At 64.4% G+C, this 97,955-nt stretch carries 99 protein-coding genes, 1 tRNA gene, 1 other RNA gene and 1 pseudogene; 40 read left to right on the plus strand and 62 right to left on the minus strand.

From position 1 onward, the window contains the following. Window positions 1-150: 150 nt before the first annotated feature. The gene (locus tag C0456_RS09385; protein WP_291050920.1) at window positions 151-486 is read right to left on the minus strand and encodes a hypothetical protein; all 336 of its coding nucleotides are present in this window, start codon (window positions 484-486) and stop codon (window positions 151-153) included. Window positions 487-887: 401 nt separating this feature from the next. Between C0456_RS09385 and C0456_RS09390 the strand changes: the two genes are divergently transcribed. Then, window positions 888-2,300, plus strand: coding sequence for an FAD-binding oxidoreductase (locus tag C0456_RS09390; protein WP_291050923.1), 1,413 nt, complete (start codon window positions 888-890; stop codon window positions 2,298-2,300). 96 nt (window positions 2,301-2,396) lie between these two features. Further along, window positions 2,397-3,761, plus strand: a complete 1,365-nt coding sequence (locus tag C0456_RS09395) for an endonuclease/exonuclease/phosphatase family protein (protein ID WP_291050925.1) — start codon at window positions 2,397-2,399, stop codon at window positions 3,759-3,761. Here C0456_RS09395 and C0456_RS09400 read toward each other — a convergent pair. The 3 genes from C0456_RS09400 to mutL are packed head-to-tail and all read right to left on the minus strand — an operon-like array spanning window position 3,758 to window position 7,029. Beyond that, window positions 3,758-4,438, minus strand: coding sequence for a hypothetical protein (locus tag C0456_RS09400; protein ID WP_291050927.1), 681 nt, complete (start codon window positions 4,436-4,438; stop codon window positions 3,758-3,760). The genes C0456_RS09395 and C0456_RS09400 overlap by 4 nt on opposite strands. 10 nt (window positions 4,439-4,448) lie before the next feature. Continuing rightward, window positions 4,449-5,117 carry an HAD-IA family hydrolase gene (locus C0456_RS09405; RefSeq protein WP_291050930.1) on the minus strand — a complete coding sequence of 223 codons (669 nt, stop codon included), beginning with the start codon at window positions 5,115-5,117 and terminating at the stop codon, window positions 4,449-4,451. A gap of 7 nt (window positions 5,118-5,124) precedes the next feature. Beyond that, the gene (gene mutL / locus C0456_RS09410; protein WP_291050933.1) at window positions 5,125-7,029 is read right to left on the minus strand and encodes a DNA mismatch repair endonuclease MutL; all 1,905 of its coding nucleotides are present in this window, start codon (window positions 7,027-7,029) and stop codon (window positions 5,125-5,127) included. 206 nt (window positions 7,030-7,235) lie between these two features. On the opposite strand from mutL, the gene C0456_RS09415 reads away from it, so the two are divergent. Next, the gene (locus C0456_RS09415; protein ID WP_291050937.1) at window positions 7,236-7,784 is read left to right on the plus strand and encodes a cytochrome c family protein; all 549 of its coding nucleotides are present in this window, start codon (window positions 7,236-7,238) and stop codon (window positions 7,782-7,784) included. 11 nt (window positions 7,785-7,795) lie between these two features. Here C0456_RS09415 and C0456_RS09420 read toward each other — a convergent pair whose 3' ends face one another. The 5 genes from C0456_RS09420 to C0456_RS09440 all read right to left on the minus strand — a co-directional run bounded on the left by C0456_RS09420 (window position 7,796) and on the right by C0456_RS09440 (window position 12,046). Continuing rightward, window positions 7,796-8,500: a hypothetical protein gene (locus C0456_RS09420; RefSeq protein WP_291050940.1), complete on the minus strand. Its 705-nt coding sequence runs from the start codon at window positions 8,498-8,500 to the stop codon at window positions 7,796-7,798. 178 nt (window positions 8,501-8,678) lie between these two features. Continuing rightward, a complete protein-coding gene (locus tag C0456_RS09425) occupies window positions 8,679-9,188 on the minus strand; it encodes a DUF1543 domain-containing protein (RefSeq protein WP_291050943.1) in 510 nt (169 codons plus the stop codon). Between the two features lie 215 nt (window positions 9,189-9,403). Beyond that, window positions 9,404-9,898 (minus strand): MarR family transcriptional regulator, encoded by a 495-nt coding sequence (locus C0456_RS09430; RefSeq protein WP_291051160.1) that lies wholly within the window; start codon window positions 9,896-9,898, stop codon window positions 9,404-9,406. 276 nt (window positions 9,899-10,174) lie between these two features. Further along, window positions 10,175-10,897, minus strand: coding sequence for a DUF805 domain-containing protein (locus C0456_RS09435; RefSeq protein WP_291050946.1), 723 nt, complete (start codon window positions 10,895-10,897; stop codon window positions 10,175-10,177). Between the two features lie 87 nt (window positions 10,898-10,984). Then, complete coding sequence (locus tag C0456_RS09440) at window positions 10,985-12,046, minus strand: enoyl-CoA hydratase/isomerase family protein (protein WP_291050949.1); 1,062 nt, start codon at window positions 12,044-12,046, stop codon at window positions 10,985-10,987. Window positions 12,047-12,197: 151 nt separating this feature from the next. Here C0456_RS09440 and C0456_RS09445 point away from each other — a divergent pair, with 151 nt between their 5' ends. Next, a complete protein-coding gene (locus tag C0456_RS09445; protein WP_291050951.1) occupies window positions 12,198-12,485 on the plus strand; it encodes a PilZ domain-containing protein in 288 nt (95 codons plus the stop codon). 12 nt (window positions 12,486-12,497) lie between these two features. Here C0456_RS09445 and C0456_RS09450 read toward each other — a convergent pair whose 3' ends face one another. The 5 genes from C0456_RS09450 to C0456_RS09470 form a co-directional block, all read right to left on the minus strand. After that, window positions 12,498-13,337 (minus strand): TauD/TfdA family dioxygenase, encoded by an 840-nt coding sequence (locus tag C0456_RS09450; protein ID WP_291050954.1) that lies wholly within the window; start codon window positions 13,335-13,337, stop codon window positions 12,498-12,500. Window positions 13,338-13,427: 90 nt separating this feature from the next. Continuing rightward, entirely contained in the window at window positions 13,428-13,985 is a 558-nt protein-coding gene (locus tag C0456_RS09455; RefSeq protein ID WP_291050955.1) for a cytochrome b, read from the minus strand. A 39-nt stretch (window positions 13,986-14,024) separates the two neighbouring features. Next, a complete protein-coding gene (locus C0456_RS09460) occupies window positions 14,025-14,414 on the minus strand; it encodes a globin (RefSeq protein ID WP_291050957.1) in 390 nt (129 codons plus the stop codon). Window positions 14,415-14,469: 55 nt separating this feature from the next. Continuing rightward, complete coding sequence (locus tag C0456_RS09465) at window positions 14,470-15,444, minus strand: glycerophosphodiester phosphodiesterase family protein (protein WP_367179238.1); 975 nt, start codon at window positions 15,442-15,444, stop codon at window positions 14,470-14,472. A 432-nt stretch (window positions 15,445-15,876) separates the two neighbouring features. Further along, entirely contained in the window at window positions 15,877-17,016 is a 1,140-nt protein-coding gene (locus C0456_RS09470; protein WP_291050961.1) for an isobutyryl-CoA dehydrogenase, read from the minus strand. 59 nt (window positions 17,017-17,075) lie between these two features. Here C0456_RS09470 and C0456_RS09475 point away from each other — a divergent pair, with 59 nt between their 5' ends. Next, a complete protein-coding gene (locus tag C0456_RS09475; RefSeq protein ID WP_291050963.1) occupies window positions 17,076-17,621 on the plus strand; it encodes a GNAT family N-acetyltransferase in 546 nt (181 codons plus the stop codon). Between the two features lie 29 nt (window positions 17,622-17,650). After that, a complete protein-coding gene (gene hemB / locus C0456_RS09480; protein WP_291050966.1) occupies window positions 17,651-18,649 on the plus strand; it encodes a porphobilinogen synthase in 999 nt (332 codons plus the stop codon). Window positions 18,650-18,711: 62 nt separating this feature from the next. On the opposite strand, the gene parC is transcribed toward hemB, so the two are convergent. After that, the gene (gene parC, locus C0456_RS09485; RefSeq protein WP_291050969.1) at window positions 18,712-20,946 is read right to left on the minus strand and encodes a DNA topoisomerase IV subunit A; all 2,235 of its coding nucleotides are present in this window, start codon (window positions 20,944-20,946) and stop codon (window positions 18,712-18,714) included. A 133-nt stretch (window positions 20,947-21,079) separates the two neighbouring features. On the opposite strand from parC, the gene C0456_RS09490 reads away from it, so the two are divergent. The 3 genes from C0456_RS09490 (at window position 21,080) to C0456_RS09500 (ending at window position 23,365) form a co-directional block, all read left to right on the plus strand. Next, entirely contained in the window at window positions 21,080-21,763 is a 684-nt protein-coding gene (locus C0456_RS09490) for an extensin family protein (protein WP_291050970.1), read from the plus strand. A 450-nt stretch (window positions 21,764-22,213) separates the two neighbouring features. Further along, the gene (locus C0456_RS09495) at window positions 22,214-23,146 is read left to right on the plus strand and encodes a hypothetical protein (protein ID WP_291050972.1); all 933 of its coding nucleotides are present in this window, start codon (window positions 22,214-22,216) and stop codon (window positions 23,144-23,146) included. 3 nt (window positions 23,147-23,149) lie between these two features. Further along, on the plus strand, window positions 23,150-23,365 hold the full coding sequence (locus C0456_RS09500) for a hypothetical protein (protein WP_291050974.1): 216 nt from the start codon (window positions 23,150-23,152) through the stop codon (window positions 23,363-23,365). Between the two features lie 15 nt (window positions 23,366-23,380). Here the strand turns inward: C0456_RS09500 and recO are convergent, their stop codons facing one another. From recO to rpoZ, 8 genes are all read right to left on the minus strand, one after another. After that, window positions 23,381-24,109: a DNA repair protein RecO gene (recO, locus tag C0456_RS09505; protein ID WP_291050976.1), complete on the minus strand. Its 729-nt coding sequence runs from the start codon at window positions 24,107-24,109 to the stop codon at window positions 23,381-23,383. Between the two features lie 150 nt (window positions 24,110-24,259). Further along, complete coding sequence (gene era / locus C0456_RS09510) at window positions 24,260-25,207, minus strand: GTPase Era (protein WP_291050979.1); 948 nt, start codon at window positions 25,205-25,207, stop codon at window positions 24,260-24,262. Further along, complete coding sequence (gene rnc, locus C0456_RS09515; RefSeq protein WP_291050983.1) at window positions 25,204-25,959, minus strand: ribonuclease III; 756 nt, start codon at window positions 25,957-25,959, stop codon at window positions 25,204-25,206. The genes era and rnc overlap by 4 nt, the downstream gene beginning before the upstream one ends. Next, window positions 25,956-26,369 (minus strand): holo-ACP synthase, encoded by a 414-nt coding sequence (gene acpS, locus C0456_RS09520; protein ID WP_291050986.1) that lies wholly within the window; start codon window positions 26,367-26,369, stop codon window positions 25,956-25,958. The genes rnc and acpS overlap by 4 nt, the downstream gene beginning before the upstream one ends. Further along, window positions 26,366-27,109 (minus strand): pyridoxine 5'-phosphate synthase, encoded by a 744-nt coding sequence (locus tag C0456_RS09525; RefSeq protein ID WP_291050987.1) that lies wholly within the window; start codon window positions 27,107-27,109, stop codon window positions 26,366-26,368. Before C0456_RS09525 ends, acpS begins: the two co-directional genes overlap by 4 nt. After that, a complete protein-coding gene (gene pyrE / locus C0456_RS09530) occupies window positions 27,109-27,690 on the minus strand; it encodes an orotate phosphoribosyltransferase (protein WP_291050988.1) in 582 nt (193 codons plus the stop codon). Before pyrE ends, C0456_RS09525 begins: the two co-directional genes overlap by 1 nt. Continuing rightward, window positions 27,680-29,947, minus strand: a complete 2,268-nt coding sequence (locus C0456_RS09535; protein ID WP_291050991.1) for a bifunctional (p)ppGpp synthetase/guanosine-3',5'-bis(diphosphate) 3'-pyrophosphohydrolase — start codon at window positions 29,945-29,947, stop codon at window positions 27,680-27,682. The genes pyrE and C0456_RS09535 overlap by 11 nt, the downstream gene beginning before the upstream one ends. A gap of 8 nt (window positions 29,948-29,955) precedes the next feature. Continuing rightward, the gene (gene rpoZ, locus C0456_RS09540; protein ID WP_213271270.1) at window positions 29,956-30,306 is read right to left on the minus strand and encodes a DNA-directed RNA polymerase subunit omega; all 351 of its coding nucleotides are present in this window, start codon (window positions 30,304-30,306) and stop codon (window positions 29,956-29,958) included. 155 nt (window positions 30,307-30,461) lie between these two features. On the opposite strand from rpoZ, the gene C0456_RS09545 reads away from it, so the two are divergent. Further along, on the plus strand, window positions 30,462-31,031 hold the full coding sequence (locus tag C0456_RS09545; RefSeq protein WP_291050997.1) for an NYN domain-containing protein: 570 nt from the start codon (window positions 30,462-30,464) through the stop codon (window positions 31,029-31,031). Between the two features lie 88 nt (window positions 31,032-31,119). On the opposite strand, the gene C0456_RS09550 is transcribed toward C0456_RS09545, so the two are convergent. Then, window positions 31,120-32,868, minus strand: a complete 1,749-nt coding sequence (locus tag C0456_RS09550) for a phosphatidylglycerol lysyltransferase domain-containing protein (protein WP_291051000.1) — start codon at window positions 32,866-32,868, stop codon at window positions 31,120-31,122. An 80-nt stretch (window positions 32,869-32,948) separates the two neighbouring features. Here C0456_RS09550 and C0456_RS09555 point away from each other — a divergent pair, with 80 nt between their 5' ends. Continuing rightward, a complete protein-coding gene (locus tag C0456_RS09555; RefSeq protein WP_291051001.1) occupies window positions 32,949-33,392 on the plus strand; it encodes a DUF2267 domain-containing protein in 444 nt (147 codons plus the stop codon). Between the two features lie 147 nt (window positions 33,393-33,539). On the opposite strand, the gene C0456_RS09560 is transcribed toward C0456_RS09555, so the two are convergent. Both C0456_RS09560 and C0456_RS09565 read right to left on the minus strand, forming a co-directional pair. Beyond that, entirely contained in the window at window positions 33,540-34,403 is an 864-nt protein-coding gene (locus C0456_RS09560) for a lipid A-modifier LpxR family protein (RefSeq protein WP_291051004.1), read from the minus strand. A gap of 342 nt (window positions 34,404-34,745) precedes the next feature. Next, window positions 34,746-36,614, minus strand: coding sequence for a ribonucleoside-diphosphate reductase subunit alpha (locus tag C0456_RS09565; RefSeq protein ID WP_291051007.1), 1,869 nt, complete (start codon window positions 36,612-36,614; stop codon window positions 34,746-34,748). Between the two features lie 344 nt (window positions 36,615-36,958). Here C0456_RS09565 and C0456_RS09570 point away from each other — a divergent pair, with 344 nt between their 5' ends. The 3 genes and pseudogenes from C0456_RS09570 to C0456_RS20920 all read left to right on the plus strand — a co-directional run. Further along, a complete protein-coding gene (locus C0456_RS09570; RefSeq protein ID WP_291051009.1) occupies window positions 36,959-38,059 on the plus strand; it encodes an acyltransferase in 1,101 nt (366 codons plus the stop codon). Window positions 38,060-38,090: 31 nt separating this feature from the next. After that, complete coding sequence (locus C0456_RS09575; RefSeq protein WP_291051010.1) at window positions 38,091-38,474, plus strand: hypothetical protein; 384 nt, start codon at window positions 38,091-38,093, stop codon at window positions 38,472-38,474. Then, window positions 38,459-38,872 (plus strand): annotated as a pseudogene (locus C0456_RS20920) (hypothetical protein); the annotation flags it as partial. The gene C0456_RS09575 and the pseudogene C0456_RS20920, both read left to right, overlap by 16 nt. A gap of 191 nt (window positions 38,873-39,063) precedes the next feature. Here the strand turns inward: C0456_RS20920 and ffs are convergent. Continuing rightward, an RNA gene (gene ffs / locus C0456_RS09585) (signal recognition particle sRNA small type) lies at window positions 39,064-39,156 on the minus strand. Between the two features lie 115 nt (window positions 39,157-39,271). Here ffs and C0456_RS09590 point away from each other — a divergent pair. Then, window positions 39,272-41,353, plus strand: coding sequence for a S9 family peptidase (locus C0456_RS09590; protein WP_291051016.1), 2,082 nt, complete (start codon window positions 39,272-39,274; stop codon window positions 41,351-41,353). Between the two features lie 99 nt (window positions 41,354-41,452). On the opposite strand, the gene C0456_RS09595 is transcribed toward C0456_RS09590, so the two are convergent. The 3 genes from C0456_RS09595 to C0456_RS09605 all read right to left on the minus strand — a co-directional run bounded on the left by C0456_RS09595 (window position 41,453) and on the right by C0456_RS09605 (window position 46,682). Further along, on the minus strand, window positions 41,453-43,000 hold the full coding sequence (locus C0456_RS09595) for an acetolactate synthase large subunit (protein ID WP_367179239.1): 1,548 nt from the start codon (window positions 42,998-43,000) through the stop codon (window positions 41,453-41,455). A 281-nt stretch (window positions 43,001-43,281) separates the two neighbouring features. Continuing rightward, the gene (locus C0456_RS09600) at window positions 43,282-45,150 is read right to left on the minus strand and encodes a feruloyl-CoA synthase (RefSeq protein WP_291051019.1); all 1,869 of its coding nucleotides are present in this window, start codon (window positions 45,148-45,150) and stop codon (window positions 43,282-43,284) included. A gap of 113 nt (window positions 45,151-45,263) precedes the next feature. Beyond that, the gene (locus C0456_RS09605) at window positions 45,264-46,682 is read right to left on the minus strand and encodes a M20/M25/M40 family metallo-hydrolase (RefSeq protein ID WP_291051021.1); all 1,419 of its coding nucleotides are present in this window, start codon (window positions 46,680-46,682) and stop codon (window positions 45,264-45,266) included. A 134-nt stretch (window positions 46,683-46,816) separates the two neighbouring features. Here C0456_RS09605 and C0456_RS09610 point away from each other — a divergent pair, with 134 nt between their 5' ends. Then, entirely contained in the window at window positions 46,817-47,890 is a 1,074-nt protein-coding gene (locus C0456_RS09610) for a hypothetical protein (protein ID WP_291051023.1), read from the plus strand. 16 nt (window positions 47,891-47,906) lie between these two features. On the opposite strand, the gene C0456_RS09615 is transcribed toward C0456_RS09610, so the two are convergent. Both C0456_RS09615 and C0456_RS09620 read right to left on the minus strand, forming a co-directional pair. After that, window positions 47,907-48,710, minus strand: coding sequence for a potassium channel family protein (locus tag C0456_RS09615; protein WP_291051026.1), 804 nt, complete (start codon window positions 48,708-48,710; stop codon window positions 47,907-47,909). 213 nt (window positions 48,711-48,923) lie between these two features. Further along, on the minus strand, window positions 48,924-50,267 hold the full coding sequence (locus C0456_RS09620) for a dihydroorotase (protein WP_291051028.1): 1,344 nt from the start codon (window positions 50,265-50,267) through the stop codon (window positions 48,924-48,926). A 193-nt stretch (window positions 50,268-50,460) separates the two neighbouring features. On the opposite strand from C0456_RS09620, the gene C0456_RS09625 reads away from it, so the two are divergent. The 8 genes from C0456_RS09625 to C0456_RS09660 all read left to right on the plus strand — a co-directional run bounded on the left by C0456_RS09625 (window position 50,461) and on the right by C0456_RS09660 (window position 56,512). Continuing rightward, window positions 50,461-51,396, plus strand: coding sequence for a glycosyltransferase family 2 protein (locus C0456_RS09625; RefSeq protein WP_291051030.1), 936 nt, complete (start codon window positions 50,461-50,463; stop codon window positions 51,394-51,396). A 31-nt stretch (window positions 51,397-51,427) separates the two neighbouring features. Beyond that, on the plus strand, window positions 51,428-52,957 hold the full coding sequence (locus C0456_RS09630; protein WP_291051032.1) for a hypothetical protein: 1,530 nt from the start codon (window positions 51,428-51,430) through the stop codon (window positions 52,955-52,957). Beyond that, the gene (locus C0456_RS09635; protein WP_291051035.1) at window positions 52,941-53,339 is read left to right on the plus strand and encodes a GtrA family protein; all 399 of its coding nucleotides are present in this window, start codon (window positions 52,941-52,943) and stop codon (window positions 53,337-53,339) included. Before C0456_RS09630 ends, C0456_RS09635 begins: the two co-directional genes overlap by 17 nt. Window positions 53,340-53,397: 58 nt before the next feature. After that, window positions 53,398-54,210, plus strand: a complete 813-nt coding sequence (locus C0456_RS09640) for a folate-binding protein (RefSeq protein ID WP_291051036.1) — start codon at window positions 53,398-53,400, stop codon at window positions 54,208-54,210. Then, window positions 54,203-54,784 (plus strand): DNA-3-methyladenine glycosylase I, encoded by a 582-nt coding sequence (locus tag C0456_RS09645; RefSeq protein ID WP_291051037.1) that lies wholly within the window; start codon window positions 54,203-54,205, stop codon window positions 54,782-54,784. Before C0456_RS09640 ends, C0456_RS09645 begins: the two co-directional genes overlap by 8 nt. Continuing rightward, window positions 54,781-54,990: a hypothetical protein gene (locus tag C0456_RS09650; protein WP_291051038.1), complete on the plus strand. Its 210-nt coding sequence runs from the start codon at window positions 54,781-54,783 to the stop codon at window positions 54,988-54,990. The genes C0456_RS09645 and C0456_RS09650 overlap by 4 nt, the downstream gene beginning before the upstream one ends. Then, window positions 54,987-55,262 (plus strand): hypothetical protein, encoded by a 276-nt coding sequence (locus C0456_RS09655; RefSeq protein WP_291051041.1) that lies wholly within the window; start codon window positions 54,987-54,989, stop codon window positions 55,260-55,262. Before C0456_RS09650 ends, C0456_RS09655 begins: the two co-directional genes overlap by 4 nt. Before the next feature lie 131 nt (window positions 55,263-55,393). Next, window positions 55,394-56,512, plus strand: coding sequence for a beta-ketoacyl-ACP synthase III (locus C0456_RS09660; RefSeq protein ID WP_291051044.1), 1,119 nt, complete (start codon window positions 55,394-55,396; stop codon window positions 56,510-56,512). Between the two features lie 68 nt (window positions 56,513-56,580). Here the strand turns inward: C0456_RS09660 and C0456_RS09665 are convergent, their stop codons facing one another. Continuing rightward, complete coding sequence (locus C0456_RS09665) at window positions 56,581-56,730, minus strand: hypothetical protein (RefSeq protein ID WP_157532788.1); 150 nt, start codon at window positions 56,728-56,730, stop codon at window positions 56,581-56,583. Between the two features lie 247 nt (window positions 56,731-56,977). On the opposite strand from C0456_RS09665, the gene C0456_RS09670 reads away from it, so the two are divergent. Both C0456_RS09670 and C0456_RS09675 read left to right on the plus strand, forming a co-directional pair. Continuing rightward, window positions 56,978-57,550: a YfbR-like 5'-deoxynucleotidase gene (locus tag C0456_RS09670; protein ID WP_367179240.1), complete on the plus strand. Its 573-nt coding sequence runs from the start codon at window positions 56,978-56,980 to the stop codon at window positions 57,548-57,550. Then, the gene (locus tag C0456_RS09675) at window positions 57,550-58,500 is read left to right on the plus strand and encodes an NAD regulator (RefSeq protein ID WP_291051049.1); all 951 of its coding nucleotides are present in this window, start codon (window positions 57,550-57,552) and stop codon (window positions 58,498-58,500) included. The genes C0456_RS09670 and C0456_RS09675 overlap by 1 nt, the downstream gene beginning before the upstream one ends. Before the next feature lie 69 nt (window positions 58,501-58,569). Here C0456_RS09675 and lon read toward each other — a convergent pair whose 3' ends face one another. After that, window positions 58,570-60,987, minus strand: a complete 2,418-nt coding sequence (lon, locus tag C0456_RS09680) for an endopeptidase La (RefSeq protein WP_291051051.1) — start codon at window positions 60,985-60,987, stop codon at window positions 58,570-58,572. Window positions 60,988-61,447: 460 nt separating this feature from the next. Here lon and parE point away from each other — a divergent pair, with 460 nt between their 5' ends. After that, a complete protein-coding gene (gene parE, locus C0456_RS09685) occupies window positions 61,448-63,424 on the plus strand; it encodes a DNA topoisomerase IV subunit B (protein WP_291051052.1) in 1,977 nt (658 codons plus the stop codon). Between the two features lie 297 nt (window positions 63,425-63,721). Then, on the plus strand, window positions 63,722-64,474 hold the full coding sequence (locus C0456_RS09690; protein WP_291051055.1) for a hypothetical protein: 753 nt from the start codon (window positions 63,722-63,724) through the stop codon (window positions 64,472-64,474). 215 nt (window positions 64,475-64,689) lie between these two features. Here the strand turns inward: C0456_RS09690 and C0456_RS09695 are convergent, their stop codons facing one another. From C0456_RS09695 to C0456_RS09705, 3 genes are all read right to left on the minus strand, one after another. Next, window positions 64,690-65,157 carry an NfeD family protein gene (locus tag C0456_RS09695; RefSeq protein WP_291051057.1) on the minus strand — a complete coding sequence of 156 codons (468 nt, stop codon included), beginning with the start codon at window positions 65,155-65,157 and terminating at the stop codon, window positions 64,690-64,692. Between the two features lie 32 nt (window positions 65,158-65,189). After that, window positions 65,190-66,155, minus strand: coding sequence for an SPFH domain-containing protein (locus C0456_RS09700; RefSeq protein WP_291051061.1), 966 nt, complete (start codon window positions 66,153-66,155; stop codon window positions 65,190-65,192). Window positions 66,156-66,308: 153 nt separating this feature from the next. After that, a complete protein-coding gene (locus C0456_RS09705; protein WP_291051063.1) occupies window positions 66,309-66,791 on the minus strand; it encodes a peroxiredoxin in 483 nt (160 codons plus the stop codon). Between the two features lie 173 nt (window positions 66,792-66,964). Between C0456_RS09705 and C0456_RS09710 the strand changes: the two genes are divergently transcribed. Then, window positions 66,965-67,531 carry a YqgE/AlgH family protein gene (locus C0456_RS09710; protein WP_291051066.1) on the plus strand — a complete coding sequence of 189 codons (567 nt, stop codon included), beginning with the start codon at window positions 66,965-66,967 and terminating at the stop codon, window positions 67,529-67,531. A gap of 5 nt (window positions 67,532-67,536) precedes the next feature. Here the strand turns inward: C0456_RS09710 and C0456_RS09715 are convergent, their stop codons facing one another. The 12 genes from C0456_RS09715 to coxB all read right to left on the minus strand — a co-directional run bounded on the left by C0456_RS09715 (window position 67,537) and on the right by coxB (window position 77,871). After that, the gene (locus C0456_RS09715) at window positions 67,537-68,115 is read right to left on the minus strand and encodes a suppressor of fused domain protein (RefSeq protein WP_291051068.1); all 579 of its coding nucleotides are present in this window, start codon (window positions 68,113-68,115) and stop codon (window positions 67,537-67,539) included. Window positions 68,116-68,122: 7 nt separating this feature from the next. Continuing rightward, the gene (locus C0456_RS09720; protein WP_291051070.1) at window positions 68,123-69,154 is read right to left on the minus strand and encodes an EAL domain-containing protein; all 1,032 of its coding nucleotides are present in this window, start codon (window positions 69,152-69,154) and stop codon (window positions 68,123-68,125) included. A gap of 13 nt (window positions 69,155-69,167) precedes the next feature. Then, the gene (locus C0456_RS09725; protein WP_291051071.1) at window positions 69,168-69,737 is read right to left on the minus strand and encodes a GNAT family protein; all 570 of its coding nucleotides are present in this window, start codon (window positions 69,735-69,737) and stop codon (window positions 69,168-69,170) included. Window positions 69,738-69,746: 9 nt separating this feature from the next. Beyond that, complete coding sequence (gene thrC, locus C0456_RS09730; protein WP_291051074.1) at window positions 69,747-71,129, minus strand: threonine synthase; 1,383 nt, start codon at window positions 71,127-71,129, stop codon at window positions 69,747-69,749. Continuing rightward, complete coding sequence (locus C0456_RS09735) at window positions 71,126-71,785, minus strand: SURF1 family protein (protein ID WP_291051077.1); 660 nt, start codon at window positions 71,783-71,785, stop codon at window positions 71,126-71,128. The genes thrC and C0456_RS09735 overlap by 4 nt, the downstream gene beginning before the upstream one ends. A gap of 147 nt (window positions 71,786-71,932) precedes the next feature. Further along, the gene (locus C0456_RS09740; RefSeq protein WP_291051078.1) at window positions 71,933-72,814 is read right to left on the minus strand and encodes a cytochrome c oxidase subunit 3; all 882 of its coding nucleotides are present in this window, start codon (window positions 72,812-72,814) and stop codon (window positions 71,933-71,935) included. 75 nt (window positions 72,815-72,889) lie between these two features. Continuing rightward, window positions 72,890-73,495 (minus strand): cytochrome c oxidase assembly protein, encoded by a 606-nt coding sequence (locus C0456_RS09745; protein ID WP_291051081.1) that lies wholly within the window; start codon window positions 73,493-73,495, stop codon window positions 72,890-72,892. Then, window positions 73,495-73,668, minus strand: coding sequence for a hypothetical protein (locus C0456_RS09750; protein WP_199285919.1), 174 nt, complete (start codon window positions 73,666-73,668; stop codon window positions 73,495-73,497). The genes C0456_RS09745 and C0456_RS09750 overlap by 1 nt, the downstream gene beginning before the upstream one ends. A gap of 1 nt (window position 73,669) precedes the next feature. Next, complete coding sequence (gene cyoE / locus C0456_RS09755) at window positions 73,670-74,623, minus strand: heme o synthase (RefSeq protein ID WP_291051088.1); 954 nt, start codon at window positions 74,621-74,623, stop codon at window positions 73,670-73,672. 8 nt (window positions 74,624-74,631) lie between these two features. Beyond that, a complete protein-coding gene (locus tag C0456_RS09760; protein WP_291051090.1) occupies window positions 74,632-75,102 on the minus strand; it encodes a hypothetical protein in 471 nt (156 codons plus the stop codon). 84 nt (window positions 75,103-75,186) lie between these two features. Beyond that, complete coding sequence (ctaD, locus tag C0456_RS09765) at window positions 75,187-76,881, minus strand: cytochrome c oxidase subunit I (RefSeq protein WP_367179241.1); 1,695 nt, start codon at window positions 76,879-76,881, stop codon at window positions 75,187-75,189. 30 nt (window positions 76,882-76,911) lie between these two features. Next, window positions 76,912-77,871 (minus strand): cytochrome c oxidase subunit II, encoded by a 960-nt coding sequence (coxB, locus tag C0456_RS09770; RefSeq protein ID WP_291051096.1) that lies wholly within the window; start codon window positions 77,869-77,871, stop codon window positions 76,912-76,914. A gap of 152 nt (window positions 77,872-78,023) precedes the next feature. Between coxB and C0456_RS09775 the strand changes: the two genes are divergently transcribed. The 5 genes from C0456_RS09775 (at window position 78,024) to C0456_RS09795 (ending at window position 81,337) form a co-directional block, all read left to right on the plus strand. Next, window positions 78,024-78,575 carry a tetratricopeptide repeat protein gene (locus C0456_RS09775; RefSeq protein WP_291051099.1) on the plus strand — a complete coding sequence of 184 codons (552 nt, stop codon included), beginning with the start codon at window positions 78,024-78,026 and terminating at the stop codon, window positions 78,573-78,575. Between the two features lie 99 nt (window positions 78,576-78,674). After that, complete coding sequence (gene tldD / locus C0456_RS09780; RefSeq protein WP_291051101.1) at window positions 78,675-80,078, plus strand: metalloprotease TldD; 1,404 nt, start codon at window positions 78,675-78,677, stop codon at window positions 80,076-80,078. Further along, on the plus strand, window positions 80,075-80,476 hold the full coding sequence (locus C0456_RS09785) for a rhodanese-like domain-containing protein (RefSeq protein WP_291051104.1): 402 nt from the start codon (window positions 80,075-80,077) through the stop codon (window positions 80,474-80,476). Before tldD ends, C0456_RS09785 begins: the two co-directional genes overlap by 4 nt. A 7-nt stretch (window positions 80,477-80,483) precedes the next feature. Then, on the plus strand, window positions 80,484-80,954 hold the full coding sequence (locus C0456_RS09790) for a GNAT family N-acetyltransferase (protein WP_291051107.1): 471 nt from the start codon (window positions 80,484-80,486) through the stop codon (window positions 80,952-80,954). After that, on the plus strand, window positions 80,951-81,337 hold the full coding sequence (locus tag C0456_RS09795) for a YbaN family protein (RefSeq protein WP_291051110.1): 387 nt from the start codon (window positions 80,951-80,953) through the stop codon (window positions 81,335-81,337). The genes C0456_RS09790 and C0456_RS09795 overlap by 4 nt, the downstream gene beginning before the upstream one ends. Window positions 81,338-81,342: 5 nt before the next feature. On the opposite strand, the gene C0456_RS09800 is transcribed toward C0456_RS09795, so the two are convergent. Together C0456_RS09800 and C0456_RS09805 are read right to left on the minus strand one after the other, a co-directional pair. After that, entirely contained in the window at window positions 81,343-81,735 is a 393-nt protein-coding gene (locus C0456_RS09800; RefSeq protein WP_291051112.1) for a TonB family protein, read from the minus strand. Between the two features lie 80 nt (window positions 81,736-81,815). Further along, window positions 81,816-83,018 (minus strand): serine hydrolase domain-containing protein, encoded by a 1,203-nt coding sequence (locus tag C0456_RS09805; protein ID WP_291051115.1) that lies wholly within the window; start codon window positions 83,016-83,018, stop codon window positions 81,816-81,818. A 155-nt stretch (window positions 83,019-83,173) separates the two neighbouring features. Between C0456_RS09805 and C0456_RS09810 the strand changes: the two genes are divergently transcribed. Further along, on the plus strand, window positions 83,174-83,602 hold the full coding sequence (locus C0456_RS09810; RefSeq protein ID WP_291051117.1) for an MAPEG family protein: 429 nt from the start codon (window positions 83,174-83,176) through the stop codon (window positions 83,600-83,602). Window positions 83,603-83,676: 74 nt separating this feature from the next. Here C0456_RS09810 and clpA read toward each other — a convergent pair whose 3' ends face one another. The 4 genes from clpA to C0456_RS09830 all read right to left on the minus strand — a co-directional run bounded on the left by clpA (window position 83,677) and on the right by C0456_RS09830 (window position 88,479). Then, a complete protein-coding gene (gene clpA, locus C0456_RS09815) occupies window positions 83,677-85,992 on the minus strand; it encodes an ATP-dependent Clp protease ATP-binding subunit ClpA (protein WP_291051120.1) in 2,316 nt (771 codons plus the stop codon). Window positions 85,993-86,049: 57 nt separating this feature from the next. Continuing rightward, window positions 86,050-86,406, minus strand: coding sequence for an ATP-dependent Clp protease adapter ClpS (gene clpS, locus C0456_RS09820; protein ID WP_035598890.1), 357 nt, complete (start codon window positions 86,404-86,406; stop codon window positions 86,050-86,052). 166 nt (window positions 86,407-86,572) lie between these two features. Continuing rightward, the gene (locus C0456_RS09825) at window positions 86,573-87,889 is read right to left on the minus strand and encodes a tetratricopeptide repeat protein (RefSeq protein WP_291051123.1); all 1,317 of its coding nucleotides are present in this window, start codon (window positions 87,887-87,889) and stop codon (window positions 86,573-86,575) included. Window positions 87,890-88,062: 173 nt separating this feature from the next. Further along, a complete protein-coding gene (locus C0456_RS09830; protein ID WP_291051126.1) occupies window positions 88,063-88,479 on the minus strand; it encodes a phasin in 417 nt (138 codons plus the stop codon). Between the two features lie 241 nt (window positions 88,480-88,720). Between C0456_RS09830 and C0456_RS09835 the strand changes: the two genes are divergently transcribed. After that, complete coding sequence (locus C0456_RS09835; protein ID WP_291051129.1) at window positions 88,721-90,013, plus strand: D-alanyl-D-alanine carboxypeptidase family protein; 1,293 nt, start codon at window positions 88,721-88,723, stop codon at window positions 90,011-90,013. Window positions 90,014-90,113: 100 nt separating this feature from the next. Further along, window positions 90,114-91,079 (plus strand): KpsF/GutQ family sugar-phosphate isomerase, encoded by a 966-nt coding sequence (locus tag C0456_RS09840; protein ID WP_291051132.1) that lies wholly within the window; start codon window positions 90,114-90,116, stop codon window positions 91,077-91,079. 47 nt (window positions 91,080-91,126) lie between these two features. On the opposite strand, the gene C0456_RS09845 is transcribed toward C0456_RS09840, so the two are convergent. Further along, entirely contained in the window at window positions 91,127-91,912 is a 786-nt protein-coding gene (locus C0456_RS09845; protein WP_291051135.1) for an SIMPL domain-containing protein, read from the minus strand. Between the two features lie 102 nt (window positions 91,913-92,014). On the opposite strand from C0456_RS09845, the gene C0456_RS09850 reads away from it, so the two are divergent. Together C0456_RS09850 and C0456_RS09855 are read left to right on the plus strand one after the other, a co-directional pair. Then, a tRNA-Ile gene (locus tag C0456_RS09850) sits at window positions 92,015-92,091 on the plus strand. 204 nt (window positions 92,092-92,295) lie between these two features. Beyond that, a complete protein-coding gene (locus C0456_RS09855) occupies window positions 92,296-94,191 on the plus strand; it encodes a polysaccharide biosynthesis protein (protein ID WP_291051138.1) in 1,896 nt (631 codons plus the stop codon). Window positions 94,192-94,277: 86 nt separating this feature from the next. On the opposite strand, the gene C0456_RS09860 is transcribed toward C0456_RS09855, so the two are convergent. The 6 genes from C0456_RS09860 to C0456_RS09885 form a co-directional block, all read right to left on the minus strand. Continuing rightward, a complete protein-coding gene (locus C0456_RS09860) occupies window positions 94,278-94,610 on the minus strand; it encodes a DUF1428 domain-containing protein (protein ID WP_291051142.1) in 333 nt (110 codons plus the stop codon). Beyond that, the gene (locus tag C0456_RS09865) at window positions 94,610-94,993 is read right to left on the minus strand and encodes a DUF1428 domain-containing protein (RefSeq protein ID WP_291051145.1); all 384 of its coding nucleotides are present in this window, start codon (window positions 94,991-94,993) and stop codon (window positions 94,610-94,612) included. The genes C0456_RS09860 and C0456_RS09865 overlap by 1 nt, the downstream gene beginning before the upstream one ends. Before the next feature lie 12 nt (window positions 94,994-95,005). Beyond that, window positions 95,006-95,455, minus strand: a complete 450-nt coding sequence (locus tag C0456_RS09870; protein ID WP_367179242.1) for a VOC family protein — start codon at window positions 95,453-95,455, stop codon at window positions 95,006-95,008. Between the two features lie 81 nt (window positions 95,456-95,536). After that, a complete protein-coding gene (locus C0456_RS09875) occupies window positions 95,537-95,746 on the minus strand; it encodes a DUF4287 domain-containing protein (protein ID WP_291051150.1) in 210 nt (69 codons plus the stop codon). Next, window positions 95,743-96,225 carry a VOC family protein gene (locus C0456_RS09880; protein WP_291051152.1) on the minus strand — a complete coding sequence of 161 codons (483 nt, stop codon included), beginning with the start codon at window positions 96,223-96,225 and terminating at the stop codon, window positions 95,743-95,745. The genes C0456_RS09875 and C0456_RS09880 overlap by 4 nt, the downstream gene beginning before the upstream one ends. A gap of 11 nt (window positions 96,226-96,236) precedes the next feature. After that, a complete protein-coding gene (locus C0456_RS09885) occupies window positions 96,237-96,893 on the minus strand; it encodes a glutathione S-transferase family protein (RefSeq protein WP_291051154.1) in 657 nt (218 codons plus the stop codon). A 123-nt stretch (window positions 96,894-97,016) separates the two neighbouring features. On the opposite strand from C0456_RS09885, the gene C0456_RS09890 reads away from it, so the two are divergent. After that, a complete protein-coding gene (locus C0456_RS09890; RefSeq protein WP_291051157.1) occupies window positions 97,017-97,463 on the plus strand; it encodes a MarR family winged helix-turn-helix transcriptional regulator in 447 nt (148 codons plus the stop codon). Window positions 97,464-97,955: the final 492 nt, after the last annotated feature.

A 97,955-nucleotide genomic window follows, 5' to 3' on the forward strand; every position in this document is an offset into this window, starting at 1 on the left:
TCTCGTGAGGTCTGGATTTGCCTGGCGAGATCCCCGCCTGCGCGGGGATGAGCGGGTGTTTTTTGGGGGGAGTGTTTCACGCAGCAGGTTTGGCCGGACGCAGCGGGCGCTGGCCGGGGGATTTGGGCTGGGTTCGGCGTTGGGGGAAAGCTAGGAAGTGTCGGCGGTTGCCGGGAGGGCGCAGGCCCCCTTCGTCAGGCTGCGGAGCAGCCTGACACTTCCCCCGCGCGTGCGGGGGAAGATGGGGCGTTGCGCTTCGACCTCGACGGGCATCGACGATGACCAGCAGGGATCATCCCACGGCTTGCGCGTCGGCTCTACTGGTCTGTAGGCGGAGGGGCTGGGCGCAGCGTCGCCGAGATATTCGATGCGGACCCCGCCCCACCACATGACGCGGATCATGGCGCCGCAGCGCCCGGCGGCGCGGACTTGCGCCACGGCGCGCCCGAGCTGCCAGATCAGCACCGGCCAGAAAAAGGGATGCACGAACGCAAAATATTGCGCGAGCGCGGGTTCCTTTCTGAGGCGGGCGAGGCTGAACATGCGCCAAGAATACGCCCGGCGCGGGAGGGGGTGGACAGGGTTTGGGGGATTTATTTTTAAGGCGTTGTGGGGATTGGGGATTTTGGGTGTGGAGGGGGCGGGGTTTGTTGGATAGGCTTTTTTTGAGCTGAGAGCGGCCCCACCCTATCCCTCCCCATGGTCATGGGGAGGGGACCTGTTGCGCTAGGGGGAGAGGTTGCGTTCCGGAGAAGAGCGACGCGCCCCCTCCCCGCCCCGCGGGGAGGGTTGGGGTGGGGTTCTGCCGCCGGGCGGTCGACCGCGCGATGCGGGGATACGCAACCCTCCGGGATGACAGGGGGGCCGGGGCCGGGCTAGGATGGGGCATGACCCAGACGCTGCCCCCCGCTTTTCTCGCCGCTGTCAAAGACCTGCTTGGCCCGAAGGGCTGGAGCGATGCGCCGGACAAGCGGCTGGAAGTGTCCACGCCCTGGCGGGGGACGTATCAGGGGGAGACGCCGCTGATCGTGCGGCCGGCCGCCACCGTCGAGGCCGCCGCGCTGGTGAAGCTGTGCGCGCAATATGGCGTGGCGATGACGCCGCAGGGGGGAAATACCGGCCTGATCGATGGCGGCACGCCGCATGGCGAAGTCTGTGTGTCGATGACGCGGATGACCGCCCTGCGCGAGACCGACCCGTTCAATAATTCCCTGACCATCGAGGCGGGCGCGACGCTCGTTTCGGCGCAGCAGGCGGCCGAGGCGGCGGGCCGGCTGTTCCCGCTCTCGCTCGGCTCGGAAGGGACCGCGACGATTGGCGGGCTGATCTCGACCAATGCCGGGGGCGTGGCCGTGCTGCGCTATGGGATGATGCGGGACCTGATCCTGGGGCTGGAAGTGGTGCTGCCCTCCGGCGAAGTGTGGGACGGGCTGTCGGGCCTGCGCAAGAACAATACGGGATATGACCTCAAACACCTGTTTGCCGGGGCCGAGGGCACGCTGGGGCTGATTACGGCGGCGACGCTGAAACTCTTCCCCAGGGTGGCGAGCGCGACGGGCTGGGTGATCTGTTCGTCTACGGAGGATGTGGTGAAGCTGCTGGCGCTGGTGCGCGGGCGGGTGGGGGACTCGGTGACGAGTTTCGAGATCATCCCGGCCAATGCGGTGGATATGGTGGTGGCCGATATTCCCACGGCGCGCGACCCGATGCCTTCGAATGCGCCCTGGCGGGTGCTGATGGAAGTGTCGCAGACGGACGGGGCGTATGCGCGCACGCTGCTGGAGAGCGCGCTGGAAGCAGCGATGGAGGAAGGCCTGATCCAGGACGCCGCGATTGCGGAAAGCGAGACCCAGGCGAAAGCCTTCTGGCATATCCGCGAGACGATCCCCCTCTCCAAGCGCGCCTATGGGGCGGCGCTGAACCAGGATATTTCCGTACCCGTCAGCCGCATTCCGGTGTTCATCGAAGCGTGCAATGCGGCCGTGCGCGATGTTCTGCCTACGGCGGATTTCGTCATCTTCGGACATGTGGGCGACGGGAATCTGCACTATTCGGTGGTCGAGGCTCTGGACACGGCGAGCCCGCAGCTGAAGGCGAAGGAAGCGGCCATCACGCGCGTGATCTATGACACGGTGATGGCGCATGGCGGGTCGATCTCGGCCGAGCATGGCGTGGGGCGCCTCAAGCGTGACGAGCTGGCCCGCCTGCGCCCGCCCGCCGCCACGGAAGCCATGCGGGCGATCAAGCGCGCGCTCGACCCGCAGGGCATCATGAACCCTGGCCGGGTTGTGACTGTGTAAACCCCTGCCCCGCCCGGCGAATCGGCGTCATATTAACCCCTCGTTAACCACGGCCTCCGCAAAGCAGGGGCAGGCGCAGAACGCGATGGGGACACTATGGTCTGGTATACTGACCTTCGGAATCGCAAGCTTTTCTCGGAGGCCGAGAGCGACTGGACCTCGCGCCGCCTCTTGGAGCTGCGCGCGCAGCTGGCCGCGCCGCCGCCCAAGGGCGTGCCCCGGCGGACGAAGGATGCGAGCCTCATCATCGGCACCTGGAACATCCGCGATTTCGACAATAACAAGTTCCGCCATGGCCCCCGCCGGCGCGAGAGCCTGCATTACATTGCCGAGATCCTGTCGGCGTTTGACGTGTGCGCGCTGCAGGAGGTGAACGAGGACCTCGGGCCGCTGAAGGATGTGATCCGCCTGATGGGGCCGGGCTGGGACTTCATCGCGACAGATGTGACGACCGGGGCGAGCGGCAACCGGGAGCGGATGTGTTTTGTGTATGACGCCCGCAAGGTCCGCTTCCGGAATATCGTTGGCGAGATCGTTCTGCCAAAGCATGCGCTCCTGCCCGGCGAGCAGCAGTTTGCGCGCACGCCCTTCATGGTGAGCTTTCAGGCAGGCTGGTTCCGGTTTTCGCTGTGTACGGTGCATATCTATTTCGGGGAGGCCTCGAAGGGGAGCGATGGCTATGCCCGGCGCGTGTCGGAGATCGACTATATCGCCCGCGAGATGGCGAGCCGCGCCGACCGGGAGAACGAGAATTACATCCTGTTGGGCGATTTCAACATCAAGAACCCGGTCGACGAGACGATGCAGGCGCTGACCAAGGCGGGGTTCCAGCTGCCGCCGGAGCAGTATCCGTCAAACCTTCTGGGCACGCATTATTATGACCAGATTGCCTTCCGCACGCAGAAGGACGAGCTGACTTTCCTCTCCTCCGGAGCGTTCGACTGGAGCCAGACCGTGTTCCGGCCGGAGCATTACGAGCATTATGCGCCGGTGCTGCCCAAACGCCACCGCGACCTGGCGCCCGATGGCCGCCCGCGCGACACCGGCAAGGACAAGGACTATTATGCCAAGCGCTGGCTGACCTGGCAGATGTCCGATCACCTGCCGCTCTGGGTGGAGCTGGCGATCGACTTTTCCGATGCGCACCTCCTCAATAATCTGCAGGCGGAGTTTGAGGGCGGGGACGTGCCCGCGCAGGTGGAGTTTACCGAGGATGAGGGGCCGGTGGAGAGCCCGCCGAAGCCGGCAGAGCCCGTCCGCCCCCTGAAGAAGAAGCGCAAGCCGCCGAAGGTGGCCCAGCCCGAGAAGCAGGGCACGCTGGCGCCGGCGCCGAGGATGACATTCTCTGAGGGCTGGCGCATCTTCTGGTGGGTGGCGAGCGGCGGGGCCGACCGCGTCCGCAAGGCGAAGGAAGCGGAGAAGAAGGCCGCCAGGCCGCGCAAGGCGAAGAAGAAATCCTAGAGCGCGGCGAGGAGCGTTTCCGCCGCCGCCCAGAGGGGCTCTGTGGCTTTCACCATGACGGGATGGTGGCTGGACCGTTCCCGGCCGGACACGGATGTTCCGGTGACGGCAAAGGCGAATTCGGCGTCAAGCTGTGGCGCATGGAAGGCGGCGGAATATAATCCGCAGGCTTCGCCATGATGGCCGATGAGCTTGACGCCCGGAACAGGCGAGGCCTCTGCCGTGTGGATCTGAGCGCCGGGGAATTCCTGCGACTGACCGGCGCGGCGGGCGAAGATCGCGAGGCTCAGCAGACTGACGGAAAGGCAATCGGCAGCGTTCGCCTGCACCTGCCAGGCGCCCTCATCCTCGCGGGTGTAGAGCGTGGCCGCTGGCGCGCGGGCGGCGGCGGGCGGCGCGAAGCCGGCAGCGCAGAATGGCGTTTCCGGCGTAAAAGGGGCCCGGTCCGCCTCTCCGGCGGCGCCCTGGGCGAGGCCTTCTGCATGGGCGAAGACCACCTCGCCGCGACGGCGCACGACAAGACCGGCGGCGGGCACCATGGCGGAATAGACAAGATCTTCGATGCGGCGGCGCGCAGAGGCGGCAGGGATGCGCAAGGGATCAGCGCCCGAGCGGTGGGCGCAGGCGGAGAGGGCGAGGCCGGAGAGGCTGGTGAGGACGGCGCGGCGCGTGAACATGGGCGCCAGGCTAGCCCGCGCGCAGGGCGCTGGCAATTTCATGATGGGAGGCGAAGACGCCGTGCGCGCCCGCCTCTTCAAGGCGCCGGGCAAGCCCGGCATCGGCATGGCCACCGCCGGTGAAGCCCCAGGCGGTCATGCCTGCGGCGCGGGCGGCCTTGATGCCGTTGATGCTGTCTTCGATGACGAGGCAGCCTTCGGGCGCGGCGTTCAGCTTTTCCGCCGTGAGCAGGAACAGGTCTGGCGCGGGTTTGCCATTCGTGACGAGATCGGAGGAATAGACATGCGGCACGAAGAGATCGTGCAGGCCGGTAATCTGCAGCTTGCGGACGAGTTTGCCGGCTTCGGAGGAAGACGCCACCGCGAGGGCGCCGCCGAAGACTTCTGTAACGCTGGCGACGCCTTCAATGGCCGTCAGCTCTGTTTCATAGCGCGCCCAGTTATTCGCCTGCAGCGCGGGGCCGAAGCCTTCGGGCAGCGTGAGGCCGAGCGCGGCGGCATCTGAAGCGAGCGCGGCATAGAAATCCCGGTTATGCAGGCCGACGAAGCGGGACACGAAGGTCTGGAAGTCATAGTCCAGGCCCCAGCTGGCGAGGAGTTCGCGCTCGGCCTGGATGGCGATGGCTTCAGAATCGACCAGAACCCCATCGCAATCAAAGATCAGGGCACTGAAATTCATGGGGGCCTTACCCTCTGCGGCCGAAGAGGCGTTCGATGTCTGCCAATTTGAGTTCCACATAGGTGGGGCGGCCATGATTGCATTGGCCGGAATGGGGGGTGGCCTCCATCTGGCGCAGCAGGGCGTTCATCTCTTCGCCGGTGAGGCGGCGGCCGGCGCGGATGGAGGAGCGGCAGGCCATGTTGCCCATCACTTCCTCGAAGCGCTCCGACAGGGTGAGGCCGGCTTCATATTCGGCAAAATCATCGGCGAGGTCGCGGATGAGACCTGCCGCATCCATCTCCCCGAAGAGGGCGGGGGTGGCGCGCACGGCGATGGCGCCGGGGCCGAAGGGCTCGATTTCGAGGCCGAGGGCGGCGAGCTCATCGGCGCGGGCGCAGACGCGGTGGGCTTCGTCTTCGGAAAGCTCGACAATATCCGGGATCAGCAGCGCCTGGCGCCGCACGCCGCCTTCAGCCATCTGGCGTTTCATGTCCTCATAGACAAGGCGTTCGTGGGCGGCGTGCTGATCGACGATGACGATACCGTCCGCCGTCTGAGCAATGATATAGGTTTCGTGGACCTGGGCGCGGGCCGCGCCGAGGGGGTATTCGGCGAGCGTGCCGGGGGCAGGCAGGGGGCCCGTCTCGACCCGCGCCATGGGCGCGGCGTCCGGGGCGCCGGGCTCTGGCACATAGCCGCGCGGGGTGTAGCTTTCTTCGGGCGCGTCTTCCTCTACATGGCGCGGGGAGAAACCCTGCGGCGGCATGGTGGGGCGCTGGGTGTAACCGCCGCTCTGGGGCGCCTGCCAGAGGAAACCGGCCTGGGGGGCGGGCTCGGCGCGGACCTTGCCGAGGGTGTAGCCCGCCACCGTGGTGGAGGCGCGGTGGCCGGCGGCGGCGAGGGCATGGCGCAGGGCCGAAACCATCAGCCCGCGCACACCGCCCGCATCGCGGAAGCGCACTTCGGTCTTGGCCGGGTGAACGTTCACGTCCACGCCTTCCGGATCCAGATCAACGAACAGGGCGACCATCGGATGGCGATCCCGCGCCAGGAAATCCTGATAGGCGGCGCGGACCACACCCGTCAGCATACGGTCTTTCACCGGGCGGCCATTGACGAACAGGAATTGCAGCTGGGCATTGCCGCGATTGAGCGTGGGCAGGCCGGCAAAGCCCGAGAGGCGCACGCCTTCGCGCGTGGCGTCCACGGTGACGGCATTGTCTGAAAACTCCCGCCCCATGATGGCGCCGAGGCGTTTGAGGCGGCCGGCATCGCCGGGACCTTCAGCGGCGTAGCGGAAGAGGCTGCGGCCATTACTTTCGAGGCTGAAGGCGACTTCCGGATTAGCCATGGCGAGGCGTTTGACCGCGTCGGTGACGGCCATGGCCTCGGCGCGTTCGCCGCGCATGAATTTGAGGCGGGCGGGGGTGGCGTGGAAGAGGTCGTTGACGTCGATGCGCGTGCCCGTTTCGCTGCGGCCGGTGAAGGCGGCGGGACGGGGGCCATCGAGACGCCCGGCCTCGGAGAAGATTTCGGCGGCCTCTTCCCCGGCGGCGCGCGAGACGATCCGCATGCGGCTGACCGAAGCGATGGAGGGCAGCGCCTCGCCCCGGAAGCCCATGGTGAAGATGTTGAGGAGGTCCACCCGGCCGTCCGTATCCGGCACGAGTTTTGAGGTGGCGTGACGCTCCAGCGCGATCAGCAGGTCATCGGCAGAGAGGCCGCAGCCATCATCCTCGATGGTGATGCGCTTGAGGCCGCCTTCCTCGATGGCGATGGCGATGCTGCGCGCGCCCGCATCGAGGGCGTTTTCCACAAGCTCCTTCACGGCAGCGGCCGGGCGCTCGACCACCTCACCGGCGGCGATGCGGTTGACCACATCTGCGGGCAGCTTGCGGATCGTGGGGCGGGGAGGAGCAGAATCAGCCATTGGCCGGCAAGTTTAGCCGATCGCGGGCGGGCTGTCCTGCGCTTCGCTGCGCCCTGCCCGTTCCCCTCCGGACCGGCGGCCAGCGCCTTGTTTCGATGGGCTTTGAGAATTTTTGCCACTGCGGCAGGCTGTCAGTTGAGTTTGGGCCGCGGCGGCGCGAAGATGGCTGCGGATCTATCCAGGCCGTTACAAGGTATTGAAAACCCATGCGCTTTTCTGCTGCTGCCCCGCTCACCCTGATCGCTGCGCTTGCCCTTGCGGCGTGTGGCGGCGCTGACCCGGCGCCTGCCAAGCCCGCAGAACCGGCGGCCACAGCCCCGGCTGCGGCGCCGGTTGCGGCCCCGGCCACGCCCGCTGCCGCGCCGGGCGAGCCGAGCCCGGAATTTGCGAACCTGCCCGCCCCCTACAACACCGCCAACTATGCCGTGGGCGCGCGCACCTGGAAGCTCTGCCAGTCCTGCCACCTTACCGCAGAAGGGGCGGGGCACCTGGTTGGCCCCAACCTGCACGGCGTGTTTGGCCGCCAGGTGGCCTCGGCCGAGGGCTTTGCCTATTCCCCGGCGCTGCAGGCCGAAGACTTCATCTGGACGCCCGAGCAGCTGGATCACTGGCTGGAAAATCCGCGCACCTTCGTGCCGGGCAACCGGATGAGCTTTTCCGGCGTGCGCCGGGAGGCCGACCGGCTGGGCGTGATTGCCTATCTGATGGTCGAGACGGGCTATCAGGGCGAAGCCGAGGCCGCCCCGGCGGAGTAACCCGACGGGCCCTAGCGGCGCGCGACGATGGCGATCAGGACGGCGTTTTCGTTGAAGGCGCCGCCGATCTCTTCCCGGTAGCCGAGGGACACGTCGATCCGGCCGAAATGCACGCCAAGCTGGGTTTCGGTTTTCACCGAACGGCCGGTGACCTCGCCTTCCTCGAACCAGAGCTGCTGGCCGATGAACAGGCGGTCTGTCAGATCCTGGCCATAGCCTGCTTCGATCCGTGTACGGCTGCAGCGGTCTCCCTGCGTGAGATGGGCGGCATCGGCGAAGATATAGAGCGCCTGGGCGCGGTAATAGCCTGACCAGCCCCCGCCGAGGCGGGCCTCAAAACCGGTGCCCTCGCAGATGAAGACGCCGCTTCCAGAGCTGCCATTGAGGGTGGCGCCGTGGAGGGCGCCGAGTTCTGCGCCGGCCGTCCAGCCTTTATAGCTGCCCAGGGTGCGCCGGGCGGTGAGGCGCCAGTGATCCTGATCGAAGGCCGGGGCGTCGGGATAGATGACGGCTTCGTTCTTCAGGGTGAGGGTGGTTTTCGATGTGAGGCCGTATTCGCCATAGAAATCGGCGCGCCAGCCTTCCACCCCGTTGAGGCTGTCGCGGGCGCCGAGCGCGCGGGCATACCAGCCGCCCTCCTCGCGCACCCAGGGGGCCGCATCGGCTGTGCCGGCCGCACTTGCGCCCGCAAGACAGAGTGTGATGAGCCCCCGCATGGCGGCTACCTTAGGATGAGAATTCCACAGGGTGAAGCCTTGATTTGATGAGTATTGGCTTTTTTGGGTAGATGGGTGTGGTCTTGCGGAGAGCCCCCAGCCCAACCCTCCCCATAGTCATGGGGAGGGGGCCCCGTTGCGTTGCGAGACGAAGTCAGCCGGTACGGTCAGAGCTCTGTCAGAGCTCGATATAGTCCGATACGATGCGGGCGGGGACCTTGCCGGTGGCGGGATGATCGAGGCGCAGGTGCCAGCCTTCGGCGTCCAGGAGGCCGGTGACATCGATCACCTCATCGATGCAGACGAAATTGTCCTTGTGGCGGCCGGTCCATTCCGGCGAGCGCGCGCGGGCCCGGCTCCAGACTTCGGCCTTTTCCCCGCCGGCGAGGAAGAGATAGTTGTGCTGCTCGCCGAAGAGGCCGGGCGTGTAGCCGCCGAGATTGACAAACCAGAGCCGGCGGGCAGGCGGGGCGGCGGCCTTGCCGGGCACGAGATCGACCTGCCAGCCATCCACCTCGGTCAGCTCTGCATAGCCATCAATGTGCAGCGAGGATGGCGTGCCCCACCAGGCGGCGCGCAGGGCCGGGACGGTGGCCTCTATTGTCTCGCCCACCACAAAGCGCAGGTCGTGGACCTCGATACTGGCGCGGGGATGATCGCCCCCGACGAAGACGGCAAAGAGTTTCATGCAGGTCGCCTCTGATCCGGGCAGCAGATTAGAGGCTGAAGCTTTCGGGGCAAGCCCCCTATCGCTCCCCTTCCGGCCCTCTTCCGGCCCCTGGCCGCGTTCAGCGCCGGGCCATGCCACCTGCAGGCAGATCATCCGCCCACGAATAAGGAAACCCCGGAGCGCCCCATCTGCGCTCCGGGGTTTTCCCGTCTTCTTCTCCCCCCAGGAAGACCTTAGAGACGATACCGGATCTGGTCGGACCAGAAGCGTTCGAGACGCGAAATGGTCTTGTTGAGCTGCGAGAGGTCGTCAGCGCGGACGCTGGCGGTCGGCTCAAGCGCCGTGGCCTGTTTCTCGAACAGCTTTTCCACACGTGCACGGACTTTCTTGCCGCGCTCGGTGAGGCGCAGGGTAACCGTGCGCTTGTCGTCTTCCGAACGCGTCTGGACGAGATAGCCGCCCTCCTGAAGCTTCTTCACGTTGTAGGAAAGGCTGGTGCCGGCAAACGCGCCGCGGGCGCGGAGTACCGAAGCCGGGGCTTCGCCTTCACCAATCTCGTAAAGGAGCAGAGCCTGAACGCCCGTCAGCGAACGTTCGCCGGCGCGTTCCAGATCATCCTTCACCACATCGTGCAGACGGCGATGCGCCTGTTCGAGCAGAGACAGCGACTTAAGGAAAGATTCGCCGATTGTGCCTGTTGCAGTGTCCTGCATGTCGATCATCATCATATTCACCACCACTCAACTTTTACTCAACTTTTGTTGTAGTTTGAGTAGATTTACAGGAGCAGGCCTAATAAATTGATAAGCACAATGCGGTTTCAAATGAAGTTGGTAAACAAATCAGAGAATACATTAACCGTTACTGCCCCGTAACGTGTTTTCCGGGATGTTTCTGTTTCAATCCGGCACATAAAACAAAAAACCGGCCCTGCTGCTGCAAGACCGGTCTTCTGTACTTGGAATTGCTTGATCCACCCAAAATCAGCGGGCGGGATCACAGTATCAGGCGAATACATCCGCGCTCATCTGCGCGCCATACTTGGGGCTGTCGCCATGCTTGTTTGGCGCGGGCTTTCCATCCAGCAGCATGAAGACCAGCAGGATCAGACCGCCGATATAGGGGATCAAGCTGATCAGGTAGAGCCAGCCGCTGAGATCCTGATCATGCAGACGCCGGACGGTGATCGCGATCGAGGGGAGGAAGGAATAGAGCGCCAGCAGCAGCGTGAAGATCGGCAGGAAGCCCGGATCGCCGTAGCTGTCCGTGTCCATGACGGCGACACTGACGAATACATCGACAATGACCACCGCAATGAAAGCGAGGATCAGGAAGAGCGTGAAGCCCCAATATTCCGAGCGCCGCGCGCGGCCATTGAACTGAACATAGTTGGTGGTGAGCGCGCGGGTGAAATAGGTCCAGAGGCCTTCGGCCGGCACAGCGGACGGGACGGCATAAGGCGGGGATTGAACATTTGGCTGAGGCGGCGGCCGGGGCGCGGCGTAGCCAGGGGCCATGCCGGCCTGAGGCGCAGCAGCCTGTGGCGCGCCGAGCGCATAGATGTCCCGCGCCTCATCACCGGTTGGCACGAAATCTACCTTGCTGCCCGGCCGCAGGACGGACCCATTGTGAACCTGCAGCTGCGAGAAGCGATACCGCTGCCCGTCTTCACCCAGGATCAGGCCCGGCCCCTCCGGACTGTCAGATTTGAGGACTTCACCACGCATATATCAGCTCCCTTGCTTGCCCGTCTTCTAACTGACGGAGGAAACGGGGGATTGTCCAGTAGGAACAATCCGGCAGGGCGCCTGCAGCTAGGAGAAGGTCAGTTCATCTGCGCCCAAGGGGGCAAAATACTGCGCCACATCTGCCTCGCTGACATCCTCGAGCCGGGCCGGCGACCAGACGGGGGCGTTGTCCTTGTCTATAATGACGGCACGTACGCCTTCCTGGAAGTCGTGGCTCTGGACCTTGCGCCAGCCGATGCGGAATTCCATGCGCATGTTGTCTTCAAAGGTTTCGCAGCGCGCGCCTTCGCGCAGCTGGCGGAGAGCCACCTTGACGGTTTCGGGAGATTTGGCGCGAATTGTGGCTGCCTCGCCCTTTGCCCAGTCGCCGGGGTCGGCTTCCAGCGCGGCGACAATCGCTTCGGCGCTCTGGCCGGCAAAGCAGCGGTGGAGGGTGTCGCGGTGCGCGTCATAGGAGGGCGCTGGAACGGGGTGCGTCAGCCCACGGAGGATTTCGTCCAGCATGGCGCGGGCGTCTGCCGAGAAGTCGGCAGCTTCCAGCTGCTTGCCGAGCGCGGGCACCAACTCTGAGGGAAGGAAATGCGTGGCGACGCCGGCGGCGGCCACATCGGCGCCCTTCAGGCGCGCGCCGGTGAGGGCGAGCCATGTGCCAAGCTCGCCTTCAAGACGCGGCAGGAACCAGCCGCCGCCAACATCCGGAAAGAGGCCGATGCCGGTTTCGGGCATGGCAAACAGCGTGCGCTCGGTGGCAATGCGGTGTGAGCCATGCACGGAGAGGCCCACGCCGCCGCCCATGGTGACGCCATCGAGAATGGCGATGACCGGCTTGGGAAAGGCCTTGAGCGCGGCGTTCATGCGGTATTCGGTGCGGAAGAAATCGCGCGCTTCGGCCGCGTCGCCCGCGCCGCTCTCCGCAAGCATGCGGATGTCCCCGCCCGAGCAGAACCCCCGCGTGCCTTCCTGATGATCGATCCATATGATATGAATGGCGGGGTCATCTCTCCAGGCGGCGAGCGCCTTGAAGATGGCGGCGCACATCGGCGTGTTGAGGGCATGCAGCGCGGCAGGGCGCGTGAGCGTGATCCGGCCAATTCCGCCAGCGGCTCTGATGTCTACGTCTGCGCTCAACTTGCTCTCCTGCGATCGTGAAGTCCGGATGACCGGACTCTGTTCAATTAAATCAATGGCTTTGGACTGGGCTTTACCCGGATATGTCATTCTGGAGACATGCCATTCCCTGATGGCCCAACACCCTGCCCATGACCGCCTGGCCATCCCCATGACCCAACAGCGCTCTCAAATCAACCATCAGCCCTTCCTGCAATATAACAGGCGGGGACAGCGGATCCGCGTCGAAGGCAAGGCATATGTGCGCCTCGGCCTGTTCAAGCGCCTGGAATGCGAGCTGCGGGACATATCCCCCGGCGGCGCGCGCATCTGCGTGCCGGAAGGGGTGGAGCTGCCCGAACAGTTCGTGATGACGCTGCCCCAGTTCAAATATCCGCGCACCTGCATGAAGCGCTGGTCGAGCGGCCGGGATGTGGGTGTCGAGTTCCGGATGGACTGAAGGCGCGCAGCGCTAATTCAGGGCGCAGCCTTCGATGGTGATGCGGTGCATCAGGCGCCGCTCGCCGTGATAATCATTCATTGCCCAGTGCCAGGTGGCGCGGTTGTCCCAGAAGGCGACCGAGCCGTCGCGCCATTTGAACCGGTGGGCATGATCGGGCTTCATCGCATGGGCATAGAGGCGCATCAGCAGCGCGCTTGAGGCTTCCTCAGAATAGCCGGCAATCTTCGTGGTGAAGGCGGGGTTCACATAGAGCGCCTTCCTGCCGCTGAGCGGATGGGTGATGACGACGGGGTGGGTGACGTCTTCCAGCACATCGGCTGCGGCCGTGTTGCCGATGCGCCCGCCGGTATCTTCGTTGGCCTTGTAGAAATTGTTCTGCGCCGAGCCGAAGATATGCTTGGCCGAATGCACCGCGCGCAGGCCGGCGATCTCTTCCTTCGTGGCCGCGTCCAGCGTGTCATAGGCGGTATACATGGAGGCAAACCAGGTGTCCCCGCCCGCATCGGGCAGCTGGCGCGCGACGAGGACGGAGCCCATGGCGGGCTCGGCATCATAGGAATGATCCGTGTGCCAACCGCCGCCGATATTGGTTTTCTGTTCCTTCTCCTTCAGCACGAGCGCAATTTCCGGATAGCGCTCATGCGCCAGGAAGAAACGGTTGATATTGATCGGGCCGAAGCGGCGGGCAAAGGCGATGTGATCATCTTCGGAAAGCGACTGATCGCGGAAGAAGATGACGCCGTGATCGGCATAGGCCTGGCGGATGGCGGCGAATTCGGCGCCGGACAGATGGCGGATATCGACGCCGGTAATCTCGGCGCCTGCGCCTTCAAGGGATGTGATCTGCATGGTTTCCTCCCTGCCCGCGCTCCGGCGGGCTTCGGGAGGGAGACTAAACCCGGCCGGCATCAATTGGCAATTACCCTGCCTAAACCCTCGCTATACGCCCGCTGCTCTGCCGCTGAGCATCCGGGCGAGCGTTCCGTCCCTGTCGATCAGGGCATGTTTCAGCGCCGCCAGGAAATGCAGGCCGATGAGGGCGATGAAGGCATAGGCGACGAGGCCGTGGATCTGGCGGCCAATCGGGCGGATGCCGTCAATGTCCATGATCGGCGGGATGGTGAAGAGGCCATAGATGTTGATGGGCCGCCCGCCGAGGAGCGACATCAGGAAGACGCCGGAAAGCGGCATTGCCAGCATGCAGAAGATCAGCCCCCAATGCGTCACGCGCGCGGCGGTGATCTGCCAGCCAGGCACGCCGGCCATTGGCGCGGGAAAGCCCTGGCGAATGCGCCACCAGACACGCCAGAGCGCGAACAGCAGCAGCACGGTGCCGGTGGCCCGGTGCATGGCCATGATCGGCGCGCGTTCTTCCCCTTCTACCCCGCTATAGGCGAGATAGAGGCCCACAAGGATCACGCCGGAAAAGAGTAGCGCGCCGAGCCAGTGGTTCAGCCGCGAAAGGCCACCATAGGTGGCGGTGGATTTGTCCGTCATCGATCTGTTTCCCTCTCTTCCCAGAGAAACAATAGCGCATCAGGCGATGGCGGCAATCTCACTTAGAAGTTCGGCCCAGGCCGCTTCCTCCTTTGCTGTCCAATCTGGCAGCAGAAGATCCCGGAAGACATCGCGGATGCTGGCGAACATCACGTCAAACTCCGCCCCCTCCACGCCATAGCCGCCATGAGAGAAGCGGGCTGCCGAAATGATGACGCGCTGAGAGCCAGAGCCCTCCACCAGGCCGAGGATCGCCTCGAAACAGGTTTCCAGCATCGAGCCGCGCACGCCGCCATCGGTATCCATGTCAAACAGCGGCTTGAAATCCGGGCGCAGCTCAAAAAGGCGCGCATAGATCAGCGGGGCGGGATCCGCGCAGGCCTCGGCGGCCCGCTCGAAGGTCGCGTGGATGATCTCTGCGTTTGGCATGGGCGCTCCCCTTTATGGCAGCGCTGAGTGAAGCCGATCCGGCAGGGCCGCGCAATCAGCGTGCTTCGTGAACCTGCGGGCCGAGGGTCTCGATCCGGTTGGTCCAGACATAGCCGCCGAAGCCTTTGGGCACCTTTGCCAGCTGGGCGGGGGTGTCGATGCCCGGCGTGCCCTCATCCCCGGTGCCCACACTGCCGAAGAGGAGGACGAAGGAGCCAGCCGCATTCATCCGGGCCTCGAAGGCGCGCGGCCAGCCCCAGAGGAAAGGCGCATAATCGATCGGCACGGGAACCAGCGTGTTGTGGCAGGATTCCGGAACAATGCCGCTCCAGCCGATCAGGGCATAATCCTTCAGGCAGCTTTTGGCAGTGTCCTTGGTGAAATACGGCATGTCCGGAATACGCTCCACCAACGCCTCGCTCGGGATGGGCGCGCCATAGACGCCCCAGACCTGCGCGCGCCAGCGCGGGTTTGCCTCCAGCATCCCGGCCAGCACCCGGCCCTCCTCAGCGCGCCGGCTTTTGAAGTTGACGAGGAAATGGCCTTCCGGGAAAGCGTCCAGCACTTCGGGAAGCGACCTGATCATGCCCACGCCCTTGCCGCGCAGGGGGAAGGTTTCTCCGCCATCGGCGGTGTAGCCATAGCCGGCATCCAGTGTCCGGATGAGGCTCATGGGCGTCTTGTCGGTCACGCCTTCGGCCTCCGTGCGGCAGTCGAGTGTCCAGTCATGGAAGACGGCGAACTCGCCATCGGGCGTGAGATGCACGTCGATCTCGACGACCTCTGCCCCGGCCTTGAAGGCGGCCGCCATAGAGGGCAGCGTGTTCTCGATGAAGTCGTGCGTAGGCGGATAGATGCGGATGGCGGTGCAGGTATCCCGCTCAAGGTCTTCGCGGTGATAGGTCTGGTGGACACCGCGATGGGAAATGAAGCGGGGCGGGCCCTCCGAGGCGGGCGGCGTGAAGAGGTTGGTGTTGCGCAGCCAGAGAGCGGCAACGAGAACCAGAAGGCCGATCAGGATTTTCTTCAGCATGCGTGCGCCCCTCGCGTTTTGGTGAGCGCCTTTTCGCGGGGGAAGACGGCGGGATAAGGGCAGGTTTAGGATTGTTTCCGGCAGGGCGCCGCCTTTGCCGATGACGCAGGGTGGCGGCCCGGTACGGAAGTTTTGAAAGCCTTCGCGGAAGTCATCACCACCAGGATCGGGAGGCGCGCCACGAAAGCCCCCCTCCGTCTCGCGCCTCTGGCGCGATCCACCTCCCCCGCTTCGCAGGGGAGGATTTCAGCTCCAGCTGAGATGGCGTGGCAGTATCCTCCCCTGCGAAGCGGGGGAGGTGGCAGACCGCAAAGCGGGCTGACGGAGGGGGAAAATGCGTCGCGCCCCAGCGCAGCGCCATCAGTCAGCGTCGCCCCCCTCACCCCTGCCCCTCTCCCAAGGGAGAGGGGTTCCAAGGTCGCGCCTATATCAACCCTTCAGCATATCCCGCGAAATAATCACCCGCATCACTTCGTTCGTCCCCTCCAGGATCTGGTGGACCCTCAGATCCCGGACGATGCGTTCGACATGGTAGTCGGCGAGGTAGCCGTAGCCGCCGTGGATCTGGAGGGCGTCGTTGGCGACCTTGAAGGCGGTGTCGGTGACGAAGCGTTTGGCCATGGCGCACCAGCGGGTGGCGTCCGGCGTCTTGCCGTCGAGGCGGCCGGCGGCCTCGTAGAGCATCAGGCGGGCGGCCTGCAGCTCGGTTTCCATGTCGGCGAGTTTGAACTGGGTGTTCTGGAAGTCGGCGATGGCCTTGCCGAATTGCTGGCGCTCCCTGGCATAGCTGACCGCCTTGTCGAGGGCGAGTTGGGCGCCGCCGAGGGCGCAGGCGGCGATGTTGAGGCGCCCGCCATCAAGGCCCGCCATGGCGAAGCGGAAGCCGTGACCTTCCTCGCCGATGCGGTTTGCCGCCGGCACGCGCACGCCGTCCAGAATGACCTGCCGCGTCGGCTGGGATTTCCAGCCCATCTTGCGCTCGTTGGCGCCAAACGACAGACCCGGCGTATCCTTCTCGATGATGAAGGCGGAGACGCCCTTGGCGCCATCATCAGACGTGCGCGCCATCAGGACATAGACATCCGAGGTGCCCGCGCCCGAGATGAACTGTTTGGTGCCGGTGATCACATACTCGTCGCCGTCTTTGACGGCCTTGGTCTTGAGGCTGGCGGCATCAGAGCCCGAGCCGGGCTCGGTGAGGCAGTAGGAGGCGATCAGCTCCATTGAGGTGAGACGCGGGAGCCAGGCGGCGCGCTGCTCCTGCGACCCAAAGGTGTCGATCATCCAGCTCGCCATATTGTGGATGGAGATAAAGGCAGCGGTGGAGACGTCGCCATAGGAGAGCTGCTCGAAGATCAGCGCGGCATCTGTGCGGGTGAGGCCGGAGCCGCCGACATCGTCCTTCACATAGATGCCCGCAAAGCCGAGTTCTGCGGCCGATTTGATCACATCGACGGGGAAATGGCTGTCCCGGTCCCAGGCTTCCGAATGGGGGGCGAGCTGGTCAGCGGCGAATTTGGCCGCCATATCGCGGATCATCTGCTGTTCGTCTGTGAAGATGAGGCTCATTGGCGTGGCCCTCCGATTGGCTTAAGTCTTTGGCCCGCTTGTCCTGTGAGCCCTGATATATGTCAATCCGACGCCCTCCTGCCGGGTATGAAACCGCCGGCGCCGCGCCTGAGGAGATCCCCGCGCTGATCGCGATCGATCTGGCGGCGGGGAAAATCTTCGAGGGCACCGGCCTGCTGCCCGATAGCCAGCTGGGCGACCATGTGCCCGCAGACGTGCTGCGCGAGGCCATGCAGACCGGGCATCTCCACACCGTGCGCGACCGCAAGGGCAAGCTGGCGGGCTTTGCGCTGACCTCTCTGCGCGAGGGCTGGCTCTATCTCGACCAGATCAGCGTGGACCCCGCCTATGGCCGCCAGGGCATCGGCAGCGCCCTGATCGGGCGGGTGATGCTGGAAGCCAAGGACCGGGGCCTCAAACGCGTCGTGCTCTCCACCTTCCGCGACCCGCCCTGGAACGGGCCGTTCTACCGCAAGAACGGCTTCCGGGAGCTGCCCCGGAAGAAGATGGAAAAATGGATGATCGAGATTGAATCGATTCAGGATGATAATGGCCTGAATGTGCGCGACCGGTGTTTCATGGCGCGGCGATTGGGCTGGTTGTGAGGGCGCCGGATTTGGCGTTAGGAGAAGTTATGACCCCGTTTCCCCAAGCCTTTCCCGGCACCCGTATGCGCCGCCTGCGCCAGGCCCCCTGGGCGCGCAGCCTTGTGGCAGAAAATGTCCTCACCCCGGCAGACCTGGTCTGGGCCGTGTTCGTGCATGATGGCGAAGGCCGCGTGCCGGTCGCCTCCCTGCCCGGCGTGGACCGGCTCAGCGTGGCGGAAGCGGCGCTGACCGCCAAGCGCGCGAAAGCCCTCGGCATTCCGGCCATCGCCGTGTTCCCTTATATCGGCCCGGAAGGAAAAGACCCCGAAGGTACCGGCGCGCTTTCGCCCGATGGCCTCGTGCCCCGCGCGCTGAAAGCCATGAAGGACGCCGCCCCGGAAGTCGGCCTGATCACGGATGTGGCGCTTGATGCGTATACGTCGCATGGCCATGACGGCCTGCTGGATGAGGACGGCACCATTCCGAATGACGCGACGGTGGAGCGGCTGGTGGAACAGGCGCTGGTGCATGTCAGCGCGGGCGCGGATGTGGTCGCGCCGTCCGACATGATGGATGGCCGTATCGGCGCCATCCGCTATGCCTTCGAGGAAGAAGGCTTCACCAATGCGATGATCCTCGCCTATGCGGCGAAATATGCCAGCGGATTCTATGGGCCCTACCGTGAGGCGATCGGCTCTGCCGCCGCCTTGAAAGGCGACAAGAAAACCTATCAGCAGGACCCGGCCAATTCGGATGAGGCATTGCGGGAAGTGGCGCTCGACCTTGCCGAAGGCGCCGACATGGTGATGGTGAAACCCGGTCTTCCGTATCTGGACATTGTGCAGCGCGTTTCCTCGACGTTCGGCGTGCCGACGCTGGCTTATCAGGTCTCGGGCGAATACGCGCAGATCATGGCCGCCGCCCAGAATGGCTGGATCGACGGCGACCGGGTGATGATGGAAAGCCTGATGTGCTTCAAACGCGCCGGCGCAAGCGGCATCATCACCTATTTTGCCGAACGCGCGGCAGAGAAGCTGGGCGGCTAGCCAGAGCCGCCGCCCGATTTTCTCGCCCTCATGCCGTCAGCCGGCGGAGGGAATCTGCGCCTTCAGCCGCTGAACGTGCCCGTGCGGGGGAAGCCTTTAGGGACGACCTTGCCGGCCTGGGCGCGCTGGCCCTTCCACTCTTTCCACTCTTCGAAGGCACGGTGGCGCCCGCCGGTGACGACGATCAGGCCGTCGCGCTTGTCGAAGGTGATGAGGTCAGCCAGTTCGGCTCCGCCGCTATAGGACTGAAGCTTGTTGCCCTTCCCGCGCGGCATTTCGGGCAGGTCCTTCAGCGGGAAGATCAGCATCTTGCGGTTGGTGCCGACGACCGCGATCATGTCGCCCAGCACCGGCACACAGACATTGAGTTGGCCCCCGCCTGTGTTGACGATCTGCTTGCCCGCCTTGCGGTTTGACTCAAGCTCCGCCTCCGGAATAACGAAGCCATAGCCCGTGGACGAGGCCATCACGCGCTTACGCTCCGGCTCGAACTTGAACATGTTGACGATGGCGACATTGTCTTCCAGCTCGATGGAGAGCCGGATCGGTTCGCCATGGCCGCGCCCGCCGGGCAGCTTGTCGGCCGCCAGCATGAAGGCGCGCCCGTCTGACGACATGAAGACGAGCTTGTCTGTGCTCATCACCTCTTCCATGAAGGCGGGACCATCGCCTTCCTTGAACTTGATCGTCTCCGGATCAAGGCCGTGGCCTTTCATGCCGCGGATCCAACCCTGGGCGGAGAGCACCACGGTGACCGGTTCCTTCGGGCGGGTGGCCTCCAGCGCAGCAGCGAGATCAACCGTGGGCGCATCTTCAAAGGTAGCGCGGCGGCGGCCAAGGTCCGTTGACGGATCGAATTCGTCACGGGCGGCTTTGAGTTCCTTCGACACGCGCGTCCACTGGCGGCGCTCAGACCCAAGCAGCTTCACCAGCTCGTCACGCTCTTCGGTGAGCTTTGTATGCTCGCCCTGGATTTCCATCTCTTCCAGCTTGCGCAGGGCGCGCAGGCGCAGGTTGAGGATGGCTTCGGCCTGAATGTCGGAAATCTTGAACCGCTTCATCAGGACGGGCTTGGGCTCGTCCTCGGTGCGGATGATGCGGATCACTTCATCGATGTTGAGATAGGCTTTCAGGAAACCTTCGAGGATGTGCAGGCGCTTCTCGATCTTGTCGAGGCGGAACTCGGCCCGGCGGACGACCACTTCACGGCGGTGGTCCAGATAGGCCTGCAGCACATCGCGCAGGCCCATCACTTGGGGCGCGCCCTTGTGCAGCACGTTCATGTTCATGCTGAAGCGCGTTTCCAGATCGCAGGTCCGGAAGAGGCTTTCCATCAGCACGTCCGGCTCAACCGTCTTGGCGCGCGGCACGAGAACGAGGCGGACATCCTCGGCGGACTCGTCGCGCACATCTTCCAGAAGCGGCACCTTCTTGGCCTCCAGCAGCTCGGAGAGTTTCTCCAGCAGCTTGGACTTCTGCACCTGATACGGAATTTCCGTAACGATGATCTGATAAGTGCCCCGGCCGGTATCCTCGACATGCCAGCGGGCGCGCATGCGGAAGGCACCCCGGCCGGTCTCGTAGGCCTCCAGCATCGAGGCGCGATCCTCGACGATCACGCCGCCGGTCGGAAAGTCCGGCCCCTGAACGAATTGCATCAGCTCTTCGGTGGTCGCCTTGGGCTTGTCGATCAGGAAGCGGGCCGCGTCGATCACCTCGGCGACATTGTGCGGCGGGATCGAAGTGGCCATGCCGACGGCGATGCCCGTGGCGCCATTCGCCAGCAGATTGGGGAAACCGGCGGGAAGGACGACCGGCTCCTCGTCATTCTCCGCATAGTTGGGGCGGAAATCGACGGCGTTCTCGTCGAGGCCTTCCATGAGCAGCTCGGCGCCGCGCGTCATCCGTGCTTCGGTGTAGCGGTAGGCGGCGGCGCTATCCCCGTCGATATTGCCGAAATTGCCCTGGCCATCGACGAGGGGATAGCGGACGTTGAAATCCTGGGCGAGGCGGACCAGCGTGTCATAGATCGAGCTGTCGCCATGGGGGTGGTAGTTACCCATCACGTCGCCGACGATCTTGGCGCATTTGCGATAGCCGCCCTCAGGGTCCAGTTTCAGGACGCGCATGCCGTATAGGATGCGGCGCTGGACGGGCTTCAGGCCATCGCGCACATCCGGCAGCGCGCGGGACGTGATCGTGGAGAGCGCATAGGCGAGATAGCGCTTGGACAGCGCCTCGCTCATCGGCTCGTTGATGATCCGGTCCTCGGGGGGCTCGGTGGTGCGTTTGGACATTCTGGCCTCTTTGCAGGTCTCGCCACATTCTGGTGCGGGTTTGCGGGTCAGGGTGGCCCGACTCACTGGAAACAGCGCAGGTTAACAGAAACCTGCGTTTGGTTAAGGAACATCAAAGGCCGCTGCTGCAGATATGCGTGGAATCAGCATTCTCCTGACATATGCCTTCCTTCTGGCAGCCATTGTCGTGATCATCGTGCGCGCCCTGCCCGCGCGGCATAACCCGTTTGCGCCGATTGACCTGACCGCGCCGCCGGGCGTGGCCACGCCTGTACAGCTGGCACGGCTGAAAGGCGACCGGGAAGCCTGTTTCACGGCGCTGGACCAGGCCGGGGTGCTTTATACCCCGCTGGAGGATGAGCTTCGCGGGGAAAAATGCGGGCTGTTTGACGCCCTGACGCTGGACCGGACGCTGACGCCCTATTCGGCAACGCTGCAGATGACCTGCGCGCAGACGGCGGCGGCCTATATGTGGGAGCGGCATGTGGCGCGGCCGGCGGCTGTGGAAATCTTCGATGCGCCGCTGGCGCGGATCGAGACCTATGGCAGCTTTTCCTGCCGCAACATTGCCGGCAGCCGGCGCCTCTCCCAGCACGCCTTTGGCAATGCGCTGGATGTGTCCGGCTTCCGGCTGGAGGATGGGCGGGTGATCGATGTGGAGGCCCATTGGGACAAGCGCGGCAAGGAAGGCAAGTTCCTGAGGCGCGTGCATGAGGGGGCGTGCGACCTCTTCTCGGTGACGCTGGGGCCGGAATACAACGCCGCCCATGCCGATCATTTCCACATGGACATGGGGCCGGGCCGGCTTTGCCGGTGAGGCGACGGGCGAGATCGGGGCGGGCTGTCCGGCGCTTCCAAAGGGTTGCCCCGCAATGATTTTCAATTCGATTTCGAAATATTCTTTGCCCTGAGATTTTTTCTGGTATACTTCGGGTAGAAATGATTGGGGGGCCTGGGTGCGGGGCGCGGTCTACACTATTGTGCCGTTGGTCATGGCTTCCTGCGCGTCGTCCTCACCGGCGCCAGACACCTCTCCCCTCCCCTTCATTCCCGCAACTGACGAACGGCCTTCGGAGTCAGCCGCGCGCGAGTCCAGCCGGTTCGGCGTCTGGGTGGACGAGCGCGGCTTCGGGATTGGCTACCGGAAAGACCGGGAGCTGCGGATTCCCGGCATCTGCCAGATCGTTTTCCTGGTCTCGTCAGAACAACAGCTGCGGCAAGCCAGAGATCTGATCACATCCGAACTTGGAGATGAGGGGGCAAACATATGCATGGAAAAATTGTGAGTATCCTGCTGCTGGGCGGGGCGGCAACCCTCGCGGGCTGCATTACGCACAGGGATCATAATCCGCACAATGATGTTCTGATCTTTGGCACCACTACCAAGCTGGGCGTGGATGTCTCGGCGCCCGTGCAGAACGGGGCCGTGCCCGAATTCACCGTCGGCTACAAAAGGCTGGAGGCCGTATGGATGCCCCTGAAGCCGCAGGCTGAGACGAACACGGTGACGGAGTCCGTGACGCTTCCCGGCGGGCAGACAGGGAGAGAGGCGCGGACGCAGCCGCACACCCGCACGCTCGCAACAACGCAGGTCGTTCAAAGGGGCGACGTGCCCAATCATGATCTGGTGCGCGACAAATATGTCTCGTTGTCTTCGGGTGTATCCGCAGACAAGGGGGGGCAACTTCTCGAGCTCGATACCTATTCTGTGTTCGCAAGTCTGGGCGCCAAAGGCGGTCTCGGTTTCAACAACGCTTCGGGCTATCTTGCCCAGTTCTTTGCCACAGGGATCGCCGCGCAACGTCTGGGCACGAACCCATCGATCAGCGAAGCGCTCAACGCCAAAGCGCCCGAAGCGGCCGCTAAACAGGCGGCCGCCGAATCAGCGACTGTCAAAGCCCTGCTCGACGCCGGGGCCACGCCGGAGGACGCCTCAAGGCTCGCTTCCACGACGGATGCGACACGGACGCTAGTGGACGCGGAAGTTCTGAAGGCAACAGGCTGTGTTCAGGCCTGGAACGGAACACCCCCCGACAACCTGAAAGCCGCCGCTGATGCTTCAGACAGCCGGAAGAGCGCGATCGAGCAGGCAAAGACCCTCGTTTCGACGAGCGGTTCCAATGCCAATTTGCAGCGCGCTCTCAGAGCCAATGGGGCGGCGCGCGCTGCCATTCTCAAAGCTTGCGAAAAAGGAAACTAAGAAATGTCCACAACAGTCGTGGTGTTTTGCAAGAACCAGGAAGAAATCAATGTAGCGGTTCAGAACTGGGTCAACGTAAACGGCTATAAACGAATTCATACATTTGCTCCGGCAGACAGCGCAGGGCATTTTTTGAAGGATGAAGAAGGCAATTGGGCTGAATGTCAGCATACGTTCAATAAAGGGTTTCGCACGGTTATTGTATTTCAAACGCCGTAGCCGGCTTTAAGCGGTCTACGCTGTCAGCAGCCGCTTGAGCAGCCGCTCCCGCTCTGCCGGCAGGCCGCGATGGACCGAGGCGAAGAGGCGGTTTTCGATGAAGTGGCCGGTAAGGCGCAGGCTCGCGGCGATGTCGCCGGGGAAGATTTCGGCGCGGGCATCGATCAGGAAAGCCGGCAGCGCGAACAGGCGGTCCACATATTGCTCTGCCTCAGAGCCGCGTACCGCGCGGCCGGTGCGCGGGGAAACATGGGTGAGGCCGTCATTGGCGCCGCTGACGGCGCATTCGTCGAGATCGAGCCCGAAGCCGAGGGCGGAAAGCAGCCCCAGTTCCCAGCGCGCATAAAGGGCGGGCCAGACGCCGGGATGGGTGAGTTCATCGAGCAGCAGCGTGGTCGCCTCGTAAAGGCTGGAGCCGGCCGCGTCCCCCTCATTGAGGCCGCCGCGGAGCAGCGCCGTGATCGAGGCAAGCGCAGCAAGGGCGGCGGGATCGTCCAGCAGGCGGGAGGCGCGGTCGCGGCTCGCCTCGGCGACATCGAAACGGCCAAGCTGGTCATCGAGGCGTCCGCTCCAGCTCAGCGCCACGGTATTGCCCGCTTCAAACTGGGCCCGTTTGCGGCGGGACGCCCCGCCATAGACGAGGCCGGAACGGCGCCCCCTTTCACGGGTCAGCACATCGAGGATGAGGCCGCCTTCCCCGAATCGGCGTCCTCCCAGCACTATTCCGTCATCGGACCAGTTCATGCACCACCTGAAGCCCCCTCTCCCTGCAGGGAGAGGGAGTTGGGGGCGAGGGTTTGAAACCGTTTGGCACAGCACTGATCCGTGAGGGGATCCCCCTGCCGCCCTTCGGGCACCTCCCCCGCAGGCGGGAGAGAATGAAGACCGCGAGCGTCAGACATCAAACTCCAGGCCGATACCCTGATAGCGCTCGCGCTTTTCCTGCCAGCGCTCATCCACTTTCACGAAGAGGAAAAGGTGGACCGGGCGCTCAAGCATCTGGGTCAGTTCCAGGCGGGCCTGGCGGCCGATTTCCTTGATCAGGCTGCCGCCCTTGCCCAACACCATAGCCTTGTGGCCTTCGCGGCCTACGATGATGACCTGCTGCACACGGACGGACCCGTCGGCGCGCTCTTCCCAGGCTTCGGTGTCAACCATCAGCTGGTAGGGCAGCTCCTGATGCAGGCGCAGCATCAGCTTTTCACGCGTCACCTCTGCCGCCAGAAGGCGCATCGGCAGATCGGCAATCTGGTCTGGCGGGTAAAGCGCCGGGCCTTCGGGCATGCGCGCGGCAATGGCGGCTTCGAGCCTGTCGACGCCCTCCCCGTTTTCTGCCGAGATCAGGAATATCTCGTCATAAACGCCTGCTTCATTCAGCGCCGCAATGACCGGCAGCACCTGATCGTGCGGGAACAGATCAATCTTGTTGAGGGCGAGGAAGGCGCGCTTGCCCGCCTCCTTCAGCTGCTCGATCACGCGGCGATCATCCTCGATCGAATGGCGCTGCGCGGCGCTGAGCCGGCCGGCCTGTTCGGCAACCCAGGCGGAAGCATCCACCAGATGGACGATGCAATCGGCCTCCTCCGCCCCGCCCCAGGCGGCCTTGACCATGGCGCGGTCGAGCCGGCGCTTGGCGGCAAAGATGCCGGGCGTGTCGACGATCACGATCTGGGTGTCACCCAGCTGCGCCACGCCGCGCACGGGGAAGCGCGTCGTCTGCACCTTATGCGTGACGATGGCGACCTTGGCGCCCACGAGGCGGTTGGTGAGGGTGGATTTGCCGGCATTCGGCGCCCCGATGACGGCGCAAAATCCTGCGCGGCGGATATCTGTTTCGCTCATTCTGTTCCTGTCAGTGTTCTGAGCATCAAGGCCGCAGCATGACGCTCCGCCTCGCGCTTGGAAGAGCCGGTAGCGGCAGCCTTGCCCATGGCAAGGCGAACTTCAACTTCATAAACCGGGGCATGATCGGGGCCGGAGCGGCCCGTCACCACATATTCCGGCAACGGATGACCCTGCCCCTGCGCCCATTCCTGAAGGAGGGTCTTGGGGTCCTTGGTTTCAGCCGGGACATTTTCAAACTGCGGCGCCCAGGCGCGCTCGATGAACTTGCGCGCGGCATTTAGGCCGCCTTCCTGATAGATCGCCGCGATGATCGCCTCGCAGGCGTCGCCCAGCGTGGATTCCCGCTCCTGCCCGCCGGCGGCCGCCTCGCTTTCTGACATCAGAATGAAGCGCTGCAGGCCCAGATGGCGCATCGCCTCGGCGCAGGCGCCCTTCTTGACGAGCCGGTTGAGGCGCGGGGCAAGGTCGCCCTCGCTGTCAGACTGGCGCCGCTCGATCAGGCGCTCTGCGATGATGAGGTTCAGCACCCGGTCGCCGAGGAATTCGAGCCGCTGGTTGGAAAGTTTGACCGTATCGCCGGACGGCGCAATGGCGCTGGGATGGGTCAGCGCGCGCTCAAGGCTCGCAGCCTCCTTGAAGCGAAAGCCGATGATGTCCTGCGCTTCCTTCAGCGCTTCGGGCGGCAATGAAGGCTTCACCGCCTTGACGGCGGCGCGCTGGCGGGTGCGTTTCGGCCGGGCGGGTTTCATGGCGCGTCTGCCACCGGGATCGCTTCGATGATCACCTGCGCCTCGGCCCAGGGGTGATCGTCCGTAAGCGTCAGATGCACCACAGCGCGGTGGCCCGGCGGAGTGAGCTTTGCGAGGCGCGCAGCGGCCCCGCCCGTCAGCTCGAAGCCCGGCTTGCCGGAGGGAAGGTTGATGACGCCCAGATGCTGCCAGTGAACGCCGCCGCGCGGAACGCCGGTGCCCAGCGCCTTGGCCATCGCCTCCTTGGCGGCAAAGCGCTTGGCATAGGTCTCTGCCACCCGGCGGCGGCCACGCGCCTTGGCGATTTCATGCGGCGTGAAAACGCGCTGCTCGAAACGCTCCCCGAAGCGGTCAAGCGAGCGCTGGATGCGCTCGATATTGCAGAGATCATTCCCTATACCGATGATCATCCGCGCGCCTCGTCCATGCGGCGGCGCATTTCGCGGATGGCGGCGTCAAGGCCAATGAAGATCGCCTCGCCGATCAGGAAGTGGCCGATATTCAGCTCGGCAATTTCCGGAATGGCGGCGACGGGGCCGACATTTTCAAAAGTCAGACCATGGCCGGCATGCGGCTCGATGCCCCGGCGGCGCGCTTCGGCGGCGGCAAGCTTCAGGCGTTCGAGTTCGGGCGCAGCGGCCCCTGCCCCGCCCTCGATCCAGAGCTCCGCATAGCGGCCCGTATGCAATTCCACCACCGGCGCGCCGAGCACTTCGGCCACGGCAATCTGCACCGGGTCTGGCTCGATGAACAAGGACACGCGCGCGCCCGCATCCTTCAGACGGCCGACAATCGGGGCGATCTGGTTGTGCAGGCCGGCAACATTGAGGCCGCCTTCGGTGGTGCGCTCCTCGCGCCGCTCCGGCACGATGCAGGCGGCATGCGGACGGAAGCGGACGGCAATGTCCGTCATCTCTTCGGTGGCCGCCATCTCCAGATTGATCGGCAGAAGGGTGGCGGCGCGGATCGCGTCGAGATCGCCGTCGCGGATGTGGCGGCGGTCTTCGCGCAGGTGGATGGTGATGCCGTCGGCCCCCGCGGCGGCGGCAATCTCTGCCGCGCGCATGGGATCAGGATGGGCGCCCCCGCGCGCATTGCGGATGGTCGCCACATGATCGATATTGACCCCGAGGCGGAGACGGTCGCTCATCAGGCAAGGCCCCGCGAGCCGGGCTTGATCGCTTCCAGCTTCTGAAGCTCCGGAGGCAGATCATCGGGCGCATAGTCCGGGAAGTTCACCTGGGCGAGCGAGATCAGCTTGCAGCCGACATCGGCGCGCCCGCCCGAGCGGTCAATGATGCAGGCGCCGCCGACCACTTCGCCGGGAAGTTTTGCCAGCGCCTCGACCGTCTCGCGGAAGGAAAGCCCTGTCGTCACGATGTCTTCGGCGATCAGCACGCGCTCGCCTGCGGCAATCGAAAAGCCGCGGCGGAACTGGAGCTGGCCATCGACCCGCTCGGCAAAGATCGCGCGGGCGCCAAGATGGCGCGCCAGCTCATAGCCCGGAATGATGCCGCCCACGGCAGGGCCCGCCACTACATCGATCTTGCCGAAGCTGGCGGTCAGCTTTTCGGCCAGCGCCTTGCAGAGCTTTTCGGAAAGATCGGGCCGGGAGAAGACGAGCGCCTTCTGCAGAAACACAGGGCTGCGCCGCCCGGAGGAGAGGATGAAATGCCCCTCCAGCAATGCGCCCGCCTCCTTGAAAATGGCGAGCACGTCTTCACTGGTCATATTGTCCCTCCTGGTCGCGTACGGCCCTGTCTACCACGGCCAAGGACCGCAGTGCCGCAAGGATTTGCGTCATACGCTTCAGGTCTTCAACCTCAATATCCATCACCAGCTCAATGAAATCGGGATGCCGCGAGGCTGTGGAAATCCCGATGATGTTGCCATTGGATTCAGCCACCGCCGCGCAGAGTTTGGCCAGCACGCCGCGCTGGTTGGAGGCGTTGATGCGGATGCGCGTAACGGCGACGGCATCGGTGCGGGCAAGCTCGGTCCATTTCAGATCGTGCCACAGCTCCGGCCGGTCGTCATATTCGGCCAGGCGCGGGCAGCTCGACACATGCACCATCAGGCCCTTGTCGGGCACCTGCACGCCGATGATCCGGTCGCCCGGCAGCGGGTGGCAGCAGGTGGAGAGGTGCAGCGTGACGCCCGGCGTCAGCGTGCGCCCTTCGACGAAAAGCGGAACATGGTCGCTGTCGATGGGCGTCTTGGCGGCGTCATCCGTCCGCTCGGGCTGATAGCCGGGGAAGACGAGCTTGATGACGGCAGACGTCTTGTAACGGCCCCGGCCCACGGCCTCGCGCATATCGTCGACGCTCTTGAAGCCGGACTTCTGCGCCACGTCCAGCAGCATCACGTCCACCGGGTCAGCGCCCGCGCGGCGCAGGGCCTGGTTGATGAGCCCCTCGCCCAGCCGGCGGAACTCGGCCACTTCCCGCTCCCGCTCCAGCCGCCGCAGGGCGGATTTGGCGCGGCCCGTATGGGTGAGCATTTCCCAGCCCCGGATGGGCTCGGCCGTCTTTCCACGGATGATGTCGACCACATCGCCATTCTTCAGTGGGCGGCGGAGGGATTTCTCCTCGCCATTGATGCGGGCGCCGATGGTCGTGTCGCCCACGGCGGAGTGGACGGCATAGGCAAAATCCAGCGGCATGGCGCCGGCCGGCAGGATGATCAGCTTGCCCTTCGGCGTGAAGGTGAAGACATGCTCGCGGTACATCTCCAGCTTGGCATGTTCGAGGAACTCGCCGGGCTCAGCCCCGTCGCGCACCAGTTCGGCAAAGGCCTTGAGGTTTGCTTCCGGATCAAGGCCTGCGGCGCGGGCCGAATCCACGTCAAAGCCATAGGACCGGTTCTTGTAGCCCCAATGGGCGGCCACGCCATATTCGGCGGTGAGGTCCATCGTCTCGGTACGGACTTGCAGCTCCACGCGGCGGTTGCCGGAGGCGCGCACGGTGGTGTGGAGGCTGGCATATCCGTTTGGTTTGGGTACGGAGATGAAATCGCGGAAGCGTTCGGGAATACAGGCCCAGTGCGTGTGCAGCACGCCCAGCACGCGGTAGCAGTCGGTCACATCCGGCACGATGATGCGGAAGGCGAAGAGATCGGCCACATCGCGGAAGGAGATCGATTTGCGCTCCAGCTTGCGCCACAGCGAATAGGGCTGCTTCCGGCGGCCCCGCAGGCGATAACGCAGGCCGGCCTCATTCAGGATGCGCGTGAGGTCGGCGCGGATCCGTCCGAGGTCGTCCTTGTTTTCACGCTCGAGTTCTTCCAGCCGGTAGATGATGGCGCGGCGGGCCTCGGGGTTGAGCTCCTTGAACGCCAGATCGTCCATCCGGGCGGCCATGTCATAAAGGCCGATGCGCCGGGCGAGCGGGGCATAGATGTCCATGGTTTCACGCGCGGTCCGCTGGCGGCTTTCCAGCTTCTTGCGGAAGTGCAGCGTCTCCATATTGTGCATCCGGTCTGCCAGCTTGACCAGCAGTACACGGAGGTCACTCGTCATCGCCAGGATGAACTTCTGGAAGTTCTCGGCCTGCGCGGCTTCCTTGGAGGTGAATTCCAGCTTGTCGAGCTTGGTGACCCCGTCGACCAGTTCGGCAACCTGCGGGCCGAAGCGCACCTCGATGTCGCCGATGTCGATCTCGGTGTCCTCGACCACATCATGCAGCAGGCCGGCCACGATGGTGACCTCGTCGAGCTTCACATCGGCCAGCAGGCTCGCGACCTGGACGGGGTGGGAGTAATAGGCCTCACCGGAATCGCGGGACTGTTCGCCATGATGCTTCTTGGCGAAATCATAGGCGAGACCCAGGAGCTCGGATTTGACGCGCGGGTGATAGGCGCGGACCTTGGCGATCAGCTCTTCCCGCGAGAGAACGGGCGGCAGGCCAGACGCGGGATCGCTGGCAGGGGCCGGTGTGCCAGCCCCCGTGCCAGCCCCTTTTTCCGGTCCGGAAAGGGCGCTGCCGTCCATTGAGTCTCCTAGAGCCGGTCGTCGCGCCCGGATTCGAGTTCTGCCTGATAGGCCCGCAGAACATCTTCTTCGGTCGCAGCCGGCGCTGCCTGAAGCGCAACACGGTCAGCTTCGCGCTCATTCTCCTCGCCCGGACGGATGTCCTGCAGGTTGGAGATGAGGGCTTCCTTGACGACTTTCAGGTCCACCGAGGTCTCGGCGATTTCACGCAGGGAAACGACCGGATCCTTGTCATTGTCCCGGTCCACGGTCAGCGGCGATCCTTCGCGGATCATGCGGGCGCGGTGGGCTGCGAGCAGAACGAGCTCGAAGCGGTTGGGAACCTTCTGGATGCAGTCTTCTACGGTAACGCGGGCCATACGGGGAAATACTCCTGAGGAACCGCCCTTTATATGCGCTGCAGCACGCCACGGCAACCCGTCCTTGCAGAGTCTGCAGGGGACCGGTATTCCGGACGTAAACGCGTCTGGGCATGAATTTGGCCCTTCCCTATTGGAAGAAGAGGATAATGCCAATGGCTTTTTACAAGGATGAGCGGCTGGCGTTGTTCATTGACGGGGCCAATCTTTATTCGGCGGCCAGATCGGTCGGATTGGAAATTGATTTCCGTAAACTTCTCAAGGAGTTCCAGTCGCGCGGGCGGCTGGTGCGGGCAAGCTATTACACCGCCCTGGTGGAGAATGACGACTATAGCCCGATCCGCCCCCTGGTGGACTGGCTGGCCTATAACGGTTTCAACGTCGTGAAGAAACCGGCGCGCGAATTTGTGGACCGCGAAGGCCGCAAACGGGTGCGCGGAAACATGGATGTGGAGCTGGCCGTCGACATGCTTGAGGCGGCCGCCTACTGCGATCATATCGTGCTTTTCAGCGGCAATGGCGACTTCCGCAGGCTGGTGGAAGCGGTCAAGAACAAGGGCGTGCGCGTCTCGGTCGTCTCGACCATGAATGCAACCCCACCGATGATTTCAGACGATCTGCGCCGGGAGGCGGATACCTTCATCGAGCTGACCGATCTGGGCGATCTGGTGGCCCGGCCGCGCCGCGACATGAGCGACACCCCGCCCCTCGATCACGACGACTGACCGCTGCCAGACTGGGCCAGACCGGGTCAGACTGCGGACAGATCCGGACAATTCCGGACAGTTTCGGACAAATCCGGACACTTCCCGGTCATCCGGCGGACGGTTTGGGCCGGATCAGGCCCAGCACCCCGCCCGAGGTGAGCAGGGCGACCGACATCAGCGCAACCGGCAGCGACACCCTCGGCGGGGCAGCGATGAACAGGGGCTGCCAGTCCGGCGCGAATTTCGACTTATAGGCCCGCAGGCCCCGGAAGCCGTAAAGGCTCTCGCCCCGGTCATAGGCGATGTGGCCGACATTGGTGAGGGCGGGCGAGTAGCGCCCCGGCCGCAGGCCCGAGAGGGGCGCCATGCCGAGATCGAAGATCTCCACGCCTTGGGTCTTGGCCCAGAGGGTTACCTCCAGGAACAGGAAGTCCATCACGCCATTGGGCGCGCCGGGGCCATGGCGCATCAGGTCGACCGCGATCTCCCTGCCACCGGGCGCGGGCCAGAGCGAGGCGAAGGCGACCGGCGGGCCGCCGCCCTCCTGCCGGACAAGGGCGATGGGGAAACGGGCGAGATAGGCCGCGTCATAGCGGCCCAGCGAGAAGGCCTTCTCGCTGCCCGAATGGGCCTTCAGCCAGGCGTCCGAAATCTGGCGCAGCGCCTCCCAGGGCACGGGCCCGCCCGGCGCGATGACCTCCACCCGCCAGCCATCGCGCAGCGCCCGGTTACGGGCCTGGCGCAGGCGCGCGCGGGACGGCCCTTCAAGGCTGAAGGCGGGCACGTTGATGCACGCCGCCTCCCCGATCTTCCGGATGGTGTAGCCGAGGTCGACCAGCGCGGGCAGCAGATCATCGCTGGCGGCATAGATGACCGGCGACTTGCCGGCATGGTCGGCCGCTTCATGGAAGGCGATCAGGGCGTCGAGCTGCTCCTCCGCCGGGCCGACCGGATTGCCCATCGCGATCCAGAGGCCGCCGCGCCGGCCATACATGACGAAGCTTTTTCCCGAGGGCGTGAAGACGAAGGACTTGTCGCCCACAAACATCAGATTGGCATCGGGATGGCCTTCGCGGGTGGCGGCGAAGATGGCCTCGGCCCGGACAAGATCGGCGGTGGTGTGGCTGGCCGCCCTCCGGGCCTGGCGTACACCGATGATCTGCCAGGCGGCCACCACGCAGCCGAGGGTGACCGCCCCGGCCAGCGCCCGCATGGAGCGCGGCGCATCGGAATCGCGCAGGAAGGTCCACCAGAGATCATCCTGATAAGGAACATTTTCATACGCCGCCAGCAGGCCCCAGATGGCGAGCCCGATGACGGCGAAGATGGCGATCAGGCTGGGCAGCGACACCAGCCCGTCAGACATATGGCCCCGCCGGTAGAAGGAGCGGCGCAGCGGCATCAGCGCCCCCGCGATCAGTGCCAGCGAAAGGGCTTCTTCCCAATGCAGCGCCTTCAGCAGGGAGAAAACCGCGCCCGCCAGCAGAACAAGGATGGCCGCGCCCCAGGCCGCATCAATCCGCCGCCAGAGACCCACCGCGAGGAACAGGAGCAGCATTCCCAGCAGCGAGGCCACGAAATGCGACACCTCCACCAGCGGCAGGGGCAGCACGGTCAGCAGCTCGCCCATCCGCCCGGCAAGGTTTGGCTGCGAGGCCGAGAGCAGCAACCCGACCCCGGCCGCAAAACAGACGATGGCCGCGGCCGGAGGCACGGCGGCATCCACGAACACCCGCCAGCCGAACTCGCCGCTGCGCGTGGTGGCGGGCGGCAGGCTTGATTGTGTTTCGGGTGCTTCTGCCAGTTCTTTTTCCGCCATCACCGAGCCTGCCCTGCTTCCTGCAAAGTATTCCATAGGCCGTTGGCTTGCCATGAATTGCGGCGAGCGACCACATAGGCGGGAGGGCGGAGGGATAGCATAGTCTGGCAATGCCAATGCCGTGGACCTACCGACATGCCAGCGCCGAATGGCAACGCTTCCTTGAAGTCGCCAGAGAAGAAATGCATCTCGTCAGCAACAATTCCGCCTACACTGCCATTGAAGGCGTCCTCCTGGCGTTTCGCCGGCGCCTGACTGTGGACCAGGCGCTGCGATTTGCCGATACGCTGCCGAGTGTTGTGCGCGCCATCTTCGTGTACCGCTGGTATCCCGAAGCCCCTGCGCCCTGGGGCCGCCGCGAGGCCCAGACCGCCGAGGCAAAAGCCTTGCGGCCCCATCACAATCTGACGCCTGACAATTGCATTGAGGCAACGGCAATTGCCCTGCGCGCGGTCTTGAGGCCCGATGAGATAGACCCGGTTCTGTCTGCCATTGGTCCGGACGCGGAAGCCTTCTGGCGCGTGGCACCAGAGAGGCTGCGCCCGGTCGATTTTCCCTGACTGGCGAATCCCGGTTGTGTCTGCCTCGATACAGCAGAAGCGTTCAGGCAAACGCTACCGAGTCTGTCTGTATACTGATCACCAACAGATCCGTGAATGCAGCACGATTTATTTTTCGGGCGTATGGCGTGCCGGCGGCGGGCCTGCTCAGCGGCGCATCGTGAAGGTGATGCCCGCAAAATCCTCGGTGTCCTTGAGGCTGCGGTTGCGGTCGTCAAACTTCATCTCGCGGCGGATATAGCTGAGCGACAGCTCGCCCCCTGCCCGCTGGATCGACAGGCCGGCCTGCAGATCGCCCACGGTGACCTGATCGGTGACCTGCACGTCAAACACATCCGAGAGCGACGGCAGGGAGGAGGCGTTGTCCCAGACCAGCGCTTCGCCATCGGCGCCGACGAACAGATACCAGCCTTCCGGCTGTCCTTTGTTGTCCGTCAGGTTGAGGCCCTGACCGAAGCGGACTTCACCGCCGAAACGCTGGCTGGTGAGGTCGCCCTCATCGCGGATGGCCAGGCGCGGGGCGAGGCCAACGTCAAAGGCAAGGCCGGTGCGCGAGGCTGGCGCGGCAATCGAGAGGCCGAGCGACATATCCTGAGACACCTCAACCGGGCGGCCGGCGCGGCGGGTCGCGATATCGGCGGCCACACGCGACAGGGCGGGGCTGTTGCTCCAGGCGAGGTTGGCATCGACCACGGAGACACCCGCCGTGCCCGAGCCGGTGAGGCTGAAGGCCGGCGGCGGGCCGGAAATGGCAATGACGCTGACCGGGGCATCGGCGCTGGTCAGCGCGGTTCGCACGGGGCCGGGCGCAGCGGCTGCGGCGGCCAGCGCGGCAGCCGCTTCCTCGGAGGGGGCGTTCAGCGGGCCCGCGCCGATCAGGCCGGGCACTGCGAGCGTCATGCCGAGAGAGGGTTCCGTGGCAGCTTCGGAGTAGGCGTGGCCAGCCATATCGCTGGAAACACAGCCCTGGCAGGCCAGTGATGCAAGGCTGGTTGCAAGTGCAATCATCATCCGTTTGACGCCTCTCAAGGTAGAACCTCGCCACTGTGTCTGTAACGAAGTTCCGCCTTATCAGTTCCAATATCATGAAGAGAAATCGGGCCCAACACAGATTCTGGCCGGAATTGATTAACAGATTGCCCGGCCGCCCGTTTGTGCAGAAACCGCTACAGGTTCCGGATTTTACAAATTTTTTTGACGTTCCTGCCCCTGCGGCAGGCGGGAAATTTCCATTAACCCGTTGAGAAAATAGGCAAAACCAAGGCGGCGCGGGCGTTTACCGGCGCCACGAAAAAGGGCGCCTGCCGTTAATGGCAGACGCCCCTTGATGGAAATCAGGGATTCGGGCCGCCCTTACTGGCAGGCGAGGCACTCGTCATAGTCGGTGCTCTCGACTTCCAGCTTCTCGCCCTCGATCTTTTCCGATCCGGCAAAGGCCGCGCGCTGCACCGATTTGGAGCGGCAATAGTAGAGCGATTTCAGGCCGCGCTCCCATGCCGTCCAGTGCAGCATGTGCAGGTCCCATTTGTTGATGTCACCCGGCAGGAAGAGGTTCAGCGACTGGGACTGGCAGATGAACGGCGTGCGGTCGGCGGCCAGCTCTATGATCCAGCGCTGGTCGAGTTCAAAGGCGGTCTTGAAGACATCCTTCTCGTCCGGCGTCAGGCAATCGAGATGCTGCACCGAGCCTTCATGCTCGAGGATCGAGTTCCAGATCTCGTCAGAGTTCAGGCCTTTCGCATCGAGCAGGGTTTCCAGCTGCTGGTTCTTCACCGTGAAGGAGCCCGACAGGGTCTTGTGGGTGTAGACATTGGCCGGGATCGGCTCGATGCCGGCCGAGGTGCCGCCACAGATGATCGAGATCGAGGCGGTGGGCGCCACGGCGAGCTTGTTGGAGAAGCGGGCCATCATGCCGACATCGCGGGCATCCTCACACGGGCCACGCTCCTTGGCGAGCTTGACCGAGGCGGCGTCTGCGCCCTGGCGGATATGCTTGAAGATCTTGAGGTTGAGCGCCTTGGCGGTGGCGCTTTCCATGGAGACGTTCATCGCCTGCAGGAAGGAGTGGAAGCCCATGACGCCGAGGCCGACAGAGCGCTCGCGCTTGGCCGAATAGACCGCGCGGGCCATTTCCGGCGGGGCGCGCTGGATGAAGTCTTCCAGAACATTGTCGAGGAAGCGGAAGATGTCCTCCAGGAACATCGGCTCCTTCGACCATTCGAGGAAGGTCTCGGCATTGACCGAAGAAAGGCAACACACCGCCGTGCGGTCCTGGCCGCGATGGTCAACGCCGGTCGGCAGGGTGATTTCCGAGCAGAGGTTCGACTGGGTAACCTTGAGGCCAAGGCGCTTCTGGTGGGCGGGCATGGCGTTGTTCACCGTATCGGTGAACAGGAGGTAGGGCTCGCCGGTCTGCATCCGCAGCTCGAGGATCTTCTGCCACAGCTTGCGGGCGTTGACGTATTTCAGCACGTCGCCGGATTTGGGCGAGATCAGGCCGAAGTCTTCATCATTGCGCACCGCTTCCATGAAGGCGTCGGTGATGTTGATGCCGTGATGGAGGTTCAGTGATTTGCGGTTGAAGTCGCCGGACGCTTTGCGGATTTCGAGGAATTCCTCGATTTCCGGGTGGTGGATGTCGAGATAGCAGGCAGCCGAGCCACGGCGCAGCGAGCCCTGGCTGATCGCGAGGGTCAGCGAATCCATCACGCGGATGAAGGGAATGATGCCGGAGGTCTGCCCGTTCTGGCCGACCTTCTCGCCGATGGAGCGGACATTGCCCCAATAGGTGCCGATGCCGCCGCCGTTCGAAGCGAGCCAGACATTCTCGGTCCAGGTCTCGACGATATCGTCGAGCGAATCGCCGACCTGGTTGAGGAAGCAGGAGATCGGCAGGCCGCGGTCCGCGCCGCCATTCGACAGCACGGGCGTCGCAGGCATGAACCAGAGGCGCGAGATATAGTCATAGATACGCTGGGCATGCTCAGCATCGTCCGCATAGGCGGTGGCAACGCGCGCAAACATGTCCTGATAGGTCTCGCCCGGCAGCAGGTAGCGGTCATCGAGCGTCTTCTTGCCGAAATCGGTCAGCAGCAAATCGCGGGACGGATCGGTCACGACCTGATTGACCGGCACGAGCGCCACTTTCGCGCCCGCACCCGCTTTCGGCTTGCCCTTGCGGGCGGCTTCAGCGGCGACGGATTTAGCGTTGGTTGCCGACATGGCGACCCTCCTCGATGTTCCTGCAGATATAGGGATATCGCGGGAGTTAAACCAGATGTGGTCTTACCCCTTTGCCCCGACACAAGATATAGTGTCTGAAGGTTAATTTCGGGTCAACGCCTCAATTCGCAATTCCGTCAAGAAGGCGTGGAAATCCGGTGAACAAAGTCTTAACGCGCGCCGGATCGGCCAGTGTTTTCAGGCGTTTCGAGCCCGGCTGCAGACCCTCCTGAATTCTCTCACCCCGCCCTGCCCCGGCGCCCGGCATGGCACGGCTATTGCACTTTTAACCGGATGGCCGCCAGTAACAACCGGCGCGTTTCGTGTGTGTGGGGATTCCTCGAATGAAGCTCAACAACTTGCAAGTGCTGCGGGCGATTGCCGCCTATATGGTACTGCTGGCGCATATCGAGGACATCGAGGCCAAGCGCGGCATGGGCCGCATCCTCGGGCCATGGACCGATATCGGCGACTGGGGCGTGGACCTCTTCTTCGTCCTGTCCGGCTTTGTCATGGTGCTGGTTTCCCACACGACGCTGGGCAGCGTTAAGGATGCCGGGAAATTCCTCTGGTCGCGGGCGACGCGAATCTACCCCTTGTGGTGGCTCTGCCTGTCGGCGCTTGTGCCGATCTGGCTGTTCCGCCCGGAACTCGTCTATGGCGGCACCCAGCAGGAGATCAGCCTGATCAAGGATTACCTGCTGATTCCCAAGACCGAGAGCCCGCTGCTGCAGACCGGCTGGACGCTGATCCACGAGATGTATTTCTACATCTTCTTTGCGGTGCTGCTGATGATGCCGCTGGGCGAGCGCCGCCGCGTGCCGCTTCTGATTCTCTGGGGCACCGTCGCCGTCGGCCTCGGCCTGATTCTCAGCCCGTCGCGCGGTGAGGAACCGATCCTGCGGCTCGTCACCCATCCCATGACGCTGGAATTCGTGGCCGGCGCAGTGGCGGCCCTGCTGTGGCGCTCCACCAAAGGCGCGATGGGCGTGCCGGCGCTGGCCGCCGGCGTCGTCGCCCTCATCATCGGCATGACGCTCTATGTGAACGGCGCGCTGGGCGCAGATACCGGCGGCTTCATGACGTTTGACCGGGCGCGCGTCATTCTCTTCCTGCCGAGCGCGGCGCTGCTGACCTATGGCGCCGCCTCCATCGAGCTGCGCCAGGGCTGGAAGATCACCGGCCTGCCCGTGCGGCTGGGCGACTGGTCCTACTCCCTTTATCTGACGCACATGCTGTCAGCCAACTTCTTCGGCCTCGTCTGGGGCCAGGTGGCGATGCCGGGCCTTCTGGACAATGCCATTGCCCTGCCGGCCATCATGCTGGGCTGCACCCTGGTCGCCTGGGCCAGCTTCACCCTGTTTGAGCAGCCGATGATCAACCAATCCAAGAAACTCGGCCAGCGGATGTTCGGTCAATTGCGTCCGGCCGCCGCTCAGGTGTAGCCTCAGCCCACAACTGACCGGGGACGACCACATGAAACACCTCACCGCCTGCCTGGCGGGCCTTGCCCTTGCGCTGCCCGCCTTTGCCCAGCTCACCGATGTTCACACCGCGCAGCAGGCGCGGGCGCACAATGCCTGCCCGGCGCTGGTGGCCCGCCATGACGCCGCCATCGCTGCGGGCAAGGTGACCAGCTATTATGCAGAAGACTGCACCTGCATCGCCGATTCCATCGCCTGGGAAGGCTGGGATGAAATTTCCGAAGAGCTCACCGGGGAATATATGTCGGAGGCCGACGCGATAATGGTCGCCGACACGCTGTCTTCGGCCCCGACCATCGATGACGCGGTGACGCTCATCTACGACTCGATCTCCCTGCCGGGCAGCGCGGTGCTCTCCAATTGCTTCGCCAAGTAACCTCTGCGCTGGCCTGCCTGCTGATCGCAGGCACCGCCGCCGCTGAGCTTCTCCCCTCTGCCCTGCCCCCGGTCCAGCCCGGTGACCTCCTGTTCAAGGGGGCGGGCACCGGCACGGGCACCCAGATTGCGGTCATCTGGTCTCAGGGCGATAAACGGTGGGGCCATGTGGGCATCGCGGTGGCCAATCCCGATGGCAGCCTCTCGGTGATCCATGCCGATACCGGCGCGCCCCGGCAGACAGGCAAGGTGGTGCGCGTGCCCCTGGCGGCCTACCTTTCCGATGTCAGCGAGCTTGGCCTCTACCAGATCGATCTCACCGGCCCGGCCCGCGCCGCCTATCTGGCCTATGCCGAAGCCGCCGTGGGGCGCCCGTTCGACCGCGCCTTCTCGCTGGAGACCGATACGAGCCTCTATTGCACCGAACTTGTCTGGCGGGCGATGTCCGAGGCGCTGGGCGAAGACGCGCTGCCGGCCAAGAGCACGCGGCTCGGCGCGGTCTATATATCGGTGTCGGATCTGGCGGAGCATCCCCTGCTGACGGAGGCCGCCATCGTGCGGGCGGTATCGGCAGAAGAAGGGGGTCAGGGTGGAGACAGGCAAACGACCCGAGCGGAAACTCGTTAGGGCTGCTCGGTTCCCCGCCTGACCCGATTGGCGAGCGGCTCGTCCGCCGCCTGCCTCCGAGGGCTATATGCGCAGGCCGACGCCGAATCGCAAGCCCGGATTGCCGCTGCGCTATCCTCCATGCTTTCAGCATGTTACGCCCTCTGCACATGACTGACGGAGGGGTTTCCGATGAAATTGCGCATACTGGCCGCAGCAAGCCTGTCGCTTCTGCTGGCGGCCACACCGGCAATGGCCGAGGCGAAGAAAGACAAGGCGCCGTCCAAACGCTTCACGGCCGAGCGCGTGTTCGACATGGAATACGCCGCCGACCCGCAGATTTCCCCGGATGGGAAAACCATTGTCTATGTCCGCCGCGCGATGGACCGGCTGACCGACCGCGACATTGGCCAGCTCTGGAGCATCGATACCGCCACCGGCAACCACCGCCCGCTGATCGTCAGCCCCGAGGGCGCCTCCAATCCGCGCTGGTCGCCCGATGGCACGCGCCTCGTCTACGCCACCAGCACCAGCGGCAAGCCGGAAATGCGCGTCTATTATCCCGATACCGGCCGCAGCCATCCGCTCGCCCAGTTCCTGCAGGCGCCCTCCCAGCCGGTCTGGTCGCCGGACGGCAAATTCATCGCCTTCTCGATGTTCGTACCCGGAGAAACGCCGAGCTTTGCCAAGGCCCCCGCAACGCCCGAAGGCGGCAAATGGAGCGATCCGGTCAAGGTATTCGACCGGCTGCAGTTCCGCTTTGATGGGACAGGCTATCTCAAATACGGCACCACGCAGATCTTCGTGCTGCCGGTGGATGGCGGCACGCCGCGCCAGGTGAGCTTTGAAGACACCAATCTCGGCAATCCGGCCTGGCTGGACACTACCACGCTGCTGGTTTCCGGAAACCTCGCCGAAGACCGTGAACTCGACCCGATCGAGAGCGAGATCTATGCCATCGGCCTGGCGGACCTTTCCATCCGCCCTCTGACAAACCGCGACGGTCCGGACCGTGATCCGGTTGTCTCGCCCGATGGCAAGATGATTGCCTATCGCGGCTATGACGACAAGGTGCTCTCCTATCAGCAGACCAATCTCTATCTGATGAATGCAGACGGGTCCGGCGCACGCGAAATCGCCGCTGATTTCCCCGGCAGCATCGGTCAGACCGCGTGGGCGCCCGATGGCAAGAGCCTGCTGGTCCTGTCGGAGGATCATGGCGTGCTCAGCCTTTTCCGCATCACCACGGGCGGGGCCGTCACGAAGATTGCCACCGGCATTGGCGGAGAGTCCATCGGCCGGCCCTATGCTGCGGGCAGTTTCTCCGTCAGCGGAGGAAAGAAGCCGCTGATCGCCTATACCGCCGGCTTTGCCGATCGCCCTTCGGAGGTTGCCTCCGCCAGCATTGACGGCAAGGACGCCAAAGTGCTCACCGCGCTGAACGATGACATCCTGCCCTATCTGGAAATGGCGCGTGTCGAAGAGATCAAGGTGCTCTCCAGCCATGACGGGCTTGAGATCGAGGCCTGGGTCGCCCTGCCGCCCGGCTTCAAGGCCGATGGCAGCTTCCCGATGATCCTGGAAATCCATGGCGGGCCTTTTGCGATGTATGGCCCCTATTTCGCCAGCGAGATCCAGCGCTATGCGGCTGAAGGCTATGTCACCGTCTGGTCAAACCCGCGCGGGTCCACCGGCTATGGCGAAGATTTTGCGCAGGCCATCGACCTTGCCTATCCGGGCTATGACTATGACGACCTGATGAGCGTCGTCGATGAACTTATCCGCCGCAACTATGTCAGCCAGGACCGGTTGTTCGTGACCGGAGGATCGGGCGGGGGCATTCTCACCGCCTGGATCGTCACCAAGACCGACCGCTTCGCCGCGGCCGTGTCGGCCAAGCCGGTGATCAACTGGTACACGATGGCGCTGGCCGCCGACATTGCCCAATTGGTGCGCCGCCACTGGATACGCGCCGACCCGTGGAGCGATCCGGACGCCTTCCTCAAACGCTCGCCAATCAGCTATGTGAACCAGGTGACGACGCCGACAATGCTGCTGGTGGGCGAGGAAGATTTCCGCACCCCCGCCTGGGAGGCCGAACAGTTCTATACCGGCCTCAAGATGAACGGCGTGGAAACCGCCCTCATCCGCATCCCCGGCGCCCCCCACAACATCACCAGCCGCCCCAGCCGCCTGATCGCCCAGACCGACAATGTGATGGGCTGGTTCGCAAAGTTCGACCCGGCGAAGAAGGATGAGGAGAAGGCAGAGTAGGCCCTCACCTCCCGCGCCTTCGTTGCAGGCCCCTTTACTCCTCTCCCTCCGGGAGAGGAGGGGCCCGCCGCCGCAGGCGGTGGGAGGTGAGGGACCTGGCTAGCGCGCCGGCACATGCGCCGCGATGAGGTGGGGCCCCGGCTCGGCGAAGGCGCGCTGGAGGGCGGCGTCGAATTCTTCCGCCGTCGCCGCATTGACCGCAGGCACGCCCTGCGCCTCGGAAAGCTTCACCCAGTCGATCTCCGGCCGGCCGAGGCCGAGGAGGTCTGCCGCCACCCGGCCGGGATTGCCCGCGCCGGTGCGCGCCAGCTCGATATTCAGGATACGGTAGGAATGGTTGACGAAGACTACGGTGACGACATCTGCCTGCTCCCGCGCCATGCTCCAGAGGGCCTGGTTGGTATACATGCCTGCGCCATCGCCCGTCAGGCAGAGCACCTTGCGGCCCTTGGCGCCGATCGCCGCGCCGAGCGCCAGCGGCATCCCCTGCCCGATGGCCCCGCCGGTCAGCATCATCCAGTCATGCGGGCGCGCGCGCCCCGTCATCAAGAAGCTCGGCAGGCCGTTGGAGACGCCGTCATCAGACACAAACGTGCCCTCGGGCATATGCCGCGCAATCGACGCGCCGACGGTGGCCGCGTTGAGCGCGCCGGTCGGCGCATCCGGGATTTCCAGCGTGGGCCCAGGCGCCGCTTCGGTGAGGCTCATGGCATCTGCGAGCGCTTCAAGGATCGCGGCGCTGTCGCTTTCCGGCCCGCCGATCACCAGCGGCGTGCAGCCTTCAGGCACCAGCAGGCTCGGCTTGCCGGGATAGGCAAAGAACGCCACGGGCACCTGCGTACCGGCCACCAGCATCAGGTCTGTGCCTTCCAGGTCTGCCATCGCGCCTTCGGCAAAATACTGCATCCGCTCGGGCGCGAAGATGCCCGCCCCGCGCACCTGCCGGGGGAAGAACGTATCCGTCAGCACACGGATGCCGGCGGCTTTCAGGCGCGCGGCATGGCCAAGGCCGGGGCCGGTCAGCGCGCTGCCGCTGATCAGGATCATCGGGCGCTTGGCGGCCTTCACGGCTTTGGCGGCCGCTTCCACACGCGCGGCGTCGGGCGCCCGCAGGAAAGGCTGGGCGCGCGTCTTGCCGGGCTTGCCGCCTTCATTCCAGGCCGAGTCTGCCGGCAGGATCAGCGAGACGGGGCCGGGCACCGGGCCAAAGCTTGCCGCCCAGGCCTCCGCCGCCAGCTCGCCGGTTGCGGCGACATTGTCGGCCGACTTGATCCAGACCGAGTTCGGCCCGGCCAGCCCCATGATGTTGGAGGTCAGCGGCGCGTCATAGCGCAGATGCGGCACGGCATGATCGCCGATCACATTGATCATCGGCGTCCAGGCGCGCTTGGCATTGTGGATGTTCGCCCCGCCATTGAGGAAACCCGCGCCCAGATGCAGCAGCGTCATCGCCGGCCGGCCGGTAACGCGCGCATAGCCATCGGCCGCGCCCGTCGCCACGCCTTCGAACAGGCACAGCACCGAGCGGATGCGCGGCTCGCGGTCGAGCGCGGTGACAAGGTGCATCTCGGAGGTGCCGGGATTGGCGAAACAAGCGGTGACGCCATGATCTGCCAGTGTGGAAACAAGGGCCTCGGCGCCGGTCATGGCGGCGGCTGTGTCGGACATGGACGAACCTCCCCTAAATTTGTTGCTGGCGTTCCCTAGCGGTTTTTGACGCGAGCGCAAAACCAAAGCGGGCCGCAGGCAATTAGGAAGCAAGGGGAGCTTCCTGACTGTCCGCGACCCGCCATAAGCCAAAGGGGAATGGCTGAAGCTTCCGGTTACCCGGACGCTCCGCGGGGCATGTTTAAGCACTTTGGATAAGGAATCGAGCCCTTAACGGCAGGATTCCGCCCGGAAGGCGGCTTTTGCCACAGAAACTTCCATCAAATCAGAATTTTTGCCGCCGCAGGGGTGTCCGAATAGAGCAGGTCCAGCTGATCGGTCCGCAAGGCCTGCGTGCGCGACTGGTTGATATACCCCTTCTCGGTGATTTCCCCCAGATCGGCGCGCGGTTCCTGAGGTTGCAGCAGGATGCGCGCGATGCGGGCTGCTGCATTGGGATGGGCCTTGTTATGCGCCGCCAGGCCTGCGCGCACGGCCTCCTGAACCCTGGGATGGAGGGCCAGCTGATCGGCCGGCAGCGCCTCGCCCACCAGCCGCTGGCACCAGGCAAGGTTGAGGAAGCCGAGCAGGCCGATCTCATCCTTGTTGAGGCCGCAGACCACCGCGTCCGACAGCGCCCCGCCGCACGCCGCCACGGCCGCCACGCGCACGGCGCCTGCCGACACCCAGGTGCCGCTGGCCAGCTTGAACTCCTCCACCGTGCGCCCATCGAAAGCCAGCCCCCGCTCGGGCCGGTCCGGATCAACAAACTTCACCGCATCGCCCAGCCGGTAATAGCCTTCCTCATCAAAGGCTTCGGCCGTCTTCTCCGGATTGCGGAAATAGCCGGGCGTGACATTGACGCCCTTCACCCGCAGCTCCAGCTTCTCGCCCGCCGGCACCAGCTTGAACGTATTGCCCGGCAGCGGCAGGCCGATCAGGCCCATCCGGTCATTGGGCCAGTGAACGTTGGAAGCGGTCGGCGAGGTTTCCGTGGCGCCATAGCCCGCCGAGAGCGAGATCCGCTCGCCCGTAACCCGCACCGCCACTTCCTGAATGCGCTCATAGATATCCTGCCCCATCGAAGCCCCGCCATAGGCCATGGAGATGAGCCGGGAGAAGAACACGTCGGCGAGGGCATCATCCTGCTCCAGCGCCGTGGCCAGCGCCGCCCAGGCCTGGGGAACAGTGGTATGCTGGGTGGTGGGAATTTCCTTCAGGTTACGGATCATCTCCGGAAGGCGCGCAGGCGTCGGCGCGCCCTGGCAGATATACAGCGTACCGCCCCAGTCCAGCATGTTGTGCAGGATGGAATGGGTGCCGTAAGTGTGGCTCCAGGGCAGGAAGTTCACCATCACCTGCGGCCCGCCGGTGATCGCGTCGAGGCGTTCCTCATCCCAGACCGAGCGGATCATCTTGGAATTGGCCGCCACCATGCCATGGGTATTGATCACGGCCTTCGGCTCGCCGGTGGAGCCGGAGGTGAGCATGTATTTCGCCACCGTTTTCGGCGTCAGGCGCGCATACGCTTCGTCTACCGCAGGCCCGGCCTGCCCGGCGAAATCCTCCAGGCTGACAGCGCGCGGCACCTCCGGCGCATTGCGCGAATAGATCACCAGCCGGCCGGTCAGGTCGAGGCTGTCGAGCGCGCGCTGATACTCTTTCCCGTCCTCCACATAGATGAATTTCGGGCTGGTCAGCTGGTCGATATAGCCAAAGCGCAAGAGGTCCTGGCTCAGCGTCGCGTAAGCCGGCGTCACCGGCACCACAGGGCTTGCCGCCCACATCGCGCCATACATCACCAGCGCATTGTCGATGGAATTTTTCGACAGGATCATCACCGGCGCGTCCGGCCCCGCCCCTTCGCTGAGGAAGGCCGCCGCGATGCGCTTCACGGCCGCAAGACCGTCCGCATAGGTCATCTTCCGCCAGTCATCGGCGGCCGGGTCTTCCGGCCAGCGCTCGGCCAGCCAGACCTGGCCGGGGCGCTCAGCCCCCCATTTCACCAGCGGGGCGAGCATGTGCGGCGGGTGCGCCTTCAGGGGGTGGCCGCTGTCGAGATAGACCGTGCCATCGGGGCGCCGGTCGATCTTCAGCCTCAGCGGCAGGTAAGGCACCTCGCGGAACGGAATGTGCGCAGTCTTGCTCATGGGCGAACGTCAACCTCCCCGAGGGGCGGTCTGGCGCCGCCCCGTTTTTCTGATGTATTGCGGCCTGATTGCTCGCCCAGCGCGCGGCAAAGGGCAAGCCCCCTGCTTGCGCCTCAGCTGGCCCCGCCGGCGAGTTCCTTCAGGATGATGTACCAGTGATCAAGGCCGGAATAGAACGCGTCGACCGAGAGGCGCTCATTCAGCCCATGCGCAAAGGTATCGTTCGGCTTGGCGCCCGATCCGCCGATGCCCAGCGTGTCATAGCCGAGATTGCGGTAGTGCATCCCGTCCGTGCCGCCCGACGACATGTGCGGCATGATCGTCAGCCCCTCCAGCCCGCGCGCGGCCAGCGCCACATTCACCGCCGCCAGCACCTCTTCCGGCAGGTTCGATTCCGGGCTTTCGACCAGATCGGAGATCAGCCTGATCTTCAGCTTCTCATTGCCGGAGACGTCCTTCAGCGTCTGCTGCGTCGCCTCGATGCCAACGCCGGGGAAGATGCGGCAGTTGACCGTAGCCGTCGCCCGCTGCGGCAGCGCGTTCTCCGCATGCCCCGCGCGCAGCATGGTCGCTACGCAGGTCGTCCCCGTCGTGCCCACCGTGGACGGCTCGGCCCGCAGCACGGCGATGGCGGCTTCATCGGCCGGGTTCTCGGCAAAGGCGCGCATCGCCTCGCCCAGAGGGCCCGGTGTCTGCGCGCCGGAAATCTTCATCGAGGCGAGCGTCATCGGGCTGTGCATCACCGGGAATTTGTAGGCCTCGATCTTCTTCAGAACATCCGCCAGCTCATAGATCGCATTGTCCGCTCTCGGAGCAGATGAATGCCCGCCGGGATTGTCGATGGTCAGCTCAAACGTGGCATAGGTCTTCTCCGAGCCCTGAATGCCATAGAGCAAGGCCTTGCCATCCATGCCCAACGACAGCCCGCCCGCATCGGCATTCAGCACATAGGCCGGGTCGATCTTCTCGGCGGTGTATTTGGCCTGCGCGCGGGTGGAGACCATGCCGGTTTCCTCGTCCCCTGACAGCGCGATCACCAGGTCCCGGTTGGGCTTGAACCCCTCTTCCTTCAGCCGCAGGAAGGTAGAGATCAGGCTGACGACGCCATATTTGTTGTCCGCCGTTCCCCGGCCGAAGAAATAGCCGTCCTCCTCGATCAGGTCGAAGGGATAGCGTTCCCAGGTATCGGGCAGCGCATCGACCACATCCATATGCGCCAGCAGAACGATGGGCTTCTCCGCCGCCTCGCCCTCGGCGCGATACCACACCATCAGGCCCTGGATGCGCTCGCCATCATTCTCGTAATCGGTCACTTCAATGTCCGCGTCGGTGAAGCCGCCGGCTTTCAGCTCCTCCACCAGATACGCCACCAGTTCGGGGATCTTGCCCTGCCCCTGCGCCGTGCGCACCGCGATGGCCTCCTCATAGAGGCTCCGGGCCTTCTGTTCATGCGGGGCGCGCGTTTCGGCAAAGGCCGGAGAGGCGGCCAGCAGCAGGGCAGCCGGAATCAGCAGGGCGGGTCTGAACGTCATGGTTTCCTCGCGGGTGGGCAATCTCTATCCGGCGCAACGGTATGGCCAGTCTCGCCCCTTTGCAAACCCCGCCATGGCATGGCCTGTGCATGGCCTGAAGTCCGGTGTATCAAGGGTTCATCAGGGCAGACGCTATGAAAGACCGCAAGAAAACCGCTTTGGTCTCCTCGCACACCGGCTCTTTCGTGCTGGGCGGCCTTCTGGTGGCCTCCGTCGTGGCGGTGGATGCCTCCCTGCTCTCGAAGACCGGCAGCACGCCTTCCCCCGTCCCCGATCCGGCGATTGAGCGCAATCTCGAACACCTCCAGAAAGTCTCCGCCAGCATCCATGCGGACGAGGCCAGGTTGGGCGCCATCCGCTTCGGCGATGAAACCGCCAGAGACGCGCTGGAGGTGCCCGCCCTTCAGCTGCGCGTGCAGGCCCAGCGCGCGCAGGCCGCCCAGCTCTGGCAGGATCTCGGCGCGCTGATGGAGCTTCCCGCCCCCGGCGCCGATGCCGGCGGCCTCGTCCGCTTCCCCTCCACGGCGGTGGAAAAGTCAAACTATGATCAGGTCTACCATCCCATCGTCGGCCCGCAGCCGTCCAAGATGCCTTCTGGATTTTCTTTCCGCTTCGACCGGGTCATTCCGCAGGCGGATGGTTCCCTGCTGCACCGGCTCGACGCGCGCGCCGGCGGCGCCATCAAATGGGAGCGGGAGCTGCGCCGCGCCCGCACCCAGGGTCACTATACGGTCGAGGCGACCATCGACCGCATCTCCCCCGGCGTGGTCTACGCCCCGCTCTGGCTGTTTGCCGAAGGCCCGCAGGCCTGGGGCCACGAATTTGACTTCGAACTCGTCAATGGCGCACTGGAATTCAACCTCCACAATGGCCGCGGCGGCTTCAACATGCACCGTGCCGGGAAGGATCTCACCGGCCACCGGATGCGCTATGAAATCATCCGCCGCCCCGGCAAGGTCACCATGCGCGCCACCAGCCTCACCGATGGCTGGCGCGAGGAACTCGTCATCACGCCGGAAAAGGTGGCCGCCTGGGCCAAGCGGCCCGGCGCGCCCGAGGGCCTGCATTTCCCGCCAGACACTGTGGCAATGTTCCCGGTCACCGAACTCTGGCGGTGCAAATGGCCAGACTGGTGCGGCAAATGGGAAGACCTCCCGCCCGGCACCTATGTCGATATGGTTGTCCACGGCTACCGGGTTGATCCCTGACCTCGCCAGGCTTTGGTCAGGGCTCGAAACCCTCATTTTCGATATAGATGACTTCGCCGCAATGCTTGCAGTGAACGGCGTCCCGCTCATGCCGCGTGAGGCCGCAATTGGTGCATTCCACTTCGGCCTTGTTCACCGGGGTGACGAGCGCCCTCAGAAGGCGCAGGAACAGCGTGACGCCCAGCAGCATGATGATGATCGGCAGCACCCGGCCGGTCCAGCCGACAAGCTCGATATCGCCATAGCCGGTGGTCGTCAGGCTGGTGACGGTGAAATAGAATGCATCCAGATAATTCCGGATATCCGGGCTTTTGGCCACCTGATCGGCATAGACCAGCGCCGACATGATGAAGAGGAACACCACAAGATTGATGGCCCGCTCCATCAGCACGCGGTGGAGCTGAAGATACCGCGCCAGCGGGCTTTCGGTCCGCAGGAAGCTGAAGGCCCGCGCAATCCTCACGGCACGGATGATCCGCAGGAAAGCATAGTTCTGCGAGACCAGCGGGGCGAACATGGTGAACACCACGATCAGATCGGCAAGGTTCATGAAGCGCAGGAAAAAACGCTTCCGTTTGGGGGAAATGTAAAAGCGCGCGGCCAGATCGGCGGCAATGATCGCCCCGATCACATAGTCCAGCCAGTAATGACGCCCCTCCTCGCCGACAAAGGGCGAGATGAGAAAATAGCCGATCGTCAGCATGTCGAACACAAGGATCGACCAGCGGAAGGTCAGCGGCCATTTGCCGACGCCTTCATAAAGCCAGATCAACGTCCGGCGTGGGCCGAGGGGCTTTTTTTCCTGGGCAGTCTCAGCCATGCGGTCATCTCCTAATCGGCGCTTATGGCGGCTCAGGGCGGCGGTGTCACGGGGGATGAGAAAAGACCCTCACCTCCCACGCCCTCCGGGCGCGGGCCCCTCCTCTCCCACTTCGCGGGAGAGGGGTTCAGTGTTGTGCTTGGGGTGAGGTTTAACCCCTCTCCCTCTGGGAGAGGAGGGGCCCATTGCGCAGCAATGGGAGGTGAGGGCTCTTTACCCTCCCGCCTGCTCCAGCGTTTCGTTGAAGCGGACCGGCTGCCCGCCGCCCTTCTTCACGATCTCGCCATCGCGCATCACAAAGCCGCCGCGCACCACCGTGCCCACCGGCCAGCCGGTGGCCTCGAAGCCGTCAAACTGCGTCCAGCCGCATTTGGACTTGGACCATTCCGCCGTGATCGTCTGCTTGTGCTTCAGGTCCACGATCGTGAAATCGGCGTGATAGCCTTCGGCGATGCGGCCCTTGTCGGCGAGGCCAAAGACACGCTGCGGCCCGGCGCTGGTCAGCTCGACAAAGCGCTGCAGGCTGAGCTTGCCGTCATGCACATGCGTCAGCATCACCGGCACCAGCGTCTGCACGCCCGGCATCCCCGAAGGGCTGGCGGGGTAAGGCCGCTGCTTCTCTTCGATCGTGTGCGGGGCATGATCCGTCGCCAGAACATCCACGATCCCGGCGTTCAGCGCCCGCCACAGCGCCTCGCGGTGACGGGCTTCGCGCACCGGCGGGTTCTGCTGGGCAAAGCCCTTGAGACGGTCATAGCAATCAGGTGCCGCAAGCGTCAGATGGTTGGGCAGCACTTCCACGCTCGCCACATCCTTGGCGTTGACGAGCAGGTCCATCTCCTCGGCCGTCGAGATATGCAGCACATGGATGCGCTTGCCGGTCTTGCGCGCCAGGGCGATCAGGCGCCGCGTGGAGGAAACCGCCGCCTCCACATCGCGCACGATGATATGGCTGTTCCAGTCGCCCGTCACCGCCAGGCTCCGGCGTTCCTCAAGGCGGTATTCATCCTCCGAATGGAAGGCGGCGCGGCGCTTGATGGCGCGCAGCACGGCCTCCACCCCGGCATCATCCTTGATCAGAAGATCGCCGGTCGAGGCGCCCATGAACACCTTCACGCCGCAGCAGCCGAGCATCCGCTCCATCTCCGGCAGCAGGCTCACATTGTCATGCGTCGCCCCGGCATAGAAGGCGTGGTCGATGTCCATCCGGCCTTTCGCGCGGGCGAGCTTGTCCAGCATCGCGTCGGGCGTGATGGTCGAGGGGTTGGTGTTGGGCATCTCGAACACCGCCACCACCCCGCCCAGCGCCGCCGAGCGCGCCTCGGTCTCAAGGTCTGCCTTGTATTCAAGGCCCGGCTCGCGGAAATGCACCTGCGTATCGATCACGCCCGGCAGGATGTGCAGGCCGCTCGCGCCATAGATCTCCCCCGCCGCCGCCTTGGAAAGATCGCCGATCCGGGCGATGCGCTCGCCGATGATGCCGATATCGGTCTGGGCCTCGCCGCCAGGGGTGACGACCGTGCCGCCGCGCAGGATGAGATCGAAAACTTGGGTCATGGCCGCCTTATCGCGCCACCGGCAGAAAAAGTCACGCCGATGCTACAGGAAAGGTTTTCAACCCTGAAGTGGCCCGGGGCTTGCACTCACCTTGCCAGACCGCGTAGCGGTAACCCTGACGGCATGTCTCCATGGCACCCCGTGTGCCAGATCAGGATGTGCCGGTGGGGCCAGACAGACCAGAGGGGCCAGCGTGCGGGACAACGGGCAGTATACGCAAAAAATTGCGGTCATTCTTCCATGCTACAATGAAGAAGCCACCATTGGGCAGGTTATCGCGGAGTTCCGGGCCGCCTTGCCCATGGCGGAAATCGTTGTGTGCGACAACAATTCCTCCGACCGGACGTCCGAAGTCGCCCGCGCGGCAGGCGCCACGGTGCTGTTTGAAGCCTATCAGGGCAAGGGAAACGCCGTCCGCCGCCTCTTCAATGATGTGGATGCGGATGTGTATGTGATGGCGGATGGGGATGTGACCTATGACGCCGCAGCCGCGCCCGGCATGATTGACCGGCTCCTCGCCGAACGCCTCGCCATGGTTTGCGGGGCGCGCGTCTCTGAGGAGGCAGAGGCCTACCGCCTCGGCCACAAGTTCGGCAACTGGATGCTCACCGGCCTTGTCCGCTGGTCCTTCGGTGACCGGTTCAGGGACATGCTCACGGGCTATCGCGTCTTCAGCCGCCAGTTCGTCAAGAGCTTCCCGGCGCTGTCAAACGGCTTCGAGATCGAGACCGAACTCTGCGTGCACACGCTGCGTCTGCGCCTCCCCTCTGCCGAGGTGGACACCGTCTACCGCGCCCGCCCGGCCGGCTCGTCCAGCAAGCTCAACACCTTCCGCGACGGGTTCCAGATCCTGCGCGTCATCAGCCGGCTGGTCCGGGATGAAAAGCCGCTGGAATTCTTCTCCGCCCTCGCCGGCCTGCTCATCCTGACGGCCAGCATATTGATGGCGCCGATCCTGGTGACCTATCTGGAAACCGGGCTGGTTCCGCGCTTTCCGACGCTGTTCGTCGCCCTGGCGCTGTTCCTGACGGGCATTCTCGGCTTCTCCATCGGCCTTACCCTGGACACGCTGTCGCGGGGCCGAACCGAAACGCGGCGCCTGGCCTTCATGGCGGCCGCCCGCAACTGACGCTCCCATCCGGCCTGCAGGAACCGACGCCATGTCCCTCCTTACACTGAATGGACGCCTTCGCCCGGCAGTTGTTGTCCTCGCCTTCGCCCTGCTCCTGGCCCTTCCTTCCATTGTGAACGGCAAGCCGTTCCTGTTCTATGACAGCACCCACTATTATGACGTTGGCAAGCTGATTTCCTCGAAGGTTCTGCCCGCGCCGCTGCCCGGCGCCGAGGCAGGCGGGGGAGCGGCAGACCTTGCCCCGGAAGACACTGCCACCCCCGCAGATGCCACAGGCGGGCTGTCTTCCATCGCCGGGGGACGCTCGCCGATTTACTCCGTGCTCGTCTATGTCCTCTCCAGCCTGTTCACGGCATATGGCGTTGTGGCGTTTCAGTGCGTGCTCGTGGCCTGGGTCCTCCAACGGTTCTTCCGCCTGCTTGCGCCCGCCGCCAGCACCCTCAGCCAGATGATGGCGGTGGCCGCGCTGGCCTTCCTGACCCCTCTGGGGTTTCACACCGCTTTCCTGATGCCCGATATTTTCGCCGGCATCTTTGTCGTGGCCGCGCTGATCCTGATCCTCGACCGCGACCTGGGCTGGAAAGACATGCTGCTGCTGACGGCCCTGCTGGCCTTCTCGGCAACCATGCACGCCACCATCCTCGCCCTTGGCCTGGTGCTGGCCGTCCTCGCCCTGGCCTGCCGGTTCGTCCCGGCTTTCCGCTCCGGCGTAAATCCGAAGGCTGCCGGGGCCATCGCTGCCGCCCTCATTCTGTGCGCCGCATTTGGCGCGATCTACAAGAAGGGCGCCGAACTGGTCACCGGCCATACACTGCACAACGCGCCCTATCTTGCCGGCCGCGTGATCGCCGATGGGCCCGGCGCCCGATACCTTGAAACGCACTGCGATGAGGGCCGCTTCGCCATCTGCCAGTTCCAGGGGACCCGCTTTCTGGACCACAATGATTTTCTCTGGGGCAGCTACGGCGCCGCCGAGAACTGGATCGAGTCCGATCCGGAAGTGAAGCTGGCCGTGCAGGAGGAAGAGAAAGCCTTCGTCATTGCCGTTGTCTCGGCCTATCCCTTGCAGCAGTTGCAGGCGGCCTTCCGGCACACGGTGACGCAGCTGTCATACTTCGGCATTCGCGAAACAATCAACGGCGCGGAAGACATGATGGCCCTGCCCGCCTTCAGCGGCAATGAGCTGATGACCCATGTGCCAAATCTCGAGGGATGCGCCACAGGCACGCGCTGCCAGGCCCAGAACCCCCTGCGTCAGGCCTGGGGCAGTCTGGTCTATGCCTGCCTGCTGGCCACATTGGCCGCCGTCACCGTGCTTGTGGCGATCCGCCTGCCGCGTATCTTCGCTCAGGCAGCGCCGGTTGAACGCGGGCCGCAGAAGATCCTCATTGCGGGCCTTATCGTTCTGGCCGTGCTGCTGGCAAATGCGGCTGTGTGCGGATCACTCTCCGGCCCGCACGACCGGTATCAGGCACGGGTGGCGTGGATTGCCTTCCTCGTGCTGAGCACGGGCATTCTCTACTGGAAAAGCGTCAGGCCCGATGAAACGGCTGCTTGAATCCTCCGGGGCCAGATACCTGCTGGCCAGCATCGCGGCGCTGGCGATAGACTACGCCCTGACGCTGACCCTCTATCATTTGAGCGGGCTCAGCCTGACGGCCTCTGCCGCCATCTCCTTCTTCGCGGTGGGGCTGGCATTCTACTTCGTCCACGAATTCTGGTCGTTCCGCACCGATAACTCCGCCTTCTCCTTCGTCCGGCTGGGCGGAAACCTAGCCGTTCTGATCGCTGCGGGCGCCGTCCGCGCCGGCGTCATCGGCCTGCTGGAAGGGCTGCAGTCTCCCGAAGGCCTCTGGGTCAGCGTGTATTTCGGCGCCGGGGTGGCCTGTTCCTTCACGACCAATTTCCTGCTCAACCGGCTTCTGATTTTCCGGCGCTGAGCCGGCAAGGCAGAAGCTGGCCATTGTGGCAACGCGCTGGCAGGCTTAGATCAGGCGCATGCACCGCTTGTCCGACCGCGCCATCCTCCGCCTCACCGGCCCTGACACGCTCGCCCTCCTGGAGCGCACGGTCACCCATACGGTCCTGAACTGGCCAGACGGCGAAGCCCGCTACGGCGCCCTCCTCACCCCGCAAGGCAAGATCATTTCCGACTATATCGCCCACCGCACGGCCAGCGGCGTGCTGATCGACGTGCATCAGGACGCCGCCGATGACCTGCTCAAACGCCTGAAGATGTTCCGCCTGCGCTCGGCGGTGGAGATTGCCCGCGCGGACGCGCTCGTCTCTGCCATCAGCCCTGACGGCGCCCCCGATCCGCGCAGCGCAAAGCTGCCCCGCCGCGCGGTGGTCCCCGCCGCTGAAGCCGCCGCCCCGCTGGACGGCTGGGACGCGCTCACAATCGCTGCCGGCATCCCCGAATGGGGCCGCGACTACCGCGCCGCCGAAGTCTTCCCCACCGACATCAACATGGATCTGATGCACGGCGTGGATTACAAGAAGGGCTGTTTCGTCGGCCAGGAAGTCGCCAGCCGCATGAAGCGCAAGGGCCTCATCCGCAAGCGCACCGTGCGCCTGAAGGGCGAAGGCCTCGCGCCGGGCGCCGAGCTGCGCGCCGGGGCGCTGGGGCTGGGCACGGTCACCAGCGCGGCGGCCGGCGAGGCCCTCGCCCTCATCCGCACCGACCGGTTCGCCCAGTCCATCGCTGGCCGGCAGCCCGTCACCGTCAACGACGCCCCCGCCGAAATCGACGGCGCGCCCTGGCTGATTGCCGAAGTCAAAGCCCATCTGGAGGCCAAAGCCGATGACTGAACCCCATGCCTGCGGCTGGGCGCCGGTAACCGACCCGCTCTACCGCGCCTATCATGACGAGGAATGGGGCGTGCCCGAGCGCGATCCCCGCGCGCTGTGGGAAAAGCTGCAGCTGGACGGGATGCAGGCAGGCCTCTCCTGGATCACCATCCTGCGCAAGCGCGACAGCATCCGTGAGGAATTTGACAGCTTCGACCCGGAAAAGCTCGCCCGCTGGACGCCGAAACGCGCCGAAAAAGCGCTGCAAAACCCCGGCATCATCCGCAGCCCCAAGAAGATCGAGGCCGTCATCGGCAATGCCCGCACCTATCTTTCCATGATGGAGGCGGGCGAAGACTTCTCCGACTATTGCTGGCGCTTTGTCGGCGGCAAGCCGATCGTGAACACGTGGAAGAACTTCCGCGAAGCCCCCACCAGCACGGACTGGTCGGCCAGGATGTCGAAAGACCTCAAGACGCGCGGCTTCAAGTTCGTCGGCCCCACAATCGTCTACGCATGGGCTCAGGCTGTTGGCATGGTCAACGACCATGAGGTAGGGTGTCCCCGTCACAAGGGAGTGCGGGAGAGATCATGAAAGCGCTAATGTTTGTCACGGCCGTGGGAATTCTGTCAGGGGTTGCAGGTTGCCAGAGCAGCGCGCCCCCGAATGCCTATGCCAATCCGCTTGATGCCTGCGCCAGCATTCAGGACGATGAAGACCGTGCCCGGTGCATGAAGAACATGGTGGCCGATGTCGCCCTCACAACCAAGCGGGAAAAAGACCGCAAGAAAGGTCCATGATGCGCCATTTCGCCCTCGCTGGCGTCCTTCTGGCGCTGCTTCCCGCCGCCGGGTGCACCACCTGGCAGGACCGGGCCGAAGCCAAGGCGCTGGCCACCTGTCAGGACAAGGCCGATGCCGAGGAGCGCCGCCTCTGCCGCGAAACCGTGATGGCGGCGGAAAAGGCCAAATACGACAAGGAAGCAGAGGTCTGGGAAGAAAAGGTCCGCGCCGCCGAGGACCGGGAGCTTAACCGCAAGGTCTATGGCGGCCCCGGCCAGGTCGACAAGTAAGCCCCCTCCAACGCCTCCTGCGGTTGGTCAGCCTTGTGCTGGCCCCGCAACGCGCGTTACAGCTTGCAAAATAAGAAGATAGCAAGAAGGGCCTGACGCCTGCGGGCGGACGGGCGCCGCCGGAGACCCCTATGCCCCGCCCCGTCATTTCCGCCACAGGCCTGTGGACCCCGCCCAACTCGATTTCCAACGCAGAGCTTGTCGAAAGCTACAATGCCTGGGCCGACAGCTGGAACCTCGAAAACGCCGCCGATATCAGCTCCGGCCTGCTGGAGCCCAAGCCCCATTCCTCCGTCGAGTTCATCGAGAAGGCCTCGGGCATCAAGGCCCGCTATGTCATCGACAAGGAAGGCGTGCTCGATCCCGACATCATGACCCCGCGCATCCCCGAGCGCCCCAATGAGCAGATTTCGGTTCTCGCCGAAATGGCCGTGCTGGCCGCCCGCGACGCGCTGAAACGCGCCGGCCGCGACCCGAAGGATGTCGATGCGGTGATCTGCGCGGCCTCCAACATGCAGCGTGCCTATCCGGCCATGGCCATCGAGGTGCAGGACGCGCTCGGCATTCAGGGCTTCGCGTTTGACATGAACGTTGCCTGTTCCTCGGCCACCTTCGGCATCCAGACAGCGGCAGACTTCATCCGTTCGGGCAATGCCCGCTCGGTGCTCGTGGTGAACCCGGAAATCTGCTCGGGCCACCTCAACTTCACCGACCGCGACAGCCATTTCATCTTCGGCGATGTCGCCACCGCCATCCTGGTCGAGGACGAGGCCTTCGCCCCGGCGAAACACTGGAAAATCCTCGGCACGAAGCTGAAGACCCAGTTCTCCAACAATATCCGCAACAATTTCGGCTTCCTGAACCGCGCCGCCCCCGATGGCATCGGCGCGCCCGACAAGCTGTTCGTCCAGGAAGGCCGCAAGGTGTTCAAGGAAGTGGTGCCGATGGTGGCGGAGATGATCAGTACCCATCTGACCGAACTCGGCCTCAAGGCCGCCGAATTGAAACGCATGTGGCTCCACCAGGCCAACGCCAACATGAACCGGCTGATCTCATCAAAAGTGCTCGGCCATGAAGCCACCGAAGCGGAAAGCCCCACGGTGCTCGACACCTACGCCAACACATCCTCGGCCGGCTCGATCATCGCCTTCCATCTGCACTCGGATGATTTCGCCCCCGGCGAAAAAGGCCTCATCTGCTCCTTCGGCGCGGGCTATTCAGCCGGCACCGTGTTCGTGGAGCGGACCTAGTCGACGCGCCGCGTTCTCCGCCCCACGCATCCCCGCGCAGGCGGGGATCTCGCGCGGCCGGCAAAAGCCTATTCGTCGAAATCTTCGGTAAAGAGGTCGCCCCACAGGGCGCGGCGGCTGGCGCGGGCCGCTTCGGTCACAACGATGACAGCCCCGCACACCAGCACAGCGACAGGAAAACCAGGCCCGGTTGCGAATTGGTGGAGGATATCAATCATTGCGCGGGTCACCTGTTACTCTACTTGCCTGATGCCACGGCCCCCGGAAAATTCGGGGCCATCGCCGCTGTTGCAAGGGTTATGCCTGACAGGCCTTAATGCGTCATTGGCAAAGCGGGGCATAAACAAGGCGAGTTTGTAACCGTATTGCCGCCGTTTATTTACCCGTACTACCAATCCCTTAAGATGCCCCCATGGAGCCCACCTCTTGAAGCGTTCTGTTAAGCCCCCCCGCGTCTGGCAACGGATGCTGTCTGGCCGCCGTCTCGATCTGGCGCACCCCTCGCCCATGGATGTGGAAATCGAGGACATCGCCCATGGCCTCGCCCGTGTGGCCCGCTGGAACGGGCAGACACGGGGCGAACACGCCTTCTCGGTGGCCGAACATTCGGTGCTGGTGGAGCAGATCGTGCGCCGGCTGGAGCCCGGCCTCAGCCCCGATGCCTGGCTGACCGCCCTGCTGCATGACAGCCCCGAATATGTGATCGGCGACATGATCTCCCCCTTCAAGGCGCTGCTGGGGGAAAGCTACAAGGACATCGAAGCCCGCCTGCAGGAGGCGATCCACATCCGCTTCGGCCTCAAACCCGTCACCCCGGTAAAGCTCAAGAAGCTCATCAAGAAGGCCGACCATATCTGCGCCTGGTTCGAGGCGACCCAGCTGGCCGGCTTCAGCGAGGCTGAGTCCGATGGCTTCTTCGGCCACCCGCCGGAAGGCCTGAAATTCCGCCTGAAGCCGCTCTCGGCGCCCGACGCCCAGAGGGTGTTCCTCAAACGCTTCGAGGATATCCAGGCCGTGATCGCGGCGGAGGCGGCCTGATGCCCACCGCCTCGCCGCTGCTGATTGGCCTCTCGGCCGTGATGGTCGCCATCCAGGAGGGCGAGCCGCATGTGCTGGTCACCCGCCGGCCCAGCGGCGAGGAAGCCCTGCCCTTCGGCCCGTTCGACCCGGACAATCACCGCACGTTTGACCTTTCCCTGCGCGGCTGGGTGCGCGAGCAGACCGGCTTTGAACTCGGCTATGTCGAACAGCTCTACACCTTCGGCGACAAGGACCGCGAAACCCCCGAAGCCACCGTCGTCGACGCCCCGCCCAACGCCCACGTCATCTCGGTCGGCTATCTGGCGCTGACGCCGGAAGAAAAGCCTGTCTCGGCAGACTTCGAGGCCCGCTGGCGCAGCTGGTATCAGTATTTTCCGTGGGAAGATCATCGCAGCGGCCGCCCCGGCCTGATCGACGGCGAGATCGCCCCGCGCCTCAAGACCTGGGCTGCCGGCAATGAACAGCGCGCCGAGCGCGCCCGCATCGCCTTTGGCCTCGACGGCGCCCGCTGGATCGAGGAGCGGGTGCTGGAGCGCTATGAGCTTCTGTATGAGGCGGGCCTGGTGGCCGAATGCGCGCGCGATGCCGGCCTGCCCGAGGCAGACATCCGCCTCGGCGCGGCGATGACCTCCGACCACAGACGGATTCTCGCCACCGGCCTCTCCCGCCTGCGCAGCAAGATCAAATACCGCCCGGTGGTGTTCGAGCTGATGCCGGACCGCTTCACCCTCACCGAGCTGCAGCGCGCCGTCGAGGCCATCCTCGGCCTGCCCCTGCACACGCAGAACTTCCGCCGCGCCCTGGAAAAAACCCAGCTTGTCACCGGCACCGGCCAGATGGAAACCTCCACCGGCGGGCGCCCGGCCGAACTCTTCACCTACCGGCGCCACCCCTCCGGCGGCTTCGCCGCGCCGGGCCTCGCCACCCCCCGGAAATCCGCAGACTGACGGACCTCCAAATGCAAAAAGCCCCCTCGTCGCCGAGGGGGCTTTTCATTCTGTCCGGCCGTCAGGGCCTCAGTGCGTGCGCACCGCGTCGGCATCGCCGGAGTTGCCAGGCCCCCCGCCAAGGCTCGCCTGCAGGCGGGCCTCATCCTCTTCCGACCATTCGATCGGTGTCAGCGGTCCGGTCAGCGCCAGTTTCAGCACTTCCTGAATGTCCGACACCGGAATGATCTTCATGCCGGTCTTCACATTGTCCGGAATCTCGTCGAGATCCTTCTCGTTCTCCTTCGGGATCAGCACCGTCTTGATGCCGCCGCGGAGGGCCGCGAGCAGTTTCTCCTTGAGACCGCCAATCGGCAGCACCCGGCCACGCAGGGAGACTTCCCCCGTCATCGCCACTTCGCGGTTGACCGGAACCCCGGTCAGCAGCGACACGATGGCCGTGGTCATGGCGATACCGGCAGACGGGCCGTCCTTCGGCGTGGCGCCATCGGGCACGTGCACGTGGATGTCGGTCGTGTTGAACACGGTCGGCTTGATGCCGAGGTCCACCGAGCGCGAACGCACGAGGGAGCTGGCCGCCTGGATCGACTCCTTCATCACATCGCGCAGGTTGCCCGTCACCTTCATCGCGCCCCGGCCCGGCATTTTCACCGCCTCGATGGTGAGGAGGTCGCCGCCCACTTCGGTCCAGGCAAGGCCGGTCACGGCGCCCACCTGATCGGTTTCGTCGGCAAGGCCATAGCGATGCTTCCGCACGCCCGCATACTGGGCGAGGTTCTCCGAAGTGATGGTCAGGCTCGTGATGTCCTTCGTCGCCAGTTCGCGCACGGCCTTGCGGGCCAGGCGGGAAACTTCGCGCTTCAGGCTGCGCACGCCCGCTTCACGGGAGTAATAGCGGATGAGGTCGCGGATGGCCTCGTCGGTGACGATCCATTCGTCTTCCTTGAGGCCGTGATCGCCGCGCACCTGCGGAACGAGGTGGCGCTTGGTGATCTCCAGCTTCTCATCTTCCGTGTAGCCCGCAATCCGGATGATCTCCATCCGGTCCAGCAGGGGCTGGGGCATGTTGAGCGAGTTCGCCGTCGTCACGAACATCACGTCCGAAAGGTCATAATCGACCTCCAGATAATGGTCGTTGAACGTCGAGTTCTGCTCCGGATCGAGCACTTCGAGCAGCGCCGAAGCCGGATCGCCGCGATGGTCCATGCCCATCTTGTCGATCTCGTCGAGCAGGAACAGCGGGTTGCCGCTCTTGGTCTTCTTCAGGCTCTGGATGATCCGGCCCGGCATCGAGCCGATATAGGTCCGGCGGTGGCCGCGGATCTCGCTTTCATCGCGCACGCCGCCCAGCGACACGCGCACAAAGTCGCGTCCCGTGGCTTCGGCAATCGAGCGGCCGAGCGACGTTTTACCGACGCCCGGAGGCCCGACGAGGCAGAGGATGGGGCCTTTCAGGCGCCCGGTCCGCTTCTGCACGGCGAGGTATTCGAGAATACGCTCCTTCACCTTGTCGAGGCCGTAATGGTCGTCATCGAGCTGCTGCTCGGCTTTGACGAGGTCGGTCTCGATATCCTTGCGCTTGCCCCAGGGCAGCGACAGCAGCCAGTCGAGATAGTTGCGCACCACCGTGGATTCGGCAGACATCGGCGACATCTGGCGCAGCTTCTTGATCTCGGCTTCGGCCTTGGTGCGGGCCTCATGGCTGAGCGGGGTGTCGGCGATCTTCTGGTCCAGCTCGGCCAGCTCGTCGCGGTCAGAGCCTTCGCCCTGCTCGCCCAGCTCGCGCTGGATCGCCTTCATCTGCTCGTTGAGGTAATATTCGCGCTGGGTCTTTTCCATCTGCCGCTTGACGCGGTTTTTGATCTTCCGCTCCATCTGCAGCATGCCCATCTCGCCTTCCATCAGCGAGAACACCTTCTCCAGACGGTCCTTGACCTCCGGCATCTCCAGCAATTCCTGCTTGTCGGAGAGCTTCACCGACAGGTTCGACGCCACCTGATCGGCCAGCCGGCCGGGATCGGTCAGCTGGCTGATCGTGGTCACCGCTTCGGGCGGGATCTTGCGGTTGAGCTTCACATAGCTCTCGAACTGCTCCTGCACGGCGCGCATCAGCGCCTGCACATCGGAGCTGGCCGGCTCGGGTTCCGGGATCGCCTCGACCTCGGCTTCGAAATACTCCGCCCGGTCGTGCAGCTGCACGAGGCGCGCCCGCGAGCGGCCCTCCACCAGCACCTTCACGGTGCCGTCGGGCAGCTTCAAGAGTTGCAGGATGGTGGCCAGCGTGCCGGTCGCATGCAGGTCGCCGGACACGGGGTTGTCGATGGCTGCATCCTTCTGCGCCACCAGCATGATCTCATTCTCGGACTCGTCGATCATCTCGAGGGCCCGCACGGACTTGTCCCGGCCGACAAACAGCGGCGCAACCATGTCCGGAAAAACAACGATGTCCCGAAGCGGCAACACCGGCACTGTCTTTGTTTTTGGCATCTTAGTGCCTCCTTTGATTCGGGCCCCGCTGAGCGGCAACCCGTTATACCCTCAAAACACCCGCCACGGCATCCTTCAGGCGACAGTGGGAATGTGGAAACCCCACCTTAACCCTTCAAGCTGAACGCTGCTCAACAATGTTGTGAATTCATCTTGAACTGTCATCCCGGGCAAAGGCGGCAAAGCCGCCGATTGACCCGGGACCCAGCGCCCACCTTCTCCTCCCCCGTTCACGGGGGAGGTGGCCGCGAAGCGGACGGAGGGGGGAGCGGCAACGCACACCTCCCCCTTGCCCCGCCCCGCAAACCCCGCCAGATGTGCGCCCTTGGCAGAAGGCCGAAGGTTAACAAACCTTAGCGGAACGTTAAGGAATTTACCCTCCTGTCTGCCGCATCCATTCTGCCGGCGTTCCCGGCATTTTCAGTGACGGAGAAGCGGTTCCATGTCCTCAGCGCGGCAGATGAAGCAAGATGACCTGCTGGCCGGCACGGCGGGCTATTCCGCCAAGGATATCGAGGTTCTCGAGGGCCTTGAGCCCGTCCGCAAGCGCCCCGGCATGTATATCGGCGGCACCGACGAGCGCGCCTGGCACCACCTCTTCGCCGAAGTCCTCGACAATGCGATGGACGAAGCCGTCGCCGGCCATGCCAGCCGCATCGAGATCAGGCTCGCCGCCGATGGCTTCCTCACCGTCACCGACAATGGCCGCGGCATCCCGATCGACCCCCACCCGAAATTCCCCAAGAAATCAGCGCTCGAAGTCATCATGACGACGCTCCACTCGGGCGGCAAGTTCTCCGACAAGGCCTATTCCACCGCCGGCGGCCTGCATGGCGTCGGCATCTCGGTCGTCAACGCCCTCTCCGAACATGTGGAAGTCGAAGTCGCCCGCGACCGCACGCTCTACCGCCAGGAATTCTCGCGCGGCCAGCCCCTCGGCAAGCTCCAGAAGGTCGGCGCCGCCCCCAACCGGCGCGGCACCTCCGTCCGCTTCAAGCCCGACTTCCAGATCTTCGGCGACAAGCTCCGCTGGCGCCCCCAGCGCCTCTTCCAGATGGCGCGCTCGAAAGCCTACCTCTTCCGCGGCGTGGAAATCCGCTGGGCGTGTGATCCCGAGCTACTGCCGGAGGACTCCAAAGTCCCCGCCGAAGCCGTCCTCTCCTATCCCAATGGCCTCGCCGACCAGCTCACCGAAGTCTTCGGCGACAAAGGCACCATCACCGAAACCCCCTTCACCGGCCTCGTCGACATGGGCGCGGAAGGCAAGGTCGAATGGGCGATTGCCTGGACGCAGGCCGGTTTCGGCGATGCCGACGGCTTCTCCCGCTCCTATTGCAACACCATCCCGACGCCCGAAGGCGGCACGCATGAGGCCGGCTTCCGCTCGGCCATCACCAAGGGCATCCGCAATTTCGGAGACCTCAGCGGCAACAAGAAAGCCGCCGAAGTCACCGCCGAAGACATCATGGGCCATTCCGGCCTCCTCCTCTCGGTCTTCATCCGGGGGCCTGAGTTCGTCGGCCAGACCAAAGACAAGCTCTCCTCCACCCACGCTTTCCGCCTGGTTGAAAACGCCGTCCGCGATCACTTCGACCATTGGCTCGCCGGCTCGCCCAAGGAGGCCAACAAGCTCCTCTCCTGGGCCATCGACCGCGCCGATGAGCGCGCCCGCCGCCGCAAGGCGAAGGAAATCAGCCGCAAATCGGCCACCAAGAAACTGCGCCTCCCCGGCAAGCTGGCAGACTGCTCGGCCAAGGGCCCGGAAGGCACCGAACTCTTCCTCGTCGAGGGGGACTCGGCCGGCGGCTCGGCCAAACAGGCCCGCAACCGCGAAACCCAGGCGATCCTTCCCCTGCGCGGCAAGATCCTCAACGTCGAAAGCGCCTCGGACGACAAGCTGATGGGCAACCAGGAACTGGCAGACCTTTCCCTTGCTCTGGGCACGGAGCTTGGCCGCAAGTTCAACATCGACGATCTGCGCTATGAGCGCATCATCATCATGACCGATGCGGACGTCGACGGCGCCCACATCGCCTCCCTCCTGATCACCTTCTTCTACCGGCTCACGCCGGGCCTCATCGAGGCCGGCCGCCTCTTCCTCGCCCTGCCGCCGCTCTACCGGCTCTCCAACAAGGGCAACATCCATTACGCCATGGATGATGAAGACCGTGCCCGGATCATGAAGGAACACTTCAAGGGCAATCAGAAGGTGGAGATGACGCGCTTCAAGGGCCTTGGCGAGATGAACCCCGCCCAGCTCAAGGAAACCACCATGAACCCGGCCAGCCGCACGCTCGCCCGCGTCACCCTGCCGGCCACCATGGACGACGAAATGGGCCCCGCCGACCTCATCAACACGCTGATGGGCAAGAAAGCCGAACTCCGCTTCCGCTTCATCCAGGAAAACGCCGCCTTCGTCGAAGAGCTGGATATCTAGGGCCGCCTCACCGCACCCCACCCGCTGCTCGGGCAATCGCAGTGCGATTGCTGACCCTCGCAGCCCCCACATTTGTGGGGAGGGGGCAGGTAGCGCTCATGGAGAGCTAACCTCTCCCCAAACGCAACAGGTCCCCTCCCCATGACTATGGGGAGGGATAGGGTGGGGCATCTCTCCGCAAAAAAACGAAGCCTATCCCACTCCCCAAATCCAAAAAACCCAAACCAAATCAACCCATTACCCAAAAACCATCCCCACCTTATCCACCCCCCTCCGCACCCGTGCTAATCTTCGTGCATGGATCATTCGCCCCGCCCCCTCGACCACAAGACCGCCCATGACGGCCTCATCAGCCGTGCACGGAGTTTCGTGCTGTCTGTGGTGATGGAAATCGAAGGCCGCCTGCCCGCCGGCGAAGGCGCGATCATCCCTGCCACTCTCATCCGCACCCTGATGCAGCGCTGGCTGATCCCGGCTGAGGCGGCCATGCGCCGCGCCATCCTGCTGATCGCCGCCGCGCTGCCCCGCGCCCCGCAGGCCGCCCCTGCGCCGCCTTCAGCCCCGCCGAAAACCGCGCCGCGCAAGGCCCCCGAAGGCGGCCCCGGAAAATCGCCGCGCACCCCGGTTTTCAGCATGAAGGAGCCGCAAGGCCGTTCGAAGGCGGAGGATAGCGCCGAAGACCGGCTGCGCCGCAGCCTGCTGCTGGCCGCCGCGATGGAGCGGCCCTGCCCGCCGCTCGCGCCGCTGCGCCCCCTCAGAAGCCCCGCCGAAGAGGCCGCCCGCCTGCAGGAACGTTTCCTCAGCCGGCTGGACGCGCTGGCCTTCGCCATGGGCAATCCCGAACGGGAAGCCGAACGCTTTCTCCGCCGCCAGGAGAAGGACGCCGAAAAGCGCCGCCAGGCCGGCGCGCCTCCGGCGCCCCTGGCCCCGCCCGTCTCCCTGCGCAGGCCGCCCGGCACCGGCACCGAGACCGACCCGCAATTCATCAGCCTGCTGATGGACCTCAACGCGGCCGTTCTCCCCCTCTTCGCCCGCCCCAACACCTCCTGACACGCGGCCCCACCGCCCCACCGCCCGCCTCCCCAGCCCCGCTGGGGAGGATACCGGCGTTGCGTTCCGCGCTTCCGTCACCCTCGACGGGCGCCAGCCCGTCTGAGGGCCCATCTCCCGCCCTCGCCCAGATATGATACCGCAGCGGCATACCCCAAAACAAAAACCCCTCCGTCACCGGAGGGGTTTTCTCTGTCTCAGCTCACCGGACCAGATCAGCCCTTGCGCACCACCGCCGTATTGGCATCAGTCGAGGCCACGACAATCGCGTCGCCCGCCAGGATCGGCGGCTCGCCCGGCACGGCTTCTGCGCCCCACACCGTATCGCCGATCTTCACCTGCCCGGCCCCGCCGACGAAATCCTTCGTCGCCTGCCCGCGCTGGCCCACCAGCTGTTCCATCCGCCTGTTCAGCGTCGGATGCTCTGACGCGGCCTTGCGCATGCCGGGGAAAACCATCCGGCTGCCGATGATCAGCGCGATGGCGGCGACCAGGAACACGATCACCTGCCCATGCCAGCCGGCCATCCCCTCGGGCGCCACGGCCGCAAACGCCGCCGTCAGCACCGCGCCGATGGACGCCATCAGCAGGTCGAACGTGCCGGTGATCATCTCCAGGCCGAAGAAGATCAGCGCCAGCGCCAGCCAGTGCCACCATGTTACCCCTGCAAGCAGTGCGTCCATGTCCGGGAACTCCTCTTTCTACGGATCGTTTCTCAGCTGCCAGACCGTGTCGGCGGAACAGCCCCGCCCGGCGGCCGGGGCGCAGAGGCGGTCTTGGCCGCATCGGTCAGCCCGCGGATGCCCTCGATGGTGCCGAGGATCGACGAGAACTCGGCCGGGATGATCACGGTGCGCTGCTGCGGCGAGGTCGCCAGCTTCTCGAACGCGGCCACATAGGCCTGGCCCAGGAAGTAGTTGATGGCGTTGACATCGCCCCGCGCAATCGCTTCGGAAACCATCGTCGTGGCCTTGGCCTCGGCCTCCGCTTCGCGCTCGCGCGCCTCGGCGTCACGGAAAGCGGCCTCGCGCCGGCCCTCGGCCTCCAGGATCTGCGACTGTTTCTGGCCCTCGGCCTTCAGGATGGCGGACTGTTTCTCCCCCTCGGCGGTGAGGATTTCCGCCCGCTTCAGGCGCTCGGCCTTCATCTGGCGGGCCATCGCCTCGGTAATGTCGGCGGGCGGGGTCAGGTCCTTGATCTCGATCCGGGTCACCTTCACGCCCCAGGGATGGGTCGCCGCATCAATCGTGCCCAGGAGGCGCGCATTGATCTCGTCGCGGTTCGACAGCACCTCATCAAGGTCCATCGAGCCCACCACGGTCCGGATATTGGTCATCGAAAGATTGCTGATCGCGTTGAGCAGGTTGTTGACCTCATAGGCCGCCTGCACCGCATCGATCACCTGGATGAACACGATGGCATCGCAGGAAACCATGGCGTTGTCCTTGGTGATCACCTCCTGCTGGGGCACGTCCAGCACGGTCTCCATCATGTTCATCCGCCGGCCGACCCGGTCGATGAACGGCACGATCACATGCGGCCCCGGCGCCAGCGTCTTGGTGTAGCGGCCAAACCGTTCCACGGTCCAGTTATAGCCCTGCGGCACGAATTTCAGCGCCGAGAACAGCAGGATGAACGCCACCGCCAGGGCAATGACGAAGGTGGCAAAAACGATGTCCATGGGTCCCTCTCCACATTGATATTACATCAGACTTGGGGAGAGTTTGCCGTTTTTCAATAAATCCGCAATGAAAATCGGCCCGCCACGTCCCCGCAGCAGGCCGATCATCGCCTTATTCGGTAACAGGCGCTTAAACGCGCCTCCCGGCCGGTCTCAGAGCTGGCCGAGCAGATAGTCGGCGCTGGAGACCTTGAACTCCCCGCCCGCTTCCACGTTCAGCTCGGCCACAACGCCGTCCTTCACCAGCATGGAATAGCGCTGCGAGCGCTTGCCCATGCCAAAGCCGGTGGCGTCGAGTTCCAGGCCCAGGGCCTGCGCAAACGCGCCATTGCCATCGGCCAGCATCCGCACTTTCTCGTCGGCATGGGCGCTCTTGCCCCAGGCGCCCATCACGAACACATCGTTCACCGAGGTGCAGACGATGTCGTCCACGCCCTTGGTCTTGAAGTCGCCGGCCTTGTCCACAAAGCCCGGCAGGTGGCGGGCCGAACAGGTCGGGGTGTAGGCCCCCGGCACGGCGAACAGGGCAACGGTCTTGCCGCCGAACACCTCAGCCGTGGTCACGGGCTTTGGCCCATCCACGGTCATTTCCATAAAAGTCGCTTCCGGCAGCTTGTCGCCCACTTTGATCGCCATGGCAGTTTTCTCCTTGCTGGCCTCAGGAGATAGGCCGCTATCGCCCGTCCCGCAATGCCCCGCAGGAATAACCCATCCCCGCGCCCGCCCGGCCCGTCCTTATTCGCCTCCCGGCTCAACAAACACTTGCAAATGCCCGCCACCTGCCCCAGCCTCGGTCCCCGGAGCACGACATGCAGATTGAAACGGATCTCACCGGCAAGCTGCTGATTGCCATGCCCGGCATCGGCGACCCGCGCTTTGAGCGATCGGTGATCCTGATCTGTGCCCACACGCCGGACTTCGCCATGGGCATCATGCTGAACCGGCCGATGGAGGGCATCGACCTGCAGGAAATCATCGACCAGATGGACATTCCCCAGCAGGTGGGCCTGGAAGGCGTCGCCATCCTGGAGGGCGGCCCGGTTGCCACCGAGCGCGGCTTTGTTCTGCACACAGATGACGTCATCTGCGACGGCGCCACGATGGAGGTGGAGGACGAACTCTGCATGACCGCGACGCGCGAAATCCTCGCCGCGATTGCCTCGTCGGCGCCGCCGCGCAAATTCGTCATGGCGCTCGGCTATGCCGGCTGGGCGGCGGGCCAGCTGGAACAGGAACTGGCGCAGAATGCCTGGCTGATCGGCGCGCCGGATTCCGATCTCGTCTTCGGGGACGCGTATGAGCACAAATGGCGCCACGCGCTCACGCGGATGGGCGTCGATCTCTCGCGCCTGCAATCAGATGCCGGCAACGCCTGACGGCGTCACACCACCGGCGCGCGCAGCAGGTCAAACACATCTGCGCCGGAGGCTTCCAGCTTCTCTTCCAGCGCGTCGAGCCCTTCGGCTTCGACAAGTTCAAACTCGCTGCCCGAAATCGGAATGATCTGCAGCCAGACGGTCTTGCCGCCTTCCTGCTCCAGCACGCCAAAGTCTTCGTCCCAGAAGAAGGGATGCACCAGCATAAGATGCTGCATCGTGCTGCCGGGGAAATAGGCCTGAACCACATCCGGCAGGATGGTGCCAAGGCCGATGCTCCATTCCCCGGTCTGCACCTCATGGGCAATATCGGCCAGCATCTCCACGAACGGCATCTCGTCGGCGTAAAGCGCCCCGCACAGCTCGACACCAAAGCCCATCGGCTCATCGTCCAGCACCAGCTCCCGGTCGCTGAGGCCGATGGTGGAGCAGGAGAGATAGTCCCCCTCCGGCGCCCCGGAAGAGACAAGCACGTTCACGGACAATCCATCATGATAGGACTGGCCCATCACCTTGATCTCGCCGCCAAAGGCATCGGTCAGGTAATCTGCAATCGCGCGGTGCTGGGGCGTGGCCTGGCTCATCTCGTCATTATCCTTTCAGGAAAGCCAGCGCGCTGTCTGCGTCCATCGGACGGGCAAAGGCAAAGCCCTGGGCATAGTCAAACCCCAGCGCCCGCAGGCGGCTGGCATCTTCGCGCGCTTCCACGCCCTCGGCGGTCGAGGACATGCCCAGCCGGCTGGCCAGCAGCGTGATGGTGGAGAGGATCGTGTCATTGCGCGTCTGGCCAAGGCGGCTGGTCAGGCCATGGTCGATCTTCAGGCTGTCAAAGGGCAGGTCGGCCAGCCAGGCGAAGGAAGAATGCCCCGTGCCGAAATCATCCAGCACCAGCCCCGCGCCCACCGCCTTCAGCGCCATCGCTGCGGCCAGCGCATGGGTCTCGTCGCGCAGCGCCGCCTGTTCGGTCAGCTCCATCCGCAGCGCCCGCTCGGGCAGCTTGTAGCCGTTCATCAGCGCCTCGATCAGCGCCGGCAGCGTGCTCTTGGTCAGCTCCCGCGCCGTCAGGTTCACATGCATGAACAGGTCGTCGCGCTTTGCCCCCTCGCGCAGGTTCGACAGCGTCTCGGCCGAGCGGATCAGCATGTTGGAGGCCAGCGCCTGGTCCTCATAGCGGCTCGGCGGCACGGTCTCTTCATTGCTGTCCCAGCGCGCCAACGCCTCGAAGCCGACCACCCGGCCATCGCGCAGGGAGATGATCGGCTGGTAGACCGGGATCAGATCGGGGCCGGGGCGCATGTCGCTCGGGTCGATCTCGGGGAAGGTTTCCCCCGACAGCAGCATGCCCCGCGCCTCGCTGTGGCTGACGAACGCGCCGACGAAATGGATGTCCCGCCCATTGGAAAGCCGCAGACCACAGCGCACCGGTCCGCCCTCGCCGGTCGACAGCGCCTTGGCCAGCCGCCCGCGGCTGAGGCCCTCCACCATCTTCTCCAGCGCGTCCAGAGACCAGTCCCCGGAAAGGTCCGATAACAGGGTGCCCGTCTGCGCCTCGATCAGGAGGCGGCCAGCCTCGCCGCGCCAGTGCCAGCTGCCCTGGGGTTCCTTTGGGGTGCGTTTTGCCATCTGTTCTCGTTACCTAGCGGCGAATATCGCCCCTGACGAGAGCGAAAAGGATGTGGTCGCGGCGCATGCCGGCAATCTCGAGATATGCCGTTGCCCGTCCCTCCTCAGCAAATCCCGTGCCTTCCAGAACCGCGCGGGAGCGGTCATTCTCCGGAACGATCCCCGCCTCGATCCGGGCAAGGTTAAGCATCGGAAACGCCCATACGCACAGGGCTTTCACCGCTTCCTTCATATAGCCCTGGCCCGCATGGGGCTCGCCCATCCAGTAGCCAAGGCTCGCAGCATTGGCCGGCCAGCCGCGCACCTGTGTCAGAGAGGCACCGCCCAGCAGCGCATTGTCAGACATCCGCCGGATCAGGAACACGCATCCGGCGCCGGACTTCCACGCCTTGGTCCAGGCCGTCACGCGCCGGTGCCAGTCCTTGCGGCTCAGCGCATCGGCCGGCCAGCTTGGCTCCCAGGGCTCAAGGTAAGCCCGGCTCACCGTGCGCAGCGCGGCCCAGTCTTCATAGTCGCTCTTGCGCGGCGCCATCAGCGCCAGCCGCTCTGCGGTGATAACCGTATCGAGCGGCACAAACGCCATGGCCCCGGCCTAGCCTGCAAAGGCCGCAATGCGGGCGCGCACGGCCGCCGGATCAGAGGCAAAGCGCTCGAACACCTCGCCCCGGCCCAGAAGCTCGGCGCAGCGGCTCGGCAGCGGGGCGTCTTCGCCGGTTGCCTCTTTCACCGTCTCGGGAAACTTGCTCGCCGCCGCCGTCGCCAGCACCACGGTCGCCACAGCCTCCGAAGGCTTGAGGTTACGGGCCGTCTGCGTGCCCACTGCCGTATGCGGACAGATCAGCCAGCCGGTCTCGGCGCGGAACCGCTCCATCTCCGCCAGCGTATCGGCATTGGTCACCGAAACCGCCGAAAGCCCGGTGCAGCCAAGGCGCGCCTTGGCCGTCTCCGGCAGCTCGGCCTCGCCCGCCTGGGCATAGGTGTCATAGGTCCGGCGCACGGCCTCTGCGTCACGCCCCGTCACCTCGAACAGCAGGCGTTCAAAGTTCGACGGCACGGCAATGTCCATCGCCGGGCTGGGCGTTGCCACCGCGGCCTGACGCGTCATCCGGCCGGTGTTGAACACCCGCGCCAGCGTGTCGTTCTCATTGACCGCGCAGCAGATCTCGAGGCCCCCCGGCAGCAGGCCGCAGCGGGCCGCCACATAGCCGGCCAGCGCGTCGCCCATATTGCCGCTCGGCACCACGAAGCGCAGCGCCCGGTGGCCCAGCTGCGCGCTGGCGGTGGCGTAATAGACCGCCTGCGCCGCAATCCGCGCCCAGTTGATGGAGTTGACGCCCGACAGGCCAATGCTGGCAGCGAACGCCTTGTCGGCAAACATCGATTTCACCATCGACTGGCAGTCGTCAAAGTCCCCGTCCACGGCAATGTTCAGGACGTTCTCCGCCCCGGTCGTCGTCATGAACAGGCGCTGCACCGGCGAGACCCGCTCATGCGGATGCAGGATTACGAGGCGCACATTCTTCGCCCCGGCAAATGCCCCGGCCGCGGCCCCGCCGGTATCGCCAGAGGTCGCGCAGGTCACCGTCATCCGCTGGCCCGAGAGGCCGAGCAGATAGTCATAGATCTGGCCGATGATCTGCATCGCCACATCCTTGAAGGCCAGCGTCGGGCCGTGGTGCAGCTCCATCAGCCAGAGGCCGGGCCCGGCCTGCGTCAGCGGCGCCACCGAGCGGTGGGCAAAGCGGCCATAGGCCTGCGCGCAGAGGCGGGCCATCACATCGGCCGGAATCGCGTCCCCGGCAAAGGCAGAGAGAATGCGCGCGGCGGTTGCGGCATAGGGCTCATCCGGCGTAGCCGGCGCAATCTGCGGCCAGCTCTCGGGCACATAGAGCCCGCCATCGGCTGCCAGGCCGGCAAGGCACGCGCCGGCAAAATCCACAGGCTCAGCCTGACCCCGTGTCGAGATATACTTCACTTGCTCGTCTCCCGCCTGAAGCGCAGCCGCCCGCGCTGGTAATGGAAGGCCAGATACACACCGGCAAGCGCCATGGCGAGGCCCCACCAGGTGATTGCATAGCCAAAATGCCGCTCCGGCGGCAGGCGCTCGCTGTCGCCCGGCATCAGCAGCGGATTGGCCACCGGCTGGGGCGCCGGATAGTCCGTGCGGATCAGCGTTTCCGGCTCGAACACGCGGGGGATGACGCGCGCGGCCAGCGCCGGCGGCAGCGACGCGGCCAGCCGCTCGGGGTCGAGCGCATAATAGACACCCTTCTCCGGATCATCCTCTGTGGTGAAGGCATTGCGCCGCTGGGGCGGATGCCACAGGCCGCGCAGGGTCAGCATCTGCGCTTCTGCCGCCGGGCTCACCGGCGGCGGCTCGATCGAATAGCTGATCTGCAGCGGCAGGAAGAGGATGCCGTCGGCCGTCTCAAAGCCGGTCACCTGCCGCCAGGCGGCGTCGCCATCGGCATAGGCATAGACCACCTTCTCGGTGCCCGGCAGCGTCGTGCCGGTAACCTCGGCCCAGTCCGGCGCCACGCCCTTCTGCGCCATCTTCTCTTCGTAGCGCCCCCATTGCCAGTTGCCGAACATGATCAGGATGGCGAACGCGATCACGCTCAGCACGGTCATGACGGGTAAGGGGCGGAACATCATCGCTCAGGTCCAGGACAAATCGGGGGAAACGGCCCCACCAGAAAGACAAAGCCCGCCAGCGCTGAAACACCGGCGGGCCAGATTGTGTCATCCCTCACCGCCGCTTAAGGGCGGCGCAGAGACTTAGTGGCCAGCGCCGCCATGGACGAGCCACGGAGCCACATAGACGAAGGCAAAGAGGAAGAGCCACACCACGTCCACGAAGTGCCAGTACCAGGCGGCAAATTCGAAGCCGAGATGCTTCTTCGGCGTCAGGTTGCCGGCATACATGCGGATCAGGCAGACGATCAGGAAGATCGTGCCGATCACCACATGGGCGCCGTGGAAACCCGTGGCCATGAAGAAGGCCGAGCCATAGAGCGTGCCGTCATACGAGAAGGCCGCGTGGCTGTATTCGAGAACCTGAAGACCGGTGAAGCCGAGGCCGAGCAGGATCGTGATGATCAGGCCGAGCTTGGCGCCCTTCATGTCGCCATGGGCCAGGGCATGGTGGGCCCAGGTAACCGTGGTGCCCGAGAGCAGCAGGACCAGCGTGTTCATCAGCGGCAGGTGGAAGGGGTCAAACATCGTGACGCCTTCCGGCGGGAACTGCTTGAAGCGCTCCAGCCCTTCCTGGAACAGCGCGTTCGCCGAATCCCAGTGGGCGCCGACGCGGGCATCCCAGAAGATGGCAAATTCGAAGAAGGACCAGAACCAGGCCACGAAGAACATCACCTCGGAGGCGATGAACAGGATCATGCCATAGCGCAGGCCGATCTCGACCACGGGCGTATGATCGCCCATGCGGCCTTCCTTGATGACGGTCGCCCACCAGCCGAACATGACCCAGATGACCATGGCAAAGCCGATGGCCAGCAGCCACCAGGTGCCTTCGGCCAGGCCAAACAGGCCCTTCATGTAGGTTACGCCGCCAATGGCGAGAACGGTGACCGCCAGCGAGCCGAGGAGCGGCCACGGCGAGGGGTTCACCAGGTGATAATCGTGTTTGACGTCGCCGCCGGCCATTTTCTCAATCCCCTCCGGAATCGCCACAATACTTTGGCGCTGTTTATCGCTTGCGCGCGCCTTTTCGCAACTGTTTCAGCCCGGCGTGGCCGGATTTGCCGCACCCCCTGCCGGCACTGCCGCAGGAACAGGGCCGGACACTTCGGTGCGCGGCCCGTTATAGGTGCCACTGTCAAAGAAAGTGTAGCTGAGTGTGATGGTTTCGAGATTCTTCGCCACCCGGTCTTCGATGATGTTGGGCGAGATGAAATAGACCACCGGCAGCTTGCGCGTCTCCCCGGCGGCGATCACGCGCTCGGAGAAGCAGAAGCATTCCAGCTTGTTGAAATACGGGCCGGCAAAATGCGGCGTCACATTATAGCTGGCGATGACGCGGATTTCCCGGTCGGTCGGGTTGGTGACCTCATAGAAGGCCAGGCCATGCTGGCCGATCTGGACGGTCTGTGGCCCCTGCAGCGCGCGGAATTTCAGCGGCGTATCGGCCACATTCGCGTCGAAGCGCACCTCAACCGTCTGGTCGAGCATCTCCTTCGGCCCTTCGGTCGCCACCCGCGTGGTGCCGCCAAAGCCGGTGACTTCACAGAAGGCCGAATAGAGCGGCTCTGCCGCAAAGGCGAGCGCCAGCATCCCGGCAGCAAAGCCGCCTGCGAGAAGACCGATTTTCCCGTTCGAGAGACCCATTACATCCTCCCCGAAATGCCTGTTCCGGTTGCCAGCCGGATGATGGTGGTGATCATCACCAGCACGACGAAACCAGCAAGGGCCAGGCCCAGCCACAGGTTCCGCTTCTTGCGGGCGGCGAGTTCTTCCGGCGTCATCCGGCGCACGTCCGGCTTGAGGGTCGGGTCTTCCATATCAGCCTCCGATGACCGGGAAATGCAGCCCGGCGGCATGCTCCACCAGCACCGCGCCAAACAGGGCGAAGAGGTAGAGAATCGAGAAGAGGAATGTGTTGCGGGCAAGCTTCATGTCCGCCCCCGGCGCGCCCTCATCGCCCGCCTTCGAGCGCAGGATAGCCAGCGCGCAGACAAGGAACACAAGACCGCCCACACCCGCCGTCACCCCATAGATCCAGCCGCCGAGGCCCGTGGCCAGCGGGCTCAGCGAGACGGGAATCAGCACCAGCGTGTAGATCAGGATCTGCAGGCGCGTGGCCTTGGCCCCATGCGTCACCGGCAGCATCGGCACCGACACCTTGGCATATTCCTTGTGCGCCAGCAGCGAAAGCGCCCAGAAATGCGGCGGCGTCCAGAAGAAGATGATGGCAAAGAGGATCCAGGCGTCCAGCGGCGTATTGCCGGTCACCGCCGCCCAGCCGATCACCGGCGGGAAGGCGCCTGCGCCGCCCCCGATGACGATATTCTGCGGCGTCGCCCGTTTCAGCCACATCGTATAGATGACGCCGTAATAGAAGATCGAGAAGGCGAGCAGCCCGGCCGCCAGCCAGTTCGACGCCAGCCACATCAGCATCACCGACACGCCCGACATGATCAGCCCCATCGCCAGGGCCTCTTCCTTCGGCACCGCGCCGGACGGGATCGGCCGCGTCGAGGTGCGGCTCATCACGGCGTCAATGTCGGCGTCATACCACATGTTGATGGCCCCGGCGGCGCCCGAGCCGAGCGCCACCGCCAGCACGGCAATCGCCGCCATGGCCGGGTGCATCGTCACGCCCGTCATGCCACTGGCAGCGGCGAGACCGGCTACGGCTGTGAACACCACCAGCATCATGATGCGGGGCTTCATCAGGTTCACATAGTCCGCCGCCGTGGCGGGGCGCTTGATGGGGGTTGCGTGCGTGTCAGTCATAGGCGGGCTTATAACGGCTTGGCTCTCCGGATGCGCTGTAAAATTGCTTGGCCGATGCATATGGCAAAGATGGCAAGGGAAATCAGCGTGACACAATACCCGGCCGTGGAGAGGATGTGCAGGCGGGAGAAATTCCCTGCAAAATCATAGGATTCAGAAGCCTGAGCCCCATGATCCAGAAACGGGGGCGCAAATAGCAGCGCCGAACCTGCGGTCCAAAGCGCCAGATGCGCCCAGAGCAGCGCCGGGCGGTAAACCATCCCGGCAAGCCGGGCGCCTGCCCAATACAGCATCCCGAACAGGATCGAAGCCGCCGGAAAGGAAAGCTGCGCGCTCCAGGGCCGCACAATGGAATAGGTCTCGACAAGCACCCCATCGATCACCGGACGGGCGGCGCCAGCGCCGAGCACGACCGGAAAGACCGCCAGAAGCAGCGCCGCAAACAGGAACCCCAATGGAACCAGACGGTTTGCCGTCATCGCGCAGCTTCCTTCAAAACAGACGGCCCTCCGCAATCTCTCGCGAAGGGCCGCCGGATTTCAAGCCTTTGTCAGGCCGGGCGCTTAGTGGCCGCCCTTGGTCGTGACCACCGGCAGTTCGTTATACTGGTGGAACGGCGGCGGGGACGGCAGGGTCCATTCCAGCGTCGTGGCGCCTTCGCCCCAGGGGTTGCCATGGCCATGAGCATCCACGGTGGCCTTGCGGCGCTGGATGAAGGCAACGGCCAGCGAGACGAAGAAGACCAGCGTGGCAACCAGGGTGATGGCGTAGCCGATCGACGACCAGTGGTGCCAGGTGGCGAAGCCATCCGCATAGTCGATATAGCGGCGCGGCATGCCCTGCAGACCCAGGAAGTGCTGCGGGAAGAAAAGGACGTTGGAGCCGACAAACATCAGCCAGAAATGCAGGCCGCCGAGGAAGCTGTTGTACTTGATGCCGAACATCTTCTCGAACCAGTAGTACCAGCCCGCGAAGAGACCGAACACGGCGCCCAGCGACAGCACGTAGTGGAAGTGGGCCACCACATAATAGGTGTCGTGCAGCGAGTGGTCGATACCGGCGTTGGCCAGCACCACGCCCGTCACACCGCCCACGGTGAACAGGAAGATGAAGCCGATCGCCCAGAGCATCGGGAGCTTGAACTCGATCGAGCCGCCCCACATCGTGGCGATCCACGAGAAGATCTTGATGCCGGTGGGCACCGCGATGACCATGGTGGCCGCCACGAAGTAGGCCTTCAGGTCCACGTTCATGCCGACCGTGTACATGTGGTGGGCCCACACGACGAAGCCGATCACGCCGATGGACACCATGGCATAGGCCATGCCGAGATAGCCGAAGATCGGCTTCTTCGAGAAGGTCGAGACGATGTGGCTGATGATGCCGAAGGCCGGCAGGATCATGATGTACACTTCGGGGTGGCCGAAGAACCAGAACAGGTGCTGGAACATCACCGGGTCGCCGCCGCCAGCGGGCACGAAGAATTGCGAGCCGAAGTTACGGTCGGTGAGCAGCATCGTCAGCGCGCCGGCCAGCACCGGCAGGGCCAGCAGCAGCAGCACGGCGGTGATCAGCATGCCCCAGGCAAACAGCGGCATCTTGTGCAGCGTCATGCCCGGTGCGCGCATGTTGAGGATGGTGACGATGAAGTTGATGGCGCCGAGGATGGAGGCGATACCGGCCGTGTGCAGCGACAGGATCAGAAGGTCCATCGAGGGGCCGGGGTGGCCGGTCGAACCCGACAGCGGCGGGTAGAGCGTCCAGCCGCCGCCGAAGCCGTTCCCGGCAGAGCCGCCCGGAACCATCATCGACAGGACCGCCAGGATAAAGGCCGCCACGGTGAGCCAGAAGGAGATGTTGTTCATCCGCGGGAAGGCCATGTCCGGCGCGCCGATCATCAGCGGCACGAACCAGTTGCCAAAGCCGCCGATCAGCGCGGGCATCACCATGAAGAAGATCATGACGAGGCCGTGATAGGTGATCACGACATTGTAGAAGTGCTTGGCAGCCGCGACGGCCGCGTCGCCTTCCAGGCCGAAGAAGGTGGTCTGGATCCAGAGCATCGGGCCGATGCCCGGCTCGGCCAGCTCCCAACGGATCAGGCCGGACAGCGAATAGCCGACGACCCCCGCGATGAGCGAGAAGATCAGGTACAGCGTACCGATATCCTTGTGGTTCGTTGAGAAGAACCAGCGGGCAAAAAAGCCGGGTTTGTGATCGTGGCTGTGGTGGCCGTGATCGAGGGCGACTTCGTCCATAGGCATGGGAAAGGCTCTTTCTCTCGGAACTTAGTTGGAAGCGAATTTGGTTTCGGTTTCAGCCGAAGCGATCTGGCGCACCGAAGCGGCGGCGCCGTCAAAGTCTCCGGCCTTCATCAGCTCGGCCCAGGCATCGAACTGCGCCTGCGGAACCACGCGCACCTCGATCGGCATGTAGGCATGGTCAACACCGCAGAGTTCCGAGCACTGGCCATAATACACGCCCGGCTCCTTCACGAGGAACCAGCCTTCATTGAGACGGCCGGGGATGGCGTCCACCTTGATGGCGAAGGCCGGCACGGCCCAGGAGTGGATCACGTCAGCCGCCGCCGTGTAGAAACGGATATAGCGGTTGGCCGGCACGACCATCGGATAGTCGGTCGTCAGCAGGCGCAGGCCATCGGTGGGGTCAGACGCGCGGCCCTTGTGGATGCCGTTGGACACGAATTCCACAGCCTCGCCCGTCTCATCGACGATATCGGGATAGGTATAGGTCCAGTTCCACTGGTTGCCCTGGATCTTGACGTTCACGAAGCCTTCTTCCGCCGCATCGGGGAAGTAGTTCCGGGTGAAGGCCTGATGCTCGGCCGACTTGCCCTCTGCCAGCAGCTGCTTGGAGGTGGCAACGATCTGGCCAAGGTTGGGCGTGACGTTCTGATAGAACAGGTTCGGGAAGGAGAGGCCGGCAATGCCGACCAGGATCAGCGCGGGCACAACCGTCCACACGATCTCGATGGTCGTGTTGTGGCTGAACTTGCGGGAAACCTTGTTCGCCTTCTGGTTATACCGGATCACGATCCAGATGAGCAGCGCGAGCACCAGCAGCGTGATGGCCGTGATGATCACGAGCAGCACGTTGTGGAACTCATGAACGCGCTCAGCGATTCGCGTCGCCGCAGGCTGCATGTTGATCGCGCCGTCTACGGGTTCGGCCGCAAAGGCCGGTCCGGCCAGCATGGCAGCAGAGAGGGCGGCAAGGATGTGTCGCACGGATTCAACCCCAATTCGTCTCAATTTGGCCTCTAACTATACCAGCCGCGCGGGGAACCCCAGCGTTTTCCTCGCTCAAAATTGTCGCAGCGCATCGCCCGGCCGGGGCGGCAGTGCTATACTCTCCCTACAACGGAATACGGGAGGAAAACATGGTCCGTACAGTTGTATTTGCGGCCATTCTGGTCGCTCTGGCCCCGGCTACAACCGCGCAGGTAACCGTCATCGGCGGGGGGCTGGCTAGGGATTGTTACGAAGCGGCGAAATACGGATTGCTAAGCCAGGTCGCGGCGGAAGAACTCTGCACGCGGGCCCTGGAGCATGAGGCCCTGAATCTGACCAATCGCGCCGCCACCTTCACGAATCGGGGTGTGCTGCGGATGCGGCAGGGCAAGCTGGACGCCGCGCTCGGCGATTATGCCGCCTCAAAGCGCATTTCGCCCGGTTCCGGGCCGACCTGGCTCAACGAAGGCGCCGCCTACATCCTGAAGCAGGACTACAATTCCGCGCTGGTGTCGCTGGACAAGGCCATCGAGCTGGACTCGTCCGACCTCTACGCCGCCTATTACAACCGCGCCCTGGCGCGGGAGCGGACCGGGGATGTGGAAGGGGCCTATTACGACTTCCTGAAGTCCAGGGAACTCAACCCCGACTACAAGCCCACCGATGAACAGCTCGCCCGCTTCACGGTCGAGACGAACTGAGGCAACCGGGCCGAAAGGCGGCAATTGGCCCCTGCCCAGGGGCCCTTAACCCGCAGGCTGAGGCTTGTACGCGGGGGCGGAAGCCCGCATCTTGGGAGGATGACCCAATCCCCCCTGCCTTTTGACCTGAAAGCGGCTTCCGACATTCTGGCGGAAGCCACCCGCGGCGCTGATGATGGCGATCTCTATGTGCAGCGTTCGCGCTCCGAGAGCTTCGTGTTTGACGATGGCCGGCTGAAATCGGCCGCCTATGACACCGATCAGGGCTTTGGCCTGCGGGTCGTCGCGGGAGAAGCGCAGGGCCAGGGCTATGCCTCGCAACTGACGCTGGACGCCATCCGCCGCGCCGCCGATACCGCCGCCCAGGCCAAGCGCGGCCATTCCGGCAAGCTGGCGACCGGGCCCCAGCCCACCAACCGCCGCCTCTATGCCCCCATCGACCCGACGCTGGCGCCCGCCTTCACCGACAAGACAAACCTCCTGGCCGAGATCGACGCCTTCGCCCGCGCGGCCGACCCGCGCGTGGTGCAGGTCTCCTGCTCGCTTTCGGGTAGCCATAGCGAGATCGACATCCTGCGCCCGGACGGGGCGCATTTCCATGACATCCGCCCGCTGGTGCGCCTCAACGTGTCGGTGACGCTTGAGGAAAACGGCCGGCGCGAATCGGCCGGCGCCGGCGCGGGCGGGCGCGCGGCCTATGACGAATGGATCGCCCCGGAGCGCTGGAAAGCCATGGTGGCCCGCGCGATCGAGAAAGCCTCGGTGAACCTCCAATCCATTCCCGCCCCGGCAGGGGAGATGGAAGTGGTGCTGGGCCCGGGCTGGCCCGCCGTGCTGCTGCATGAAGCGGTCGGCCACGGCCTGGAGGGCGACTTCAACCGCAAGGGCACGAGTGTCTATTCCGGCCAGATCGGCCAGCAGGTGGCCGCAAAAGGCGTGACCGTGATCGATGACGGCTCCATCGACGCGCGCCGTGGCTCGCTCTCCTTCGATGACGAGGGCACGCCGACCCAGCGCACCGTGCTGATCGAGGACGGCATCCTCAAGGGCTACATGCAGGACCGGATGAATGCCCGCCTGATGGGCATGGCGCCGACCGGCAATGGCCGCCGTGAAAGCTATGAAGCCTCCACCATGCCGCGCATGACCAACACCGTGATGCTGGGCGGAGACAAGGACCCCAGGGAAATCGTCGCCTCGATCAAGCGCGGCCTCTGGGCGGTGGATTTCGGTGGCGGGCAGGTGGACATCACCTCCGGCAACTTTGTCTTTCAGTGTACGGAGGCTTATCTCGTCGAGAACGGCAAGGTGGTGGCGCCTGTGAAGAATGCCACACTGATCGGCCATGGGCCGACGGTGCTGCGCGATGTGACGATGATCGGCAACGACTTTGCCATGGATGATGGCGTCGGCGTGTGCGGCAAGGCCGGGCAGTCTGTGCCCGTAGGCGTGGGTCAGCCGACACTGAAGGTCGGTGCCCTGACGGTTGGCGGGGCGGGATGAACATTCAGGCCATCCTCGCGTCGATGTTTTCCCTCAAAGGGAATGACCGGGGCGCGCCGCCCGTGCAGCGCCTTTCGGCGCGCGAGGCGCATGAGAAACTGGCCGCCGGCGAGATCACGCTGATTGACGTGCGCACGCCGCCGGAATGGCGCCAGACCGGCACCGCCCCCGGCGCGCAGCGTATCACCCTTCAGGACAAGGACTTCCTGAAACAGCTGATGCAGGCCGCCGGCGGCTTTGAGGCGCCGGTCGCCTTCATCTGCCGCTCGGGCCAGCGTTCCGGCCAGGGCGCCGCCCAGGCGCGCGCGGTGGGCTTCACGCAGGTTTACAATGTCGTGGGCGGCATGGAAGGCCCCGGCGGCTGGCTAGCCGAGCGCCTGCCCGTCAGTCACAGTTGATGCGGCGATGACGGGGCCCCTGCGGCTGCGCCGCGATCTTTCCCGGCCCCTGCCTTCGCCCGACTGGCCCGGCGGCATCAGCCTGGCTCCGTTCACAGATGGCATCGCCCCGGCCCTGCACGCTCTGATGGCCGAAGGATATGGCCCCGGCGAAGGGGACGTTTCCGGATTTGAGGACTGGTGGCCGGCCCTGCGCCGCGACAGCGAGTTCGACCCTCAGCTGGTCTTCACCGCCCGCGCCGGGGACGGATCCATTGCCGGGGTCTGCCAGTGCTGGACGTCAGCCTTCGTGAAGGATCTGGTGGTGGCCCCCACCCACCGCCGGCGCGGCATCGGCGCGGCGCTGATGCTGACCGCCTTTGCCGCCTTCCAGGCTCGGGGCGCGCGCCATGTGGACCTGAAGGTAATGCCCGGCAATGCGCGCGCCATTGCGCTTTACCAGCGCCTCGGCATGACAGAGGCCAGGGACGCGCAATGACCCGGCCGCTGCTGATCCTGATCGGCCTCGTCTTCACCGGCCTTGCCATAATCGGCGCCATCCTGCCGGGGGTTCCGACAACGGTGTTCCTGATCGTGGCGCTTTGGGCCTTTACCCGCTCATCGGAGCGGCTGACGCGCTGGCTGGAACGTATCCCGATCCTCAAGACGGCGCTTCAGGAAGCCCGCCGCTTCGAGGAACGCCGCGCCGTGCGCCCGGAAGTGAAACGCGTTGCCGTCGGCTTTGCCTGGGGCTCGGCCGTGGTGACGGCGGGGCTCAGCCAGTCTCTGACCCAACCGCTGGTGCTGATCGTGGCGCTGGCTGCAGTCGCCGCAACAGTCGTGATGATCCTTATACCAACAGACCGGGAACCGCCGCCCTGACGCCATCAGGAAACGAGCGGGTCCACACATCCTTTGAGATCTGCCCGGCCTGGGATTGCGTCCGGCATACCCTCAATCCGGTATTCAAGCGGATAGACGATATTGTTTCGCTGAACGATCCGGCCATCCCGCCGGGCCGGCATGAACCGCACCTCCTCCATCGCCGCTGTCGCGCTGGCGCAAAACTCCGGATGCGAGCAGCGCGGATGAATGTTGCTGGTGCGCCCGCGCGTATCCACGGAGAACTCAACCTCGCAATAGCCCTGCAGCATCATGCGCGCAGCGCCCACAGGGTAGGAGGGCATGGGCGGCCGGACGGGACGAGGCTCCACGTCCGGCAAACGCCCCTGCGCCAGTGCCGGCGGCCCGCCCAGTGCCGCCACCAGCAGCCCAGCCATCAACGCCCTGAAAATCACCCGCACACCCCCGCAATCAATACGGGAAGATTAGTCTCCGGAAAGCTGCCGATCAAGCCGCTTCAGCGCACCCAGGCGCCCGGCGTGTTGGTGCGATAGCCAAGCGAGGTATATGCCGCGTCGATCAGGCTCTGGCCGCGATCATTCAACAGCAGGCCGCCGCCCATCTGGTTCATGGTATAGCTGAAGGCCATGCGCGCTTCGGGGTCTGCAAAGCCGATGGAGCCGCCCGCGCCGACATGACCAAAGGCCGCCTCGCCCATGATCGCGCTGGTGCCGGGGCCAAGATTGAGCCCGCGATTGTCCATCGATTTCATATAGCCCGACGCAAAGCGTGTCGGGATCAGCAGGGTGGCGTCGCGCTGGGTGGCGGTGGTGACGCGGCCCATCGCGGCGAGACGGTCTGCCGAGACGAGCTTGCCGGAATTGGTGGCAAGCTCTGTATACCACGCCACTTGCCCGCGCGCATTCGACAGCCCGCCGCCCCCGCCAATCTCTGCGGCCTGGCCCTTGCGGTCGTTGAAATCCCAGCCGCCGGTATTGAGGAAGGATTTGTGCTGGATGGAACCCGGGTCCGTCATCAGCGCGATGGTGAATTCCGTAGGCTGATCGGTGGGCTGAGGCTGATACATGCGGATGGGGGCAATATGCACCTTTTCGCTTTCCGGCAGGCCGATCCAGAATTTCGCGCCGGTCTTTTCCGCCACTTCCTCACGGAAGAAGGTGCCGAGCGACTTGCCGGAAACCCGGCGGACCAGCTCGCCCACCGTCCAGCCGAAATTGATCATGTGATAGCCGTTGCGCGTGCCCACTTCCCAGAAGGCTTCCTCATCCGCCATGCGGCCGGTCATATAGTCCCAGTCGGCAAAGCCGCCGGGCTTTACCGGATCGCGCAGGGTGGGCAGGGCGCTCTCATGGTTCAGCATCATCTGAACGGTGGTCTTTTCCTTCCCGTTCTTCGCAAATTCCGGCCAGTAGTCCTTCACCAGCGCGTTGGGATTAAGCGCTCCCCGGTCGATCAGGATATGCGCGCAGGTGGCCACCGCCGCCTTGGTGCAGGAGAAGACGATGGAGACGGTGTCCTCCTGCCAGGGGTCGCCCGTTTCCGGATTGGCCATACCGCCCCAGAGATCCACCACCGTCTGCCCATCCACAGAGAGGCACACCGAGGCGCCCACCTCGCCGCGCGCCGCAAAATTGCGCTCAAATTCCTCGCGCACCTTCGCGAATTTCGGATCGCACTTTCCCTGCACGCTGGCGGTCATCTCATTCCTCCCAAGGTTCTTTTGACCGGAACGTTAGCCGGTTTGGGCGCCTTTGGGAGGGCTGACCATGCGTCAGCCCCCCAAGGCACGCTTTGACAGGCGGCGCAGGCCGGCGCAGTTTCAGGCTCACAACAATGTCAGACGGGGGAGTTTCCATGACAGTTGAACTACTGGCGGCGCTGATCGTGATTGCGCTGGGCCTGGTGCAGGTGATCCTGCAGGCGTCCGAATTCCGGCGCGTCCACGGCGTGCCCTATGCCAACACCGCGCAGGATGCGCCGCCTGCCGAGCCGGATTCGGTCCTGCTGGGCCGGCTGACCCGCGCCCTGCGCAATCTGCATGAAACGCTGCCCTTCTTCCTGGGCGTGGTGATCATTCTGGCGCTGATGGATCATTCCACGGCGGTCACGCGCATCGCCGCCCTCGTCTTCGCCGGGGCGCGGGTCGTTTACCTGCCGCTCTATGCGATGGGCGTGCCCTATCTGCGCGGCCTTGTCTGGACGGTCTCTTTCGTGGCGCTGATCACGCTGGTCGTCTCCGCCCTCGGCGCGGCAGACTGGGCGGGCCTGCTCTCCAGCCTCTGAGGCCCGGCGACATCCCAAACGAAAAGGGCCGCCCCGATGGGACGGCCCTTTTTGATTTCAAGCAACGCTGAAGATCAGGCCGCCGGTTCCTCGGTCTGGTCCTTGGTCGGCTTTTTCTTCTTCGGCGGCTCGGCGAGATATTTGAAGGTGAGTTCCTCGCCATTCTTGTGGAGGTCGATCTTGACGACGCCGCCCTTCTGCAGCTGGCCGAAGAGAAGCTCTTCCGCCATCGGCTTCTTGACGAATTCCTGGATCGTGCGGGACAGGGGCCGCGCGCCCATCTCGGCATCGAAGCCGCGCTTGGCCAGCCATTCGCGCGCCGGTTTCGACACTTCGATGGAGACGTTGCGGTCTTCCAGCTGGACTTCCAGCTGCAGGATGAACTTCTCCACCACGCGGTCGATGATTTCCGGCGTCAGGCCGCCGAAGGTGACGATGGCATCAAGGCGGTTGCGGAATTCCGGCGTGAACATGCGCTTGAGCGCTTCTTCCTGTTCCTCATCCTTCTTGCCGCGGCCAAAGCCGATGGAGTTTTTCGCCGCATCCGAAGCGCCCGCATTGGTCGTCATGATGACGATGACATTGCGGAAATCGACCTTGCGGCCGTTGGCATCGGTCAGCGCGCCATTGTCCATCACCTGCAGCAGGATGTTGAAGAGGTCCGGGTGAGCCTTCTCGATCTCGTCGAGCAGCAGCACGCAATGGGGGTGCTGGTCGACGCCATCGGTGAGCAGGCCGCCCTCATCATAGCCGACATAGCCCGGAGGCGCGCCGATCAGACGGCTGACGGTATGGCGCTCCATGTATTCCGACATGTCGAAGCGCAGCATCTCGACGCCCATGATGGAGGCGAGCTGTTTGGCGACTTCTGTTTTACCGACGCCCGTGGGGCCGGTGAAGAGGTAGGAGCCGATCGGCTTGTTGGGCTCGCGCAGGCCCGCGCGGGCGAGCTTGATCGAGGCCGACAGCGCTTCGATGGCTTCGTCCTGGCCGAACACGACGCGCTTGAGATCGCTTTCCAGCGATTTGAGCGCGGCCGCATCGTCGGACGTGACCTGCTTGGGGGGAATGCGCGCGATCTTGGCGACGACCGCCTCGATGTCCCGCGCGCCCACGGTTTTCTTGCGCTTCGACGCCGGCAGCAGCCATTGGGCGGCCCCTGCCTCGTCGATCACGTCGATCGCCTTGTCGGGCAGCTTGCGGTCGGTGATGTAGCGGTCCGACAGCTCGACGGCCGATTTGATGGCCTCGTTGGTGTATTTCAGGCCGTGGAAATCCTCGAACTTCGATTTCAGACCCGTGAGGATCTTGATCGTGTCCGGCACCGTCGGCTCCACCACATCGATCTTGCGGAAGCGGCGGGAGAGCGCGCGGTCCTTCTCGAAGTGCTGCTTGTATTCCTTGAAGGTGGTCGAGCCCATGCAGCGCAGGCCCCCGGACTGGAGCGCAGGCTTCAGGAGGTTCGACGCATCCATCGCGCCGCCGGAGGTGGCGCCGGCGCCGATGATGGTGTGGATCTCGTCGATGAACAGGATGGCTTTTTCCTGCTGTTCGAGTTCCTTCATCACCGATTTGAGGCGTTCCTCGAAATCGCCGCGATAGCGGGTGCCGGCCAGCAGGGCGCCCATGTCGAGCGACCAGATGATGGCATCATCCAGGATTTCGGGCGCTTCGCCATCGACGATGCGCTTGGCCAGGCCCTCGGCGATGGCCGTCTTGCCGACGCCGGGATCGCCGACGAGGATCGGGTTGTTCTTGTTGCGGCGGCAGAGCACCTCAATGCAGCGGTTGACCTCCATATCGCGGCCGATCAGCGGGTCGATCTTGCCGGCCCGCGCCTTGGCGTTGAGGTTCACGCAATAGGTGTCGAGCGCCTCATGGCCCTGCTTCACCGGTTCTTCCTCTGAGGCTTCTGCGCCGCGCGGGGTAGACGGGCGCGACATGCCCGGCTGCTTGGCAACGCCGTGGGAGATGAAATTGACCGCATCATACCGCGTCATGTCCTGTTCCTGCAGGAAATAGGCGGCATGGCTTTCGCGCTCGGAGAAGATCGAAACGAGGACATTGGCGCCCGTCACTTCTTCCCGGCCGGAACTTTCGACATGCAGGATGGCGCGCTGCACGACGCGCTGGAAGGCCGCCGTCGGCTGCACCCGGCCTTCGCTGTCATCGACGATGAGGCTTGAAAGCTCCTCGTCGATATAGCGGGTCAGGTCACCGCGCAACGCCTCTATATCCACCTTGCAGGCCCCCATGACTTCGCGGGCGTGCTCATCATCGGTGAGCGCCAGAAGGAGATGCTCGAGCGTGGCATACTCATGCTCGCGTTCGGACGCGAGCGTGAGGGCCTTTTCGAGGGCCGTTTCGAGAGAGGGGGAGAGACGTGGCAAGGGATGAAGCCTTCCGGGGGTATGTGTGAACGTGGCCTGTTGTTTCTATATAGTGGCTTAGTCTTCTTTCTCCATGACGCACTGGAGAGGATGTTCGTGGCGGCGCGCAAGATCAAGCACCTGAGCTACCTTCGTCTCGGCAACTTCATATGTATAGACCCCGCACAGCCCCACACCCTTCTGGTGGACGTGAAGCATGATCCGGGTCGCCTGCTCGCGGGAGCGGTTGAAGAACCGCTCGAGGATGAACACGACGAATTCCATCGGCGTGTAATCATCATTCAGCAGAAGCACCCGGTAGAGCGACGGCTTCTTGGTCTTGATCCGCGTTTCCGTGGCCAGGTCAAAGCCTGTGCCATCCCCGTCCCCCGGCTGGCTGCCCCCAGGGCTGCCGGAGTTCGATGATCCATTCATCCGGACCGGGTCGAAATCGCTGCTCATGCTGATCAAGATATACGTTCCTGTGAGAGATTGAAGATGCATTTACCGTCTAAATCCAGCTCTGCACGCTTTCGTGGCAGCCACACCGTGGCAGCCCTCGCGTAAAGCAGCGCCAGGGAAGGGTATCGGCCGGGCGTCTTCAATGTTCCTTTTTCGAGCGGGCCTGGAAGGCCCTGTTGATGCGGCTGCCGGGCCTGAGAGACAGGCGTTCGGCAATCAGTGAGTCGGCGAGCCCGTGGATTTTGCCACGGATGGCAGCTTCCGTGAGCGTCCAGTCGATGACATCGCGCTGGGCATGGCTGCCGCCGAACGTGCCGTAGATCTGGCGCGCCGGGAAAAGCAGCTCGGCGGCCTCCATATAGTGTCCCCGGTCGAAAGCGACGAGTCCCTCGATCACCGGACGGCCGGTATGGGCCATCCAGTCGCGCATTTCCCCAGGATCGGCGCCCTCGGCGGCGACCAGCAGGTCGAGCGCGTCATTGCGGCGGCCCGCCCCGATGAAGGCCATGGCGGCGTGCATGTCGTTGAAGGGATAGCAGCGGCCATCGGCATGCTGGGTCCAGGCATCGGCCAGCTCTTCCCAGCGCTCGCCCACATCCACTCCGATCACCTGCAGCCGCCAGAGCAGCGCGGCCGCGTCCGCCAGGTTCATCGCAATGGTGCTTTCCCCGGCGCGGATCTCGTCATCATAGAGCTGCAGCGCGGCGTCGAACTCGCCCAGTTCCAGATGGCAGAGGGCCAGATGCCACCAGTTGTGGATTTTCAGGAAACTGTCGGGCTGGGCCCAGTGCTGGCGGCGCCGGCGGATGAAATCGCGCCCTTCCTCGGCCCGGCCCTGCATTTCCATCACATGCGCCACGGCATGATGGGCCCAGGCATCCTCGGCATCCTTTTCCAGCGCTTCCCGGCCGGCCGCTTCGGCGCGGTCATAGTCGCCTGCCTCTTCAAGGCCGAAGGCCAGCATCCCCAGAAGGAATGACCGCTCGGGCAGCTTCTCCCAGGCCGGCAGCGCGCGGGCGATCCGGTCGCGCAGATTGCGGGCGTTCGCCGTGAGGAAGTCGATCTGGTGCCCGGCCAGCAGGGCAAGATAATCGCGCGGATGGAAGGCCGACCACATATCCAGCACGCGCCCGGCCTCGGTCCAGTGGCCCACCGTGGCAGCCTGCAGCGCCCTGACATGCGCCGCCTCGCGCTCGCTCGGGGCGGGGTGTTCCTTTTCGATGTCCCGCAGGATGCGCCGCGCGCCGGCGGTCGCGCCCGGCTCGGTCGACATGACATAGATCCAGGCCTTGGCGATCTTCGCCATGCCGAAGTCGGGCGACTCGGCGATCGCATCATCCAGCGGCGCCACCGGGTCGCCCCGGAACCGCGCAAAGCGGCGGCAGGAAAGATCAAACAGCTCCGCTGCCTTCGGGCTGGCGCCCGGCAGACTGTTTCCCTGACGGTCCTGTATCATCGCGACGTCCCCCAGACGCTGACAGAAATTACCATAGATCGGTTCTGGCCGGGGGCAAACCACTGCGGAAAAGACAAAGGCCGGACCAACCGGCCCGGCCTTTTCAATCTACGCTTCCACTCTACTGCCGGGCGTTGGGAGGAAACGCCGGAGGCGGAAAACGGATCAGTGTGTTACTTCGCCAGACGCGTCATGAACGGCTTGGCGGCTTCGCGCCAGGCGCCCATGCAGAGTTCCGCCTGCGCGGTGAGTTCAGCGGTATAGGCCGAGAACATCGACTTGGCGTAGCCAGACTGGATCTGGAACAGTTCGCGCGGGTCGCGGGCCGAGGCGAGGGCCTGGGTCAGCTCGACGCCCTGTTCCATCGCCTGGGTCATGAAGTTCATGTTGCGGCTGCCGATTTCGCGCATCGTTTCGGTCGAAACGGCGGCGCTGTCTTTCAGCGCCTTGACGCCATCTTCGGTGAACTCGGAAAACTTGGAGGCAAAGCCAGCCATCGTGTCCATACCGGCTTCGATATTCTTGGTGGCAGCTTCGGTCGGACGGGCTTCAGCCTTGGCGCGGGAGGCAGATGTGGTCGTCTTAGCCATGGGGACATCCTTTTATATACGGGGGCGTGGACTGTGTTGAATATAGCACACTCTCTTCGCGGTCGCAATAAATTTTGTGCGCCGCAACATTAATCATTTAGCACGGGATTTGCATCGCCGCTGGAAATTACAAAACATTGAGCCGCTCATCCTGCGTTAAGCAGTGGTCAATAGAATTGGCCGAATCTAGGGTGGTCCTGGATGGTCCGGGGGGCGTGTTTAGTTCTGGAGGGTGCCGCTTATGGCAGCAGTAGTCTGGTCCCGTGCATTCCGCGGGTCCGCCATCGCCGCCTCAGTAACCATTACCGCCGCCGTCATGGCGCCGGCTGCGCATGCTGAGAAATACGCCGCAATCGTCGTCGATGCAGATACCGGTGAAGTGCTGCACGCACGCAACCAGGATGATCCGCGCTATCCGGCCTCGCTCACCAAGGTGATGACGCTCTACCTGCTGTTCGATGCCCTCGATGCCGGTGAGGTCAAGCTCACCGACAAGATCACCGTCTCGCGCAATGCAGCGGCCCAGCCGCCCTCGAACCTGCGCCTGAAGGCGGGCGACAAGATTTCCGTGGAAGACGCGATCTACGCCCTCACCACCAAATCGGCCAATGATGTGGCCGCGGCCGTGGCCGAATTCCTCGGCGGCTCGGAGCGCAAGTTCGCCGCGAAGATGACGGACAAGGCGCGCGATCTGGGCCTGTCCAACACCACCTTCCGCAACGCCTCCGGCCTGCCCGATACAGCGCAGCTCTCCACCGCGCGCGACCTGGCCATCCTCGCCGACGCGCTCCTCGACAACCACGCTTCCTATTACCACTATTTCCAGACCCAGCGCTTCAGCTGGGGCGGGATGACCTATAAGAGCCACAACAATCTCATCGGCGCGGTCAATGGCGTGGATGGCATCAAGACCGGCTACACCCGCGCCTCGGGCTTCAATCTGATGACCTCGGCTGAGCGGGATGGCCGCCGCGTGATTGCCATCATGCTGGGCGGCGCATCGGCCAAGTCACGCGACGCGCATGTCACCGAACTCGTCGAAGCCGCTTTCGTCTCCCTCGGCCAGACGCCGGAGCTGATCGATCCGAACACGAAGCTCATGTCTTTTGCGGCCCTCAACACGCCGCTGAACCCGAACGCTGCCGCCGAGCCGATGCTCAATGGCCGCCCGCTGAGCGCGATCCTGGCAGAACAGGCTGGCGCCCAGTCAGCCGAAGTCCTGCCTGAGCCGGAATTTGCGGAAGGCGACATCAGCGAATCGCTCCCGGCGCGGGAAGTGGTGCCTGAAATCGCCAAGGCGCCGGAGCCCAAGGTCCGGGAGTTCAAGGCCCCTGAGTATAACGTGCCCAACGCGCTGACGGTTTCGGGATACCAGCAGGCCCAGACGGGCGTTTCGGCAAGCGCGCCGAAGGTCGTTCCGGCCGCGACGCCCAACGGCCTCACCGTGTCTGAGTATGAAGCAACCCAGGCGGCCCGTGCGGCCGCTGCCCAGGCGGTACAGGACTATACCCGCCGCCAGTTGCGCCGCCGCTGATCACCGGCGCCCTCCGGGGCGCTGGCCTGCGGGGGTTGAAGCCACCGCCGATTTCTAGGACAAGGCCGCTGACCAGCCTGGTGAGTGGAGTTTGCCTGCCTTGACCACCCAATCCGATCTTGATCTTGCCCGGAATGTCATCCGCACAGAGCGGGACGCGCTCGAAAAGCTGGAACAGGCCATCGGCCCCTCGATGGAGCAGGCGGTCAATGCCATCCTGGCGACCGACCGGCATGTGATCGTGGCCGGGGTCGGCAAGTCGGGCCATATCGGCCAGAAGATCGCCGCCAGCCTTGCCTCCACCGGCACGCCCTCCTTCTTCCTTCACCCGACCGAGGCCAGCCATGGCGATCTCGGCATGATCGTGCCGGGCTCGGTCGTGATCGCGATTTCCTATTCCGGCGAAAGCCGCGAGCTGATCGACCTGCTGCGCTACTGCAAGAGCAATGCGATCCCGCTGATCGGCATGACCCGCGCCCGCGAATCGACCCTCGGCCGCTATGCCGATGTGCTGCTGGAAATGCCGACCGTGCCGGAAGCCTGCCCGAATGGCCTGGCGCCCACCTCGTCCACGACAATGGCGCTCGCCCTCGGCGACGCGCTGACCATCGTGCTGATGGCGCGGCGCGGCTTCTCGCGTGAGGATTTCGGCTCCCGCCATCCCGGCGGCAAGCTCGGCCGCACCCTCCAGACCGCCGGCGACTATGTCAGCGAACAGAAAGATCCCCTGCCGCTGACCGGCAGCGATGCCAGCTTTGCCCAGCTGGTGATTGCTGTGTCCGAGGGGCGCAAGGGCTGTGTCGGCATTGTGGACGCCAACGGCCGGCTGATCGGCATGGTCACCGACGGGGACCTGCGCCGCACCATGCTGGCGGGTCAGACCCAGGCGGGCGCGCTGGAGGTGATGACCCCGCGCCCGCGCACGATCGATCCAGCCGCGCGGATGATGAGCGTCATCAAGAACTTCAGCGAAAACCGCATCTCGAACGCCTTCGTCGTGGATGAGGCGGGCAAGCCGCTCGGCCTGATCGACATGAAAGACCTGCTCGCCGAAGGCTATGTCTGACGCGAAAAGGCGCCCTGACCGATCTCAGGGCGCCTCGTTCACCCTGCCTATTTCGTCAGCTCAAACAGCACGCTGACATTGGCCGTGACGCCAACTTCGCCGCCGGCAACGGGGGTCGATTCCATCATGCCGTCGGCCATCGCCATGCGGGCCATCTGCGGCATCGGCTGCGGGCTGTATTCATACCCCTCGCTGATCGTCACGATACGGGCCACGCGCAGGCCAGCTGCGGCGGCATAAAGCTCAGCCTTGGCAATGGCATCCTTCATCGCCTTGGACCGCGCCTCATTGCGCACGTCCTTGTCGTCATCGATGCCAAAGCTGACGCCCGAAAGCGTGTTGCCGCCGGCCGAGACCAGCCCGTCCAGCGTATCGCCCAGGCGGGCCAGATCCCGAACGCGCACCGTCACCTGATTCGAAGCGACATAGCCGGCCAGCTTCTGCACGCCGCGCTTCATGCCGTCACGGCCTGCGGTCTCCACATAGTCATAGCGCGGCTGGAGGCTGAGACCGGACGTCTGCATGTCACGGTCGGCGATTCCGGCGGCGCGCAGGGCCACGAACACGCCGTTCATGGCGGCGGCCTGAGCGGCCATGGCCTCCTTTGCGGTGGCGCGTTCTTCGGTGACGCCTGCGGTGATGAAGGCAATGTCCGGAGCCCGGTCAACGCGGGCTTCGGCGGAAATCTGAAGGGTGGTTTCAGGCTGGATCGAGTTGGGGTGGTACATCTGCGTGCTCCCGGCAGGCGCGGTGTAAGCGGCGGCGCCCTGCGCGCAAGCGGCGGGCGCCATGGCCAGAACCAGCGCAATGGCAGACAAAGTTGCATGTTTCATGGTGAATGACCTCATAAGCCCGAGAATTGGGTCTGTCTGTCTTCTCTGCCGAAGAAGGCCGTTGCGTGGCAAGCCTGCGGCCCTTAAACGACATCCCCGGTGGGGCCTGTAGCTCAGTTGGTTAGAGCGGACCGCTCATAACGGTTTGGTCGCAGGTTCAAGTCCTGCCGGGCCCACCATCCCCCCTTCCGCCGGATCGCCTGCAATGAGTACAGGATGCACGGCAAAGGCGGTTTCTGCCCCAACTCTGCCACGGAATTGCTCTATTTCGGTCCGAAAGAATTGACCTGTGATACCGGGTTTGAATCTTTGCGTTTTCAGACCCAAGGTGGCAGAACCCGGGTGGTTCGTTTCATACGAACGAGTGTGAGGGAGTATCAGACGTGACACCTAGAGACGCCGCCCGGCGTGCCATAGCCTTGACGCTCACGTTTGACATCGCAATGGCCGGCGTTGCGATGACGGCCGCCAATCTTGATACATATTTCAGCCAGGAATCCACAACCATCCCGTTCAATCTTCAGGGATGGCTGCTCAGCACGGCGGCGTTCATGCTCGCCGCAGCCGCCGCGCTCGTGCTCGGCGGCATCCACCGCCAGGTGTGGCGCCACATGGGCGCGCCCGATGCCTGGCGCCTTGTGCAGATCATTGCGCTGACCGTTCTGTTCTATCTGCCCGTGATGGTGTCGCTGAATGGCGCGCTGACATCCCCAGTGCCCACCCTGCTGCTCGGCATCGGCTTCTGGACCATCGCGCTCTTCGGTGGACGGATGATTGCGCGCTGGCGCTCGACGCAGCGCCCGATGCAGATTTTCCAGCAATTGCCCAAGGACGGCCAGCCGATCCTTCTGCTCGGCAACCAGGACAGCTGGATCGATGTTCTGCGCCGCCTTGAAGGGCGCGATTCCGATCAGGCCGTACGCGTGCTGGGCCTTGTCGAGATGGACGCGCATGAGCCTGGCCGGGCCGTGCGCGGCGTGCCGATTCTCGGCAGCCTCAAGGAACTCAGTGACATCATCGAAATCATGGTCCTGCGCTATGGCGAAACGCCGTGGGTGGCGCTCACCGGCACGGCGCGCGCGCCGGCGGTCATGCTGCAGGTTCTGGAAGTCACCTCCCGCCACGGCGCCGAAATCATGGCGCTGGGCCATGACGCCGCCGCCCAGGTGCTCGAGCCGCTGCGCCCGGCTGATCTGCTCGCCCGCCCCGAACGCCATCTCGATATGCAGCCCGTGCGCAGCATCCTGACCGGCGCCCGCGTCCTCGTCACGGGCGGGGGTGGCTCCATCGGTTCGGAACTCGTGCGCCAGGTCGCGCGTGAAACCCCCGCCGAACTGACCGTCATCGATTTCTCCGAATACAATCTCTACCAGATCGAGATGGAGCTGAAGCGCCACTGGCCGAAGCTGAAGATCAACTGTCATCTCGGCGACATTCGCGACGAAGCCCGCATGCTCGACATCTTCATGACGGCGCGGCCCGATACGGTGATCCACGCTGCGGCGCTGAAACATGTGCCGCTGATGGAGCGCCATGCCTGCGAAGCGATCCTGACGAATGTGGCCGGCGCGCGCATCGCGGCCCAGTCTGCCGTAGCCGCCGGCGCCCAGCGCTTCGTCTTCATCTCGACCGACAAGGCTGTGGACCCGGACAATGTGATGGGCGCCACCAAACGCCTTGCCGAGCTTTGCATCGCGCGGATCCTGGCCGATTCCGGCATGGCCGGCGCCATGGTGCGCTTCGGCAATGTGCTGGGCTCGTCGGGTTCGGTGGTGCCGCTGTTCGAGCGCCAGATCGCCCAGGGCGGCCCGGTCACCATCACCGATCCGGACGCAACGCGCTTCTTCATGACCATCGAGGAAGCCTCTGCCCTCGTGCTGCAGGCGGCGGCGCTGCAGGAGAAAACCGGCGAAGCCGGCCTCTACGTGCTCGACATGGGCGACCCGATCCCGATCCGCCAGCTCGCCGAGACGATGATCCGCCTCAAGGGCAAGGTGCCTTATGTCGACATCGCCATCGAAACGATGGGCCTGCGCGAAGGCGAGAAGCTGCACGAAGAACTGACCTATCCGCATGAAGCGCTGCTGCCGACGCGGATCAGCGGCGTGCATCAGGTCTGTTACGAGGCCACGCCCAACGAGCTGTTCAACAAGCAGGTGCTGCAGCTGATCGAAACTGCCCGCACCCATCAGCCTGCCGAAGCCGTCCGCCTGCTCGGCGTGCTGGTGCCCGAATATGGCTCGGAACGCGCCGAACTTCTCTATCGCAAGCTCGCCTGACGCCTTGCCATAAAAAAGGGGCGCCGTTGAAAGCGCCCCAGGTCAAGAGAGTCGAGTCACGTTTCAGGCCATGCGGCCCTGCCCGCTTACACATCCACCAGCGGCACGAAGCTGCCATAGATCATGCGGCCCATATCCGCGCCCACCGTATGCGGACCAAATTCCTGCATCCGCGGATCTGCCATCACCTTTTCCCAGCCGGCATCGCGCGCGGCCTTGTCCTTCCAGTTGATCCAGGAAATCACGACCGCCTCATCCGGCTTGCGCAGCACGGCCGTGTGGAAGTCGTTCACCTGGCCCTCAGGCAGGTTGTCTCCCCAGGCATCGACCACCGAAATCGCGCCATATTCCTTGAACAGATCAGCCATCTTTTCGGACGCCGCCGTATAGGCTTCCCGCTTGTCTGCCGGCACCGGCATCACCGTGCCATCATATAGCCGGTCTTCACCAGCGGATCGCCCACAATGGTCTGGAAGCCGCCAATGATCATCCGTTTGCCATCAAATGGCATCTCCGGCATCGGCTGGCCCTGCATGTCGGCCATCATCTTCTGCTCGGCCTCGTCGCTGGTCTTCTTGTCCGGCCACACGATCCAGGAGAACAGCGATGTCTCGTCCTCCTTGCGCATCACCGCAGAGTTGATCGAGTTGATCTTGCCATCGGGCACCTCATCGCCCCAGCCTTCCACCATGCTGAGGGCGCCATAGCCCTTGAACATCGGCCAGGCCTCTTCGGCCTGCTTGCGATAGGCGTCCCTGTTCGCGGTCGGCGCCGCCAGCAGAAATCCGCTTACATAGGTCATTGCATTTACTCCTTACTGCATCCCGTCCATTGCCGCCTTCGCGGCAGCTTGCATTTCCTCAGGAGATTTGGGCGGCCAGACGGGCGTGGCGATCGACCAGTGATGGCCGAACGGATCTTCCAAAACGCCGTAGCGATCCCCCCAGAACTGGTCTTCCACCGGCATCACGATCTTCGCGCCCGCCTTCACGGCGCGGGCTGCAAGGGCGTCCACATCATCCACCATCAGATGAATGATCACTGCCGTGCCGCCATAGTGTTTCGGCGAATGCCCGCCCATCTCCGGGTACGCATCATTCAGCATGATCATGGCGCCATTCAGGCGTATCGCGGCATGCAGCAGGCGCCCGTCCGGGCCTGGCAGGCGCATCATCTCCTCGGCGCCGAAGGCCGCCTTGTAGAACTCGATCGCCTCGCTTGCGCCCTCACAGACAAGGTGCGGCGAGATCAGCCCTATTCCCATTTCCGCGGCAATCTCCGCCACGGGCACTCTTCCCGTCATGACCCGGATATCCTTCTTCCGTACAAGGTTTTTTCCATAAGGTTATTTCATGCCGGCCTTGTGCGCCGCCACCAGGGCGTTGGCGTGGCCATGGCCGAGGCCGTGCTCTGATTTGAGCGCCGCCACGATCTCCATATGTTTTGCGCCCGCCATGCCATCGATAATGCCCATCCAGTGGCTGACCGGCTTGCCATATGTCTTCTCGATGGAGGGAAAATAGGAGGCGGGCCCCTTTACCCTGGTCTCGCTCATGGCACGGCCTCCCCGGCGAAGGCCGCCTGGATCCCGGCAATGTCGATCTTGCGCATCTGCATCATCGCCTGCTGCGCCCGGCGCCCGGCGGCCTGATCCGCGTCGCAGATCAGCTTCGGCAGGATCTCCGGCACGATCTGCCAGGCCACGCCATACCGGTCTTCCAGCCAGCCGCACATGCTCTCCTGCCCGCCGCCGTCCAGCAGCGCGGCCCAGAGACGGTCGGTCTCGGCCTGGTCTTTCGTCAGCACAGAGATGGAAGCGGCCGGCGTCAGCTTGTACATGGGCCCGCCGGTCAGGATCATCATCGGCGCGCCCGAAAGCGTAAACTCCACCACCATCGGATCGGCCGCATTGCCGTGTTCGAACACGCCGTCAATCCGGCTATCGGGCAGCAGCGACACATAGAATTCCGCCGCCTTCAGGCCGTCTTTCTGAAACCAGAAACAGGGCCGCACCTTCTTCTCAAGACCTGCCATGAACACCTCCTTCAGACTGGCGCCGGCTCATGCGCCGCAAACACCTTGAGCTGGGCTTCCAGCGCCCGCGTGAAGGCCGGGCGCGCGGTGCACCGCTCGCAATAGGCCGCCAGATCGGGGAAACGCTCAAATCCGCCATCGCGCTCAATCTCGCGCAGCACGCTCGCCATCAGCAGGTCGGCTGCGGTAAAACGCTCCGCCTCCAGATAATCCTTCCCCTTTAGCCAGCGCGAGAGCTGCTTCAGGCGCGCATTCATCATCGCCCGCGCGCTTTCCAGATAGCCTTCCGCCCAGGGCGCCTCGCCATGGAACAGCTGCGTGCCGGTCACATTCGCCACATGCGGCTCGATGGAATTGAGCGCCGCAAAGGCCCAGCTCGTCACGCGCGCCCGCGCGGCCGCCTCCGCCGGCATCAGCGCCGGTGATCCTTCGGCGATGTGCAGCACAATCGCGCCGGATTCAAACAGCTCGCCTTCATCATCCCGGTACACCGGCACCTGCGCAAAGGGCTGGCGCGCCAGATGGTCCGGCTGCAGCTTCTGCTGATGATCGATCAGGCGTTCCGTATACGGCAATCCGGCCTCTTCCAGTGCCCAGCGCACGCGCAGATCCTTGACAAATCCCTGCGCAAAATCAGGCACCCATGTATAAGCGGTCACTTCCCGCATCCTGTCCTCCATCATCCCATTGGCGGCGCGCGGCGCCTGCCCTGGGGCGTACCGGCCTGCCGCCGGAAGCTCCTGCGCGTTTCTCATTGACAAATACGTTGATGTCAACATATTACTTTTGTCATGAAACAGACACTGCCCTTCGAGACCACGCTTGAGGTTTACAATCGCTGCCTCTGCTTCGGCATGCACCGCGCCGCGCGCACGCTGGCGCGCCGTTTCGATGCCGCCTTCGCGCCGCTCGGCATCAGCCACGGGCAATATTCGCTGATGATGTCGCTCAACCGGCCAGAGCCTCCGCGCCTCGGCGAGACCGCCGCCTTCCTGGCGATGGACCGCACCACGCTGACGGCCAATCTCAAACCGCTGGAGCGGCTCGGCTATGTCGAAATTGTTCCGGACAAGGAAGATAAACGCTCCCGCCGGCTGGTGCTCACAGAGGCCGGCCGGAAACTCCTCGCCGCCGCCGTCCCCATCTGGCGCAAGACGCATGATGAGGTGGATGGATACCTCTCCGGCGCTCCAAGCGCCCTGCGCGGGCAGCTGATGGAAGTCGCTGCGGGGTACTGATCCGGCCGGCCGCCCCCACCCCAACCCTCCCCATAGTCATGGGGAGGGGGCAACTCGTGGCATTGGAGAGGTCTGCTTGTTCCCCAGAGCAACAGGCCCCCTCCTCTCCCACTTTGCGGGAGAGGGGTTTTCACCACGCCATCTCATGCATGGTCCGACAAGGCTGGGTGCGACTCACCCCTCTCCCTCAGGGAGAGGAGGGGCCCATCGCGCAGCGATGGGAGGTGAGGGCCTGCAACGTTGGACAAGCCCGCGCCCTATCCAACACGCGCTCCCCCGTCATCCCGGAATTTGCAAAGCAAATATCCAGGCCCCCACCACCCCCCGTGTCATCCCGGCCAAGGCCGCGCAGCGGCCGCAGAGCCGGGACCTTCTCTCCGCTCTTGCGCCCACCTCCAGAAGGTCCCGGATCACCGCTGCGCGGTGTCCGGGATGACACGCGCGAAGAAAAACTTATCCGACCGGGTCTCCCACCCGCGCAAACTCACGCCT

Origin of the sequence: Hyphomonas sp., from assembly GCF_013823385.1 — a bacterium.
Lineage (GTDB): Bacteria > Pseudomonadota > Alphaproteobacteria > Caulobacterales > Hyphomonadaceae > Hyphomonas.

Coding starts and splice junctions, on each gene's coding strand:
- C0456_RS09450 (WP_291050954.1), bottom strand. CDS start 13,337: ATGCAGATCACATCCCTTGAAGGCGCAGGCGCCGAGATTACCGGCGTC.
- tldD (WP_291051101.1), top strand. CDS start 78,675: ATGACCCAATCCCCCCTGCCTTTTGACCTGAAAGCGGCTTCCGACATT.
- C0456_RS09775 (WP_291051099.1), top strand. CDS start 78,024: ATGGTCCGTACAGTTGTATTTGCGGCCATTCTGGTCGCTCTGGCCCCG.
- C0456_RS09790 (WP_291051107.1), top strand. CDS start 80,484: ATGACGGGGCCCCTGCGGCTGCGCCGCGATCTTTCCCGGCCCCTGCCT.
- C0456_RS09710 (WP_291051066.1), top strand. CDS start 66,965: ATGCAGATTGAAACGGATCTCACCGGCAAGCTGCTGATTGCCATGCCC.
- C0456_RS09745 (WP_291051081.1), bottom strand. CDS start 73,495: ATGGGTCTCTCGAACGGGAAAATCGGTCTTCTCGCAGGCGGCTTTGCT.
- C0456_RS09880 (WP_291051152.1), bottom strand. CDS start 96,225: ATGGCAGGTCTTGAGAAGAAGGTGCGGCCCTGTTTCTGGTTTCAGAAA.
- C0456_RS09835 (WP_291051129.1), top strand. CDS start 88,721: ATGGCAGCAGTAGTCTGGTCCCGTGCATTCCGCGGGTCCGCCATCGCC.
- C0456_RS09395 (WP_291050925.1), top strand. CDS start 2,397: ATGGTCTGGTATACTGACCTTCGGAATCGCAAGCTTTTCTCGGAGGCC.
- C0456_RS09415 (WP_291050937.1), top strand. CDS start 7,236: ATGCGCTTTTCTGCTGCTGCCCCGCTCACCCTGATCGCTGCGCTTGCC.
- recO (WP_291050976.1), bottom strand. CDS start 24,109: ATGAACTGGTCCGATGACGGAATAGTGCTGGGAGGACGCCGATTCGGG.
- C0456_RS09650 (WP_291051038.1), top strand. CDS start 54,781: ATGAAAGCGCTAATGTTTGTCACGGCCGTGGGAATTCTGTCAGGGGTT.
- C0456_RS09735 (WP_291051077.1), bottom strand. CDS start 71,785: ATGACCGTGCTGAGCGTGATCGCGTTCGCCATCCTGATCATGTTCGGC.
- C0456_RS09560 (WP_291051004.1), bottom strand. CDS start 34,403: ATGATGATTGCACTTGCAACCAGCCTTGCATCACTGGCCTGCCAGGGC.
- C0456_RS09405 (WP_291050930.1), bottom strand. CDS start 5,117: ATGAATTTCAGTGCCCTGATCTTTGATTGCGATGGGGTTCTGGTCGAT.
- parC (WP_291050969.1), bottom strand. CDS start 20,946: ATGTCCAAACGCACCACCGAGCCCCCCGAGGACCGGATCATCAACGAG.
- C0456_RS09720 (WP_291051070.1), bottom strand. CDS start 69,154: ATGGCAAAACGCACCCCAAAGGAACCCCAGGGCAGCTGGCACTGGCGC.
- C0456_RS09890 (WP_291051157.1), top strand. CDS start 97,017: ATGAAACAGACACTGCCCTTCGAGACCACGCTTGAGGTTTACAATCGC.
- C0456_RS09500 (WP_291050974.1), top strand. CDS start 23,150: ATGTCCACAACAGTCGTGGTGTTTTGCAAGAACCAGGAAGAAATCAAT.
- C0456_RS09635 (WP_291051035.1), top strand. CDS start 52,941: ATGAAACGGCTGCTTGAATCCTCCGGGGCCAGATACCTGCTGGCCAGC.
- C0456_RS09845 (WP_291051135.1), bottom strand. CDS start 91,912: ATGAAACATGCAACTTTGTCTGCCATTGCGCTGGTTCTGGCCATGGCG.
- C0456_RS09425 (WP_291050943.1), bottom strand. CDS start 9,188: ATGAAACTCTTTGCCGTCTTCGTCGGGGGCGATCATCCCCGCGCCAGT.
- C0456_RS09545 (WP_291050997.1), top strand. CDS start 30,462: ATGGCTTTTTACAAGGATGAGCGGCTGGCGTTGTTCATTGACGGGGCC.
- C0456_RS09810 (WP_291051117.1), top strand. CDS start 83,174: ATGACAGTTGAACTACTGGCGGCGCTGATCGTGATTGCGCTGGGCCTG.
- pyrE (WP_291050988.1), bottom strand. CDS start 27,690: ATGACCAGTGAAGACGTGCTCGCCATTTTCAAGGAGGCGGGCGCATTG.
- C0456_RS09640 (WP_291051036.1), top strand. CDS start 53,398: ATGCACCGCTTGTCCGACCGCGCCATCCTCCGCCTCACCGGCCCTGAC.
- C0456_RS09670 (WP_367179240.1), top strand. CDS start 56,978: ATGCTGTCTGGCCGCCGTCTCGATCTGGCGCACCCCTCGCCCATGGAT.
- hemB (WP_291050966.1), top strand. CDS start 17,651: ATGACCCCGTTTCCCCAAGCCTTTCCCGGCACCCGTATGCGCCGCCTG.
- acpS (WP_291050986.1), bottom strand. CDS start 26,369: ATGATCATCGGTATAGGGAATGATCTCTGCAATATCGAGCGCATCCAG.
- C0456_RS09725 (WP_291051071.1), bottom strand. CDS start 69,737: ATGGCGTTTGTGCCGCTCGATACGGTTATCACCGCAGAGCGGCTGGCG.
- C0456_RS09785 (WP_291051104.1), top strand. CDS start 80,075: ATGAACATTCAGGCCATCCTCGCGTCGATGTTTTCCCTCAAAGGGAAT.
- C0456_RS09445 (WP_291050951.1), top strand. CDS start 12,198: ATGACCCAACAGCGCTCTCAAATCAACCATCAGCCCTTCCTGCAATAT.
- C0456_RS09615 (WP_291051026.1), bottom strand. CDS start 48,710: ATGGCTGAGACTGCCCAGGAAAAAAAGCCCCTCGGCCCACGCCGGACG.
- C0456_RS09435 (WP_291050946.1), bottom strand. CDS start 10,897: ATGCGTGGTGAAGTCCTCAAATCTGACAGTCCGGAGGGGCCGGGCCTG.
- ctaD (WP_367179241.1), bottom strand. CDS start 76,881: ATGGACGAAGTCGCCCTCGATCACGGCCACCACAGCCACGATCACAAA.
- rnc (WP_291050983.1), bottom strand. CDS start 25,959: ATGAAACCCGCCCGGCCGAAACGCACCCGCCAGCGCGCCGCCGTCAAG.
- C0456_RS09830 (WP_291051126.1), bottom strand. CDS start 88,479: ATGGCTAAGACGACCACATCTGCCTCCCGCGCCAAGGCTGAAGCCCGT.
- C0456_RS09695 (WP_291051057.1), bottom strand. CDS start 65,157: ATGGACGCACTGCTTGCAGGGGTAACATGGTGGCACTGGCTGGCGCTG.
- C0456_RS09660 (WP_291051044.1), top strand. CDS start 55,394: ATGCCCCGCCCCGTCATTTCCGCCACAGGCCTGTGGACCCCGCCCAAC.
- C0456_RS09760 (WP_291051090.1), bottom strand. CDS start 75,102: ATGACGGCAAACCGTCTGGTTCCATTGGGGTTCCTGTTTGCGGCGCTG.
- C0456_RS09570 (WP_291051009.1), top strand. CDS start 36,959: ATGAAGCTCAACAACTTGCAAGTGCTGCGGGCGATTGCCGCCTATATG.
- C0456_RS09795 (WP_291051110.1), top strand. CDS start 80,951: ATGACCCGGCCGCTGCTGATCCTGATCGGCCTCGTCTTCACCGGCCTT.
- C0456_RS09870 (WP_367179242.1), bottom strand. CDS start 95,455: ATGGGAATAGGGCTGATCTCGCCGCACCTTGTCTGTGAGGGCGCAAGC.
- C0456_RS09475 (WP_291050963.1), top strand. CDS start 17,076: ATGTCAATCCGACGCCCTCCTGCCGGGTATGAAACCGCCGGCGCCGCG.
- C0456_RS09390 (WP_291050923.1), top strand. CDS start 888: ATGACCCAGACGCTGCCCCCCGCTTTTCTCGCCGCTGTCAAAGACCTG.
- era (WP_291050979.1), bottom strand. CDS start 25,207: ATGAGCGAAACAGATATCCGCCGCGCAGGATTTTGCGCCGTCATCGGG.
- C0456_RS09455 (WP_291050955.1), bottom strand. CDS start 13,985: ATGACGGACAAATCCACCGCCACCTATGGTGGCCTTTCGCGGCTGAAC.
- cyoE (WP_291051088.1), bottom strand. CDS start 74,623: ATGACTGACACGCACGCAACCCCCATCAAGCGCCCCGCCACGGCGGCG.
- C0456_RS09605 (WP_291051021.1), bottom strand. CDS start 46,682: ATGACGTTCAGACCCGCCCTGCTGATTCCGGCTGCCCTGCTGCTGGCC.
- C0456_RS09525 (WP_291050987.1), bottom strand. CDS start 27,109: ATGAGCGACCGTCTCCGCCTCGGGGTCAATATCGATCATGTGGCGACC.
- C0456_RS09630 (WP_291051032.1), top strand. CDS start 51,428: ATGTCCCTCCTTACACTGAATGGACGCCTTCGCCCGGCAGTTGTTGTC.
- C0456_RS09420 (WP_291050940.1), bottom strand. CDS start 8,500: ATGCGGGGGCTCATCACACTCTGTCTTGCGGGCGCAAGTGCGGCCGGC.
- C0456_RS09620 (WP_291051028.1), bottom strand. CDS start 50,267: ATGACCCAAGTTTTCGATCTCATCCTGCGCGGCGGCACGGTCGTCACC.
- C0456_RS09700 (WP_291051061.1), bottom strand. CDS start 66,155: ATGGACATCGTTTTTGCCACCTTCGTCATTGCCCTGGCGGTGGCGTTC.
- C0456_RS09400 (WP_291050927.1), bottom strand. CDS start 4,438: ATGTTCACGCGCCGCGCCGTCCTCACCAGCCTCTCCGGCCTCGCCCTC.
- rpoZ (WP_213271270.1), bottom strand. CDS start 30,306: ATGGCCCGCGTTACCGTAGAAGACTGCATCCAGAAGGTTCCCAACCGC.
- C0456_RS09705 (WP_291051063.1), bottom strand. CDS start 66,791: ATGGCGATCAAAGTGGGCGACAAGCTGCCGGAAGCGACTTTTATGGAA.
- C0456_RS09740 (WP_291051078.1), bottom strand. CDS start 72,814: ATGGCCGGCGGCGACGTCAAACACGATTATCACCTGGTGAACCCCTCG.
- C0456_RS09550 (WP_291051000.1), bottom strand. CDS start 32,868: ATGGAATACTTTGCAGGAAGCAGGGCAGGCTCGGTGATGGCGGAAAAA.
- C0456_RS09590 (WP_291051016.1), top strand. CDS start 39,272: ATGAAATTGCGCATACTGGCCGCAGCAAGCCTGTCGCTTCTGCTGGCG.
- C0456_RS09600 (WP_291051019.1), bottom strand. CDS start 45,150: ATGAGCAAGACTGCGCACATTCCGTTCCGCGAGGTGCCTTACCTGCCG.
- C0456_RS09555 (WP_291051001.1), top strand. CDS start 32,949: ATGCCGTGGACCTACCGACATGCCAGCGCCGAATGGCAACGCTTCCTT.
- C0456_RS09495 (WP_291050972.1), top strand. CDS start 22,214: ATGCATGGAAAAATTGTGAGTATCCTGCTGCTGGGCGGGGCGGCAACC.
- C0456_RS09470 (WP_291050961.1), bottom strand. CDS start 17,016: ATGAGCCTCATCTTCACAGACGAACAGCAGATGATCCGCGATATGGCG.
- C0456_RS09860 (WP_291051142.1), bottom strand. CDS start 94,610: ATGCCGGTGCCGGCAGACAAGCGGGAAGCCTATACGGCGGCGTCCGAA.
- C0456_RS09655 (WP_291051041.1), top strand. CDS start 54,987: ATGATGCGCCATTTCGCCCTCGCTGGCGTCCTTCTGGCGCTGCTTCCC.
- C0456_RS09885 (WP_291051154.1), bottom strand. CDS start 96,893: ATGCGGGAAGTGACCGCTTATACATGGGTGCCTGATTTTGCGCAGGGA.
- C0456_RS09535 (WP_291050991.1), bottom strand. CDS start 29,947: ATGGACGGCAGCGCCCTTTCCGGACCGGAAAAAGGGGCTGGCACGGGG.
- C0456_RS09565 (WP_291051007.1), bottom strand. CDS start 36,614: ATGTCGGCAACCAACGCTAAATCCGTCGCCGCTGAAGCCGCCCGCAAG.
- C0456_RS09665 (WP_157532788.1), bottom strand. CDS start 56,730: ATGATTGATATCCTCCACCAATTCGCAACCGGGCCTGGTTTTCCTGTC.
- C0456_RS09610 (WP_291051023.1), top strand. CDS start 46,817: ATGAAAGACCGCAAGAAAACCGCTTTGGTCTCCTCGCACACCGGCTCT.
- C0456_RS09675 (WP_291051049.1), top strand. CDS start 57,550: ATGCCCACCGCCTCGCCGCTGCTGATTGGCCTCTCGGCCGTGATGGTC.
- C0456_RS09430 (WP_291051160.1), bottom strand. CDS start 9,898: ATGATGATGATCGACATGCAGGACACTGCAACAGGCACAATCGGCGAA.
- C0456_RS09875 (WP_291051150.1), bottom strand. CDS start 95,746: ATGAGCGAGACCAGGGTAAAGGGGCCCGCCTCCTATTTTCCCTCCATC.
- C0456_RS09490 (WP_291050970.1), top strand. CDS start 21,080: ATGCGTGGAATCAGCATTCTCCTGACATATGCCTTCCTTCTGGCAGCC.
- parE (WP_291051052.1), top strand. CDS start 61,448: ATGAAGCAAGATGACCTGCTGGCCGGCACGGCGGGCTATTCCGCCAAG.
- C0456_RS09865 (WP_291051145.1), bottom strand. CDS start 94,993: ATGACCTATGTAAGCGGATTTCTGCTGGCGGCGCCGACCGCGAACAGG.
- clpS (WP_035598890.1), bottom strand. CDS start 86,406: ATGAATGGATCATCGAACTCCGGCAGCCCTGGGGGCAGCCAGCCGGGG.
- C0456_RS09575 (WP_291051010.1), top strand. CDS start 38,091: ATGAAACACCTCACCGCCTGCCTGGCGGGCCTTGCCCTTGCGCTGCCC.
- C0456_RS09645 (WP_291051037.1), top strand. CDS start 54,203: ATGACTGAACCCCATGCCTGCGGCTGGGCGCCGGTAACCGACCCGCTC.
- C0456_RS09805 (WP_291051115.1), bottom strand. CDS start 83,018: ATGACCGCCAGCGTGCAGGGAAAGTGCGATCCGAAATTCGCGAAGGTG.
- C0456_RS09460 (WP_291050957.1), bottom strand. CDS start 14,414: ATGCCAAACGCAGAGATCATCCACGCGACCTTCGAGCGGGCCGCCGAG.
- C0456_RS09750 (WP_199285919.1), bottom strand. CDS start 73,668: ATGGAAGACCCGACCCTCAAGCCGGACGTGCGCCGGATGACGCCGGAA.
- C0456_RS09690 (WP_291051055.1), top strand. CDS start 63,722: ATGGATCATTCGCCCCGCCCCCTCGACCACAAGACCGCCCATGACGGC.
- lon (WP_291051051.1), bottom strand. CDS start 60,987: ATGCCAAAAACAAAGACAGTGCCGGTGTTGCCGCTTCGGGACATCGTT.
- C0456_RS09825 (WP_291051123.1), bottom strand. CDS start 87,889: ATGATACAGGACCGTCAGGGAAACAGTCTGCCGGGCGCCAGCCCGAAG.
- C0456_RS09595 (WP_367179239.1), bottom strand. CDS start 43,000: ATGACCGGCGCCGAGGCCCTTGTTTCCACACTGGCAGATCATGGCGTC.
- C0456_RS09715 (WP_291051068.1), bottom strand. CDS start 68,115: ATGAGCCAGGCCACGCCCCAGCACCGCGCGATTGCAGATTACCTGACC.
- mutL (WP_291050933.1), bottom strand. CDS start 7,029: ATGGCTGATTCTGCTCCTCCCCGCCCCACGATCCGCAAGCTGCCCGCA.
- C0456_RS09800 (WP_291051112.1), bottom strand. CDS start 81,735: ATGGCTGGGCTGCTGGTGGCGGCACTGGGCGGGCCGCCGGCACTGGCG.